Raw genomic sequence first — 81,800 nt, forward strand, 5'->3', positions numbered from 1 at the left:
TATCCTGCTCACCAGCGCCGCGAGAACCGTAGCGTGAATACCCGCCACAGCAGGGTCATTCACCACGAACCGCGAAGAGCCCCCATGATCCCAAACCACGAACCGTAAACTAACTAACGACACGCGCCACTAGGTCATCCGATCCCTGCTCGACACCGAAGGATTCAGACCCCTGCTACTGCTACACGCTCGAACGCGATGAGCCCCTTAACCATCTTAGATCAATGTCATTGACCTATGTGATTATTGGAGCACGTACAGGTCACGGTGCTGGACTCACTTTCAGCTGGAAAAATCGGCCATTTTTTCGCCATTCATGAACTTCCACCGAATAGCCGAAAGTGTGCGTTCCGCAGCCCTTCCGTCTCCATACGGATTGACGGCATTAGCCATCCCGGTGTAGGCCTGTGGGGAGTCCAAGAGGAGAGAAACCTCTGCGATCAGGCGGTCACGCTTCGTTCCTATTAGCTTGACCGTCCCCGCAACAACGGCCTCCGGTCGTTCGGTATTCTCACGCATTACCAGCACAGGCTTACCCAGACTGGGCGCCTCTTCCTGCACGCCCCCGGAGTCCGTGAGCACGATATCCGCAAGGCTGAGTGCCCGCGTGAACTGTGCATAGGCGAGCGGTTCGATCAGCAACACATTTTCCAAACCCTCGACGGCTGGTTCGATCGCCGTCCTGACCTTGGGATTCTTGTGGATCGGAAAGACGATAGTGAGTTCAGGGTAGTGTCGGGCGAGCTCCGCCACGGCACTCCCGATCTCCTCCATCGCGGACCCGAGGTTCTCACGCCGATGCGCGGTCACCAGAAGAATGCGGCCCGCTCCACCGCCCTGCTTCGCCTCTTGGAGCGCCTCGAGTCGCTCATCCTCGAAGTGCACGTCAAGGGCCTGCGTCGCGAACAAGAGCGTGTCGATGACGCTGTTTCCGGTGACGACGATGTCGTTCTCGCTGACGTCCTCGCGAGTGAGGTTCGCTTTGCTCGTCGATGTCGGGGCCAGATGCAACGCAGCGATCTGGCTGGTGAGCTTGCGGTTCGCCTCCTCTGGGAAGGGGGAGTTGATGTCACCCGACCGCAGCCCAGCTTCGAGATGGATCACCGGGACCTGTCGGTTGAATGAAGCGACGGCGGCCCCCATCACCGTGGACGTATCTCCCTGGACGATCACGGCGTCCGGCTTCTCGAGCTCGAGGATCTCGTCCACCCCGGAGATCACCTTCGACACGATGCCGTTCAGGCTCTGGCCGGCCGCCATGATGTTCAGGTCATGATCCGGCACGATTTCGAACATGGTGTTGACCTGGTCGAGCATCTCGCGATGCTGTCCGGTCACCACGATGATGTTCTCAAGCTCATCATCGAGTTCGATCGCTTTGATGATCGGTGCGACCTTGATGGCCTCCGGTCGTGTTCCATAGATGGTCATGATGCGTAGTGACATGGCCCCTCCTAGTCGGGTTGAAACGCGCAATTATCTGTCGGGATCAGTGGGGTGCACAGTGGATGGGAACGACCGCCTGGGCAGATCAGATGCGAAGACCTTCGTGAAAGGGTCCGGCTCGAACTCCGGATTCGCTCGCTGGCGCCTGCCAGCGGGGACCGGCGATTCAGGAGTTGTCAGGAGGTTGGCCTCGCGTCGGTGCGCCTCCCCTTCGAGGGCGGCGTCCCGCAACAATCCTGCCGCTTTTTCCTCCTCGCCCTGAGCCAGGTTATGGGCGAACCAGCGGTATTTCCTGGCCACTTCCACGGCGTCACCGTCCAGGACCACCTGGCCCCGCTCCATCCAGATCGCGCGGGAGCACATCTTCTCGATGGTCTGCGCGGCGTGATTCACCAGGAAGACGGTTCCGGCACGAGAGAGCATCTCGTCCATCGCGCGTTGCGAGCGCTCCATGAACGTGGCGTCTCCCGTCGCGAGTGCCTCGTCGATCATCAGGACCGAAGGATCTGCGGCCAGGGAGATCGCGAACTTGAGGCGCGCACCCATGCCTGAGGAGTAGGTGCGCATGGGCAGATCGATCGCTTCGCCGAGAGCCGACAGCTCCACGACCTCCTCGAACACGGTATCCGCCTGGGTGGGAGACAGCCCCATCGCGAGGGCGCCGAGTCGCACGTTCTGGGCCCCTGTGAGGTCCGGGATGAGCGCGGCCCCGACACCGAGGAGCACGGGCTTGGAGGACGTCAAAACTGTTCCGGAACTCGGTGCTTCCAGACCGGCCAACGTGCGAAGCAATGTCGACTTGCCAGAGCCGTTGCGCCCGATCACTCCGATGAACTCCCCGGACCTCGCGACGAAAGAGACCCCTCGCAGAGCGGCGACGCTCACCATCTGCTTGCGCGTCATCCGTCCCAGCAGACCCTTACGGCGCTTTCTGTCCGTGCGCTGCACGTTGTAGCGCATGCGCAAGTTGTCCGCCACGACGGTCACCGGCGACTCCGCCGGGGCAATCCAAGGGTTGTCCTCGACAGCTTCGAGCATTTCCGTCTCTTCCGGATCACTGCTGTTCATCGCCATAGCTCGCCTCCCCCCGCCAGAAGAACAGGAATCCGAAGAGCAGAAGCCCCGCTGCCCAGCCGCCCAGGATCATCCAGGATTCCGCAGCCGGCAGGGCCCCCTCCATCAGGACGGCGCGGTACATCTTCAGCATCTGGAAGACAGGATTCGCTTCGATGATGGCACTTGCCACGGGGTGCGTGAGTATTTGGTCGATCGGGAAGATGACTCCAGAGCCGTACATGAGCAAGCGCGAGACGAAGGACATCAGCTGCGCCGTATCGGGGAATCGGAAACCAACGCGGGCCAGGATGAACGTGATGCCGAGGTTCATCATCCATTGCAGTGCGAGTAGAGGGAGGATCAGCACCCAGGTTGCCGCAGGTGTGACAAACGGAGGGATGACGGCGATCATCACGAGCATCGCTCCTACCGCCCAGATCATCTGCAGCCCGTCACGGAGCACCGCAGAGATTGGGATCGCAGCCCTAGGGAACGAGAAGGCCCGAATCATCGCCTTTCCGGAGGCGAGCACGCTAGGACTGGAGGTCACGCTCGTCGCCGTGGCACGGAACATGAGCACGCCGATGATGATATAGGCGCCGAAGTTGTCGATGCCCTCGCGTTGGACTTTGAGGATCAGTCCGAAGACGACGAAGAAGAACGCCGCATCCATGATCGGCTTCAAGAGCAGCCAGGCGCTGCCCAGCCGGTTCCGGCTGTTCTGGGAGAGGACTCGGTGGCGTGCGTCCATCCAGATGAAGTACCGGCGTGCCCAGAGCTGGTTGATGTATTCACCGAGGTCCGGCCTGGCGCCCACGGAAGACAATCCGTCCGTACGGAAGCCCTTGGCCTGGAGCGCGTCAACGATCTGACGGGCGGTTCGAGTCTCACTCACCACTTGCCGTGCCCCCCTCGCCTGGTGTCGTCATGGATCTGTATATCTCGCCGTATCGTCTCACCTGGCGCGGCCACGCACGTTCCCGCGCCAGTTCGTGAGCGGCCTCTCGTACTGCGGTGAGCGCCACCGGGTCTGTCCATGCACGAACGATCGCCGCGGCGATGGCCCCCGGATCCTCCGGCGGCACCAGCAGGGCCCTCGGGGTTCCTGTGTCTGCACCCGTCACGGATTCTCGCAGCGCTCTCAGGTCCGAGGCGATCACCAGCCGCTTCAGAGCCATGGCTTCGACCGGCTTCTGGGGAGTGACGGCGCGAGCTACTGCGACATCCCTGCGTGGGATGACGACGACATCGAGTGCCTCGATCCACCGAGGTGCCTGATCGCGGTGAACGCGGCCGGGCATGTGCACGCGCTCCTCGATCCCGAGGGTATTCGCCAGGGTTGCGAGCCCTGGCCGTGAGACACCGTCGCCGACGAGGACGATTCCGATCTTTTCACGCAGTTCAGAGGGTGTCGACTCGTCGTCGAGCAACAGGGCGACGGCTCGTAGCAAGACGTCGTACCCCTCGTAGTCCACGAGTGCGCTCACCGCACCGACAAGGAACGCCTCCGGCCCGAAGCCGGGCAGTTCCGCCAAGGAGGTGCGGCGTCTCGCTTCCGCCGTGTCCAGATGATCCTCGAACAGCGAATCGTCGACGCCGTTCGGGACGAGAACGATATCGGATCGCTCCACCCCTCGGGAGACGAGCTCATCCGCCATCGTCCTGGACAGCGTGACCACAGCATCAGCGACCCGCGCCAATTCGCCCTCCTTGGCGGCGATGAGGCTCGTCTTCTCGGAGGCCTCAGCGACCTCCCGCGTGGCGTCACTGCGGCGGGAAGCGACCCAGGTCTGCTCCATGAGTCCGCGCACTTCGAAGACCCAGGGAATTCCGGTCTCCTCTGAAACGGCCTGTGCCACGAGCGCGTTCAGATAATTCGTCGTGACGTGCAGGATGTGCGGACGGAACTCCTCCACCAGTCGGAGCGCCATCTCGACCTCTGCGAGCAGTCGTTGCTCCTGAGTCCTCGGCAGGCCGTCTGGCAGGGTCCTCACATAGCGGATGCCATCAACCACATCCTCGCCCGCGGCGAAAGGGACCCCCACCATCACGGGATAGCCGGTCCGGGTCAGTGCTACGGAATGGATCCCCTGGTTCCGCAGTGTGGTGAGGATCCGGTGGCTGCGCAGCGAATATCCCGACTGCGTGTGGGGCAGGGAATTCGTGAGCAGGTGCAGCACGCGAAGATCACCGGTGTCGGCGCCGGTGGGAACCAGATCAGAGGGACGCAGCTTACTGCGAGGCACCGCGCCGAGGTTCACCCGGTAGCCGGGCTGCAGCAGGTCGAACTCGCTGCGAAGCCGACAAGCGAACCGTCCGGCGCCTTGCCCGGCGTCGTGAAGAATCTCGATGGCTCCGCTGAGATCTCCGCGGGCCCAGGCGGCTCGTGCCGCGGTCGCCGGCGGCGCATTCTCCGGAATCAGGTCCGCTCGATCCACCAAGATTGCTATCTCACCGGCTAACCTCACGCCCAGTGACAACGTGCGACCTCCACGCCGGGACAGGATCTCGGCGGCGGTGTCGTCTTGGCCGGACATCACGGCCCCCAACGCGCCCAGCTCCGGAGAGACGGGCGCCGCGCTCCTGAGCAGTTTCCCCAGGACCATGCGGGAGCGGAAAGGAAGTCTCCTGCTCACCTGGATCACCAGCAGCGCCGGATCACCGACAAGGTGTTGAGCGGAGGCCTGCGCGAGGAGCCGGACGTTCTGGACTACCTGACCAGCGACGCTCTGTGAGCGGCGTGTCGGGGAGGGAGGTCCTGAACGTGGAAGAAGCACGCGGCCGAGGATACCGTCACGGCTTTGCCGACGATGGACTATTCGGGCGCCAGCTCGCCCTCGCGAGCGCGGTATGGTGCAGCTGACCTCGAAAGATCAGAAGTGCTGGGCTCTGGGAGCCAAGGTGGTGTCGCACCAAAAGCGGTCAGATGAGACGTACCGAACACGCTCTATAGGTGAGGCCGCACCCGGGTGAACGGGAAGTCACCTGCCGTTTGCTCACTTATCATGGCAGATGCTTACGATGGCAGAAGCTGGCGTGGGCTCACGTCCCCACTGCGCGATCGCATGCCTGGCACCTCCTCCTCCGACCGAAAAGGCGTACAGACCGTGAACGACTCCGAGAGCGCTGTTCCCCTGAAGATCTCCGTGATCGGCTGCGGCTACCTGGGCGCTGTCCACGCCGCTTCGATGGCCGAGGTCGGACACGAGGTGTACGGACTCGATGTCGACTCGACACGGATCGCCACCCTAGGGCGCGGCCTTGCCCCCTTCCACGAACCTGGCTTCGACGAGGTGCTCTCGCGCAACGTCGACAACGGACGCCTGCACTTCACCACGTCCTACGATGATCTGGACGACGTGGACGTGCATTTTCTCGCCCTCGGGACGCCGCAGCGCGACGACGGCCTTGGCGCCGATCTCTCGTACATCGACAGCGCCCTCGACGCACTGGCCCCCCTGCTCAAGGCGCGGAACGGCCGCACCACCCTCGTGGTAGGAAAATCCACCGTCCCAGTCGGAACCGCCCGTACGATCGGTGAACGGCTCGCCGCGATCCCCGGCGTGAAGCTCGTATGGAACCCAGAGTTTCTGCGCGAGGGTTTCGCCGTGGAGGACACCCTCCGGCCCGACCGCCTTGTGTACGGTGTCGCCGACACCGCAGATGCTGCCGACGAGGTCGAGCTTCTCGACGCTGTCTACGCTCCTCTGCTCGCCCTGAAGATCCCCCGACGCGTCTACAACTACGAGTCCGCTGAGCTCGTGAAAGTCTCGGCAAACTCCTTCCTGGCCACCAAGATCTCGTTCATCAACGCCATCTCCGAGCTGTGCGACATCACGGGCGCCGACGTTGCCGACGTCGCCGAGGCAATCGGCATGGACGACCGAATCGGGCGGAAGTTCCTGCGCGCCGGCATCGGCTTCGGAGGCGGTTGCCTTCCCAAGGACCTGCGCGGCCTGATCTCCCGCGCCGGTGAACTCGGTGCCGTCGACAGCTTCGCGTTCCTTCGCGACATCGACGCGATCAATACAGGGCGTCGTGAGTACGTCGTCCGATTGGCGCGACGACTGCTGGACGGAGAGCTCGACGGGCGCCGGATCGCCATCCTCGGAGCCGCCTTCAAACCAGACACGGACGATGTGCGCGACTCCCCTGCGCTCGATATCGCGCTCAAGCTCTACTCGGAGGGCGCTCGCGTCAAGGTGACCGATCCCGTGGCGCTCGGTAACGTCCGCAAGCGCTACCCGGCTCTGCACGCCGAAGAGTCGGTCGAGGATGCGGTGCGCAATGCCGACCTCGTTCTGCTGCTCACAGAATGGCCCGAATACAAGCAGCTCGATCCAACGGTCCTCCGCGAGCTGGCCTCCGACGCCAAGATTGTCGACGGCCGCAACGTGCTGGACCTGCCAGCTTGGCGAGCCGCTGGATGGCACGTGGAAGCGCTCGGGCGGTCCTGAACGCCTGGGAGGGCGAGGAACACTCGACCGCGCCCGGCCTCATCAGAGCTCCGATCCTCCGCCCCTAAGGGTCTCGAATTGCCCAGGAACTGCAGGCAGCCCACAGCGAAGGGACGAGCACGCCCAGCCGCGGTGCCACTGCCAGGCGACCCACACCTCGCCGTTCACGTGCTTCTCCATGGGGAACGAGAAGGCGTACGCGGCGACGAGGACCGCGAAGGCTGTGGGCAGGATGATGGACGCGGGGACTGCCGCGGCAAGCAGCTCAAGCCCGAGCGAGCTCACGTGCACTCCGCAAGCATCCACCACCGGATCGAGCGTCCCGTCCGGGAGAGCGACCCCTCGTGCAGCGCTGTGCGGGAACCCCCAGTCCGGGTGGGTGCTCACCCCGTCGTCCCCGCACCGCGGCCTCTCGTAGCCTTCGGGCATGACGTTCGCCGGGATCCTCGCCTTCTTCGGGCTCGCCGTGGTGACGATGGACGTGCTGGGTGGCGTCATCGCGATCGGCGTGATGCTGCGCGGCGGCACGGTGCGGCATCTGCTCGCCTTCGCCGGCGGGTACACGGTGATCATCATCGCGGCGACGCTGATCCTGCGCCCGCTGTTGGAGCTGCTGAACCGGTGGCTGCAGCCTGTGCTGGATTCCAACAACGCGATCGGCGCCGTCGAGCTCGTGGTGGGGCTCGCCCTCGTCGGCGTCAGCGTCCACCAGTTCCGGGCCGCGTCCCGGGCGCCCGTGCCGCATAGCCGGCTCGAGCAGCGCTCCACCCCGAAGCGCCTGGCCACCGCTCCGCTCGTCCTCGCTGGCGTCGGCTTCTCGGCGACGGCGCTGGCCGATCCCGGGTTCGTCATCGCCGTGGGCATGGCCTCCCAGGAACAGCATCTCCTGCGCCATGTGGCGCTGCTGGTGCTGTGGAACCTCGTCTATCAGCTGCCGCTCGTCGCCGTGATCACCGCCGCCGCGTTCGGCCGGCACGAGCAGCTCGTCACGCGGGTCATGGAGGTCGTCGGCCCCAGGCGCCGCGCCCTGCGGACCCTGCTCGCCGCCCTGCTCGCCCTCGCGGGCATCGCCGTGCTGGGCGACGGCGTGATCGCCCTGCTCAGCGAACACGTGCCGTGGCTTCGCCAGCTGCTCCTCCTGCGGTGACACTCCGCCCTCCGTGGCGTCGCGGCGTCTCGGCATCGCGGGAGCCGCGGGCTGCGCCGACGGGGAGTTCGACGTCGGTGACGTGCTGGCCGCACCGCAGCGTCTCGTTCGCGCAACGGCGTATGCGCCTACGATCTGGACCATGAGTGCACGCCCCGTCCGTGAAGACGCCGGCTTCACCTGCCCGCATCCGGTTCGTCGACGTGACGGCTGGTCGCGGAATGCCTCCCGAGACGTCCTCCCTCCCAGCACCGCCCCGCCTGAGCACGGCCGATGGCGGCGCTGATCATCCTGGAGGGCTCGTGGCAGTGGGCACGGCTCTGGTGGTACGGCGACAACGGCTGGCTAACCATGATCGACAGGGCCCGGGAGCAGCGCATGACAGGCAGCACGGGCCCCGAGGGCCTCCCCAGTCCGTTGCGCCAGGCGCAGCTGATCCGCACCATCGGCGAGGCGGTCGGCACGTCGTTGCCCGCCGGCTGGTCGAGCGCACGCTTCGTGGCATCCATGACGGCGGGCGTGAGCGATGTCGCGATGTGGATGACCACCGGTGGCACAGAGTCCAGAGCGTTCGCGCCACGGCCCGCGTCGAAGGCGGCGAAGCAGCTGCGTGAGCTCATGTATGAGCCCGGCAAGGGCACCTGGTTCACGATGACGATGGTCCTGCAGCCGCAGAGACGTGCCGACACCACGTTCGACTATGACTCCGAGCCTGAGTTCACGCCTGCGCCGATCGACGATGCGGCGTTCGTCGACGATCTGCAGCGCTTCCCCCGCGAGGCCCAGCACATACCGAGCTGGCTGCAGGCCAAGCTCGACGCATGAGCGTGCGCTGACCGTTCGACAGGAACAGCTTTGTGAGCTCCGTACAGTCCGTCACCCCATCGCCCACGTCGCTGCCGAGGCAGGGGTCGCGCTGCTGGTGCTCGGGGACGGCACGATCGCCCTGGCCGGTATATACCACGACGGGTATCATTCTCTGCATGACGGTCACGGTGCACGATGCTCCCGGGATCCTCCGGGCCGCCCGCGAGGACGCCGGCATGACGCAGAGCGCCCTGGCAGAGGCCGTCGGAGCCCGACAGCCGCATATCGCCGGAATCGAGTCAGGCCGCAGGCCCGTATCCCCCGAGCTGCTTGCACGGCTTCTCGCGGCGGCGGACTACCGTCCCTCCCTCGCCCTTGCCGCACACCGCGACGAGCTGCTCACCCTCGGCGCCGACCTGGGAGTCCGCGACATCCAGGTCTTCGGCTCCGTCGCGCGAGGCGCCGATCATCACTCCTCGGACATCGACCTGTTCGTCGACGTGGATCCCGACGCGGGCCCCCTCGCCTACGCGACCTTCGTCGCCGACGCGACCGAACTGCTCGGCTTCGCGGTGGACGTCGTCGTCGATGACCACGATGCTCCCGCGCACATCCGTCGGACGGCGATCCCGTTGTGAGCGACCACCCCGTTGTGACCGACCACGGCGAGCACCCCGATCACGCTGCCCGCTGGGAGATGCGCCCTCGAACCCGTACGACGGACGAGGGCGCCCCCGTGGCTGCCGACGTCCTTCTCGATGAGCTGAGCCGGATCCAGCGACGCGTCGACGCCGTCATCGCGCAGGGACGCGACGCCTTCGTCGAAGGATCCGAGAGCTACGACCGGGCGACGGTCGCCGTACTCCGGCTGGCCGCCCTGTTCGAGGAGGAGAAACGCTTCTCCGAGTTCCTGTCCGTCGTCACGGCCGAGGAGCGTCGCGGAATCACGACCACCCGGGACATCGCCGCGCACCGCGGCTACGGCGCGATGAACGCCGCGGTGTCCTGGCGCACGGTGACCGAGCTTCTGCCCGATCTGCTGGCACGGATCCGCGCCGCGATCAGACCCTGAGCCGGCGCGCACCTGACAGGGTCGCGCACCGGACACTGACGAACCCCGACTTATCAGTCGATGATCTCGTCGTTCCCGGTACGGCGCAGCTCGGCGAGGCCCTCGCGCATGGCCCGGACGCTCTCGGGACTGTGCCCGGTCCACCCCTCGAGCTCGCGGATCACGCGGACCGGTTCCTGGCTGCGATAGGAGCGCGTCGGGTTGCCCGGGAACTTCTTGTCGGTGACGTTGGGGTCATCCTCGAACTCCCCTGTCGGCTCCACGACATAGATGCGGGGCCGGCCCTCTCCCCGGGCGAGCTGGGCGCCCCAGGCCGCGGCGGCCAGCGTCTGCGTGAAGTACACGTGGCGCATCGCCAGGCCCTGGCGATAGTTCGAGGGCTGCTGCGGTGTGAGCAGCTCACCGGGCTCCAGCGCGGCCTGGGTGCCGTGCAGGTACACGCCCTCCTCGAACACCTCGAAGGGTACTGGCTCCGTCATCGTGCTCCCCTTCCCCGTCAGCGGATGCTGTTCCGGGCAGTCTCCTCCGGGGCCGTCGCGCGCGCCACCGCCGGGTGGCGCAGCGACAGCAGGCCGCCCACGGCGAAGGTGACGATCACGCCCAGCAGCGGGTACCACTGCCAGGCGACCCACACCTCGCCCACCACATACTTCTCCATGAGGAAGAAGAAGGCGTTCACGGCGACGGCGACCACGAAGGCGATGTTGGCGTCGGCCGCGCGGGCGCGCCGGTTGACGATGCCGAACACGAACGCCCCCAGCAGTCCGCCATAGGTGATGCCGGCGACGCCCAGGGCGAGGACCACGATGCTGCCCTCGTCGGACCGGAAGATCGTGGCGGGGGCGATGAACGCCAGGCCCCAGCCGATCGTGGCCCAGCGGCCGACCCGCAGTCCCTGCTCGTCGCTGAGCGGCCGCCTGCGCAGCTTGGCCACCACATCGGTGACCGTGGAGGAGCTCAGCGCGGACAGCGAGGAGGACAGCGTGGACATCGCGGCGGCGAGGATGCCCGCCAGCAGCAGCCCGGACAGGCCCGGAGGCAGGGCCTCGACGATGAACAGCGGGAAGATCTCGTCGTCCCTCGTCAGCCCCAGCTCGGCCGGGGTGGCCTGCTGGTAGTAGCCCCACAGGGCGAGGCCCACCACCAGGAAGATCGCGAACTGGACCGTCACGACCACGCCGGAGACGATGATCGCCTTCTGCGCCTCGACCTTCGAGCGGCAGGACAGCAGGCGCTGCACCACGAGCTGGTCCGAGCCGTGGGAGGCCATCGCGAAGACCGCGCCGCCGATCAGCGAAGCGATGAGGGAGTTCTCCCCGCTGATCGGGTTGTCGGAGAGGACGAACAGCTGGGTCTTCCCGGCATCGACGGCCTGACCCCACCAGCCGCTGCCCATAGTGCTCAGCACCACGCCGATCGCCAGGATCCCGCCGGCGACGTACAGCAGCATCTGGACCACATCCACCCAGACCACGGCCGTGATGCCACCGATGAAGGTGTACAGGATCGTCACCACCGAGAGGATCACAGTGATCACGAAGTAGCTGAGGTCCACCCCCATGCCCTCGAGGATCACCTTCAGCGGGATCGCGGCGGCGAGCACGCGGATCCCGTCGGCCAGCAGCCGCGTGATCAGGAAGGTCACGCCCGCGGTGGTCTGCGTGCTGGCTCCGAACCGCTTGCCGAGATAGGCGTAGGCGGTGATCATCTCGCCGTCGTAGTAGCGCGGCAGCATGACGAAGGCGACCACGATGCGACCGAGGATGTAGCCCAGGCCCAGCTGCAGGTAGGAGATGTTTCCCAGGTAGCTCATCACCGGGATGCCGATGACGGTCAGGGCGCTGGTCTCGGTCGCGACCACGGACAGGCACACCGCCCACCACGGCAAGTCACGCCCGCCCAGGAAGTAGCCCTTCACGCTGGTCTGCCTGCCGCTGAGCGTCAGGCCCAGCCAGGCGGTGGCGATCAGATAGGCCGCGATCACCAGCAGGTCGATGGTCTGCATGTCCGCTCTTCCTCGAGGTCGGTGGCAGGCCGGGTGCGACGCTGCCTCCCGCAGCTCACCGTCGACGGTGGAGCACGGGCCGCCGACCATTGGCCCACAGAGAGGGAGAACGATCAACCCGGCGCGCGATTCAGCCAGGCGCCGGTCACCCTGCGAGGTGCTCCCCCAGCGCCGCGAACTGCTCGCGGGGGGCGAAGCCGGTGGCGTGGATCTTCGCGAGGTCCAGGGCGGAGTGCCGAGGTCGCGGGGCGATCCCGGCCTTGCCCGCGTAGTAGTCCTGCGTGCTCACGGGCGTGACGCGGCCCCGCTCGTGGCCGGTCAGGGCGAACACCTCGGCGGCGATGCGGGCCCAGCTGACCGGTTCACCCTCGTTCGTGACGTTGTAGGTGCCCGGCGCCGGGCGGGTGGTGAGCAGGTGGTCGATCACGGCGGCGAGATCGGCGGTGAAGGTGAGCCGGCCGATCTGGTCGTCGACCACGGACGGGTCGATGCCGCGCCCGGCGAGGCCCGCCATGGTGTCCACGAAGTTGCCGCCCTCGCCGATCACCCAGCTGGTGCGCAGGATGTAGTGCTCCGGCAGGCTCGCGACCAGCTGATCTCCGGCCGCTTTCGTCTGCCCGTAGACGCCCAGCGGGCTCGGGGCCTCGTCCTCGTCGTGCACCTCGGTGGTCCCGTCGAAGACGTAGTCGCTGGAGACGTGCACGAGAGTGGCCCGCTGCGCACGGGCGATCTCCACCAGGCGCCCGACCCCGGTGACGTTCACCGCCCAGGCCGCACGGCGGCCCTCGTCGGACTCCGCCGCATCGACCGCGGTGTACGCGGCGGCGTTGATGATCGTGCCGTAGGGCGAGAAGTCGAACTCCTCGACGCTCACGGGATCGGCGAGGTCCAGCTCGTCCCGGGTGACGGCGTCGACGTCCGTCCGATAGATCCAGCGCGCCACGAGCGCGCGCCCCAGCTGCCCTCCCCCACCGACCACGAGGGTGCGGCGCGGCGGCACCGGCGTGACCTCGGCCAGTCGCGGATGGGCGAGGTCCTTCGCGGAGAGCTCCGCCTGATCCAGCGGGATCGGCCACGGGATCGCGACCCACTCATCGGCCAGGTTCAGGAAGGTGTACTGCGACTGTGCGGCTTCGGACCAGTGCTCGCTGACCAGGTACGTGTACGCCGCCGGCGCCTCCAGGGTCTGGAACGCATTGCCCACCCCGCGCGGCACGAAGATCGCCACCTCCGGCGTGATCTCGTGCCAGTACGTCGCTCCGAAGCTGTCGCCGGCGCGCAGATCCACCCACGCCCCGAACACGCGCCCGGTCGCGACCGAGATGTACTTGTCCCACGGCTCGGCGTGGATGCCCCGGGTGACGCCCACGGCCTGGTTGAAGGAGATGTTGTTCTGCACCGGACCGAAGTCCGGCAGACCCGCCGCGACCATCTTCTGCCGCTGCCAGTTCTCCTTGAACCAGCCCCGGTCATCGCCATGCACCGGCAGGTCCACCACGAGCAGACCCGGGATCCGGGTCTCGTAAACGGCGAGCTGGGTCATGACGCTCCTTCTAAAGTAACCCGCATTCCACGGAAGATAGCTCTCGCCACTAACACGTCCACACAAAGTCAATCCGGAGTTGGGAGGTGCTCTTCAATTGTGCCGACGTAAACCTTCTCACCTTCGACCAAAAAGTGAATCCGACCTCCGTTCGGTCGGAACTTAGTATGCCACTCACACCGACGCCTCGTGTTGCCGAAGTCGAAATCCCTGTACTTCATATACTTTTCACTAGACTTCGTCTTCACGCTTTCTGGCGACGCATCAGCGCCACGAGAAGCCAGCTCACCAATCCTTCGACTCGGCTCGGAATGGGCGCGCCAAATATTCACCGCGAAATCATTTAAAACACCTAGATGATGCGTTACATCGCGAAGAATTTCCTGCGAGTCCCCGATTACCTTACTAACCCTAGACCAGGCCGAATCCGAAAAGACGATCTCGGGGAATAGGGTACGGGAACGCCGCTCGAGCTCGCCGATCCCATTATTCCTATCCCCAAGGAACTCATCACGCAAGGCAGGCCCGGGACCACCTAGCCCCTCGCCATAAATATACGTATGCCGAATGCCGCATGCCGAGCAGAAAAAATTTGGTTTGACAGACCAACAACGAGCATCTGTTGCCACAACCGTCCGTACACCCGCCCCCTGCGACGCCACGTCTTGGAGCAATCTTCGTGGATTGTCGGCGTCACCTAGTATCGGCGAATAGTCATAGATCCACTCGCAGGCGCACCACTTTTCAGCACTCAACTCGCCTTCGAGGACTCGCCCAACAAGACGGCCAACTATCCCCGAAATATCCCTCGGGCCAATAACCGCCGACGGGGGCGGATTTTCATATAGCTCGCAAAGAAACTCGAGGGATTCGACTCCGATCCGAACCTGACGCTCCTTGGACCAAGTGCTAAGTCGTAGCCAAAATTCTTGGTCCATCTTCGCGGACTCCGTCGGGACAATAATCTCCGGATCCAAAATGTACTGCACCATAACTATTCCTGACCAGCCATGCGGGCATGCCGAATGTTGGCCTTCAGAATCGCGGCAACATCATCATCCTCGCTCGACATGAACCCGTCAGGCCATTCAGATAGGTCGCCATACTTACTTAACGCTAGATCGCGAGTCTCCGAGCCGGATCCAAAATTCTCGACAAAAGTTATCCGAACTTGCTCGGGATGCAACTCCCTTTCCGCCACGCGCCGTCGAAGCCGGGTGATAAATGTTTCACTATGCGTCTCCACGACGACAGAAAGATCTGGGCGTGCACGCGTCATAAAGTCTGCCAAACGCGCCTGCACAGCCGGATGCAGGTGCAGTTCGGGTTGCTCAACCAAAAATGTTGCATCTCTCGGACACGCAAGAATGGCCACGATAATCGGAAGAGCCTGACTAACACCGACCCCCACACTGGTAAGGTCTCTCATCCCCCCGGCAACCCTGAGCTCAAAACCGACGCCGAGCTTCCCCCGGTCCTTCACCTCAACACTTTCACCAATTCTCAGATACGAAATCCACTCATCGACCGCGTCCTGAAGTGGTCCAAATTTCTCCTCGCCGTCCACCCCGCAATACTTGATGCGCTGATTAGCCATCCTCGCGAGCACGGCGGCCGCATATTCACCCCTGGCACCCACCGGAAGGCCGTGCGCTTGCTCATTCCACTGGTTCCAGACAACGCGAGGCTCGTCCCGCAATGGACCCAGATAGTTGACCGTTCCCAGGAACTCTTCAAGGGCAGCCGAATACTCTGCCAAGGCCAGGATGCTGCTCTTTAAATTATTCAGAAGCGCTTGCTCTAACGTGCCCGCATCCCACCAAGGCATCATTAGGGTTTTCCGCATACGACCCTGGCGGAGCCGCAGCATTTTATATGGGCGCCGACTTCGAATCTCAGAAAGCCGCCCAATAATCTTCGCTTGACTATCAGCGTCAACTGAGACGAGATGAGATAGGGCATTGAAGCTCACGCCAAAGCCATCGACCTCGAGAAGCTCTTGAGTTTCATTGAACCCCTCGCTACCCACTAGTTCCCTGAGTAGGCGCCTTACTTCGCGCTGCGCCGAATAGTTTGACATGTTGATACTTGCGTCTTCTTGTGCGCTAATATCGATTTTCTTAGCTCGAGCTTTAACGAGAGCTGTGAGTTCTCGACGATACTCACTCTCAATATCGTCCGATTTGCGTATCTGATACACCGAAACAGGTTGCAGGCCGGAGAAAAGAACATAGGTGCGAAGCGCACGCTGTGAGCTGCCGAGGGTAGATTTTACATGCAACGCGTCGACGCGCAATCGGTCTTCCTTCGCGAAGATAAGTTCCAGATCTGACTTCCGCCGGCTTTCCTTTGATAGAACTAGAGGGTAGTCCGGCTGACTCGAATCGTATATTCGCACACTATGGAACCCCATCTGCTCCGTCTGCTGATTCGCCTTCAGCTCCACCTCAACCTTAAGGTACCCATCTTCCTCAAAGTCATCACCCATAACTTCTTCCCATCCGACTGGGATCTCCCGAGGGATCTGAAGTCGAATGCGGGTAGAGCGTGCCCCTGATCGAACTAAGTCCACGGCTTCGCCTAGCCTAGTTAGCGGCCCATTGAGGATAAGGGGGCCTTCTGCTTGAGCGCTCTGCGCAGCAAGCAAAACTGACTGAATTAGCGATGACTTACCACTGCTGTTCGCACCAGTCAGTGCAGTGAGAGTCCCAGGAGCGAGTTCCAGCGTTCCCTGATGCAATCCCTTGAAATTGTCAACGCTCCAAAGCATCCGTCAACTACCCTGCTCTCATCAGTGCCATTTTAATAGTTCGAGGTAAGTTACCAGTAAATGTACCTCATCACCCTCGCCGGCACGGTCATTGCCCCACCTTCGCGTACTTCGCCTCGGTGGCCGCCTTCTGCGGGCGCCACCACGCCTCGTTCTCCCGGTACCAGGCAACCGTCGCCGCCAGACCCGCCTCGAAGTCGCGGAACGAGGGCTGCCAGCCCAGCTCGGTGCGCAGCCGCGTCGAATCGATCGCATAGCGCAGGTCGTGGCCGGGACGATCGGTGACGTGCTCGTAGTCCGTGCTCTCACGCCCCATCAGGTCCAGGATCAACTCCACGACCTCCTTGTTGCTCTTCTCCCCGTCGGCCCCGATCAGGTACGTCTCCCCGATCGTGCCGCGATCCAGGATCGTGAGCACCGCGCTGGAGTGGTCATCGGCGTGGATCCAGTCGCGCACGTTCTGCCCCGCCCCGTACAGCCGGGGCCGGATCCCGTCGATCAGGTTCGTGATCTGACGCGGGATGAACTTCTCCACGTGCTGGCGCGGCCCGTAGTTGTTCGAGCAGTTCGACAGCGTCGCCTGCACCCCGAAGGACCGCACCCACGCCCGCACCAGCAGATCGCTGCCGGCCTTCGTCGCCGAGTACGGGCTCGACGGGTTGTACGGCGTAGCCTCGGTGAACCGCTCCGGATCATCGAGCGCCAGGTCCCCGTAGACCTCGTCGGTCGAGATGTGATGGAAACGGGTTCCATGCCTGCGCGCCGCCTCGAGCAGCGTGAACGTGCCGATCAGATTCGTGGTCAGGAACGGGCTGGGGTCATCGAGCGAGTTGTCGTTATGGGACTCCGCCGCGTAATGCACCACCGCATCGGCCTCCGCGACCAGCGGCTCCACCGTCGCGGCGTCGGCGATGTCCCCGACCACCAGGCGCACCCGGTCGCTCGGCACCCCGGCCAGCGAGTCCCGGCTGCCGGCATAGGTGAGCTTGTCCAGCACCGTGACCGTGTCCTCGGTGTGCGCCATGACGTAATGGACGAAATCGGAGCCGATGAAGCCGGCCCCTCCGGTGACGAGCAGATGACGCGACATCGAGAGTTCCTCCGCGGTGGGTGGTTCGGCCGACGAGCCCGGCGGGGTGGCGTCGGCCGAAGGGTGGATGGGCCGGATGGTCAGACGGGCCGATCTGCCCGTTCACGGCTCAGGACGTCCAGCAGGTAGCGGCCGTAGCCGGACTTCACGAGCGGTTCGGCGCGCTCACGCAGCTCCTCGTCGTTGAGGTAGCCCATCCGCCAGGCGACCTCCTCGGGCGCGCCGATGGACAGGCCCTGGCGCTGCTGGACGGTGCGGATGAAGTCTCCGGCGGCGGCGAGGTCGTCGAAGGTGCCGGTGTCCAGCCAGGCGGTGCCGCGGGTGAGCACCTCGACCTGCAGCATGCTGTCGTCGAGGTAGGAGCGGTTCAGATCGGTGATCTCGAGCTCGCCGCGCGCCGAGGGCTGCAGCATCTTCGCCCGCTCCACGACGGTGGCGTCGTAGAAGTACAGGCCGGGCACCGCATAGTTCGAGCGGGGACGGATCGGCTTCTCCTCGAGGGAGATCGCGTTGCCGGCATCATCCATCTCGACCACTCCGTAGGCGCTGGGGTCGTTGACCCAGTAGCCGAACACGGCCGCGCCCTCGAGATCATGGAAGCGGCGCAGCTGCTCGCCCATGCCCTGGCCGTAGAAGAGGTTGTCGCCGAGCACGAGGGCGGCCGGTTCACCGGCCAGGAACTCCTCGCCCAGCACGAAGGCACGGGCCAGGCCGTCGGGCTCGGGCTGGACGACATAGCTCAGCGACACCCCGAAGCGGCTGCCATCGCCGAGGACCCGCTGGAACGCGGGCTGGTCGTCGGCGATGGTGATGATCAGGATGTCGCGGATGCCCGCGAGCATGAGGGTGCTCAGCGGGTAGTAGATCATCGGCTTGTCGTAGACAGGCATGAGCTGTTTGGAGACGCCGATGGTCAAGGGGTGCAGTCGCGAGCCTGTACCGCCCGCCAGGATGATGCCTCGCATACTATGGAGTATGTCATGCTTTGTCCGTTTTGCACCCTTTTCTTCACGCGGGGATCTCGAGGTGCTTCGAGGGAGGCGACGGGCAGCGCCCGATCCCGCGATCCGGGGATGCTGCTGCTCCCGCTGCTCCTGACATTCCCGCTGCTCCCGCTACTCCCGCGCGAACACCCCCACGGCGTCCCAAGCAGCCCAGCCGCCCTCGGCCAGCTCGAACTCGAGCACGTTCACCCCGGCCTGCAGCAGCGCGGCGGGCAGGGCCGGCTCGTGGAAGGAGCGCCGCAGCGTCGAGCCCGGCACGGTCGCGTCCCCCTCGCGGGAGCCACGGGTGCTGCCCACGGGCAGCTCGATATCGGTGACGTGCTCGTGGTTGGCGCTGACCCGCAGGATCCCGCCCAGGCGGGTGGTGTCCACGAGCCACACGGCGAGGTCGTACTCCGCCTGGGGCGCCTCCTCGAGCGTGAACGTCCAGCGGGCGCGGTAGGCCGTCTTCCCCGCCCAGGCGTCGCCCGGGCCCGGCAGCAGGTACGGCCAGGCGGTGCCGGGCTCGTCGGCCCCCTGCTCGTACTCGATGACCGCGTCGGGGAACTCCTCGGGGATCTGCGAGTACGAGGTCGGCGCCAGGTGATGCTCGAGCGTGCGGCCGTCGAAGGCGCCGATCGTCGCGATCTCCCGCCCGGTCGCGGTGACCGAGGGCTGGGAGCTCGCGGTCACCGGCGCGCTGGGACGGCCGCGCCGGCCCGCGTCGGAGACCGCGAGCACGGTGTAGGTCCAGGTCTCCCCGGCCGGGTCGAGGTTCGTGTGCGCGACGTTCGGGTAAACGGTCTTGGCGATCAGGTCGCTCTCCTGCGGCTCCTCCGGGGCGCTCTCGCCGCGGACCGCGTAGATCCGGAAGTGGTCGATCAGGGGGTCGAATCCCTGGGGCTCCCAGGACAGGATCGTCCTGGCCAGGGCGGGTTCGGCGTGCAGGTCGGTGACGGTGTCGGGGCGCGGGCTCATGGCTGCTCTTCTCTGGCCGGTGGGGCCGGGTCAGGCCTGGATCAGGCGGGGGTCGCCGGCGGGCGTGGTGAAGCGCGCCGAGAGCTGCTTCGGGGCGGTGTCGTCGGCCTCGATCCACTCCACGATGTAGAAGCTGGAGACCAGCTCCTGGGGCGTGAAGCGCAGGTGGATGTAGCCGCGTCGGCCGTCGTAGTGCTTGACGTACTCGTGCTGCGTCCAGTCGTCGGTGTAGTTGTCGGTCTTCGCGCCGTCGCCGTCGGAGCCCACCGAGGTGCAGATCAGCTCCACCCCGATGGTGCCGCTGCCCGGATCCGTGAAGTCGGCCAGCAGCTCCGCGGCGACGTGCTTGTGGATGTCACCGGTGAGCACCACGGGGTTGCTGCTGGCGACCATCGCGTCCAGCAGACGCTGCCGGGCCGCCGGATAGCCGTCCCACATATCGGTGCGGTCCTCGGTGATCGCGGCGACCACCACGCCGTTGGCCATCACGTTCCACAGCGCCGGGGACTGCTCGAGGCGCTCGGTCACCCAGGCCTCCTGCTCCGCGCCGAGCATGGTGCGGTCCGGATCCTGCTGGTCCTCGGCGTCCATCGGCGCCGGGTCCCGGAACTGGCGGGTGTCCAGCAGCGAGAACCGCGCCAGGGAGCCCACGTCGAATCCGGTGGTGATGTCGGAATCCGGACCCTCCGGCAGCGCCTCGATGTCCAGCGGCATGTTCTCGTAGAAGGCGCGGTACGCGACGGCGATGCGATAGGCGAACTGATCCTCCGGGATGCCGGTGCTGGAGCCGCCGCCCACATAGTCGTTCTGCACCTCGTGGTCGTCCCACACGGCGACCGCCGGGACCCGGGCGTGGACCGCCTGCAGGTGCGGATCCAGCTTGAACAGGGCGTAGCGCAGCCGGTACTGCTCGAGGGTCTCCGTCTCGACCTGATGCGCGGGGCCCACCTCGGCGCCCTGGCGCCAGAGGTTCGCCTCCGTGATGCCGTACTCGTAGATGTAGTCACCCACGAACACCACCAGGTCCAGCTCCTCCTCAGCGGCCAGATGCTTGTGCGCGGTGAAATGGCCGTGGTACCAGGCCTGGCAGGAGACCACGCCGACGCTGAAGGACTCCACCTCCGCGCCCTGCGCGGGCAGGGTCCGGAAGCGGCCGACGGGGCTGTTCGTGCGCCCCACCGAGAACCGGTAGTAGTAGTCGGTCGCGGGATCGAGACCCTCGACCTTGGGGTGGATGGCGTGCGCGAGCTCGGGCTGGGCGAGCGCCTGCCCGCGGGCCGCGATCTGCCGGAACTCAGGATCCTTCGCGACGTGCCAGCGCACGGTGACGTCCCGCAGCTCCATCCCGCCGTGGCCGTCCTCGGCGAGCGGTTCCGGGGCCAGCCGGGCCCACAGCACCGCGCCGTCGGGCCGGGGTGCACCGCTGGCCACGCCGAGGGAGAACAGTCCCTCGGGCTGCGGTCCCTCCTCGGCGCTCGCGTTCGGGGCCGTGATGCCCAGGGCGATCACGGCGGCGGAGGCACCGCTGGCCTGGAGCAGCCGACGGCGGCTGACGGGGGCGGGTGCGGTGGCAGTGGCGGGCGCGGCGGATGCCGGCATGGGGTCTCCTGGGCGTGGGGGTGTGGGAGAAGGGATTCGGGGAGGTGGCTCGAGCTCTCCGTGTCGAGCGTGTCCACGTCCGATCCGACCACAGGGGGGTTTCGCGCGCATGACGAACGAGGAAAGTCCCGTGAATGGTTTCGGGAAGCTCGGTGGCCCCGCGCCTCGACCGCCCGCGGTCCGACTCCCGGACTCGACGACACCGGCCCGAGCAGGCGATTCACGCCCAGTTCTGCGGCGTATCCTGCATGGATGCGCCTCTCCCCCGCTCTTGTGCGATCCCTGCCCAAGGTCGTGCTGCACGACCATCTCGACGGCGGACTGCGCCCGGCGACCGTGCTCGAGCTGTGCGCCGAGCTGGGCATCGCCCCGCCGCCGATCGCTCCTGCCCGCGAGGCGGACGGCAGCGTCGACGTGCCGGGCGGCGCCGAGGTCCCCACCGCGCAGGATGTGGCCGACTGGTTCCACGACGCCGCCGACTCCGGATCCCTGCCCGTCTACCTCTCCACCTTCGACCGCACCGTCGCGCTGATGCAGACGGCCCCTGCCCTGCGACGCATCGCCCGCGAGTTCGTGGAGGACATGGCCGCCGACGGCGTCGTCTACGCCGAGACCCGCTGGGCACCGCATCAGCACACCGCCGGCGGGCTCGCCCTCGACGAGGCCGTGCAGGCGGTGCAGGACGGGCTGGACGAGGGCGTCGCCGCAGCGGCGAGTGCCGGTTCACGGATCGTGGCCGGTCAGCTGCTGTGCTATCTGCGTCACCTCGAGCCCACCGATGACCTGGTCGAGATCGCCATGGATCGGCGGTCCAGCGGCGTGGTGGGCATCGACCTGGCCGGCCCCGAGGAGGGGTTCCCCGCCTCCCGGTTCCGTGCCCAGTTCGACCTCGCCCACGCTCACGGCATCCACGTGACGATCCACGCCGGAGAGGCCGATGGCCCCTCCTCCATCGCGGACGCCCTGGACTGCGGCGCGCAGCGGATCGGCCACGGTGTGCGCCTGATCGAGGACATCCGTGACCAGGAGCTCGGCCCCGTCGCGACGCGCGTGCACCGCGAGCAGATCTGCCTCGAGGTGTGCCCCAGCTCGAACCTGCAGACCAGCGACACCACGGACGTCGCCCGTCACGCCGTCGGGCCGCTGCACGACCTCGGCTTCGCCCTCGCGCTGAGCAGCGACAACCGCCTCATGAGCCGCACCTCCACCTCCCGGGAGGTGACGCTCGTGACCGATACCTTCGACTGGACCCTCGAGGACCTCGAGCAGGTCGCGCTCACCGGGCTCGAGGCCGGCTTCGCCCCCGAGCCGCACCGTCGGGCGCTGCGCGACGCGGTCGTGCTGCCCGCCTACCGCGCCGCCCGCGAGGCCTGACCCGCGCCGGCCCGGGCTCGCAGCGACGTGGGCACCACGTGCCGGGCACCCGGCACCCGGCACCCGGCACCGAGCACCGAGCACCGAGCACCGAGTTATGTGGCGCCACGACCGATGTTGCCCCGCGCATCGGTCGTCCGGGGCGCAAAACTGGGCGATCAGAGGGAGGCTTGCCAGGGACCCGTCCAGAAACCCGAGGTCAGAGGCTGGAGGCGCGGACCTCGAGGCGGGGCGTGAGCACCTGCTGGTGCGGCACGTCGGGCTTCCCCTCGACCAGGTCGAGCAGGGTGCGACCGGCGAGGCGGCCCAGCTCGGTGAGCCCCATGTCCACGGTGGTCAGCGGCGGGCGCGAGGCGAGCGCCATGACCTCCCAGTTGTCGAAGCCGGTGACCCGCACCTGCCCGGGGACGTCGACCCCCTTCTCCCGCAACCGATCCGTCGCCCCGCGCGCGATCTGATCGGAGCCGCAGACGAGTCCGTCGAGATCCGGGTGGGAGGCCAGCAGCATGTCGACGGCGGCGCGGCCCCACTCCTCGGACCAGTGCCCGAAGAGGGTGGGTGCGACCAGGGCGTCCCCCAGCGTCTCGTGCACGGCGAGCGCCCGGGCGTCGGCCGAATGGTGCCGCTGCGGTCCGGTGACGTGCGCGATGCGCCGCGAACCCATGGCCACAAGGTGCTCGGCGGCCATCGTCGCCCCGGCGCCCTCGTCGGCCACCACCGCGTAGTCGTCGGGGTCCTCCGAGGGGGAGAAGGCGTAGACGGTCGGGATCGGCAGGCCGATGGAGGGCCGCGGATCGGTGGTGCGTCCGGTGATGATCAGACCGTCCACGCGCCTCTCCTGCAGGGACTGGAGATAGTGCTGCTCGCGCAGCACGTCGTCGCGGGTGTCGCACAGGATGATCGCCATCTTCCCCGCGGCGAGCGCGTCCTCGACCCCCATCAGCAGCGGGATCGTGAAGCGGCCGAAGCTGTCCGTGGTCAGCAGACCGACGGTGTACGTGCGCGTGTCGGCGCCCCCGCGGCCGGAGGCCCCGACCACGAAGCCGAGCTGCGCCGCGGCGTCCTTGACCCGTGCCCGGGTGTCCTCGCGCAGCTGGCCGGTGTCGTTGAGCGCTTTGGACGCCGTGCTCATCGAGACCCCGGCGAGCTCGGCGACGTCGGCGATGCGCGGGGCGGGCATCGACGGTCGCATCGGCGTGGTCTTCACGGGGCCTCCTGGAGTCCTGCGTGGCGTGCGGTGGCGAGCATGGCGTGCGGTGACGTGCGTTCCGGGACGGGGGTTGTCCCGCTGGAGGGAGCATGCCATTATCGACACAGAAACTCGGTTTCCGCACTTTCCGCAACGAAGCTCACCTGCGAGGTCCTTGATGACGACGTCCCCGAACACGCTCGCCGCGCCGGCGGTCCCCACTGCTCAGGCCGCCGTCACGCTGCGTCCCCTGCAGCCCGGCGCCGCCCGGATCACCGGCGGCTTCTGGCATACCCGTCAGCAGCGCAACCGCACCGCCGGCCTGCGCTCCGGCTACGAGCAGCTCGAGGCCTCGGGCACGTTCCGCAATTTCCGCATCGTCGGCGGCACGGAGCAGGGTGAGGCCTCGGGGATGATCTTCCAGGACTCCGACGTCTACAAGTGGCTCGAGGCGGTCGCCTTCGAACTGGGCCGCGAGGACGATTCCGAGCTGCGCGGCATGGCCCGGGAGGTCACCTCGATGATCGCCGGCGCGCAGCAGGAGGACGGCTACCTCAACTCCGTCCACACCCTGCGCCACTCCCCCGACGAGCACTACTCGCACATGGCCTGGAACCACGAGCTGTACTGCTACGGCCACCTGATCCAGGCCGCCGTCGCCCTCTCCCGGAGCGCCGGTGAGCAGGAGCTGCTCGAGGTCGCGCTGCGGATCGTGGAGCACCTGCGCACCGTGTTCGGCCCCGAGCTGCGCCACTCCACGGGCGGCCACCCCGTGATCGAGATGGCGCTGGTGGAGCTGTTCCGCCTCACCGGCCGCGAGGAGATCAAGGACCTCGCCCGCTTCTTCCTGGACATGCGCGGCGGCGAGGAGCGCTTCGACGGCGTGAACCCCGGGCCGGGCTACTTCTCCGCCGCGGTCCCGGTGCGCGAGGCCCGCACCGTGGAGGGCCACGCCGTGCGCGCGCTCTACCTCTTCGCGGGCGCCACCGACCAGGCCGTCGAGGACGACGACGCCGCCCTGCTCGCCACCACGGAATCCGTCTTCGCCGACCTGCTGGCCTCCAAGACGTACGTCACCGGCGGGATGGGCGCCCGCTGGGACTGGGAGGCCTTCGGGGACCCCTTCGAGATGACCACCGACCGCGGCTATGCGGAGACCTGCGCGGCGATCGGTGCGATCCAGTGGGCCTGGCGCCTGCTCCTGGCCACCGGGAAGAGCCACTACGCCGACGTCATCGAGCGCCTGCTGTTCAACGCCTTCCTCCCCGGCGTCTCCCTCGCCGGCACCGAGTACTTCTACGTCAACTCCCTGCAGCTGCGCGAGGGCGCCACGGCCGACGAGGGCCGCTCGATCGCCCACGGCCGACGCGGCTGGTTCGACTGCGCCTGCTGCCCGCCCAACATCATGCGCACCTTCGCGAGCCTCGACCATCTCGCCGCCACCGCGACCGCCGACGGCCTGCAGCTCCACCAGTACGCCTCCGGCACCTGGAGCGCCGGAGAGGGGACGGACGCCCTGAGCATCCGCGTCACCACCGACTATCCCGTCGACGGCCGCGTCCACGTCGAGGTGCTCCAGGCCCCGGCCACGGAACGCACGGTGTCGCTGCGCATCCCGGCCTGGTCGCGCGGTACCGCAGAGGTCACCTTCCGCGGGATGGCGGCCGCGGCGCCCGAGCAGCCGATCACGGTGCCGGCCGATGGCTCCCCCGCCGCGGTCCGCGCGGTCCTCACCGCCGGCGACGTGATCGAGCTGGAGCTGGACCTCTCCCCGCGCTTCGTCGGCGCCCATCACCGCCTCGATGCCTCCCGCGGCGCCGTCGCCCTCGAGCGCGGCCCGCTGGTCTACGCGCTCGAGAACGAGGACCAGGACGGCGCGGCGAGCGTCGACGACGCCGCCGTGGATCCGCACCAGGCCCCGTCGGCCGGTGATCCGCTCCCCGCGCTGGACGGCGCCGTGCCGCTCGCCGTCCGCGGCAGCGCTGTCGCCGTCTCCGCCGCGGCCGCCGCCTGGCCCTACCCGGTCCACGGCAGCGCCGATGCGGAGGTCACCCGCACGCCCACCACCTGGACCGCGATCCCGTACTACGCCTGGGGCAACCGCAGCGTGGGCCCGATGCGCGTGTGGCTCCCCCGCGAGGCCGACTGATAATCTCGCGGCGCGCAGGCCTGCGCCGCCCCTGGTGAGGCGCAGGGAACAGAACTGCTGCGGTCCGGTCGGGTGCAAACGGCCCGGGCAGTGGCAGGATCAGCGTCGTGCCCGAGAACTCCTCGCGCTCGCCCCGCTCCGACGAGCCATCTGACCCTGATCACGAGCAATTCCCCCAGACCGACGACCACGAGTCACCGGTCCCTCCGTCGACCGACACCGACCCGGAGCACCCGCACCGCGCGCAGCGCGCGTCGGCCGCACGTCACGCCCCGGGACCGCACCCCGCGCACGCGCCCCATCCGCACCAGCACCCCCATCACCACCTCGACCAGCGCGGCATGCCCCGCACCCGGGAACCGCTGGCGATCCTGATGACCGGTGCGCTCGGCGTCGTGTTCGGAGACATCGGCACCAGCCCGCTGTATGCGCTGCAGACGGTCTTCAGCACCCACCACAACGCCGTCGCCCCCTCCGAGTCCGACGTGCTGGGCGTGATCTCCATGGTCACCTGGTGCCTGCTGATCATCGTCAGCGTCACCTACATCGGGCTGATCCTGCGCGCCGACAACCAGGGTGAGGGCGGCATCCTCGCCCTCACCGCGCTCGTGCTGCGCAAGCTCGGCACCGGCGGCTCGCTCATCGGCTCCCGGGAAGCGGCGGTCGCGCTCGTGCTCGGCGTGGTCGGGGCCGCCCTGTTCTTCGGGGACTCGCTGATCACCCCTGCGATCTCCGTGCTCTCCGCCTTCGAGGGCATCGAGGTGGCCAGCTCGGTCCCGAACACGGTGATCCTGCCCGGCGCGCTGATCGTGCTCACGGCGCTGTTCGCGGTGCAGCGCTGGGGCACCGCTCGCATCGGCCGCTCCTTCGGGATCGTGATGGTCATCTGGTTCCTGACGCTCGCGGCGATGGGTCTGCCGCATGTGCTCGCGAGCCCGTCGATCCTGCGGGCGCTGTCCCCGCACTACGCCATCGCGTTCATGATCGACCGGCCCGTGGTCGCGTTCATCGCGATGGGCGCCGTGGTGCTGACGATCACCGGCGCCGAGGCGCTGTACGCGGACATGGGGCACTTCGGCCGACGGCCCATCGCGCTGGCCTGGATCTGCCTCGTGCTGCCCGCCCTGCTGCTGAACTACTTCGGCCAGGGCGCGCTGATCCTCGCCGACCCCGCCGCCGTCGCGAACCCCTTCTTCTCCCTCGTGCCCGACGCCCTGCGCATCCCCCTGGTGGTGCTCGCCGCGATGGCCACCGTGATCGCCTCCCAGGCCGTGATCTCCGGGGCGTTCTCCGTGTCCCGCCAGGCCACGCGCCTGTCCCTGCTGCCGCGGCTGAAGGTCACGCAGACCTCGGCCGAGCACGGCGGGCAGATCTACGTCGCCTCGATCAACGCGCTGCTGTTCGTGGGCGTGGTGGTGCTGGTGGTCGTCTTCCGACGCTCCGAGGCGCTCGCCGCGGCCTACGGCCTCGCGGTGACCGGGACGATCATCCTGGTGCTCGCCCTGTTCCTGCTCTACGCCCGACGGATCCGGAAGTGGCCCCTGTGGCGCGTGATCACCATGGCCGTGGTCGTGGGCGGTCTGGAGCTCGTGCTGCTCGCCGCCAACGTCGTGAAGATCCCCGACGGCGGCTGGCTGCCGCTGGTGGTCGCCGCCGTGCTCACCACGATCATGCTGGTGTGGAAGCGGGGCTCACGGATCCTGTTCGGGAGGCGACGCGAGATGGAGGGACCGATCGAGGACTTCGTGGTCGGGCCTGCCCGGGCGGTGCCGCGGGTCCACGGGCTCGCCGTGTACCCCCACGGGGATCCGACGACGGTGCCGCTGGCCCTGCGCACCGGCGTGGAGATGAACCATGTGCTCCACGAGCACGTGGTGATCGTGACCATGAAGCACCTCTGGGTGCCGCGTGTGCACCACGACGACTGGGTGCTGGTCGACGTGCTCGGCGACAGCTCCGACGGGATCGTGCGGGTCACCTACCAGGTGGGCTTCCACGACTCGCAGGATGTCCCCGCCGCGCTGCGCGCCGCCATCGAGCTGCGCGGCCACCTCCACGACCACTGCGCCCCGGACTGCACGAAGCACGTCCCGGAGCTGCTGCTGGACCCGGAGAACGCCGTGTACTTCCTGTCCGTGTTCCGCATCGAACCGGGCCAGGACCACTCCATGCCACGCTGGCAGAAGGCGATCTTCCGTCAGCTCGAACGGGCCTCGGCCAACCGCACGCACGTGCTGCACCTGCCGCCCACGCGCACCGTGGTGATGGGCGCGGAGACGGTGCTGTAGCGAGCCGGCCGCCTGTCGGCGACCCGGCCCGGCCGCCCGTCGGCGTCGGCCCGGCTCAGCCGATCGTCGGCTCGAGCTCCTTCCACAGCGGCTCGGCCATCTGGCGGCTGAAGTGCGCCGTGAGGTGGTGGCCGTCGCGGTACACCAGGGTGTTCCCGATGATCGCGGGGCAGTTCTCCTCGTTGCAGAAGTACCGCCCGAGATCCAGGAACGTCGCACCGCTGTCCGTGGCGGCGGCCTCGCTGGCCGTCACCAGAGGGGCGTCGAACGCCTCGCCGACCGGGATCGCGCACTCCTGGGCGTCCTCCAGATGCGCCGAGAGGCACACCGCGGAGGTGCTGCCCTGGTTGGGGACGTCGACGGCTGGCCCGTCGATCTTCCCGATCGTGGATTCCAGCCCGGCCTGCCATTTCGCCGGGAAGTCGTCATTGCCACCCACCAGCTCGGGCGGGGCGCCGGGGTAGTTCGTCAGCAGCACCAGATCGGGCTGCTCGGCGTTGATCCGGTCGATGACTCCGGCGCGCCACTCATCGCACTCGGTGTACTCGACGCCACTCTCCAGCTGCCGGAGGTCCGCCGAGGTGCACGAGCTCTTGGTGTTCGTGTCCAGCCGGATCTTTCCCTGCTCGGCGAGCTCCGCGAGGGCCGGGTACCAGCTGGCCGCGTGGGAGTCCCCGAACAGGAACACCAGCGGAGCGTCCTCGTCGTCCCCCACCCGGCAGCCGCTGGGGTCGGTGTCGGGCTCCTGGCGGTGGCAGCCGTCGGCGTAGATCGTGGGATTGTCGTCCTCTGCCTCCTCGAGGGAGGGCGTGAGGTTCTCGGGCACGAAATCGGTGCCCTCGGGGTTCGGGCGCGGTGCCTCCGCGGCCGCCGCGACATCGGTCGCCGCCTCCTCCTCCTGGGTCAGGAGATAGCTGCTGCCACCCGTGGCGATCAGTGCGGCGGACGCCGCGAGCGCCACGGCGCCGGTCCACAGCTGCGAACGCTGCCGCAGCGGAGCCCAGGCGATCACGGGGCGCTCCACGACGCGGAACAGCAGCCAGGCCAGCGGGAACGCCGCCGCGCCCAGCAGCAGCTTGACCCACAGCGGGAGCGGAGACTCCTCCCCGGCGACGACCTGCGGGATCACCTGCAGCGGCCAGTGCACGAGGTACAGCGAGTAGGAGATCGCGCCGACGAACTGCATCGGGCGCACGCCCAGCAGACGGTTCGCGTTCGCGCCGCCAGGTGCCGCGCCGCCCACGATCAGCAGCGCCGTCGCGATCACGGGCAGCGCCGCGGTGTATCCGGGGAACGGGGTCGCGGCGGTGTACAGCAGTCCCACCGCCACCAGCAGCGCCAGGCCCAGCCAGGACAGCAGCCCGGTGCGCACCGAACGCAGCCACGGCGCTCCGGAGCGCAGCAGGAACGCGACCAGGGCGCCGGCGCCCAGCTCCCACGCCCTGGTGGGCAGGGCGAAGAAGGTCCACGGCTGGGAGATGGCCATGCCCACCACGCACAGCACGAACGAGATCGCCGTGAGGACCGAGACGACGATCAGCAGCCGCCGCTCGCTGCGCCGGCACAGCCAGAAGCCGAGCGCGAGGATCGCGGGCCAGAACAGATAGAACTGCTCCTCGACGCCCAGGGACCAGTAGTGCTGGAAGACCGACGGGCTGGTCTCGGCCAGGTAGTTGGTGCCCTGCACCGCGAACAGCATGTTCGGCACGTACAGCGCGACGGACACCGCGCCCTTGGCCACCTCGTTCATCAGCAGCGGAGGGATCCAGATCCACGCCGCGACCACCGTCAGCAGCGCCACCAGCAAGGACGCGGGCAGGATGCGTCGGGCGCGCTTGGCGTAGAAGCTCCCGAAACGGATCCGCCCGTGGGACTCCAGCGACTCCAGCAGGTGGGTGCTGATGAGGAACCCGGAGATCACGAAGAAGACGTCGACGCCGACGAAACCACCGGTGATCAGGGGAACCCCGGCGTGATAGAGCACCACGAACAGCACGGCGATCGCCCGCAGTCCCTGGACGTCGGGGCGGAACCCGGATTTCTTCGCGGCGGGCGCTCCGGCCGCTGCTCTGGCGTCAGCGCTCACTGGTGTCCTTCCCGTGGTTGTCCTCGGGCCGTGGAGTATATTCCGCGCTCCGCGATGGCGGGGACGCGCAACGCGCGGTCGCGTCATGAGTCCCGCGACGGTGCATGCTCAGGCAGGTCGGTCCACAGTCGTCGGATCAGAAGCGTCAGAAGCGTCGATAGGCGTCGATGGCGTCAGACGACTCCGGGGTCTCCAAGAGCTCCAGGAGTCAGACGACCCGACGGGATCACGCGGCCCAATGGAGTCAGGCGGCCAGACAGAGTCAGACGGCCAGACGGAGTCAGGCGGTCCGACGGATCACGCGGGCGAGGATGTCCAGGTACCTCCGCGCGAGGACGTCGTCGTCGGCATGATCGGAGACCCAGGCCCGGCCGCTGGCCCGCACGCCGGCCTGCGAACGGTCTGCGGCGAGCTCCCGCCACAGGTCCGCGAGCGCGTCGACGTCCTGCGGGGGCAGCACGTGGCCGGCGCCGGCCGCCCGCACCACGTCGGCCGCCTCGCCGTCCAGCATCGCCGTGATGTGCCGCCCGGTCGCGAGCATCTCGTACAGCTTCGAGGGCACGGTCCACTGGAACGGCGCCCAGTCCCGCAGCGACACCACGACCGTGTCCGCCCAGTGGTACTGCGCGCCGACCTCGCGGTGCGGGATGCGCGGCAGCACCTCCACCGGGGCGTCGAGCTCCTCGGCCAGGGCCGCCAGGGTCGACGCCTCGACCCCGTGGCCCACGAGGCGTACCTGCAGGTTCACCCCTTCGCGATGCAGCTGCGCCGCGGCGCGCACCACGGTGTCCAGACCCTGCGAGCGCCCCATGTTGCCCAGGTACAGGCAGCGCAGCTCCGGATGATCACCGGGCAGGTGATCGTGACGCGGGGTGACCGCCGCCAGATCGGTGCCGTTGCGCACCACGTCGATCTCGGTGACGCCGCGCTCCTCGAGCACCTCGGCGAAGCGATCCGTGGTGGTCACGACGGCCTGCGCACCGCTCTGCCAGCTGGTCACCTGCTGGTGCACCATGCCCTTGGCCAGCGCGATCGCCCACCGCAGGCTGGTTCGGGCGGCGTTGGGCTGCGGGGCATGGGCGGCTTCCGCGAGCAGCGCACCAGCGGGGCCGACGTGCGTGACCAGATCCGGCCAGGCATCGCGCATCTCCACCACGAGCGGAACGTCCCACAGAGAGCTGAGCGCGCGCCCCACCATGAGCGTCGGGATCGCGGGGGCGGTCGCGATGACCACATCGGGCCGGGTCCCGGGGCGGGAGAACCGCCGACGCAGGCGCCACAGCGAATCCGCGGCGGCCACCAGATGATCGGCGGTGCGGGTGCCGATGTCCGCGAGGTGCGGGAGATAGGCGGTGCGCAGCACGGTCTCGCCATGGCGGCCCACCTCGACCCCGCCCACGCGATGGGTGCGCCGCTGGGTGCTGTTGGGCCGGCCGCTGGGATAGTGCGGCACCGGCGCCGCCACGGTCACCCGATGGCCGGCGGCGATGAAGCGCTCGATCAGGGCGGACCATCGACGCTGCGGCGCCCCGAACTCGGGCGCGTAGTAGTGCGTCAGCAGCAGGATCCTCATGCGGTCGCGGACTCCTCGAGCCCGAGCACCTGGTGCGCCTCGCGCAGCAGCTCGGGGGTGAGATGGGCGGTCTGCGGCGGGCGGATACCGGTGCGCGCGGTCTCGGCGGAGATCTGCAGACGGATCGACTGCGAGCTCTCGTCGGGCTCCGCAGCAGGCAGCTCGGCGATCGCCGCCGACGGGATCACCACGTGGCGGGAGCTGAGCTGACGACGCACCACAGAGACCGCCGCGAGCTCACCGGTCGGATCGTGCAGGTAGATATCGCGCACGCGACCCACCGTATCGCCCTCGCTGCCGAGCACCGCGAGTCCCGCGAGGGCGAGCAGCCGCGCCCGTCGTCCCGCCGGGCCGGCACCCTGCTCGTCGGACGCGCGAGCCCCGTCGGCCCGGTCGGTTCCGTCGGCCGGGCCAGCTTCGTCGGCTCCGTCGGCCCCATCGGACGGGCGAGCCCCATCGGCCCCATCGGACGGGCGAGCCCCGTCGGCCCGGTCCGCCCCGGCGATCCCGTCGGACCCGACGGACCCGACGGCATCGTTCGTGGACGCCGTGCCTCCGGATACCTCAGCCACGCTCGCGCCCGCCTCAGTCGACGATGCAGAGACGCACGAAGTTGTGTACGTCGCGGATGGGGTCGGCCGTGCGGTCCTGCTGCAGCGCACGCACCGAATGCTCACGCACCGTGAGGCTCAGCAGCAGGGAGAACAGGCTGCGGGCCATGAACGCCGGCTCGACGCCCTCGACCAGCAGACCCCGCTCGGCGTGCCCGGTGAAGACCTGCTCGAGCACGTGCTCGTGCACCAGACGCAGCCGCGAGATGCGGTAGCGGCCCGGATGATCCGGGTTCACGGTCTCCGCGGCCAGCGTGGCCAGCAGCGCCATCGAGTGCTGCGTGGGGTTCCACGGGCCGGCCAGCGCCGCGAGCAGCGCCTTCGGGGATCCCTGGAGCGACTCCACGGAGTCCAGCAGGCCCTGGGCATGGGCCTCCAGCCGGTCCGCGACCGCGCCCAGCAGCACCTCCTTCGAGGCGAAGTGGTGCAGCATCCCCGGATGCGAGATGCCCACGCGGCGCGAGATGTCGCGCAGGCTCGCCCCGTGATAGCCGCGCTCGGCGAAGAGCGCGGCGGCACCGTCGAGGATCGCCTCCCGTCGGGCCTGACCCGGGGTGGTCGACAACGGCGCGTCGGCGACTCCGGGATCCTGGAGGACCATCGCGAGATCAGGGGCGGCATCCCCGGTCGTGGCCGGCGGCGCCACCGCCGAGACCTCGGTCGGGGCGCCGACGATGGTCCGCAGATCGGTCCCGACCTCGAGCTCCGCGGTCGAGATCGAGTCCAGCGTGCGCAGTGCCTGCGCCAGGGGGTCCACGCTCATGTTCACCGAGTTCCCGTCGAACGATTCATCGCCGGCACGATCGGAGAAGACAGCGGACAACGGCGATGGCCCGGTCCCCGCACCAGGGGGGCCGCTCGTCGCGGCAAGCGTCATCGAGGTTGTCCCTTCGCGATCAGTTCGGCGATCTGGATGGCATTGAGGGCAGCGCCCTTGCGCAGATTATCCGCTACGACGAACAGTACGAGACCCTTTCCGCCCGGAACAGACTGATCCTGACGGATCCGGCCCACGAACGTGCCGTCCTGACCGGCGGCCTCCAGGGGGTTGGGCAGGTCGACGACGGAGACGCCCTCGGCGGCCTCGAGCAGCTCACGGGCACGATCGGCCGTGATCTCGCGATCGAACTCGGCATGGATCGCGAGCGCGTGACCGCTCATCACCGGCACGCGCACGCAGGTCCCCGCGACGGGCAGCTCGGGCAGGCCCAGGATCTTGCGCGACTCGTGGCGGAGCTTCTGCTCCTCGTCGGTCTCCCCGGAGCCGTCCTCGACCAGGTTCCCGGCCAGCGCGAGCACGTTGTAGGCGATCGGCTTCGCGTAGACGCCCGGCTCGCCGAGGTCGACGGAGGATCCGTCCAGCGCGAGCTTCTCCACATCGTCCGCCCCGGCCCGGATCTGCCCGGCGAGCTCCGCTACCCCGGCCACGCCGGACCCGGAGACGGCCTGGTAGGTGGCGACCTTCAGCCGCGCCAGACCGGCCTCGTCGTGCAGAGCCTTCAGGGTGGGCATCGCGGCCATCGTGGTGCAGTTCGGGTTCGCGATGATCCCGCGCGGCAGATCGGCGATGGCCTCGGGGTTCACCTCGGAGACCACCAGCGGCACCTCGCCGTCGCGGCGCCACGCCGAGGAGTTGTCCACGACGGTCGCGCCCGCCTCGGCGAACCGGGGGGCCAGCGCCGTCGAGGTCGAGCCGCCGGCGGAGAAGATCGCGATGTCGACCGTCCTGCCCTCGGACGTGATGTCCGCGGAGGTGGCGTCCTCGACGATCAGGTCCTGGCCCGCGTACTGCACGGTCGAGCCGGCGCTGCGGGCCGACGCGAACGCGCGCACCGCGCTGTGGGGCACGGCGCGATCCGCGAGCAGGGCCAGCAGCACCCTGCCCACCTGGCCGGTCGCACCGACGACGCCGATGGCCGGCCCGTCGGCCGCGTACCCGGGGGTGACGGTGACGTCGAACGCCTGGCTGTCCTGGGGGTTCTGGGGGTTCTGGGTGGTCATCGTCCGGTCCCTCCGTACACGACGGCTTCGGTCTGCTCGGCGTCCAGGCCGAACGCCGTATGGATCACGCGCACCGCGTCGTCGAGCCGCGACTGCTCGGTGACCACGGAGATGCGGATCTCCGAGGTCGAGATCATGTTGATGTTGATGCCGGCCTCGCCGAGGCTGCGGAACAGGGTCGCCGAGACGCCCGGGTGCGAGCGCATGCCGGCGCCGACGATGCTTACCTTGCCGATCTGGTCGTCGTAGCGCACCTCGGAGTAGCCGATCGCCTCGCGCGACGCCTCGATGGCCTTCAGCGCCGCCGGGACGTCCTGCTCGGGGAGGGTCAGGGAGATCGCGACGGTGTCGTCCACCGTCGAGGAGTTCTGCACGATCATGTCGATGTTCGCGCCGGAGCCGGCGACGACGTCGAACAGCAGCGCCGCGCGGCCGGGGACGTCCGGCACCTCGACGACGGTGATCTTGCCTTCGCTGCGGTCATGCGCGACGCCCGAGATGATGGGGGCTTCGAGGCCGGGATCGGAATGGTCGTCCATGGGGAGCTCCTTGGTCGGGTCGGCGGCGTCGCGACGGGCGACGTCCGCGGCACGGAGGGTGACATCGGGGTCGATGGGGATGATGCGCTCGGGGTCGTCGGAGACGATCGTCCCCAACCGGCCCGAGTACGAGGAGCGCACGTGCAGCGGCACCCCGTAGCGGCGGGCGTACTCCACGCTGCGCACCATGAGGATCTTGGCGCCGTTGGCGGCGAGGTCGAGCATCTCCTCGCAGGAGATGAAGGGGACACGGCGGGCGGCAGGCACGACCCGGGGGTCCGCGCTGAACACGCCGTCGACATCCGAGTAGATCTCGCAGACATCCGCCTCGAGCGCCGCGGCGAGCGCGACAGCCGTGGTGTCCGAACCGCCGCGGCCCAGCGTGGTGATGTCCTTCGTGGTCTGCGAGACGCCCTGGAAACCGGCGACGATCGCGACCGATCCCTCGTCCAGGGCCTCCTGGATGCGGCCGGGCGTGACGCGCAGGATGTGGGCCTTGCCGTGCACCTCGTCGGTGATCAGGCCGGCCTGCGAGCCGGTGTAGGCACGCGCATCGACGCCCGCATCGTTCAGCGCCATCGACAGCACCGCCATGGAGATGCGCTCGCCTGCTGTGACCAGCATGTCGAGCTCGCGGGCGGGCGGCTGGTCGCTCACCTGCTCGGCGAGGTCGATGAGCTCATCGGTGGTATCGCCCATGGCGGAGACGACGACGACCACTTTGTGGCCCGCCTTGGAGTACAGGGAGATCCTCTGGGCGACACGCTTGATCGAGTCGGCGTCGGCGACGGAGGATCCTCCGAACTTCTGGACGACCAGGCTCATGGGACGATTTCCTTCACGGTTGCGGGCATCGGACGTAAAGCATCAGACGTTCCTGCTCCGGGACCGCCCTCGAGCGGACCCGGCGGCACGGCAGAGCCGGCGGCCCAGCACGGGAGGCGGCACGGCGCAGGAGGCGAAGAGCACTCCCGGCATCGAGCACGCGGACGGCATCGGGCACACGGAACCGCCGACCAGTCTACGAGGGCGCCCGCCCAGACGCTCATGACCCCATCTGTCGAGACGCAGTCCCAGGTCACAGCGTTTTCGAGACGTGGCCCACCCAACACTCCCCCGCGCGCGCCGCAGCGATCCCCTCCACGCGAGGGGGCGAGGCTGCCCCCCGCGCGCCACCTCGCCACCTCGCCACCTCGCCACCTCGCCACCTCGCCACCTCGCCACCTCGCCACCTCGCCACCTCGCCACCTCGCCACCTCGCCACCNCCTAGATCCAGCAAAACTCGATATCTCGTTGCGGAATCCCGGCTCCGGGCGGCACGGTGTCCCTCACCTTCCGGAGTGCGGATCGGGTCGTGTCGGGTCGGGTCGGGCGTCGCGAGAAGTGAGAACCCCTCCTCCACAACTCAGTGTCATCCCCATGGGAACGTGGGATCGAGCGCACCGCATGCCCGGGCACTACCGTCGGCCGACATGCGAGCCACACCTCTCCCGCCTGGGGCCCTCCTCTCTCGCGCCGAGTGGCGGAGTCTCGGCGTCTCCACGGACCGCCTCGCGGGGCCTGCATTCACCACGGTCTTCCACGGATTCTCGACCCCGACGTCGGCACCGGCGAGCGTCAACACCATGTGTGACGTCCTACAGACCAGCGTGATCCCCGGCGCCATCATCAGCCACACCACGGCCGCCGCTCTGTTCGGCATCTCGATCCCCTGGTGGACCGACAACGAGATGGGCCTGCTGTCCAGCGCGTCCTATATTCTCGACGGACGACGCACCGTGCCGGGAACAGTGCCGATCCCACCAGGTTCCGCAGCGGATCACGCTGACGAGCTCCCCGCCGCATGGGTGTCACGAGCGGAGTCCGGCCTCACGCTCAACACAGCGGGGGCCCAGCCGGGTCCGCCTGCCGCCGCTCGCCACCTGACGACACCGCCGCTGCTCCATGCCCGGCTCGAGCATGGTCGCCAGAGATCTGCAGGACAGCATGTGGTCCTGCATCGCACGTCCCCGCGACCCGGTTTCACCTACTTGGGGCTCAAGATGTCCCACCCCTACGTCGTACTGCTAGAGCTCGCAAGCATCCTCCCCCACGATGAAGTCGTCATCGCCATCGACTCCCTGGTCCGTCGGGATCCCCCGGTACGCGGCGTGACGCTGGAGGCGATCCGGATCGCGGCAGACACCTACGGCTCACGCTGGGGTTCCTCTGCACTGAGGAAGGCCCTGCGGGATGCGCAACCGAACACGGATTCCCCGGGCGAGACGCGGACACGGCTGCTGCTGGGCCGCGCAGGATTTCCCCAGCCCGCCATCAACCACCCAGTGGTGGATCCCGACACCGGGCAGATGCGGTACCTCGACCTCGCATACCCGGAGCACAGGATCGGCGTGGAGTACGACGGCGACTATCACCGCCTCACCAAGAAGCAATGGCGCTCTGATCAGGCACGGAAGGATTCGCTCGCTTCCGTGGGGTGGGAACTGAGAACCCTCACAGGTGAGGACATCAAACATCCCAAGCGGGCGTTGGCCGCCCTGCACCGCACGTTCCTGCGAGCCGGTGCCCGCGCCCCGTCACCTGACAACTGGGCCGGTCGCCGCGGAGCTCTGCTCGGACGATCCCTCCGCCCGCCGGCGTCAGACTGAACCGCGACCACCTCAACCACCTCAACCACCTCGGACAGTGGCGCAGTGGGGCAGAGGCCCAGCAGCACAGTCGGCCCAGTCGGCCGAATCTGCCCATTCGGCCCAGTCCACTTCTCCAGGATCCTGGTTTTGCCGCCTGGACGACCGATGCGTGCGCCAGCATCGGTCTCCACCCCACAAAATTGGGCTGGACAGGGCGGCAGGCGACCGAGGTGCGTCGACGCCAGCAAGGGTGATTGTCTCGCAGTGGTGGGGCAGCCCGAGCGAGCGGCGGGTCAGCCCTTCTCGACGAGCTCCGCGAGGAGGGCTCGGGCGCCGTCGGCCCGGAGCACCTCGAGGGCGTGGAGATAGGGCGCGGTGAAGGCCTCCTGATCGACGAGGTCGCCGAAGAGCTCCTCGTCGCGGAGGAAGGCCAGCGAGTCCTCGTCGTGCTTCGCGGCGGCGGCCATGACGCGGTCGTGGAGACGATCCACCACAGGCCACTCCTCACCGTTCTCGCCGGTGCCCTCGGCGTAGCGGGCCCAGGAGGCGACGATCGCGGCGGAGGCGGTGACGTCGCGTCCGGCCTCGAGGTTCTCCTGGATCACGGGGACCAGCCAGGTGGGGATGCGGTCGGAGGACTCCGCGGCGAGGCGGGCCAGTGTGTCCTTGACGCTCTGGTTCGCGAAACGCGCCATGAGCTCGTCCTTGTAGGCGGTCAGATCCATGCCCGGCACCTCGGGCACGGTGGGGGTGCCCTCGTGGTCCATGTAGAGGGTGCGCGTGAAGGGCGCGAGATGCTCGTCCACGGCGGCCTCGTCGGCGTAGGTCTGCCCCAGGAGCAGGCCGAAGTAGGCGATGGCCTGATGGGAGCAGTTCAGCAGGCGCAGCTTCATGAGCTCGTAGGGCTCGACGTCCTCGACCATCTGCACCCCGACCTCCTCATAGGCGGGACGGCCGGCGGGGAACTCGTCCTCCAGAACCCACTGCACGAAGTCCTCGCTGACCACGGGCCAGGCGTCCTCGATGCCGTAATCCTCCGAGATCATCTCGATGTCCTCGGGCGCGGTGACCGGGGTAATGCGGTCGACCATGCAGTTGGGGAAGGCGACGTGGCTCTCGATCCAGTCGCCGACCGTGGCCTCGCCGTGCAGGCCGTTCTCGTCGCGGCGGCGGGCGTAGGCGAGGATCATGCGCTTGGCGAGGTCGCCGTTGCCGCGCACGTTGTCGCAGGACATCACCGTGAACGGCTCCGTGCCGGCCTCGCGGCGGCGGCGCAGCGCCTCCACGACGTAACCGAACATCGTGCGCGGGGTGCCGGAGCCGTCGGCGAAGTCGGTGGAGAGGTCCGCGGCGACCGCCTCGGTCTCGTACTGGAACTCGCCGGTGGAGGGGTTGTAGTTGTAGCCGCCCTCGGTGACGGTCAGCGAGACGATGCGCACCGCCGGGTCGACCATCTGGGCGAGCACGGCCTCGGGGTCGTCGGGGGCGAAGAGGTACTTGGCGATCGAGCCGATGATGCGGGGGTCGCGGGTCTCGTCGGGCGCCTTGGTGACCAGCGTGTACATGCCGTCCTGGGCGGCGAGGGCATCGCGCATGCGGGAATCGCCCGGCAGCAGGCCGACGCCGCACAGCGCCCAGTCGCGGTCACGGCCGGCGTTGAACAGCCGGTCCAGGAACATGGCCTGGTGCGCGCGGTGGAAGCCGCCCACGCCGAAGTGGACGATGCCGACCTTCCGCTCCTGGAGCGGGTACGTCGGGACGGCGACCTCGCCCTTCGCAGCGATGTCGGAGAGGGAAGCGGAGGTCAACGCGGTCATGGCTCATCCTTCGTCGGCGAGTGCTCGGAGCACTGACGATACACACTCCCGCGTCAGATGAGCAGGGGTTGGCGCTCATCTGATCGAATCGACTGAGCGCCGACGATCGGGACACAGAGAGACGACGACGCCCAGGTGAAGGCGGCGAGCGGCGAGCGGCGGGCTGCCAGCGTCGAGCGGCGAGCGGCGAGCGGAGCCCCACCCCTCACCCGAGCAGCGCGGCGACCTGGTCGGCGAGCTCGGGGGCGAGCACGATGTCGTCGACGAGACCGGAGCGAGCTGCGGCGACGACCGCTTCGGGGCGGCCGACGGCGGGGGCCGCAGCGATCACCCGGGCGCGTCGCAGCTGGTCGGCCCGCACACCGATCACACGATCCTCCATCGCGGAGCGCCACACCGCCCCCGAGCCGTCCAGGAGGATCCCGCACACCTCGGCGACGACGCCGGCGTCGTGCGCACGGCGCTGCTCGTCGGCCCCGAGCCGCGCCCAGAGCGTCGAGGCGCCGGCGGCCCAGGCACCGATGGAGACCACGGCGACGTCGAGGTCGTCGGCCGCATCGAGTGCGGTGCGCACCTCCTCCATGGCTCGCAGTGACGAAGCGACCTGGGCGGAGTCGACGATGAGCGGGGTGGGCAGGGCCCAGACCCGACCGCCGGCCCGGGCGCCGAGGGTGTGCACGAGCGCCGAGGACAGGGCGGTGGAGAAGCCGGGCGCGCTGAGCGGGCCGACGAGCTGGACGACGTCCGCCGGGGGCAGCGCGCCGAGGTGGTCCGGCAGATGCATGAGGGTGCGCGACCACGCGACTCCGAGACGGCCGCCCTCACGCAGGGCGACCGGCAGCAGGCGTGCCACCTGGCGGGCGACCGCATCCCGCATCGGCTCGCCCGGGCGGGACGCGGCAATGGTCACCGAGGAGATCCCGAGGCGCTGCGCGAGCTGCGCGTGGGTGCGTCCGGTGGCCGTCGGGTCGACGATCTCGATGCGCACGATGCCCTCGTCGCGCGCTTCGTCGAGCAGTCGGGCCACCTGGAACCGGGACAACCCATGGCGGCGGGCGAGCTCGACCTTGGACTGGCCGTCCACAAAATATCCGGTGGCGAGCTGGACCTTGAGCAGGGCCGTCGGGGGCACCTCGATCTCTGTGCCGACCTGCGGCTCCCCGTCCGACATCGTGCCGTGGTGCGCCATGGGAACCCTCCTCCAAGATCTCACGTCGTGAACATCTGCTCGCGGACTGTTGCTCACCTGAGCGTATATGACTACGCTCACTCTCAGTTGAGCAATATTCAGCGATCATATGAGTGCACGGCACTGCTGCCGAGGCACACCATCCCAGCGGGCCGCTGTCGACCCCTCCTGAGACAGCCCCCGGACACCCGGGACAGCTCAGGACCAGCCCTGAGCAGTTCAGGGTCACGCAGGACCCGCCGGACCCACCGTTCTACAGCGGCCACGACGCGAGCCCCTCCCCATCTCAGGGCCCGTCCAGCCTCAGCCGTTCAGAGGAGAACAGCGCATGGGACACCTCCGACCACGACCGCCCCGCGCGGCACGACAGGCCCGACTCGGAAGCCCGCCTCGGCCCCCGGGCTCCGCCACGACCGCGCCCACACCCGTAACCGCACCCGTACCTGCATTTGCACCTGCACCTGCACCTGCACCTGCACCTGCAGCGATACGCCCCAGCCGTCGCACTGTCCTGGGCGCCGGCCTCACCGCCGGGCTCGGTGCCACAGCCCTGGCCGGCTGCGGCTCCGGTGGCGGCGGCAAGGAGTCGATCGTCGTCGCGATCGTCTCGAACCCGCAGATGCAGGACGCCATCAGCCTCATCGACGACTTCACACAGAAGCACCCCGACATCGACGTGCAGTTCGTGTCCCTGCCCGAGAACGAGGCGCGCGCGAAGATCACCGCGTCGGTCGCCTCCGGCGGCGGCGAGTTCGACGTCGTGATGATCTCCAACTACGAGACCCCGCTGTGGGCGCCCAACGGCTGGCTCACCGACCTCGAGCCCTACATCGCGAAAACCGATGGCTACGCGCCGGACGACTTCGTGCCCACCATCAAGGACGCTCTCACCGTGGACGGCTCCATGTACTCGGTGCCCTTCTACGGCGAGAGCGCGTTCCTCGTGTACCGCCAGGACCTGTTCGATGAGGCGGGTCTGACGATGCCGGAGCACCCCAGCTGGGACGACGTGCGCGACTTCGCCTCGACCCTGCACGACCCCGACGCCGGCATGAGCGGCATCGCGCTGCGCGGTCTGGCCGGCTGGGGCGAGAACCTCGCGCCGATGAGCACGGTCATCAACACCTTCGGCGGCTGCTGGTTCGACATGGACTGGGCCCCGCAGCTGAGCTCACCCGAGGTGCACGACGCTGTCTCGATGTACGTGGACACGTTGCGCTCCTACGGGCAGCCCGGCGCCGCCACCTCCGGCTTCGGCGAGTGCCTCACCCGGTTCAGCCAGGGCAACGCCGCCATGTGGTTCGACGCCTCCTCCATGGTCTCCGGCGTGGAGAACCCCGATTCCTCCACCGTGGTCGGCAAGACCGGCTACGCCCTGGGGCCGACGCTCGAGACGCCCTACGCCGGCTGGCTGTACTCGTGGGCTCTCGCGATCCCCGAGACCAGTCAGAAGAAGGACGCGGCCTGGGAGTTCATCGCCTGGATGACCCATCCCGACTACTTCCAGCTCGTGGGCAACGAGGTGGGCTGGGAGGCGCTCCCGCCCGGCTCCCGCCTGTCCACCTACGAGATCCCCGAGTACGCGGAGCTCTCGAAGAACTACGCGAAGCCCACGCTCGACTCGATGGAGAACTCGACGCAGGAGAACTCGATGACCGTGGAGGTCCCGTACGACGGGCTCCAGAACGTGGTCATCCCCGAGTTCCAGGACCTCGGCACGCGCGTGGGCCAGCAGTTCTCCGCCGCGATCGCCGGGCAGAAGAGCGTCGACGAGGCGCTGAAGCAGTCCCAAGGGTTCGCCGAATCGGTCGCCCGCACCTACGGCTGGGAGGGCTGAACGATGACGACCTCGCGACGACGAACCGAGAGCACCAAGAGCACCAAGAGCACCAGAACAGAGCGGGAGGAGAGGGACCGATGAGCACAGCCACTGACACCCCCGTCGGCCGCGGACCGGACGCACCGCGCACCTCGTCGGCCCAGAAGCCGCGCGACCGTGCCCCGCACGACGGCGAGTACTCGAAGGCCGAGGCCTGGCGGCGTCGGCTCCCGCTGATGCCCGCCTTCCTGTTCGTGGTCATCTGCACCCAGATCCCGTTCCTGCTGACGATCTGGTACTCGCTGCGCTCACGCAACCTGCTGCGCCCCGAGGGCGAGAAGTTCGTGGGACTGCGCAACTACCTCGACATCTTCGTCGACTCCACGTTCCGCACCGCGGCACTGAACTCGATCCTGTTCACGCTGGGCTGCGTGGTCGTCTCGCTCCTGCTGGGGCTGGGCCTGGCGCTGCTGCTGGATCGGAAGTTCTTCGGGCGCGGCTTCATCCGCACCCTGCTGATCACGCCGTTCCTCATCATGCCGGTGGCCGGGGCGATGCTGTGGTCGATCTCGATGTTCGATCCGACGTACGGGCTGGTCAACTGGCTGATCGGGACCGTCGGGATCTCTCCGGTGGACTGGACGAGTCAGTTCCCGATGGTCTCGATCATCATCGCGCTGGTGTGGCAGTGGACGCCGTTCATGATGCTGCTGCTCCTGGCGGGCCTGCAGTCCCAGACCGGCGACGTGCTCGAGGCCGCCTCGATGGACGGCGCCGGCCCGGGCAAGACCTTCGTGCACATCACCCTGCCCCACCTGCGGTTCTACCTCGAGCTGTCGGTGCTCCTGGGCGCGATCTACGTCGTGAACACCTTCGACCAGATCTACCTCATGACCGCGGGCGGCCCGGGCACCGCGAGCGCCAACCTGCCGTTCTACATCTACCAGCGCGCGTTCCTCGGCTTCGACATCGGGCAGTCCGCCGCGATGGGCGTGGTCACCGTGATCGCCACGATCGTGATCGCGACCTTCGCGCTGCGCCTGATCTTCACCAGCATCAACTCCAAGGAGCAGTCATGAGCATCCTTCGTCGACGACCCGTGAGGACAGACCGGAAGGGGACGGAGTCATGAGCACCGCCACCGCTGATGCCCCGCACCGGACGCGCTCCGCTGCACCGATCCGCCCGCGCCGAGCCCAGGGCAGGACCGGCGGAATCCTGCTGACCATCCTGGCCTGGGCGGCCGGCCTGATCTTCTTCGCCCCGGTGGCGTGGATGGTGCTGACCAGCTTCAAGCAGGAGAGCCAGGCGGCCTCGAACCCGCCCACCTTCTTCTTCACGCCCACGCTGGACCAGTACGCCTCGATCATCGGCTCCTCCGGGGCGGGTTCGTACCTGCTGAACTCGATGATCGCGACCGTCGGCTCGACGCTGCTCGTGCTGGTGCTCGCGGTGCCCGCCGCCTACGCGGTGAGCATCCGGCCGGTGAAGCGCACGCAGGACTTCCTGTTCTTCTTCATCTCCACGAAGATGCTGCCGGTGGTCGCGGTGATCATGCCGATCTACGTGATCGCGGGCCAGATCCGGATGCTCGACAACATCCTCACCCTCATCGTGCTGTACACGGCGATGAACCTCCCGATCGCGGTGTGGATGATGCGCTCGTTCTTCCTCGAGGTGCCCGGCGAGGTGCTCGAGGCGGCGTCGATCGACGGGGCCTCGCTGCTGCGCACCATGCGCACGGTGCTGCTGCCGATGGTCGCGCCGGGCGTCGCCGCCACCGCGCTGATCTGCGTGATCTTCGCCTGGAACGAGTTCTTCTTCGCTCTGAACCTCACCGCCGCGAACGCCGCGACGGTGCCGATCTTCCTCATGTCGACCATGACCTCGGAGGGCCTGTTCCTCGCACGGCTCGCCGCCGCCTCGGTGCTGGCCTCGCTGCCCGTGGTCCTGGCTGGCTGGATCGCCCAGAAGCAGCTCGTGCGCGGCCTGTCCATGGGCGCGGTGAAGTAGGCGGCGAGCGGGCGGCGCACCCTGTCGTCAGCGGCAGAACTCAGCGCCAGAACTCAGCGCCAGCGGGGCAAAGTTGGGGGAATGGCCAGTCGATTCCCCCAACTTTGCCCCGCTGACGTCGCTTAGGTCGCTGACGTCGATGGGGTTGCTGACGTCGATGGGTCGCTGACGTCGATGGGTCGCTGACGTCGATGGGTCGCTGACGTCGATGGGGTTGCTGACGTCGATGGGTCGCTGACGTCGATGGGGTTGCTGACGTCGATGGGTTGCTGACGTCGCTGGGCGCGTCAGTCTCCGGGCACCTCGTTCTCGAGCTCGGCCATCCAGGCCTTGCTCGTGGCGTCCGAGGGCATCCGCCAGTCCCCGCGCGGAGACAGCGAGCCGCCGGCCAGCACCTTCGGGGCGTTCGGCATGGCCGAGCGCTTGAACTGGTTGGAGAAGAAGCGACGGGTGAACACGGTCAGCCAGTGCTTGATCTCGCCGCGGGTGTAGGAGCGCTTGTCGCCCTCGGTGTATCCGGCGGGCCACTCGCCCGCGTCGAGATCACCCCAGGCCTGGTGGGCGAGGTAGGCGATCTTCGCGGGGCCGTAGCCGCGGCGCAGCTGGTGGTAGAGCGTGAAGTCGTGCAGCGCGTAGGGGCCGATCGAGTCCTCGGTGGACTGCGCCTTCTCCCCCGGCTTGGTGGGGATCAGCTCCGGGGAGATCTCGGTGTCGAGCACGGCCTGCAGCAGGTCTCCTGTCGCGTCGTCGAACAGGCCCTCGGCGACGACCCAGCGGATCAGGTGCTGGATCAGCGTCTTGGGCACGCCCGCGTTCACGCCGTAGTGGGACATCTGGTCGCCCACGCCGTAGGTGCACCAGCCCAGCGCCAGCTCGGAGAGGTCGCCGGTGCCCACCACGATGCCGCCGTGATGGTTCGCGAGGCGGAACAGGTAGTCGTAGCGCATGCCGGCCTGCACGTTCTCGAAGGTCACGTCGTAGACCTCCTCGCCGCTGCCGGCGGGGTGCCCCATGTCCTTCAGCATCTGGGTGGAGGCAGGACGGATGTCGATCGTCTCGAAGCTCGCCCCGATCGCCCGCGAGAGCAGCTCGGCGTTGGAGCGGGTGTGCTCCGTGGTCGCGAAGCCTGGCATCGTGTAGGCGAGGATCTCTGAGCGGTCGCGACCCAGCTGATCCATCGCCCGTGCGCACACCAGCAGCGCATGCGTGGAGTCCAGACCGCCGGAGACGCCGAGCACGGGGCGCGTGCCGCCGGGCTTGTCGCCGCCGATCGCGCTCAGCCGACGCACCAGCCCAGCGACCTGGATGGAGAACGCCTCGTAGCTGTCCTGTGCCAGGCGCGCGGGGTCGTCGGGCACGAAGGGGAAACGGTGCAGCGGCCGGCGCAGCGTCCCCGTCGTCGGATGCGGACGCGCGGCCACGTCGTCGGCGTCGTCGAAGTCCTCTTCATCGATGTCCTCGAAGTCCTCGGCGAACGGCCCGAACAGCCGGGCCTCGTGCCAGGTCGAGAACTTCTCGAGCGACTCGGCGTGGGTGCGACGGTTGTCGTCGACCGTGTTCTGGCGGCGGCGCTCCGCGACGATCCGATCCAGGTCCACGTCCACGATCGTGGCGCGCGGCCCCTGCGGGAAGCGCTCGGACTCCCCCAGCAGGTCGCCGCACTCGTACACGAAGGTCTGCCCGTCCCAGGCGAGGTCCGTGGTGGACTCCCCCTCGCCGGCGGCGGCGTAGATGTACGCCGCCTGGCAGCGGGCCGACGCGGAGCGCGCGAGCAGCTTGCGATCCTCCGCGCGGCCGACGGTGATCGGCGAGCCCGACAGGTTCGCGATCACGGTCGCGCCGGCGAGCGCGGCTTCGGCCGACGGCGGCACCGGCACCCACATGTCCTCGCAGATCTCGACGAACAGGCGCAGGCCCGGCACGTCGTCGACAGTGATGATCGAGTGCGGGGTGAGCTCGTGGTCCTCGCCGGCGATCCGCACGAACACCCCGTCGGCGTCATCTCCGGGGGCGAACCAGCGGCGCTCGTAGAACTCGCGATAGGTGGGGAGGTTCTGCTTCGGGGCGATGCCGAGGATCTCGCCGTGGTGGATGATCACGGCGCAGTTGAAGATGCGGGAGCGGTCGCGGGCGCGCAGCGGGGCGCCGACCACGATGATCGGCAGCAGCTCGCGGCTCGCCTCGACCAGCGTGGCGACGGCCTGCTCGGCGGCGTCCAGCAGCGGCTCCTGCATCACCAGGTCGTCCAGCGAGTACCCCGTCAGCGACAGCTCCGGGAACACGGCGAGGCCCACCTGCTGGTCGTGCAGGTCGCGCAGCTGTTCGAGGTGGCGCTCGGCGTTGGTGGCGGGGTCGGCGAGCGCGACCGGGAGGGTCACCGCGGCCACGCGCACGAAGCCGTGGTCGTAGATGCTGGCGTGGGGGTCGGTGACCGGCGCGTCGGCGCCTGCGGATTCCGTCGCTGAGCTCATGGGACGAGCGTAATCGAGCAGCGGGCCCCGGGACGGCGATCACCACCGGGCGGCGCGGACGGTCGCAGGCGGGGCGGGCGCCGCAGGCGGGGCTGGCGTCGCGGGTGGACGGCCCAGGGGGGCGGGAGTCGCGGGCGGACGGGCCGACGACACGGACGGGCCGATGGTGAGGTGAGTTGGCGATATAGCCACCTCGTGCTCCTCCCGGCCCGTGCGCGTCGGGCCGGGGTCCCCGTCATCCCCTGCCCCGCCCGCCGTCCTGTGCCCCACCTGCCGGCCGTGCCGCGCCCGCCGCCCGTCGTCCGTGCCGCGACCCCGCTCGTGCCGCACCCGCTGCCCTGTGCCCCACCTGCCGTCCGGCCCTCACCTGCTATACCGTGACCTGGTGAATCTTCGCCAGTCCGCACCTCGAGGGGAGAGCCGATGAACGCCCGTCGGCCCCTGCTGGGATGGCTGCTGATCGCGCCCAGCCTGATCGGCGTGACCGCCTTCCTGATCCTGCCGGTGCTGCTCGCCTTCGTGGTCTCGCTGTTCCGCTGGGACCTGCTGGGCACGCGCGACTTCATCGGCCTGGACAACTACGCCTCCCTGCTGGCGGACGGGGCGCTGCTGAACTCCCTGATCGTCACCGCCCTGTTCACGCTGATCTCGGTGCCGGTCTCCCTCGCTCTCGGCCTCGCACTCGCCTCGCAGCTGGTGCGGGCGCTGCCGGGCTCGGCGATCGTGCGGGTGATCGTGGTGATCCCGTGGGTGTGCGCGCCGCTCGCCCTCGGCGTGGTGTGGAAGTGGATCTTCCAGCCGTCTGTCGGGGCGCTGAACCAGATCCTCGGGGTGCGCATCGAATGGCTGACCGACCCGAGCCTGGCGCTGCCCGCGGTGGCGTTCGTGGCGATCTGGCAGAACGTCGGCTACATCTCGCTGTTCTTCCAGGCGGGTCTGTCCCGGATCCCCGGCTCGATCTACGAGGCGGCGCGGATCGACGGCGCGGGCCCCTGGCGGACCATGCGGTACATGACGATCCCGCTGCTGCGGCCGACGACGTTCTTCCTCGCCGTCACGCAGGTGGTGGCGAGCTTCCAGGTGTTCGACATGGTCTTCGCGCTCACCGGCGGCGGGCCCCAGCACCGCACCGAGGTCATCGCCTCGCTGGTCTACCACGAGGCGTTCACCTCCTCGAGCCTGGGCCGCGCGAGCGCCGTCGCGGTGATCCTGTTCGTGCTGCTGGTGGTCATCACGCTGATCCAGCAGCGCTACTTCGCCCGCCGCATCACCTACGACATGAGCTGAGAGGAGGACGACGATGACCACTCCCGACACCCCTACCGAATCCGCCACCCCCGCACGGCCCCATCGGCCCCGTCGGCCCCGCAGCACCGGCTCGATGCAGGCACGCACGCTCGCGGGCTACGCCGGCACCTACGTGGTGCTCGCCGTGGCCGCCGTGCTCACCCTGGGGCCGTTCCTGTTCTCCGTGATGACGGCGTTCACCTCGAGCACGCAGTTCGCCCAGGAAGGGCCGCTCGCGATCCCCGCGCCGCCGGTGATCGACAACATCATCGAGCTGTTCACCTCGGCGGACGGCTTCGTGACCCCGGTGGCGGTGACCGTGCAGATGGTCGCCGTGATCCTGGTGGGGCAGATGGTGTTCTCGGTGCTCGCCGCCTATGCCTTCGCCCAGCTCCGCTTCCCTGGCCGTGACCTGCTGTTCTGGGTGTACATCGCGACGCTGATGGTGCCGCAGGTGGTCGTGGTGGTGCCGCTGTACCTGATGATGAGCGAGATGGGCCTGCGCAACACCTTCTGGGCGCTGATCCTCCCGTTCGTGCTCGGTTCGCCGTACGCGATCTTCCTGCTGCGGGAGAACTTCCGCGGCGTGCCCAGCGAGCTGATGGACGCGATGCGCATCAACGGCGCCGGCACCCTGCGCCTGCTGTGGCACCTGGTGGTGCCGCTGAACCGGCCGATCATCGTGACCCTCGTGCTGATCACCGTGGTCACGCACTGGAACAACTTCATGTGGCCGATGGTGATCACGTCGGGCCCGGAATGGCGGGTGATCACCGTGGCGACCTCCGCGCTGCAATCGCAGTACAACAACAACTGGACCCTGGTGATGGCCGGCACCACCCTCGCGATGCTGCCGCTCGTGATCCTCATGATCGTGTTCCAGAAGCAGATCACCAGCTCCGTGGGCGACACGACGATGCGCTGATCTGCCGCCGCGGACCTGCCGCTGACCGTGCGGGGCGGGCCCGCCGGGGCCGCACTCGCACCGCGTCTCGATTCGACGACATCCCCACCGGTCCCCGTACCGGAGCGGCACAATGGAGCCATCACCTGCACCGCGTCCGCGGTCCTCGGAAGGACACCCCCATGCTGAAGCGTCGTACCCTGCTCTCCTCCTTCGCCGCCGCCGGCCTGCTCGGCACCGCCGCCGCCTGCTCCCCCTCGAGCGATGACGGTGGCGACGGCGGTTCCGGGGGCTCGGACGGCGGGGGCGGCAAGGGCTCTCTGACCTTCCGCCTCTGGGACGAGAACGCCGTGCCCGCGTACGAGGAGTCGTTCAAGGCCTTCACCGCGGACAGCGGCTGGAACGTGACGATCGACCTCGTGCCCTGGGCCGACTACTGGACCCGTCTGCCGCTGGACGTGGCCAGCGGCGATGCGGCCGACGTGTACTGGATGAACTCCGCGAACTACGTCCTGTACAAGGACTCCGAGGACCTCCTGGACATCAACGAGGTCGTGCCCGACGGCGCCGCGCAGTGGGAGAAGAGCGTGGTGGACCTCTACACCCGCGACGGCGGCCTCTGGGGCGTGCCGCAGATCTGGGACTCCATCGCCGTGTTCTACAACAAGGCCCTGGTCGAGGAGGCCGGCGTGGACCCGTCGGCCCTGGCTTTCGACCCGACCGCCGAGACGGACGAGCTGCGCGACGCCGGGAAGGCTCTCACGCTCGACAAGGCCGGCAAGCACCCCGGCGAGGACGGCTTCGACGCCGACGCCCGCGAGCAGTTCGGCTTCAACTCGCAGGCCGACCGGCAGGCGATCATCGGCCCGATGCTGGCCTCCAACGGCGCGCAGTGGCAGGACGAGAACACGTACACCTTCGCCTCCCCCGAGGGCATCGAGGCGTTCCAGTACATGGCCGACCTGGTCAACGTCGCGGAGATCGCCCCGAGCGCGGCGGACACCAACGAGAACGGCGACTTCACGAAGGACCTGTTCATCCAGGGCAAGCTCGGCCTGTTCCAGTCCGGTCCGTACAACCTCTCGGCGATCGCCGAGGGCGTGGCCGACTCCTTCGAGTGGGCGCTCGCGGCCCCGGTCGCCGGTCCCGAGGGCGCGAAGTCGCTCGTGCACGGCGTGGTCGCCGTGGGCAACGCGAAGGCCGACGACGAGCAGCAGGAGGGCATCACCGCCCTGCTGACCTGGCTGGGCAGCCTCGACGGTCAGCTGCCGCTGGCCGAGAAGGGCGTCTCCTTCCCCGCGCACGTCGACGCGCAGGATGCCTTCCTCTCCTTCTGGGAGGAGAAGGGCATCGACGTCAGCGTGTTCGTCGACGCGGCGAAGAATGCCGCGGAGGCGGACATCGGTGCCCGCGCCAACGCCGGGCTCACCGCCGCGATCCCGATCTTCCAGGAGGTCTTCATCGGCCGCCTCACCGCCGAGGAGGGCATCCCGCAGGCGCAGGACGAGGGCAACAAGGCGATGTCCGAGTGAGCAGTCCCAACTGACACCACGCCTCGGGGTGGGGCTCGCCGGCAGCGGTGGGCCCCACCCCGTTGCTCTGCCGGGTGCCGGGGCGCGCTGCCCGGCGCTCGGTTGCTCCGCCCGGCGGCTGGTCGCTCGGGCCGACGCCTCGTCACCGCCCCCTTCACGATGTCCCCACGATTCGTGTCCGGAACGTGCCCCTTGAAACGTTCTCCGTGCAGGTCACCCCGTGGCACGCTGTGGTCATGACGCAGAATGCGTCCCCGGCCGGGGGAACCGCCGGGTTCCATAGGGGGAAGCGCAGATGGACAGATACGACTACGACTCGACGCAGCCGTCGCCGTCCGGCTCGGGGGAGCCGAACAGCAGGCCGGGTCCCGACAGTGCCTTCACGGCCCCGGGTCCGGGCGCCCAGCACCACCCGGGCGCCCAGCACCAGCCAGGCGGCCAGAGCCACCCGGGCGGCCTGGTCCACCCCTCTCAGCAGGGCGCCGGCATCGTCTGCGAGCACGTCAGCCGCTCCTTCGGATCGGTGCACGCCGTACGGGACCTGTCCTTCGTGGCGCCCCGCGGCAAGGTGACTGCGCTCGTGGGCCCCAACGGCTCGGGCAAGTCCACCCTGATGCTGATGCTCGCCTCGCTGCTCGCCCCGGACCAGGGACGCGTGCTGCTGCACGGCATCGATCCGTCCCAGGACTCGCCGGCGGTGCGCGCGATGGTGGGCTGGATGCCCGATCAGTTCGGAGCCTGGGACTCGCTGCGCGTGGCCGAGGTGCTCGAGGTGATGGGACGGGCGTACTTCCTGCCCACCGCCCAGGTGCGCACCCGGGTGCAGGAGCTGCTGCAGCTCATGGACCTGGTTCCGCTGGCCCAGCAGCCTGCCCATGTGCTCTCCCGCGGCCAGAAGCAGCGCCTGGGCCTCGCCCGGGCCCTCGTGCACGGTCCGCAGATCCTGATCCTCGACGAACCGGCTTCCGGCCTCGACCCGGCCTCCCGCCGGCGACTGCTGAAGGTGGTGCGGGAGGTCGCCGAGAACGGCTCCACCGTGCTCGTCTCCAGCCACATCCTCACCGAGCTCGAGGAGATGGCTGATCACGTCGTCTTCCTCGACGGCGGTCATGTCGTCGACTCCAGCAGCGTGCGCGACCTCGCCGCGAGGCCCAGGCCCTGGCGGGTCGAGTCGCTCGATGCGAGCTCCCTGTCGCGGGCCCTGGGTGAGCTCAGGGTGCATCACCACGGGGTCGTGGATCCCGCGCACACCACCAGCGGCCACGCCGAGACGGTGGTCGATCTGCCCGATGAGGCCACCGCCGCCCGGCTCCTGGCCGACCTCACCGCGAAGGGCGCCGCCGTGGTCTCCTTCGGCCCGGCCACCGGCCGCCTCGAGGCGGCCTACCTGGCGACCGACGCCGCGAACCGTGAAGGAGCGCTCTGATGAGGAACGGGACCTTCTCCCTCCGGCCGCGCGGACTGTGGCTGGTCACCGCCCTCGAGCTGCGGCAGCGGATCCGTTCCGTGCGCTGGTACGTCGCGCTCGGCGTGTGGACCGTGGTGCTGCTGGGGCTGGGCCTGCTCGCCCTGGCCCCGGCCCTGTACACCTCCCAATGGGTCACGGTCGCACCGGTCGCGCGGGTGATGTTCAGCCTGCAGATGGTCCTCGTGCTGATCGCGATGCTGCTGGTCACGCCGGCGTTGTCCGCTGGCTCGATCAACGGGGACCGCACCGCCGGCACCCTCGCCACCTTGCAGGCGAGCCTGCTCAGCCCGATCGAGATCGTGCTGGGCAAGCTGCTGGCGGGGATCCTCACCGGACTGGCCTTCATGGTCCTGGCGATGCCGTCGGCTCTGCCTCTCGCCCTGCTCGGGCACGTCAGCGTGCTCTACCTGCTGCGGGTCGTGGTGATGATCTGCTTCCTGACGTTCTGTGTGACCGCGCTCGGCCTGGGCCTGTCCGCGATCACCCAGCGCCAGCTCGGCTCGGTGGTGCTCGCCTACGTGCTGGTGTTCGGCGTGACCATCGTGGGTCCGATCCTGTGGGGCATCTCCGCCACGTTCCTCACCACCGAGCGCGAGGTCACGACCTACCACACCGAGTTCGACTACGAGACCTCGACCGACACCGGGATCTGCGTCGCCGAGACCAGGACCCGGTCCGTGTGGCGGATGGACCTCGCCCAGCCCGTGATGTGGCCCAACCCGCTGATCATGCTGGCCGAGACGGCGCCCACGATCGACGTGGACCAGGACTGGGACCAGTTCGACGACGGCCGCACGCCGGACGCGCTGACCATCATCAAGTTCGGCATGCGGGAGGTCTCGAGCCCTCCGCACCCGTCGGACTACAACAACTGCGATCCGGAGGACGAGAACTATCCGGAGGACCTCGGGACGCCGACGAGCATCCCGATGTGGCCGATGGGCATGGCGGCCTGGGGAATCGTCGCGCTCATCTCCCTGGCGGTGTCGGTGCTGCGCCTGGCGGTGCCGATCAAGCGCCTGGGCGCCGGGACGCGGATCGCCTGATCTGCGGGGACGACGGGCGACGGGCTCAGCGCTCGCGCAGGCCGGTCATCGAGTCCGGGATCCCATGGCGACCGTCCTGCCCGTCGGCCCCGTGCGGCCCGTCGCCGGATCCGTCCCCGCGGGTGAAGGGCGAGCCCTCGCCGCCGAAGTCCGGCAGGGTCCCGGCGGCGAGGTCCGCCTGCCGCACGGCGGTGTCCTTCGCCCCCGGGGCGCTGTCGTCGACCCAGAGCCGCTCCCCGGAGGCGTCGAGGTCGAAGATCGCCAGGGCGTGGTCGCCGCCCTGCGCCTGCAGGCGACGGCGCTGCTCGGCCCGCACCGCCGGGTCCTCGGCCCGCTGGGCACGGGTACCGATGTCGGGGGCGACCAGCGAGTGCGGGGTCTCGCGACGCATGTAGTCCCCGGCCGGTCCGTAGAGCACATCGCGCAGGCCCCGGCGCATCGCGGCCGACGCCCCGGCGCCCAGCAGCGGGATCAGCGTCAGGCCGCCCACCACGATCCACACCCAGGCCAGCGCGGTGGCGGCCCCGAGCAGTGCGAGCACCACGGCGAACAGGACCAGTCCCAGCAGCGTCAGCGCGGCGCTGAACCAGCCGGTCAGCGCCACCACCAGCGCCTCCCAGGGATTCACCCGCTTTCGGTGCTCCCACGACGAATAGGTGCGCTGATCGATCACGGCGCTCCGCTGCCCCGCGGCGGCGAGCACGGCGAGACCGGGCGCGAACGCCACTGCGAGGGCCACGAGGGCGAGCACCGGAACGCCCACGGCGACCATCTGCCAGCGCAGCGCGGAGCGCACCTGGACCAGATCGCTCTGCAGGAGACCGTTGAAGGTGATGACCACGTCGGCGATCCCGAAGATGATCACGCCGAGGCCCGCGGCGGCAGGGGCCACCCAGGTCAGGGAGGCGCGGGTGATGAGGGCCAGCGAGGTCAGGGCGCCGCGCGGGGTCAGGGCGCGCCGGGCGGCGGCGGTGCCGGGGTTCGGGGGCAGGTGCCGACGGTCCTGTCCGAGCACCTGCGCGGCGGCGGCTCGCCGGGTCACGGGGTCACGGTCCAGGCGCCCGGTGGTCTCCAGGGCTGCGGCCGGTTCGATGCCCAGCACCGTCGGGGCGCTCACCGTGCGGCGCACCAGGATCCAGGCCAGCAGGAGTGCGCCGACGGCCAGGGTCCAGGCCATCAGCTGACCCGCGCCCAGTCCGCTCCAGGGCTGCGGGAGCCCGACGGCGACGCTGAGCGGCAGCGCCGCCACGGCGAGGACGCTCGGGCCCAGGAGGAAGGCGGTGATCCGCGTGGCGACGTCTGCTTGAAATCCGCGTTCGCTGAGGTGACGCCGGGGATCCATGCCCGCGATCGCGCTCGGCGCCAGTGCGGTGACGGCCAGGCTCACCACGGTGGCGAACAGCGGGAGCAGGAAGAACGCCGCCCAGAGGCCACCGCCGGTCAAGCCGAGCTGGGCGGTGGTGGCCCGCAGCATCGCCGGCTCCCCGAGGGAGACCAGGAGGGTGAGGAACCAGAACGTCGGCGACGCGCCGACGACATACAGGACCAGCAGCACGTACCAGAGGCCCAGGAGGAGCAGTCCCGGGGCCCAGGAGATCCGCAGCAGGCGGCGACGCAGCGCGGACTTCGAGTCGGCGATGATCTCTGCCGGGGGCACCAGGTGGGTCGCCTCGCGGGGCAGCTCGCGGGGAGCCGGCAGGTCGGTCAGCGGCGGCAGGGCCTGCGAGTACGGGGAAGTCATCGGGGCTCCAGCTCGACTCTCACACGGTGCGACGGCCCAGGAAGGCCCGGCCGAGGGTCATCTCGTCGGCGTAGTCGAGGTCGCCGCCGACGGGCAGGCCGGAGGCGAGACGGCTGACGGTGAGCTCGAGCGGTCCGAGCAGCCGAGAGAGGTAGGCGGCCGTGGCCTCGCCCTCGATGTTGGGGTCCAGGGCGAGGATGACCTCCTGGGTCTCCCCCGACCCCAGGCGGCTCATCAGCTGGGTGATGCGCAGATCGTTCGGGCCGACGCCACCGATCGGGTCGATCGCCCCGCCGAGCACGTGATAGCGGCCCTTGAACTCGCGGATCTTCTCGATCGCGACGATGTCCTTGGACTCCTCGACCACGCAGATGATCTCGCTGGTGCGACGGGGGTCCGCGCAGATCCTGCAGGTCTCGTCGGCCGAGACGTTCCCGCAGATCTCGCAGAAGCGCACGGTGTCCTTGACGGTCACCAGCACCTCGGCGAGCCGGCGCACAGAGGCGTCGTCGGCGTCCAGCAGATGGAATGCGATCCGCTGAGCCGACTTGGGGCCGATGCCCGGCAGCTTGCCGAGCTCGTCGATGAGGTCCTGGACGATGCCTTCGTACACGCCCTCAACTGTAGTTGCCCCGCCCGACCGAGGACGCCTCCCCCGACGTGCCTCCGAGCACGTCGCGTCGCGGTTCGCGCCTGTCGGCGTCCGAACTGCGCACAATATGTCCATCGCCATGACATATTCGGTTACCCTGAGCCGACCAGCCGATCGCGATGAGGAGCCCCATGGTCCAGCTGCCCCCCTCCCTGCTCGACGCCGTGCACGAGCGGATCCTCAGCGGCCTGGGCGAATCCGCCCAGCGCGAGGAGATCGCCCATCGGGTGGTGACCTACCTGCGCAACACCGCCGAGACCACGGTGAATGTCGAGGAGGACGGCACCACCTTCGTGATCACCGGCGACATCCCGGCGATGTGGCTGCGGGACTCCGCCGCCCAGCTCACCCCGCTGCTGCGCCTGGTCATCGCCGGGGTCGGCACCGGGGAGGACCGCACCCAGCTGGTCGCCCTGCTGACCGGCCTGCTGCGCCGCCACTGGCAGTACATCGTCATCGATCCGTACGCCAACGCCTTCAACCGCACCGCGGATGCCTCCCAGTGGGACAGCGACGACACGGAGTTCGACAGCCCCTGGGCATGGGAGCGGAAGTTCGAGCTGGACTCCCTCTCCTACGGCCCGGATCTCGCCTGGCGGGTCTGGAAGGCCACCGGGGACACCACCTGGGCGACCGCGGAGTTCGTCGACGCCGCCCGCACGATCCTCGCCACCGTGCGCACCGAGCAGCACCACGAGGAGCGCTCCGAGTACTTCTTCCGCCGCGCGAACTGCACACCCCAGGACACCCTGGCGCGCGAGGGCCGCGGCTCGCTCACCGCGCCGAACGGCCTGGTCTGGGCCGGGTTCCGACCCAGCGACGACGCCTGCGAGCTGGGCTACAACATCCCTGGCAACCACTTCCTGGCGCTCTCCCTGGAGCGGCTGGGGGATCTGCTCGAGGAGGTCGCCGGCGAGGCGGAGGACGCCGCGGAGGCGCGCCGGCTCTCCTCCGAGATCCGCGAGGCGCTCCAGCAGCACGGTCTGATCGAGGGGGCCGACGGGACGCAGATCTGGGCGTACGAGGTCGACGGCCTGGGCCATCACGTGTTCCTCGATGACGCGAATGTGCCCAGCCTGCTGGGCCTGCCCTACCTGGACTGCGTCGCGGCCGACGACCCGACCTACCTCGCCACCCGCGCCGCGGTGCTCTCGCGGCAGAACCCGTACTACTACGCGGGCCCGTACCTCGAGGGCGTGGGCTCGCCGCACACCCCCACGGACCATGTGTGGCCGATCGGGAAGAACATCGAGGGACTCACCTCGGCCGATGATGCCGAGCGGCTGCGGATCCTCGAGCAGCTCATCCGCACCGACGGCGGTACGGGGATGATGCACGAGGGCGTGCACGTCGATGATCCGTCGACCTTCACGCGGGAGTGGTTCTCCTGGTCCAACTCCATGTTCTGCGAGCTGGCGCTGGATCTGGCCGGGGTGCACCGGGAGGTCGGCGCCGCCGCCCGGTGACGGGCCGACCCTAGCCTGCCGTCGGGCCCCGCGGCGGACCCTGGATGGCGGGCGCAGCTGCGGGATCTGGGCGGCGGGCCCGCCAGCCGGACCTGCACGGCAGACGCACAGCGACCGTACTGGTCAGACCCGGGCTGGAGGGGTACGGTCGAGCCCGGGCCGTCGCATCATGCACGGCCCGTTCGCGACTCTGAACAGGACTTTGCACGATGTCGTCGTTGCCGCATCCCTATGACTCCGCCGAGCCGGCCACCGCATGCCGGGTGACTGATGCCCCGGAGATACCCACTGCGGTGGTGTCCCAGCGTGACTTCCCGATGTACCAGATGTCGTCCTTGATGGACGGCACCTTCACCCACCTCAGCGCGGCCCTGGAGGACGCAGGGATCCACCCGATCGGGCCGGCTTTCGCGCTGCACCACCGGGCGCCGGTCTCGACCGCGGATGTCGAGGTCGGGTTCCCGGTCGACGCTCCCCTCACCGAGCCGATCACTCTGGCCAGCGGCTACGAGGTCATCGCCTCAGCGCTGCCTGCCGGGCGCGTGGCATGGGTCAGCCACGTGGGCGGGTACGGAGCGCTGGCGGAGAGCTGGGGTGCGTTCACCGAGGAGATCGGCGAGTCCGAGGAGCAGATGACGTACCCGTTCTGGGAGTTCTACGTGACCCCGCCGACGCCCGGCACGAACCCCTCGTCCCTGCGCACGGATCTGTTCAGCCTGCTCGAGCCGCGCTCGGACTGATCCTTCGCGACCGACGGGCTGGTCCGTCGCTGCCCGCGTGCAGATCCGTCGCGATCCACGCGCTGATCCGTCGCGGCCCTCGCGCTGATCCTTTGCGACCCAGGTCAGGCGAGGGGTCAGTACCTGTCGGTCTCGTCGATGACCTCGAGCACCTTGCCGCCGAGGATGGTCTCGATGACCTCGCGGCCATTGCGCTTCGAGACCACGGCATCGTCGTCGTCGCGCGTCGCACCGCCGGTCGGATCGGCGTCGACCGGGGGCTCCTCGGGGCCTCCCTGGTTTCCCCGGGTGCGCAGCCCCGCTGTGCGAGAGGCCTGTGCTGCTTCGCGGACCAGCGCCGCACCGCTACGGGCAGGTGCGCCGGCCGGAGCGGCGCCGGTCGGGGCGGTGCCGGTCTGGACTGCGTCCGTCGGAATCGCCGACGGACCGCCCTGACCTGTGGAATTCTGGCCGGAGGAGTCCTGACCCGAGAAGTGCGGGCCAGAAGAGTCCTGCCCGGACGGTCCGGACTGCCCGGAGCCTGGAACGGCGACCGTCGCCGTGCCCCAGGAGGCGGCCGCGCGCGCAGTGGCCGATCCGGAGGCGGACTCGGAGGCCGAGTCAGCGGAGGCAGGCTGCTCGGAGGGTGCCTCGGGCGCCTGGCCACCCACCGCGCTCTCCGCGGAGTCGGCGAGTCCCTCCCCCTGTTCCTGGCCGGACGTGCCGCCCAGCCCTTGGTCGGGGCCGTTCGGGGGGTCGATCGGATCCGTGCTGCTCGCCGGTGCGTCCGGTGTCGCGTCGGGACGGGGGACTCGTGAATGGACGACCCGGCCTTCCGCGATGGCCTGCTTCAGGGCGTTCTGCCCGAAGGTCCGGGGCTCGTCGGCGGGCAGGGAGTCGCGGCCGTCGTCGTCGACGACGGGGATCTCGCCGGCATCAGCGGTGCCCGCGGACGGAGCAGGGGCTGATTCGGAGGCTGACCCTGCGGAGGTTGCCTGCGGAGCCGGGGCCGAGCTTCCGGTGCCGGGCTGAAGCGCATCGGACCAGCGCGGGGTGCGCTCCGGCGACGAGGCCGGAGACTGCGGGCCACCCCCGTGGCGAGCGACCGGTGCGCTCTGCGCTGAGTAGTCGTCGGGCGGGTAGGAATCCTCGGGATCCGGCGGGTACGGATCATCGGGTTCCGGGGCGAACTCCTCGACACGGTCTGCACCGCCGGGGGCGGCCGCGCGCCCGCGCGAGGCTCGTGCGGCGGCCTGCATCGCGCGATCTGCGGCGCGCTGGCCGGCCGAGGCGGGCGGTTCCTCCGACGGGGCCTGCCCACCGGGCGCCGGCGCACCACCAGGGGCTGTGGGGGCTGACGGCGCGGCAGCAGCCGAGGGTGCCGAAGCGGAGGACGGGGCGGAGCCGGGGCCCTCCGGCACCGCGGCAGGAGCCGCGGTGGGAGCCGCAGAGGCTGCCGTGGCGGCTCCCCCGGCCGGCGGTGCCATCTGGGCCACGGCGTCGCCCCACGGAACAGGCGCGCTGCTCGGAGCGGCACCACCCTGCCCTGCGGCGCCGCGACCGTCATCGCCGCCACCCGAGCCGTCCTGTCCGACGGCCTGCTCCCACGAGCCGGACTGTCCCGACCCGCTAGGAGCCTGCTGACCAGCACCGTCCTGGGGGCCGCCGGCTCCGCGGGGAGCACCGCCCGCCGTGCCCCCGGGGCCCGACGACCCCGGTCCCGACGACCCCAGTCCCGAGGAACCCGGTCCGGACGTCCCTGGTCCCGACGAGCCTGGTCCTGCCGATCCCGGTCCGGAGGAGCCCGGTCCTGAGGAACCCGGCCCTGAGCCACCGGGACCCGGATCCTCTCCGACGACAGCGTCGACCGAGATCTCGACGTGCATGATCCGGCGCACGGCATCGGCCAGGTTCTCTGCTGCCGTGCCCCGGTGGAACGCTGCGACCAGGCCTTCGGTGCGGAACCCGATGAGGAGCGTCGAGCCCTGGGAACCGTGCACGTGCCCGTTCTGCCCGACGAGCGCCCAGCTGGGACGACGGATCTGCGCGAGCTCGTCGAGGATCGCGGACCAGTGCTCGCGCACGGCATCCGCGTTCAGTCCCTGCGCTCCTCCGGCGTCCGGTGCAGCGGGGGCGGGAGCGCTCTGCGGGGCGGATGCCTGCGGGGCAGCGTGCTGCGGCGCGGCCTGCTGTGAGGCCGCCTGCTGCTCGGTCTGCTGGGGGGCCGGTGGCTGCTCCTGCGCGGCGCCGCTCTGCGGACCGCCCTGCGGAGCGCCGCCCTGCGGGGAAGCGCCCTGCGGGGCAGCTGCCTGCGGGGCGGATCCCGGCTCCAACGGGCCACCTCCCGGGCGCGACACCGGAGTGTCCCAACCCTGCGAGGACGTCGCGGCGTCAGCCCGGCCGTCGGGCGCCTGGGGCTGGCCCTGGCGTTCCGTCGACGGGGCCGGCGTGCGCCCGCCGCGAGACTGTCGTGCGGATTCGGCCTTCTCCTGCGCGATGCGTCGAGCCTCCTCGCGCCCGGAGGAGCCGCCGACGGCAGCACCCGCACCTGCACTGGGAGCCTGCGCGCCGCGACCCGGCGCTCCCTGCCGACCTCCCGCGAGCGGCTGCCCACCAGCCGGCTGGTTCCGCCCGGCCGGGGCGCTGCCGTCGCCCGCGGCAGCCAGCGCGGCACGCTCGTCGCGCAGCACCAGACGCGCCGCGAGCAGCTCGAGGTGCAGTCGCGGCGACGTCGCCCCACTCATCGTGGAGAGCGTCTCGTGGACCAGGTCGCCGCACTGCGAGAGATCCGCCGGTTCGAAGCGGCCGGCCTGGCCGACCATGCGCTCGAGCTCATCGGCAGGGACCTGCGGCAGCAGATCCTGGCCGCGGTCGGGGACGGCCGCCAGGATGATCAGATCACGCATGCGCTCGAGCAGGTCCTCGACGAACCGGCGCGGCTCGTGGCCGGTCGCCAGCACGTGCTCGACCGCGGCATACAGCGCGCCGGCGTCCCGCTCGGCGACCGCCGTGATGGCGCTGTCCAGCAGCGCGGTGTCCGTGAAGCCGAGCAGGGCGATCGCGGTCGGGAAGTCCAGACCGTCCTCGCCGGCGCCGGCCATGAGCTGGTCCAGCACCGACATGGAGTCACGGGCGGACCCGCCTCCTGCGCGCACCACCAGCGGCATCACGCCCTCGCCGACGTTCACGCCCTCGGCGACGCAGACCTCCTCGAGGTACGGGCCCAGCACCTGCGGCGGGATCAGCCGGAAGGGGTAGTGGTGGGTGCGCGAGCGGATGGTGCCGATGACCTTGTCCGGCTCGGTGGTCGCGAAGACGAACTTCACGTGGTCCGGCGGCTCCTCCACCAGCTTCAGCAGGGCGTTGAACCCGGCCGAGGTCACCATGTGGGCCTCGTCGATGATGAACACCTTGTAGCGGTCGCGCACGGGCGCGAAGGAGGCGCGCTCCCGCAGCTCGCGAGCATCGTCCACACCACCGTGGCTCGCGGCGTCGATCTCGACCACGTCGAGGCTGCCAGCGCCGCCGTTGGCGAGGTCGCGGCAGGAATCGCACTGACCGCACGGGATGTCCGTGGGACCTTCCGCGCAGTTCAGGCAGCGCGCGAGGATGCGCGCCGAGGTCGTCTTGCCGCAGCCTCGCGGCCCGGAGAACAGGTAGGCGTGACCGATCCGGCCCGCGCGCAGCGCACGCTGCAAGGGCGTGGTGACGTGGTCCTGGCCGATCACCTCGGCGAAGGACTCGGGACGATAACGACGGTACAGAGCTGTGGCCACCGGTACAGGCTAGTTGAGGCGCCCGACCTTCCTCACCGTTGGGGACGAGCAGGTTCTGTGGAGGACCGGTCCGAGGGCGTCGGATCTCCTCGATCAGCCCCGTTCTCCTGCGCGGTGTCCTGCGTGTTCTCCTGCATGCTCTCGCGTGTGCTCGTGGTCTCCTGCGTGCTCGCGCCCGCGGTGCACGGGGTCCTCCCGCCGTCCTCCGTCGCCCGGGCGCCTGCGGTCACCGTGCCGTCTGCCGTGTCCCCGACCTCCACGGGCCCGTCGTCGTCGGCGGTCTTCCCGGCGTGCGCCTGCGTGGCGGCCCGCGTCGCATCGAGCTTCTCGCGGCGATGGCGCAGGCTCCCGAAGGTCACCAGGAACGCGATCAGCACCACGATCACCGGGAGGGCGGCGTCCACGACCCACTCGGGCACGGAGAACGGCAGCGAGAAGTCCGGGATCCACCCGAACAGCAGATCCGTCAGCCAGTTCCAGGCCTCCCCGATGGGGCGGAGCACGGCGGCGATCGCCGACCTGATCGGCGCGAACAGCGCGTCGAAGAACTCCACGACCGGACGCACCAGCTCGCCGAACCAGGTGCGGACAGGCTCGGTGGCCTCGGAGATCGCGTCGACGACGGGCCGCACCCGGGCCTCCACCCACTCCTGCACCGGATCGAACAGGCCGCTGAACAGGCCGCCGACACCGAGCAGCGGGATCAGGAAGCCGGCGGCCTTCGCCAGCGCGGAGAGCATTGCGTAGCGGACGGGATGCGCGATGCGCTTCTCATCGCGCACGGCCGACGGGCTGTCCTCGGCGGGCACGAGCAACGTCTTGTCCAGACCGTGGCGCACATCGACCTCACCGGCGCCGCCGAGCCCGGCGGTGTGCACCGAGATCACCTCGGCATCCGTGAAGCCTGGAACCTCTCGGTCGTCCTCGTCACCGCGTCCGTCGTCGCCGTCGGCGCCGGTCTGGGCGCCGTCCCCGTCGGCGGCGTCGTCGCGTTCGTCGGCGGCGTCGTCGTCGTCGTCCATGACTCGGCGACGCACCGTGCAGCGCACCACGGTGAAACTCTCCTCGAGGCGGAACTGCAGGGCATCGGAGCCTGCGTCGGACCCGGAGTCAGCGTCGGTGTCGGCGTCGGCGCGCGCATCGGCCTCAGAGCGAGGGTCGACGTCGGTCCCTGTCTCCTCCTCGGCGTCCTGCTGCGCCGACCGCTCAGCTTCCTGCGCGGCCGCCTCCTTCTCATCCTCCTGCGCCGACTTCTGGTGCGCCTTCAGGGCCGCTTTCCGTGCTTTCTCCTCCGCGGCCGGATCGTGCTCGACGCCGTCGATGACCACCGTGAAGGATGAGTCGAGGAGCCGGTGGCGCACGCGCACCAGGTAGTCGTGGCCGTCGGCGCGGCCGCGGTACTCGACGTCCGACGCGAACCGGGTGGGCTCCTGCGCGCCGAAGGGCTTCTCCACGTCGCCCTCGGTGCCTTCGTCCTCGGCGTTCTCCTCGGAATCTTCTTCGGCATCTTCCTCGACGTCAGAGCGCGGGCCGACGACGGCGCGGGCCGTCTCGTCGTCGGCCGGCGCGGCGGAGTCGCGTGCAGTGGGGTCACGCACAGCGGGGTCATGCACTGAAGGTCGCTCGTCCATGTCCCCACGATGTCAGCAGCCCGCCCCCGCATGCATCGTCCGCAGGTCTGTGACCGGCCACGTCAGCATCAGCCGAACGGACGAGACCGTGAGGACGAGACTGCTGGCACGGCGCCGCGAGCACGACGCCTGAGCACGCCTCCGGAAGCACGACCCCATGAACACGACTTCTCGCGACCGACAGCGCGCAGCGGCAATTCCGTTGACCTGCGACCGGCGCTCCCGAAGACTCTTCTCATGAGCGTCCGCCACTCCCACACCAGCATCGACTGCCACGACGCCTTCGCCCTGTCCCAGTGGTGGCTCCGCATCCTCGAATACGCGATGGACCCGGAGGATCCGAACCTGCCCGGGCACGAGGAGTGCGCGATCCACGATCCCGAGACCGGGCACACGCTGCTGTTCCTCGAGATCCCCGACGACGAGCTGCCGTCCAAGCGGATCCACCTCGATGTGCGCCCTCGCGAGCGCACGCAGGAGCAGGAGATCCTCTGGCTCGAGCAGCAGGGAGCGGTCGCGGTCGCCGATCACCGCGACCAGTACGGCCCGGGGTCGGGATGGCTGACCATGGCGGATCCCGAGGGCAACCAGTTCTGCGTGCTGACGTCCGACGCCGAGCGGGCCGCGATGGCGTCACCGCGCGACGACGCAAGTGCCGCCGATGCACCTGCTGAGGCGAGGACCGACGGGAACGCCGATGACTTCCCCGAAACCCCCTAGTTCTCCTAATGTGATCGCATAGCGTTTTGATTGAACTCGTGACGAGGTCCGCGTAACGTCGCCTGCCGTGAGCACATCCACCACCTCCTCCCCCACGACACCGCGGCGCACGCGCAACCCGCTGCGCGCGATCGTCCGCATCCCCTTCGGCTGGCAGGTCCTGATCGGACTCGTCCTCGGCGTGGTCCTCGGCCTCGTCGCGGCCCAGATCGGCCCCGTCACCGCCACGGACGCCAACCCGGACGGCGCGAACTGGCTGACCACCGCGCTGAACACCATCGGCACGATCTTCGTGACGCTGCTGAAAGCGCTGGTCCCGCCGCTGATCTTCCTCGCGATCATCACCTCGATCGCCAACCTGCGCGGCGTCACCAACGCCGCCCGGCTCGCCGGGAAGACCCTGCTCTGGTTCGCCATCACGTCGCTGATCGCCGTGTCGATCGGTATCGCGCTCGGCGCCGTGACCTCCCCCGGCGCGAACTCCGGCGTCTCGGCGGACGCCGCCCAGGCCTCGGACACCCAGGGCGGCTGGATGGACTTCCTCACCGGCCTCGTCCCCACGAACTTCCTGGGCATCGAGGGCAGCGCCGGGGACGACGGCACCGTCTCGCTGAGCTTCAACGCCCTGCAGATCCTGGTCATCTCGATCGCCGTGGGCATCGCGGTGCTCTCCGTCGGCGAGAAGGCCGAGCCCTTCCTGAAGGTCACCGGCTCCGCGCTGGAGATCGTCCAGAAGCTGCTGTGGTGGGTCATCCGCCTCGCCCCGATCGGCACCGTCGGCCTGCTCGGCAACGCCGTGGCCAGCTACGGCTGGAACGCGATCGGTCAGCTCGGCGTCTTCGTCGCCGACGTGTACATCGGCCTCTTCCTCGTGCTGCTGGTCGTCTACCCGGTGCTCCTGAAGCTCAACGGCCTCTCGATCGGCTCCTTCTTCCGCGGTGTGTGGCCCGCGACCTCGCTCGGCTTCGTCTCCCGCTCCTCGCTGGGCACCATGCCGATGACGCAGTCCGTCACCGAGCGCATGGGCGTGCCGCGCCACTACGCGAGCTTCGCCGTGCCGCTGGGCGCGACCACCAAGATGGACGGCTGCGCCGCGATCTACCCGGCCCTGGCCGCGATCTTCGTCGCGAACTTCTACGGTGTGCCGCTCGGCGTCACCGACTACCTGCTGATCGTGCTGGTCTCCGTGCTGGGCTCGGCCGCGACCGCCGGCATGACCGGCGCGACCGTGATGCTCACGCTGACCCTGTCCACCCTGGGCCTCCCGCTCGAGGGTGTGGGCCTGCTGCTCGCGATCGACCCGATCCTCGACATGGGCCGCACCGCCCTGAACGTCACCGGCCAGTCCCTGGTCGCCGTGATCGTCGCCAAGCGCGAGAAGATCCTCGATCAGCCGGCATACGACGACGCCCGACGCACCTCCTTCCAGGCCATCCAGGCCGAGGAGGCGCAGGACGCGCAGGATGGGCAGGACGCGCACGACGGAGCCGACGCGGAGGCACCTGCTGGCGCGGGCTCAGACACGGACTCGGACCGCGAGAAGCAGCCCGCCACCGCCTGACCGGCGCCCACGGGCCGCTCCTGCAGGGCCCCGCCCAGCCTCGCTCGCTCCGCCTCGCCCCGTCTCGCCTCGCCCCGGAGCGCGACAGACCGCGACAGACCGCAACGCGCCGACCGAATCCCTCGATCTGTACCGCCACCGGTACATATCAGTGGTCTCGGTCGGCGCGTCCGCGACGGGGTCCCGCAATGGAGTGCGCCCGCGTCGAGGAGCGACCGGGAGCGTTCGCGACGGGGAGCGCCCGCATCGAGGAGCGACCGGGAACGCCCGCGTCGGGTAGGCCCGCGTCCAGGACCACCCGAGAACGGCACCGCCCAGGTCGGGTACGCCCGCGACCGGGAGCGCGTCGTCCCGGGTGAAACCGCGCACCGCACGCCCCGGAACCCTGGCCCAACCCCCGCGCCGCCCCTAGAGTGAGGCTGTCAGATCGGCCCGGCTCCACGGGCCCCCGCAGTGCATCTACCTCGGGTCCCTCGGCGGACCGTCCAAGGCGGCACCCACCGTCCGGAGCAGCGATGTCCACGCAGCAGACCACAGCCCCCGCCCCGCAGCAGTCCTCCCCGACCCTGCGCAGCGTCGCCGGGGCCACCTACTTCCCGATCGCCTTCGTGGCCCGCTTCCCGTTCGCGATGATGGTCGTGGGCACTCTGACCCTCGTCGTCTCCGCCCGCGACTCGATCGCGCTGGGCGGGTTGAACTCCGCGGTCGTGGGCCTGGGCTCAGCGCTCGTCGGCCCCCTGCTCGGCGCCGCGGCGGACCGGATCGGCCAGCGCCCCGTCGTCCTCGTCTCCGGGATCGTGAACTCCCTGGCCCTGCTCGCGATGGCCGCGGTGGCGTTCAGCGCTCTGCCCGACGCGGCGGTGCTCGCCGTCGGCTTCCTGATCGGCGCCTCGTCGCCGCAGATCGGCCCGCTCTCCCGCAGCCGCCTGGTGCAGCTCATCCTCACCCGCCTGCCCTCCCACCGTCGGGCGAAGAGCCTCAACGGCACGATGGGCTACGAATCCGCGGCCGACGAGACCGCCTTCGTGTTCGGCCCCGTCGTGGTGGGCCTGCTCGCGACCACGCTCAGCCCCGCCGCCCCCATGATCGGCGCCGCGGTGCTGACGCTGTTGTTCGTGACCGCTTTCGCCCTGCATCCCACGGCGAAGGTCGCGGCACCGACCACCGAGGAGCCCGTCGCGCAGGCCCCGGCCCGCGAGCTCTTCACCCTGCCCGTGGTGGTGGTCGTCGCCGGCGCGCTCGGCGTGGGGCTCTTCTTCGGCACCGTCCTCACCTCGTTGACGGCTTTCCTCTCCGACACCGGCCACGGCGACTCGGCGGGGCTCGTCTACGGCGTGATGGGGGTGGGGTCCACGATCCTGGCCCTGAGCATCACCCTGTTCCCCGAGCGGTTCCGGCTGTACGCGCGCTGGCTCACCTTCTCCTCGCTGATGCTGGCCGCGATGCTCGCCTTCGGCCTCGCGGGCGGCCTCACCGGGCTCATCGCCGCGATGGCGGTCGCCGGGATCGGGATCGGGCCGACGGTCGTAACGCTGTACAGCCTCGCTGCGGAGCGCAGCCCACAGGGACGTTCCGCGACCGTGATGACGATGCTGGGCTCGGCCACGATCGTCGGCCAGTCCGCAGCCTCCGCCGTGACCGGCGCGGTCGCCGAGAGCTCCGGGTCGCAGGCATCCATGTGGCTGCCCGTCGGCGCCGCCGCTCTCGTGGTGCTCGCCGCCCTCGTCAATGCGCTGGCCTGCCGCACGCCCGCGGGCACCGAGATCTCCGCGGCCGACGAGGACGTCCTCGAGGAGGCCCGGCGACTCACCGAGCTGCCCTCCGAGCACCTCTGATCCGGTACGGATCGTCCAGCACGCCAGATCGTCCCTGACAGCGGAACCCGCGGAGCCGTCACCGCCACAGCACGTGCTGCAGAGCCTGCTCGAGAGTGGTGTGCGCGGCGCGGAACCCGCTCGCCTGCAGGCGGGCGTCCGAGACGTTCTGATCGGCCTGGATGAGCTCGTCCGCCCCGTCGGCTCCCAGCAGGAGCTTCGGCCCGAACGCCGGGACCGGCACCACGGCCGGCCGGTGCAGCGCCGCGCCGAGAGCGCGCGCGAACTGCCCGGAGGTGACGGGCTGCGGGGCGACGGCGTTGAGCGGTCCGTGCACGTCCGCCGAGAGCGCAGCATGGGCGTAGACCCGCACGATGTCGTCCAGGGTGATCCACGAGGTCATGGCATCGGCACGGGTCAGGCGCCCGCCCACCCCCGCGAGGAACATCGGCAGCTGCGGCAGCAGCGGCCCGCCCCCGTCGGACAGCACGAGAGAGGTGCGCACGAAAGCGGTGCGGATCCCGGCCTCCGTCGCGGCATGGGCTGCGTGCTCCCACTCGCGCACCAGATCGGCGAGGAACCCTTCGCCGCCCGGATCGGCCTCCGTGAGCAGCTCGCCCGGACGGCGCGGACCGTAGAGGCCGATGGCGCTGGCCTGCACGAGGGCCGAGGGCCCGTTGTCCATGTTCGCGAGGGTGCGGGCGATGAGCGCCGAGCCGTGCACGCGGGAGGAGCGGATCTCGCCGCGGGCGCTGTGGGTCCAGCGGGTGGCGATGGAGCGACCGGCGAGGTGGATGACCACGTCGACGCCCTCGAGATCGGCGGGGTCCAGGCGTCCGCCCTGCGGGTCCCAGGAGATCTCGTCCGGGCCGACGTCCTCCTCGCGGATCATCCGTCGCACGGTGTGCCCGCCGGTCTCGAGCAGGGCGGCGAGCTGGGTGCCGATGAGCCCGGAGGATCCGGTCAGCGCGATCGTGCGTCGGGGCTGGTCGGCGTAGCGAGCGTGGAAGGCGAGGTCCTCGCGCAGCTGCCGGTCCCGGAACCGGAACACCCGCTGCATCTGGGGGCCCAGCAGCGGCTCGAGGCGCTGGAGGCGGGCGGGAAGCTCGACCTCGAGGGTGTCCCCCACCAGGGTTCCGCCCTCGGAACCGGGATCGGACAGGAGACGATGCTCGTGGCTCCAGGTGCGCCAGGGTCCCCGCACCTGCTGATCGACGAACCGGGCCTCGCCCTCGACATCTCTCTGGTGCTCGCGGTGGCGCAGGATCCAGTGCGGGCGCAGCAGCGACGGCAGGGCGGACGGTCCCAGCCGGGTGCCGACGACGCGGCCCACCTGCAGGCCGCCGGCCGTCGGATCATCCGGCGTGGCGAGGCCGGGCGGGGTGAGGCGCACCAGTGCGCCGGGCCGTTCGTGCCAGGCCAGGACCTCGGCCTGGGGGAAGGGGATCCGATGGGTGGTCTCGATCTTCATGACTGCTCCCTTCCTCGGCGGCGCCGCACGCTCAGGCGGTGCAGGTCCTCGCCGGTGGTGCGCTCCACGCTACGCACAGCTTGCGCCCTTGACCAGGGCCTGCCGTGCACACTGCCCGGAGACGTCAGCTCGGGCGCGGATCTGTGCGGTCCGGGGTCCCGGCAGGTGCGGTCGTCGACGTGATCCCCGCCGGCGTCAGCCCGTCAGCCACCCGCAGGATGACCCACGCGACGCCGAGCCACAGGGCCCACGAGCTCAGATCCATGACCCACAGCAGGGTCGGATCGACGGGGCCGAGGACGTTCTGCTCGAGCGCGACCCGCAGGCTGTTCAGCAGGCCGTGCCCGATGATCGCCGCCCAGGCCGTCCCGGAGAGTCGGCGGAGCACGGAGAGCAGCGGCGCGACGGCGACGATCGTGCCGAGGTAGCTGACCATCTCGCGACCGGACAGACCCAGCGCGAGCACCACCGGAAGATGCCACAGAGCCCACAACCCGCCGATGGCCAGCGACATCCGCCAGAAGCCGAGCGGTTCGAGCGTGCTCTGCAGCCACCCGCGCCACCCGGCCTCCTCCCCGATCGCGAAGACGGCCTGCGTGGCCAGGACCACCGGCACCGCGAGCAGCAGGCCGAGCAGGGGCGGTGCGTCCGCGAGCGGGGACGCTCCGCCGACGACTCCGATCAGCAGGCGGGTCACGGGCACCAGCGTGAAGACGGTGATCGCGGCGAGCACCGCGATCAGCAAGGCTCTGCCCGAGGGCACGTGCAGGGCGAGGGAGCGCCACCAGGGCTCATCGCGCCGGCGCACGAGGAGCGCCGCGAGCAGCGGGGACAGCTGGGCCAGGGGCACCACCAGGCCGAGCGCCGACTCGGGCAGCAGACCGGTGGCGAGGGGGATCGAGAGGGCGGTTGCGACCGCGGTCGCGATCAGGACGAACAGGCCGACGCGCGCCGGCGAGTCGATGACTGCCTGAGGCGCCGCGGGGGCCGGTGACCAGTGCCGGGAGGCGGGTGCGCCGGGATCGGAGGGGACGTCCGGGACGTCGGGATCGGTGGGGACGACGGGGCGGGAGGACATCGGGGGCTCCTGGGGCCGGGTGCGGCGCGCCTGGTGCGACCGCAGCGTCGATGTCCACGCTAGGAAGTGCCCGCGAGCTCCGGTACGGGGAGGTCCGCCGTGCCGAGCGGGGGCAATCCCCCTCGGGTCCACCCGGGGTCACGCCGACGGGGCAGGACGCGCCGCCGGGACGGAACACGTCGTCAGGGCATGAAGCGACCCCTCGTGCACCTGCCAGAGCTCACCTGCCCTTGCTGCCGTCAAGCCCTGGGGGAGTTCAGCAAGATGACACCGCACGAGGGGTCGTGTCCCAGTGTAGCGGCTCTATCGCATGCACTTCGAACCTCGCGAAGGCGATCCCGCGCACATCGTCCCGCTCGTCGGCTCCGCCCTTCACCGTGGGCAGATCGCCGGGCTCCGAGGCACCTTCTCCTGGGAATCCCCGAGTAGTTTCACGAGCAATCAGGTCACGACCGTGCAACACGCTCGGGATAGCGCGCTTTTCACGGCCCTGTTCAGGTAGGTTCCCTCCAGCACATTCTCGGTGACCCAGGTCACCACCCGCGGTGCCGATGCTGCCACCGCTTCCCCTGACCCTGGAGGTTTCATGCCCTTCGATACCCTGATCACCGGGGCGAACAACCTCGTGTGGTCCCTCCCCTTGGTCGGTCTACTGCTGATCACCGGCCTGTACTTCTCGCTCCGTACTCTGTTCCTGCAGATTCGCTGCATCCCCGACATGCTCGAGCAGCTCAGAAAGGGCGAGTCGTCACCGGACGGCACGTCATCGCTTCAGTCGCTCATGATGTCCCTCGCAGGCCGCGTCGGCATGGGCAACATCGGCGGCGTCGCCACGGCGATCGCCCTCGGCGGCCCCGGCGCCGTGTTCTGGATGTGGCTGATCGCCTTCCTCGGCGCGGCGACGTCCTTCATCGAGTGCACCCTCGGCCAGATCTACAAGGAGAAGGACCTCGACACCGGTGAGTACCGCGGCGGCCCGGCGTACTACATCGAGAAGGCCTTCAAGCACACCAAGGCCGCTCCGGCCTTCAAGGCCTACGCGATCGTATTCTCGATCGTCACCGTGATCGCCATGTGCTTCTTCCTCCCGGGCGTGCAGGGCAACGGCATGGCGTCCGCAGCGTACGAAGCGTGGAATCTTCCCCACTGGATCTCCGCCGTAGGCGTCGTCATCCTGCTGGCCTTCATCATCATCGGCGGCGTGAAGCGGATCGCTCGCTTCGCCGTGATCGTCGTACCCGTGATGGCGATTCTTTACATCATCGCCGCAATGGTGGTGTTCTTCGTGAACTTCGACCAGATCGGGCACGTTTTCGGCCTGATCTTCTCCAGCGCTTTCGGTGCGCACGCGATGTTCGGCGCGATCGTCGGCAAGGCCGTGGAGATGGGCGTCAAGCGCGGCCTCTACTCCAATGAAGCGGGACAGGGCACCGGCCCGCATGCGGCAGCCGCCGCTGAGGTCTCCCACCCGGCCAAACAGGGCTTCGCTCAGTCGTTCGCCGTCTACATCGACACCCTGTTCGTCTGCACCGCGACCGCGTTCCTCATCATCTCCACGGACATGTACCAGGTGTTCCAGGGGCCGGAGGAGACGCTTCTCTACGAGGGGTCGGTGCCGGCCGGTACCGACTACGGTCCAGAGTTCTCTCAGAACGGTTTCGAGACCGTGTTCCATGGCCTGGGGCCGACCTTCGTGGCGATCGCACTGTTCTTCTTCGCCTTCACCACGATCGTCGCCTACTACTACATGGCCGAGGTCAATCTGACGTACCTCAACCGCTGGATCCCGAACCGCCTGGTGCGCCGTGCCCTGGTGCGGGCTCTCCAGGCGCTCATCCTGGTTGCCGTGGTCTACGGCTCGGTGACCACCACTGGCAACGCGTGGGCGCTCGGCGACATCGGCGTGGGTGCGATGGCCTGGCTGAACGTCGTGGCGATCCTGATCCTGCAGGGCCCCGCTCTGAAGGCTCTCAAGGACTACCGGCAGCAGAAGAAGCAGGGGTTGGACCCGCAGTTCGACCCCCGCAAGCTCGGCATCAAGAACGCTGAGTTCTGGGAGCTGCGCGCAGACGGCCTGAACCGGCCGGGCAAGAGCGGTGAGCAGCTGAAGAAGGAGACGACCGACGTCTGACACCGCCTCCGCGGATCCCCCCCACCTGCAGAACGGCCGACCCCCGAGGGGAGCGGCCGTTCTGTCATGGCGCAGGCGCCGGCCTCAGCTCAAACGCTGCGCCGGAGAGACGGTCTTGGCGGGATCGGCCTCGGGGATGTCACCGAGCACCCCGTCGATGCGCGCCTTCACGTCGGCATCGAGCGTGACGCCGGCGGCCTTGACGTTCTCGGTGATCTGCTCGGGGCGGGAGGCGCCGATGATCGCGCCGGCCACGTTGTCGTTGCTGAGCACCCAGGCCACAGCGAGCTGCGCCATGGTCAGGTCGAGCTCCGCGGCGATCGGCTCGAGGCGCTGCACCGCCTCGAGGACCGGGTCGTCCAGGAAGCGCTTGATCATGTCCGCGCCGCCCTTCTCGTCGCGGGCGCGCGAGCCCTCGGGGGCCTCGGCGCCGGGCTTGTACTTGCCGGTGAGGATGCCCTGGGCGACGGGCGACCACACGATCTGCGAGATGCCGAGCTCGCGGGAGGTGGGCACCACGCGCTCCTCGATCACGCGCCACAGCATCGAGTACTGGGGCTGGTTGGAGATCAGCTGGATGCCGAGCTCGCGGGCCAGCTGGTGGCCGGCGCGCAGCTGATCCGCGTTCCACTCGGAGACGCCGATGTACAGGGCCTTGCCGGAGTGGATGACGTCGGCAAAGGCCTGCATCGTCTCCTCGAGCGGGGTGGCGTCGTCGTAGCGGTGCGCCTGGTAGAGGTCCACGTAATCGGTCTGGAGGCGGGAGAGGGAGCCGTCGATCGACTCGCGGATGTGCTTGCGCGAGAGGCCGGTGTCGTTGTGCCCCTTCCGGCCGGTCGGGAAGTACACCTTGGTGAAGATCTCGAGCGACTCGCGCCGCTCACCCTTCAGCGCCTCGCCGAGCACGACCTCGGCCGCGGTGTTCGCGTAGGTGTCCGCGGTGTCGAAGGTGCTGATGCCGGCGTCGAGCGCGGCGCGCACACAGGCCCGCGCGCGCTCGTCCTCCACCTGCGAGGCGTGGGTGAGCCAGTTGCCGTAGATGATCTCGCTGATCTTGAGGCCGCTGCGGCCGAGGTGACGGTGTTCCATACCGTTCAGCCTACGGTCGCCGCCCAGGGCTTACGATGGTGATCCACGTCATAGCGCGGCCGTCGGCTCCCCGCGGACCGACCGGACCGGCCGCGCCCCTGTCTCGACGACGAGCACCGAGGAGAACACATGACCGCCTACGCACACCCCGGAACCGACGGAGCGAAGGTCACCTTCGCGCAGCGGTACGAGAACTACATCGGGGGCCAGTGGGTCCCGCCGGTCAAGGGCGAGTACTTCGAGAACCCCACCCCCGTCACCGGCAAGATCTTCACCGAGGTGGCCCGCTCCACCGCGGAGGACATCGAGAAGGCGCTCGACGCCGCCCACGCCGCGGCACCGGCCTGGGGGACGACCTCGGTCGCCGAGCGCGCCGTGATCCTCAACAAGATCGCGGACCGCATCGAGGAGAACCTCGAGATGCTGGCCGTGACCGAGACCTGGGACAACGGCAAGCCGATCCGGGAGTGCCTGGGCGCGGACCTGCCGCTCGCAGTGGACCACTTCCGCTACTTCGCCGGCGCGATCCGAGCCCAGGAGGGCGCACTCTCGCAGATCGACGACGACACCGTCGCCTATCACTTCCACGAGCCGCTGGGCGTGGTCGGGCAGATCATCCCGTGGAACTTCCCCATCCTCATGGCGGTGTGGAAGCTGGCCCCGGCGCTCGCGGCCGGCAACTGCGTGGTGCTCAAGCCCGCCGAGCAGACCCCGGTCTCGATCCTGGTGCTGGCCGAGCTGATCGGTGACCTGCTGCCGGGCGGCGTGCTCAACATCGTCAACGGCTTCGGCGTCGAGGCCGGCAAACCGCTGGCCTCCAACAAGCGCATCGCGAAGATCGCCTTCACGGGTGAGACCACCACGGGCCGCCTGATCATGCAGTACGCCTCGCAGAACCTCATCCCGGTGACCCTCGAGCTGGGCGGCAAGAGCCCGAACCTGTTCTTCGAGGACGTGGCGTCGGCGAAGGACGACTACTACGACAAGGCCCTCGAGGGCTTCGCGATGTTCGCCCTGAACCAGGGCGAGGTGTGCACCTGCCCGTCGCGCGCGCTCGTGCAGGACTCGATCTACGACGACTTCGTGGCCGACGGGCTGAAGCGCGTCGAGGCGACGAAGCAGGGCGATCCGCTGGACACCGAGACGATGATCGGTGCCCAGGCCAGCAACGACCAGCTCGAGAAGATCCTCTCCTACATCGACATCGGCACGAAGGAGGGCGCGAAGCTGCTCACCGGCGGCGAGCGCGCCGATCTGGGCGGGGAGCTCTCCGGCGGCTACTACGTGACGCCCACGGTGTTCGAGGGCGACAACTCGATGCGCATCTTCCAGGAGGAGATCTTCGGGCCGGTGCTCGCGCTGACCCGCTTCTCCGACTACGACGAGGCCATCTCGATCGCCAACGACACCCTGTACGGGCTCGGCTCCGGTGTGTGGAGCAGGCAGCAGAACATCATTTACCGCGCGGGCCGGGCCATCCAGGCCGGTCGCGTCTGGGTGAACAACTACCACTCGTATCCGGCGCACTCCGCGTTCGGCGGGTACAAGTCCTCCGGCATCGGCCGGGAGAACCACCTGATGATGCTCGACCACTACCAGCAGACCAAGAACCTGCTGGTCAGCTATTCGGAGAAGAAGCTCGGCTTCTTCTGATCGGCGCGGCCGGCTCTGACCGACGGGACCGGCCTGATCAGCATCGACGATCGTGATCGGCACCGCCGGTACCGATCGGCACGACCGACGGGCCGGTCCGCGGGGCTCCCCGGACCGGCCCGTCGGCACCATCGCGGGAGGAGAGATCATGCATGAGGATTCCGACCAGCACGATATGAGCATCCCCGGGCCCTACGAGCCCCCGATGCCGCCCCCGGGGCAGCCGCCCACGGACCCGCCGGGACCTCCTCCCGGTCCGCCGTCGCAGCCCTTCCCGGGTGAGCCGCTCGAGCCGACGCCCGAGCAGCCTCGGCCCGAGCCCGAACCGGATCAGCCGCCGCCGGATCAGCCGCCCCCGGGCGCTCCCCCGTCGACCCCCTTCGGGCAGGGCGGAGGCCTCCGATGACGACCGGATCCACCGGTGCACAGCCGACGACACTCGGGGCCGACAGCGCGCGAGCGACGAGGAGCACCGAAGGGGCGAGACCGACGGAGCCCGGGCCCAGGGTTCCGCCGCCGACCTCGGCCGACGACGTGCTCGAGGCAGAGCCCACGATCGAGGGCGAGGACTTCTCGCGGGTGGCGTTCACCCAGGCAGCGGTCGCGCAGATGCAACGGCTCATCGACCGCAACGGTCCCCTGATGTTCCACCAGTCCGGGGGCTGCTGCGACGGCTCCTCCCCCATGTGCTTCCCCGAGGGGGACTTCCTCACCGGGGACCCCGATGTTCGGATGGGCCATGTCGAGGTCCCTCTGCCAGGCGGCGGCACCTCACCGTTGGACTTCTGGATGAGCCGGGAGCAGTTCGCCTACTGGCGCCACACGCATCTCACGATCGATCTGGTCGACGGGCGCGGCGGCGGCTTCAGCCTTGAATCTCCCGACGGGAAGAGGTTCCTGACCAGGTCGCGGATGCTGGAGGACTGACCACCCGAGAACTGACAGCTCCAAGACCGACGGCCTCTGACAGGCGGGATGTCACAGACCTCCACCGCCCGGTGTCCTCCTCACGAACGGCCCGTCGAGTGGGCCCGCTGAACGAAGGAAGCGCCATGTCTGCCATCACGCCCCTGCGCACCGTGTCCACGTCGAGCGGTGCGCCGCGGATACCCCTGGATCGCGACGGCCGCTTCGAGAAGGTCGCCGGCTGGGTGGTCCGTCGCGTCTACGGAAAAGTCCTGGACCCGCTCAAGGCCTCCTTCCACCATCGGCCCGTCCTGGTCTCGACGGTGGCCCTCGAAGCGACCGCCTCGCGCTGGAAGAAGCTGCCGCCCACCCTCCAGGCCCTGGCCACGATGGCCCCCGCCCACGAGATCGGCTGCTCCTGGTGCACCGACTTCGGCTACTGGGAGTACCACCACCGCGGGGTGGACCCGCGCAAGCTCCGCGACGTCGCCTCCTGGCGCACCAGTTCGGCCTACACCCCGCTGGAGCGGGCGGTGCTGGAGTACGCGGAGGCGGCGACGGCGACCCCGTCTGCCGTGACCGACGAGATGGTCGCCGTGCTCCGCGAGGACCTGAGCGACGGTCAGGTGGTCGAGCTCGCCTCGCTGGTCTCGCTGGAGAACTACCGTTCGCGCACGAATGCGGGTCTGGGCCTGAGCAGCCAGGGGTTCAAGGACGGGTGCGACGTCCCCTCGAGCCTGGCGCACTGACCACAGGAGCCCCATGAGCACAGCGCACGCCCGCGACTTCGAGACCCATCGCCGAGCGCTGCTCGGCGCGGCCTACCGTGTGCTCGGCACGGTCCAGGACAGCGAGGACGCCGTGCAGGACGCCTGGCTGCGTTGGCAGCACGTGGACCTCACAACGGTCCGCGAGCCCCGCGCCTTCCTGCTCACGGTCGTCACCCGCACGGCGCTGAACATCGTGCGCTCCCGCAGCCGACTGCGGGAGGAGTACATCGGCCCCTGGCTGCCCGAGCCCGTCTCCACGGGCGCCGACGCGGATCCTGGTCACGCCGCGGAGATCGCCGATGACGTCTCGCTGGCCCTGCTGGTCGTGCTCGAATCGCTCTCCCCGCTCGAACGTGCGGCCTTCGTGCTCCACGACGTGTTCGCCGCCCCGTACTCCGAGATCGCCGAGACTCTCGAGCGCTCCGAGACCTCCGTGCGGCAGCTGGTCAGCCGCGCGCGGGCGCATGTGCGGGAGCGTGCCCCGCGCCATCCGGTCGACGAGGACACGCACCGCGCCCTGACCGAGGCGTTCCTGGGCGCCGTGCGCGGCGCGACCGATCTGGAGGACATGGTCGCAGTGCTCTCCCCCGACGTCGTCCTGACGACCGACGGCGGCGGGATCGCCAAGGCCGCCCGGCGCCCGATCCTGGGCACGGACAACGTGCTGCGCTTCGTCGCCGGCGTCCTCGCGAAGCCCGAGGTCATGATCCTGTCCTGGCAGGTCGCCGAGATCAACGGGCGTCCGGCGCTCGTGGGTCACGACGGGCCGCGGGTCGACTGCGTGGTGTGGGTCGAGGGGACCGACGCGGAAGCAGGTCCCGCCGGAGCCGGCTACGAGGTGTCCCGCATCGACATGATCCGCAATCCCGAGAAGCTCGGCGCCGTGCGGGTCTGAGACACCGCAGCGATCACGCGGCGTCGATCCCGGCCCACCTGCTCACCACGGCCCTTCTGCTCACCGCGGCAACAGCCCGTCGACGAGGGCGTCGACGATGTCGTCGATCGAGTCCTCGGGCCTCAGCGGACCCGTGAGACGGTCCAGCAGCAGCCCGTCCACCGCATAGTGGAACAGGGCGATCTCGTGAGCTCCCCCTGGGAGCCCGGCGGCCGCGTTGAAGGCGACATCGCCCGCGAAGCCCTCGCGCCGCCACGTCACCAGCAGCTCGGCGATCTCCGGCCGACGGGTGCTCTCCAGGCGCAGCTCGAACAGGGCGATCGCGACCTGCCGCTCACCGAGCAGTCGGCGCGCGATATCGCGCAGGTACTGGGCGAACAGGTCCCTGCTCGGCGGCAGGCCCTCTCGCTCGCGCACGAACTCCGCGCTCGGGGCGAGCCGTTCGCCGATGCGTCCCACCAGGCCCTCGATCAGCGCGGTGCGGGAGCTGAAGTAGTTCGACGCCGTGCCCAGCGGGACCCCGGCGGCGCGGTCCACAGCGCGGTGGGTCAGGCCGCGGGCGCCCTCGTCGGCCAGCACCGTCAGGCCGGCGTCGGCCAGCGCCCGTCGGCGTTCCTCGTTGCGTGCCATGGAAATACCCTAGCGCGAACCACCACAGGTGTCGTACTCTCAACCACCACAGCTGTCGTGGTCCGCGACGGCGCCCCGCACCCCTGGAGTCGACATGCGTGAGCTCATCTACTACGTCGCCGTGAGCTTGGACGGCTATATCGCCGGCCCCGAGGGCCAGTTCGACGCCTTCCTCGTCGAGGGCGATCACCTCGCCGGCATCAACGCGGAGTTCGGCGACACCATCCCGACCGACATCGCCGCGCATCTCGGCATCGACCAGTCCGGCGGTCGATTCAGCACCGTCCTGATGGGCGCGGCCACCCACGCCGTGGGACTGCCGGACATGCCCAGCCCGTACCGGCACCTCGAGCAGGTGGTGTTCACCCATCGCGAGCTCGAGCCCGCGGAGAATCTGACCACGACGGACGCGAACCCCGTCGAGGTCGTGCGCGAGCTGAAGCAGCGCGGCGAGGGCTCGGGCGGCGGCAGGGATGGCGGCACCGGCGACATCTGGCTGTGCGGGGGCGCCGACCTCGCCTCCCAGCTGCACGGCGAGATCGATCGCCTGGTGCTCAAGCGGCAGCCGTTCCTGTTCGGCAGCGGCATCCCGCTGTTCGCACCCGGTGACTACGCGCCCGTCCGCTTCGACCACGTCCGCACGCGCGACTTCGACAGCGGGGTCGCGCTCACCGAGTACGTGCGGCGCCCCTGAGCGCGCGCACGCGGCCAGGGCCGCAGCACGCCGGCCGGGCGATCGGAGAACCGGGATCGCACGCGGCACGACGGAGCCGGACCCTTCCTGCTCCTGGCGCTCGCGGACGGCGTGTCCGTCCCGCGAACATCCGCGTCCGCTCTCTGCCTGGTGGGCTCGCACGGAGCTTCCTAGGCTCGAGGAGCACGCACAGTTGACCGCACACCACTCACACGAAGGGTCGATGATGACCACCCTCTCCACTGCTCCTGCAGATCTCGACGCTCTGGCAGATTCCTACGACGAGCAGGGCTATGTCCTGGTCAAGGGCCTCCTCACGAAGGAGGAGGCGGCCGAGTACCGCGCTCGCAGCCACGAGCTGATCTCCTCCCTGGACCGCGGCGACGACCCGACCTGGTCTTCCGCCTCCGACGTCGCCATGGGGCAGAAGACCAGCCTCCAGCACCTCCACGACGCCCAGTTCTACGATGCCGCGTTCACGCGTCTGCTCACGGATCCGCGCTTCACGTCCGTCGCGGCGGCCGTCATGCGCACCCCGAACGTGCAGCTGCACCACACCAAAATGTTCATCAAGCCGCCGGAGAACGGGTCCCCGTTCCCGCCTCACCAGGACTACCCGTTCTTCCCGCACCGGAACGACTCGGTGGGCGCGGCGATCTTCCACTTCGACGACGCCCCCGACCTCAAGGGCTGCGTGCGCGTCGCCCCGGGCAGCCACAAGGAAGGACCGCGCGAGCACGACCCGGCGGGCAGCTACCACCTCCCCGACTTCCCCACCGACCAGCTCGTCCCGATGGAGGCCGAGGCCGGCGACGTCCTGTTCTTCACCTACTTCACGGTGCACAGCTCCGGCGTCAACATGAGCGACGAGGCCCGCACCACGTGGCTCGTGCAGTACCGCGATCCGGCCGATCGGCCGTTGACCGACCAGCACAAGGAGTCCCTCGGCCAGGGCCTCATCCTCGCGGGAACCGATCCCACGGGTCGGGCCGAGCAGGCATGATGCTCGGGTGACCCTCGATACCGTCGCCCGCGCGACGACCTTCGTCGACCTCGCCGGTCTGCTCGTGACCGGCGAGGTCGACGGGNCTCGCCGGTCTGCTCGTGACCGGCGAGGTCGACGGGTTCGACGTCGACTACCTCAGCTGGGGCTTCTACGCGCCCGCGGTCTGGCGCAACTACGCGCACACGCATTCCTACTTCGAGGTGTGCCTGGCCTACTCGGGCTCCGGCACCTTCAGCGTCGAGGGCGAGGTGCAGGAGATCGAGGAGGGCGCCTTGTTCGTGGCGCGACCGGGCGACGTGCACGAGATCATCTCCGACCCCGTCGACGGGCTCGGGATCGCGTTCTGGGGATTCACCCTGCAGCCGACGGGTGCGACGTCTGCCTCGGCCCCCGGGTGGTGGAGCGGACTGCTGCGCGCCGACCGCCCGCTGGTCTCCTCCGAGCTCGGGTCCCTGCCCGTGCTGATCGCGGCGCTGGCCGCGGAGGCCGCCGCTCCACGCTCCGGGGTCAGCGAGCAGCTCAAGGCTCTCGGCACCGCTCTGGTGATCGAGACCGCACGGGCCTTCGCCGCGCCCGACGACCTCGCCGTCGCCCTCGACCCGGAAGCCCGCACCACCTCGAGCGTGGCCTCCATGGAGCGCTACCTCGCCGACAACCTCGCACGCCCGGTGCAGGTGCGGGACGTGGCCGCGGTCGTGCACCTCTCCGAACGGCATGCGGCGCGGCTCTTCGCGCGGGAGACCGGGGAGTCGCTCATGGCGATGCTGCGCCGGCTGCGCCTGGAGCGCGGCGCCCACCTGCTGCTGGAGACCGACGACCCGATCGCCCAGGTGGCCCGCACCTGCGGTTATCCCGAAGCGCGCCCGTTCATCACCGCGTTCCGCCGCTACTTCGGGCAGCCGCCCGGCACCTTCCGCAGCAATGGCGGCACCCTGCACCTGTGAGCCGGCACGATGCTCAGGCGGCGACGAACTGGCGGCTGAGCAGCCGGCTCACGCCGGGCAGGCCCATCGCGCGGCGCCCCACCTGCTGCACGCGAAGCTGGAACGTGGTGGCCGGGATGAAGGCCGACGCGCTGAGGCGACCGGAGCGCCGCACCTTCTCCGCCGTGGGCCGCCACCGCCGCTCGTACTCCGCCAGGCCCACCTCGATGTGCGGACCGGCGGCCCGCAGGCTCCTGGCCAGCGCCTCGGCGCCGGCGATCGCCAGCGACGTGCCCTGCCCGGCGAGCAGCGACGGCGCGTGGGCCGCATCTCCGGCCAGCACCACGCGTCCACGGCTCCAGCGCGGCGCATGGCTCTGCGCCACGAGATCGTCGTAGAAGGAGTCCGGGACGTGGGTGAGAGCCCGGTCGATCTGCGGGTGCAGTCCGCTGAACCGCCGACACAGGCGATCGGGGTCCGGGACGGGACGCTCCGTGCCTTGGCGGTCGACGCGTTCGGCGAACATGACGCCCACCTGATCGACGTCGGCCGCATACAGCCAGCCCACCCGCTGGATCGAGTCGGACATGAGCATCCGCTCCCCCAGCTCATGGGCCAGCTGCGGATCCTCGTAGAGATAGCTGGCGGCGCGGTACCCCATCGGCAGGATCGGGCCGTGGCCGGGGGCGACCTGCTCACGGACCGGCGAGCGCACGCCGTCGCAGGCGACCACCAGATCGGACGTCAGCACCTCACCCCCCGCGGTGACGACCGCCGCTCGCTCCGGGCCGACGTCCTCCACCTCGACCACGCGGGTGCCGTAGCGGAGGTCCACGGAGTCCGGGAGCTGAGCGAGCAGTCCGAGCTCGACCTCGGGGCGGAGGATCGAGAAGTAGCGCCCGCCGGCGGCCTCGACCAGGGGGCCGGCGTCGATCGTGCCGCTGTCGGAGCCGTCCGGCAGGCCGTAGCGGACCCCGTCGAACACGTGCCCGCGCAGGCGCAGCTCCTCGAGCACGCCCATCCGCTCCGCGGCGACGAACCCGGGGCCGAAGAAGTCGATCATGTAGCCGCCGCCGCGTGGCCCCGGGGAGGACTCCAGCACGGTGACGCGATGATCGGGGGCGAGCTCATGGGCCAGCGCGAGGCCGCAGACCCCGCCGCCGACGATCGTGATGTCCATGCTCCGACGCTACTCCCCGCGAGTGGTCCAGACCACACAGCACCGGTCGCTGAGCGCCCCGGTCCTCGTGCTCCCCGCCTCGTGTCCCACGCCCCACGCCCCACGCCCCAGCGAATCCGACGCAGCCACCATGCCCCGCGACCACGATCGCGGCCACAGCCACGGCCACGGCTGCCGACTACCGATAACCGATTGCCAATTGCCGATTGCCGATAACCGATTGCCAGCGGGGCAAAGTTGGGGGAATGGCGAGCTCGTTCCCCCAACTTTGCCGGCTCATCCGAATCCAGGGTGTAGTCGGGGTCTGAACCCGCCGGTCTCGAGCAGGGATCTGGCGATGTAGTTGGTCAGGTT

The 81,800-nt window shown here is 69.3% G+C and carries 62 protein-coding genes and 1 other RNA gene; 30 read left to right on the top strand and 33 right to left on the bottom strand.

Features of this window, described 5'->3' with window-relative positions; all coding sequences use genetic code 11:
- Window positions 1-282: 282 nt before the first annotated feature.
- The 4 genes from wecB to ABD093_RS00725 are packed head-to-tail and all read right to left on the bottom strand — an operon-like array spanning window position 283 to window position 5,279.
- Window positions 283-1,446 carry a non-hydrolyzing UDP-N-acetylglucosamine 2-epimerase gene (gene wecB / locus ABD093_RS00710; RefSeq protein WP_343921924.1) on the bottom strand — a complete coding sequence of 388 codons (1,164 nt, stop codon included), beginning with the start codon at window positions 1,444-1,446 and terminating at the stop codon, window positions 283-285.
- Between the two features lie 30 nt (window positions 1,447-1,476).
- On the bottom strand, window positions 1,477-2,520 hold the full coding sequence (locus ABD093_RS00715) for an ABC transporter ATP-binding protein (RefSeq protein WP_343921925.1): 1,044 nt from the start codon (window positions 2,518-2,520) through the stop codon (window positions 1,477-1,479).
- Window positions 2,501-3,397, bottom strand: coding sequence for an ABC transporter permease (locus ABD093_RS00720; RefSeq protein ID WP_343921926.1), 897 nt, complete (start codon window positions 3,395-3,397; stop codon window positions 2,501-2,503). The genes ABD093_RS00715 and ABD093_RS00720 overlap by 20 nt, the downstream gene beginning before the upstream one ends.
- The gene (locus ABD093_RS00725) at window positions 3,390-5,279 is read right to left on the bottom strand and encodes a glycosyltransferase (RefSeq protein WP_343921927.1); all 1,890 of its coding nucleotides are present in this window, start codon (window positions 5,277-5,279) and stop codon (window positions 3,390-3,392) included. Before ABD093_RS00725 ends, ABD093_RS00720 begins: the two co-directional genes overlap by 8 nt.
- A gap of 357 nt (window positions 5,280-5,636) precedes the next feature.
- Between ABD093_RS00725 and ABD093_RS00730 the strand changes: the two genes are divergently transcribed.
- The 5 genes from ABD093_RS00730 (at window position 5,637) to ABD093_RS00750 (ending at window position 9,985) form a co-directional block, all read left to right on the top strand.
- On the top strand, window positions 5,637-6,959 hold the full coding sequence (locus tag ABD093_RS00730; RefSeq protein ID WP_377802455.1) for a UDP-glucose dehydrogenase family protein: 1,323 nt from the start codon (window positions 5,637-5,639) through the stop codon (window positions 6,957-6,959).
- 427 nt (window positions 6,960-7,386) lie between these two features.
- Entirely contained in the window at window positions 7,387-8,106 is a 720-nt protein-coding gene (locus ABD093_RS00735; RefSeq protein WP_343921929.1) for a hypothetical protein, read from the top strand.
- 273 nt (window positions 8,107-8,379) lie between these two features.
- Window positions 8,380-8,931: a hypothetical protein gene (locus ABD093_RS00740; RefSeq protein WP_343921930.1), complete on the top strand. Its 552-nt coding sequence runs from the start codon at window positions 8,380-8,382 to the stop codon at window positions 8,929-8,931.
- Window positions 8,932-9,089: 158 nt separating this feature from the next.
- Window positions 9,090-9,551 (top strand): helix-turn-helix domain-containing protein, encoded by a 462-nt coding sequence (locus ABD093_RS00745; protein WP_343921931.1) that lies wholly within the window; start codon window positions 9,090-9,092, stop codon window positions 9,549-9,551.
- Complete coding sequence (locus tag ABD093_RS00750) at window positions 9,548-9,985, top strand: ribonuclease HepT family protein (protein WP_343921932.1); 438 nt, start codon at window positions 9,548-9,550, stop codon at window positions 9,983-9,985. The genes ABD093_RS00745 and ABD093_RS00750 overlap by 4 nt, the downstream gene beginning before the upstream one ends.
- A 53-nt stretch (window positions 9,986-10,038) precedes the next feature.
- Here the strand turns inward: ABD093_RS00750 and arr are convergent, their stop codons facing one another.
- From arr to ABD093_RS00795, 9 genes are all read right to left on the bottom strand, one after another.
- Window positions 10,039-10,464 (bottom strand): NAD(+)--rifampin ADP-ribosyltransferase, encoded by a 426-nt coding sequence (arr, locus tag ABD093_RS00755; protein WP_343921933.1) that lies wholly within the window; start codon window positions 10,462-10,464, stop codon window positions 10,039-10,041.
- 17 nt (window positions 10,465-10,481) lie between these two features.
- Window positions 10,482-11,990, bottom strand: coding sequence for a sodium:solute symporter (locus ABD093_RS00760; protein WP_343921934.1), 1,509 nt, complete (start codon window positions 11,988-11,990; stop codon window positions 10,482-10,484).
- A 145-nt stretch (window positions 11,991-12,135) separates the two neighbouring features.
- The gene (locus ABD093_RS00765) at window positions 12,136-13,533 is read right to left on the bottom strand and encodes a sugar nucleotide-binding protein (protein WP_343921935.1); all 1,398 of its coding nucleotides are present in this window, start codon (window positions 13,531-13,533) and stop codon (window positions 12,136-12,138) included.
- Window positions 13,534-13,601: 68 nt separating this feature from the next.
- Window positions 13,602-14,525 (bottom strand): hypothetical protein, encoded by a 924-nt coding sequence (locus ABD093_RS00770; protein ID WP_343921936.1) that lies wholly within the window; start codon window positions 14,523-14,525, stop codon window positions 13,602-13,604.
- Between the two features lie 2 nt (window positions 14,526-14,527).
- Entirely contained in the window at window positions 14,528-16,021 is a 1,494-nt protein-coding gene (locus tag ABD093_RS00775; protein WP_343921937.1) for an AAA family ATPase, read from the bottom strand.
- Between the two features lie 370 nt (window positions 16,022-16,391).
- Window positions 16,392-17,393, bottom strand: a complete 1,002-nt coding sequence (gene rfbB, locus ABD093_RS00780; RefSeq protein ID WP_193118842.1) for a dTDP-glucose 4,6-dehydratase — start codon at window positions 17,391-17,393, stop codon at window positions 16,392-16,394.
- An 80-nt stretch (window positions 17,394-17,473) separates the two neighbouring features.
- Entirely contained in the window at window positions 17,474-18,358 is an 885-nt protein-coding gene (gene rfbA / locus ABD093_RS00785; RefSeq protein WP_343921938.1) for a glucose-1-phosphate thymidylyltransferase RfbA, read from the bottom strand.
- A gap of 150 nt (window positions 18,359-18,508) precedes the next feature.
- A complete protein-coding gene (locus ABD093_RS00790; protein WP_343921939.1) occupies window positions 18,509-19,354 on the bottom strand; it encodes a hypothetical protein in 846 nt (281 codons plus the stop codon).
- Between the two features lie 30 nt (window positions 19,355-19,384).
- Entirely contained in the window at window positions 19,385-20,953 is a 1,569-nt protein-coding gene (locus ABD093_RS00795) for an alkaline phosphatase D family protein (RefSeq protein ID WP_343921940.1), read from the bottom strand.
- Between the two features lie 252 nt (window positions 20,954-21,205).
- Between ABD093_RS00795 and ABD093_RS00800 the strand changes: the two genes are divergently transcribed.
- The gene (locus ABD093_RS00800) at window positions 21,206-22,327 is read left to right on the top strand and encodes an adenosine deaminase (RefSeq protein WP_343921941.1); all 1,122 of its coding nucleotides are present in this window, start codon (window positions 21,206-21,208) and stop codon (window positions 22,325-22,327) included.
- A gap of 199 nt (window positions 22,328-22,526) precedes the next feature.
- Here ABD093_RS00800 and ABD093_RS00805 read toward each other — a convergent pair whose 3' ends face one another.
- Entirely contained in the window at window positions 22,527-23,534 is a 1,008-nt protein-coding gene (locus tag ABD093_RS00805; protein WP_343921942.1) for a LacI family DNA-binding transcriptional regulator, read from the bottom strand.
- Window positions 23,535-23,694: 160 nt separating this feature from the next.
- Between ABD093_RS00805 and ABD093_RS00810 the strand changes: the two genes are divergently transcribed.
- Both ABD093_RS00810 and ABD093_RS00815 read left to right on the top strand, forming a co-directional pair.
- Complete coding sequence (locus ABD093_RS00810; RefSeq protein WP_343921943.1) at window positions 23,695-25,665, top strand: glycoside hydrolase family 127 protein; 1,971 nt, start codon at window positions 23,695-23,697, stop codon at window positions 25,663-25,665.
- A gap of 107 nt (window positions 25,666-25,772) precedes the next feature.
- Complete coding sequence (locus tag ABD093_RS00815) at window positions 25,773-27,953, top strand: potassium transporter Kup (protein ID WP_343921944.1); 2,181 nt, start codon at window positions 25,773-25,775, stop codon at window positions 27,951-27,953.
- Window positions 27,954-28,008: 55 nt separating this feature from the next.
- Here the strand turns inward: ABD093_RS00815 and ABD093_RS00820 are convergent, their stop codons facing one another.
- The 6 genes from ABD093_RS00820 to ABD093_RS00845 form a co-directional block, all read right to left on the bottom strand.
- Window positions 28,009-30,039 (bottom strand): acyltransferase family protein, encoded by a 2,031-nt coding sequence (locus ABD093_RS00820; RefSeq protein ID WP_343921945.1) that lies wholly within the window; start codon window positions 30,037-30,039, stop codon window positions 28,009-28,011.
- A 280-nt stretch (window positions 30,040-30,319) separates the two neighbouring features.
- Entirely contained in the window at window positions 30,320-31,612 is a 1,293-nt protein-coding gene (locus tag ABD093_RS00825; protein ID WP_343921946.1) for a glycosyltransferase family 4 protein, read from the bottom strand.
- Complete coding sequence (locus ABD093_RS00830; protein ID WP_343921947.1) at window positions 31,609-32,184, bottom strand: PRC-barrel domain-containing protein; 576 nt, start codon at window positions 32,182-32,184, stop codon at window positions 31,609-31,611. The genes ABD093_RS00825 and ABD093_RS00830 overlap by 4 nt, the downstream gene beginning before the upstream one ends.
- Before the next feature lie 13 nt (window positions 32,185-32,197).
- A complete protein-coding gene (locus ABD093_RS00835; RefSeq protein WP_343921948.1) occupies window positions 32,198-33,100 on the bottom strand; it encodes a TetR/AcrR family transcriptional regulator in 903 nt (300 codons plus the stop codon).
- Window positions 33,097-34,224 (bottom strand): aspartate-semialdehyde dehydrogenase, encoded by a 1,128-nt coding sequence (locus ABD093_RS00840; protein ID WP_343921949.1) that lies wholly within the window; start codon window positions 34,222-34,224, stop codon window positions 33,097-33,099. The genes ABD093_RS00835 and ABD093_RS00840 overlap by 4 nt, the downstream gene beginning before the upstream one ends.
- Complete coding sequence (locus ABD093_RS00845) at window positions 34,221-35,588, bottom strand: aspartate kinase (RefSeq protein WP_343921950.1); 1,368 nt, start codon at window positions 35,586-35,588, stop codon at window positions 34,221-34,223. Before ABD093_RS00845 ends, ABD093_RS00840 begins: the two co-directional genes overlap by 4 nt.
- An 801-nt stretch (window positions 35,589-36,389) precedes the next feature.
- On the opposite strand from ABD093_RS00845, the gene ABD093_RS00850 reads away from it, so the two are divergent.
- A complete protein-coding gene (locus tag ABD093_RS00850) occupies window positions 36,390-37,412 on the top strand; it encodes a hypothetical protein (protein WP_343921951.1) in 1,023 nt (340 codons plus the stop codon).
- A gap of 275 nt (window positions 37,413-37,687) precedes the next feature.
- Here ABD093_RS00850 and ABD093_RS00855 read toward each other — a convergent pair whose 3' ends face one another.
- Together ABD093_RS00855 and ABD093_RS00860 are read right to left on the bottom strand one after the other, a co-directional pair.
- Window positions 37,688-39,211: a mannitol dehydrogenase family protein gene (locus ABD093_RS00855; RefSeq protein WP_343921952.1), complete on the bottom strand. Its 1,524-nt coding sequence runs from the start codon at window positions 39,209-39,211 to the stop codon at window positions 37,688-37,690.
- Between the two features lie 205 nt (window positions 39,212-39,416).
- The gene (locus ABD093_RS00860) at window positions 39,417-40,400 is read right to left on the bottom strand and encodes a sugar-binding transcriptional regulator (RefSeq protein WP_343921953.1); all 984 of its coding nucleotides are present in this window, start codon (window positions 40,398-40,400) and stop codon (window positions 39,417-39,419) included.
- Between the two features lie 619 nt (window positions 40,401-41,019).
- On the opposite strand from ABD093_RS00860, the gene ABD093_RS00865 reads away from it, so the two are divergent.
- From ABD093_RS00865 to ABD093_RS00875, 3 genes are all read left to right on the top strand, one after another.
- Window positions 41,020-42,237: an ABC transporter substrate-binding protein gene (locus ABD093_RS00865; RefSeq protein ID WP_226850918.1), complete on the top strand. Its 1,218-nt coding sequence runs from the start codon at window positions 41,020-41,022 to the stop codon at window positions 42,235-42,237.
- An 80-nt stretch (window positions 42,238-42,317) separates the two neighbouring features.
- Complete coding sequence (locus tag ABD093_RS00870) at window positions 42,318-43,298, top strand: carbohydrate ABC transporter permease (protein WP_193119172.1); 981 nt, start codon at window positions 42,318-42,320, stop codon at window positions 43,296-43,298.
- 49 nt (window positions 43,299-43,347) lie between these two features.
- On the top strand, window positions 43,348-44,232 hold the full coding sequence (locus ABD093_RS00875) for a carbohydrate ABC transporter permease (RefSeq protein ID WP_343921954.1): 885 nt from the start codon (window positions 43,348-43,350) through the stop codon (window positions 44,230-44,232).
- Window positions 44,233-44,519: 287 nt separating this feature from the next.
- Here the strand turns inward: ABD093_RS00875 and ABD093_RS00880 are convergent, their stop codons facing one another.
- Entirely contained in the window at window positions 44,520-46,703 is a 2,184-nt protein-coding gene (locus ABD093_RS00880; RefSeq protein WP_343921955.1) for an NAD(+) synthase, read from the bottom strand.
- A gap of 423 nt (window positions 46,704-47,126) precedes the next feature.
- On the opposite strand from ABD093_RS00880, the gene ABD093_RS00885 reads away from it, so the two are divergent.
- The 5 genes from ABD093_RS00885 (at window position 47,127) to ABD093_RS00905 (ending at window position 52,940) form a co-directional block, all read left to right on the top strand.
- Window positions 47,127-47,990 carry a carbohydrate ABC transporter permease gene (locus ABD093_RS00885; RefSeq protein ID WP_343921956.1) on the top strand — a complete coding sequence of 288 codons (864 nt, stop codon included), beginning with the start codon at window positions 47,127-47,129 and terminating at the stop codon, window positions 47,988-47,990.
- Window positions 47,991-48,003: 13 nt separating this feature from the next.
- On the top strand, window positions 48,004-48,915 hold the full coding sequence (locus ABD093_RS00890) for a carbohydrate ABC transporter permease (RefSeq protein ID WP_343921957.1): 912 nt from the start codon (window positions 48,004-48,006) through the stop codon (window positions 48,913-48,915).
- Between the two features lie 161 nt (window positions 48,916-49,076).
- A complete protein-coding gene (locus tag ABD093_RS00895) occupies window positions 49,077-50,426 on the top strand; it encodes an extracellular solute-binding protein (RefSeq protein ID WP_343921958.1) in 1,350 nt (449 codons plus the stop codon).
- A 295-nt stretch (window positions 50,427-50,721) separates the two neighbouring features.
- Entirely contained in the window at window positions 50,722-51,852 is a 1,131-nt protein-coding gene (locus ABD093_RS00900; RefSeq protein WP_343921959.1) for an ABC transporter ATP-binding protein, read from the top strand.
- On the top strand, window positions 51,852-52,940 hold the full coding sequence (locus tag ABD093_RS00905; protein WP_193119166.1) for an ABC transporter permease: 1,089 nt from the start codon (window positions 51,852-51,854) through the stop codon (window positions 52,938-52,940). Before ABD093_RS00900 ends, ABD093_RS00905 begins: the two co-directional genes overlap by 1 nt.
- 25 nt (window positions 52,941-52,965) lie before the next feature.
- Here ABD093_RS00905 and ABD093_RS00910 read toward each other — a convergent pair whose 3' ends face one another.
- Complete coding sequence (locus ABD093_RS00910) at window positions 52,966-54,681, bottom strand: hypothetical protein (protein ID WP_343921960.1); 1,716 nt, start codon at window positions 54,679-54,681, stop codon at window positions 52,966-52,968.
- 19 nt (window positions 54,682-54,700) lie between these two features.
- Window positions 54,701-55,294, bottom strand: a complete 594-nt coding sequence (recR, locus tag ABD093_RS00915; RefSeq protein ID WP_193119164.1) for a recombination mediator RecR — start codon at window positions 55,292-55,294, stop codon at window positions 54,701-54,703.
- Between the two features lie 170 nt (window positions 55,295-55,464).
- On the opposite strand from recR, the gene ABD093_RS00920 reads away from it, so the two are divergent.
- Window positions 55,465-56,799 carry a glycoside hydrolase family 125 protein gene (locus ABD093_RS00920; protein WP_343921961.1) on the top strand — a complete coding sequence of 445 codons (1,335 nt, stop codon included), beginning with the start codon at window positions 55,465-55,467 and terminating at the stop codon, window positions 56,797-56,799.
- 209 nt (window positions 56,800-57,008) lie between these two features.
- Window positions 57,009-57,539 carry a GyrI-like domain-containing protein gene (locus ABD093_RS00925; protein ID WP_193119162.1) on the top strand — a complete coding sequence of 177 codons (531 nt, stop codon included), beginning with the start codon at window positions 57,009-57,011 and terminating at the stop codon, window positions 57,537-57,539.
- 116 nt (window positions 57,540-57,655) lie between these two features.
- On the opposite strand, the gene ABD093_RS00930 is transcribed toward ABD093_RS00925, so the two are convergent.
- Both ABD093_RS00930 and ABD093_RS00935 read right to left on the bottom strand, forming a co-directional pair.
- Window positions 57,656-61,294, bottom strand: a complete 3,639-nt coding sequence (locus ABD093_RS00930) for a DNA polymerase III subunit gamma and tau (RefSeq protein WP_343921962.1) — start codon at window positions 61,292-61,294, stop codon at window positions 57,656-57,658.
- A gap of 32 nt (window positions 61,295-61,326) precedes the next feature.
- The gene (locus ABD093_RS00935) at window positions 61,327-62,925 is read right to left on the bottom strand and encodes a hypothetical protein (protein WP_343921963.1); all 1,599 of its coding nucleotides are present in this window, start codon (window positions 62,923-62,925) and stop codon (window positions 61,327-61,329) included.
- Window positions 62,926-63,162: 237 nt separating this feature from the next.
- Between ABD093_RS00935 and ABD093_RS00940 the strand changes: the two genes are divergently transcribed.
- The 3 genes from ABD093_RS00940 (at window position 63,163) to ABD093_RS00950 (ending at window position 67,041) form a co-directional block, all read left to right on the top strand.
- Window positions 63,163-63,645 (top strand): VOC family protein, encoded by a 483-nt coding sequence (locus tag ABD093_RS00940; protein ID WP_193119159.1) that lies wholly within the window; start codon window positions 63,163-63,165, stop codon window positions 63,643-63,645.
- Between the two features lie 67 nt (window positions 63,646-63,712).
- Window positions 63,713-65,206, top strand: a complete 1,494-nt coding sequence (locus tag ABD093_RS00945) for a dicarboxylate/amino acid:cation symporter (protein WP_343921964.1) — start codon at window positions 63,713-63,715, stop codon at window positions 65,204-65,206.
- A 515-nt stretch (window positions 65,207-65,721) separates the two neighbouring features.
- Window positions 65,722-67,041 (top strand): MFS transporter, encoded by a 1,320-nt coding sequence (locus ABD093_RS00950; RefSeq protein WP_343921965.1) that lies wholly within the window; start codon window positions 65,722-65,724, stop codon window positions 67,039-67,041.
- A gap of 58 nt (window positions 67,042-67,099) precedes the next feature.
- Here ABD093_RS00950 and ABD093_RS00955 read toward each other — a convergent pair whose 3' ends face one another.
- The 3 genes from ABD093_RS00955 to ffs form a co-directional block, all read right to left on the bottom strand.
- Window positions 67,100-68,491 carry a TIGR01777 family oxidoreductase gene (locus ABD093_RS00955; protein ID WP_343921966.1) on the bottom strand — a complete coding sequence of 464 codons (1,392 nt, stop codon included), beginning with the start codon at window positions 68,489-68,491 and terminating at the stop codon, window positions 67,100-67,102.
- Window positions 68,492-68,615: 124 nt separating this feature from the next.
- Window positions 68,616-69,569: a CPBP family intramembrane glutamic endopeptidase gene (locus ABD093_RS00960; protein ID WP_343921967.1), complete on the bottom strand. Its 954-nt coding sequence runs from the start codon at window positions 69,567-69,569 to the stop codon at window positions 68,616-68,618.
- A gap of 190 nt (window positions 69,570-69,759) precedes the next feature.
- Window positions 69,760-69,856, bottom strand: an RNA gene (gene ffs / locus ABD093_RS00965) — signal recognition particle sRNA small type.
- A gap of 299 nt (window positions 69,857-70,155) precedes the next feature.
- Between ffs and ABD093_RS00970 the strand changes: the two genes are divergently transcribed.
- Window positions 70,156-71,700: an alanine/glycine:cation symporter family protein gene (locus ABD093_RS00970; RefSeq protein ID WP_193119155.1), complete on the top strand. Its 1,545-nt coding sequence runs from the start codon at window positions 70,156-70,158 to the stop codon at window positions 71,698-71,700.
- Window positions 71,701-71,784: 84 nt separating this feature from the next.
- Here ABD093_RS00970 and ABD093_RS00975 read toward each other — a convergent pair whose 3' ends face one another.
- Window positions 71,785-72,789 carry an aldo/keto reductase family protein gene (locus tag ABD093_RS00975; protein WP_343921968.1) on the bottom strand — a complete coding sequence of 335 codons (1,005 nt, stop codon included), beginning with the start codon at window positions 72,787-72,789 and terminating at the stop codon, window positions 71,785-71,787.
- Between the two features lie 129 nt (window positions 72,790-72,918).
- Here ABD093_RS00975 and exaC point away from each other — a divergent pair, with 129 nt between their 5' ends.
- The 4 genes from exaC (at window position 72,919) to sigJ (ending at window position 77,013) form a co-directional block, all read left to right on the top strand.
- Complete coding sequence (gene exaC, locus ABD093_RS00980; protein WP_343921969.1) at window positions 72,919-74,442, top strand: acetaldehyde dehydrogenase ExaC; 1,524 nt, start codon at window positions 72,919-72,921, stop codon at window positions 74,440-74,442.
- A 402-nt stretch (window positions 74,443-74,844) separates the two neighbouring features.
- A complete protein-coding gene (locus tag ABD093_RS00985; protein ID WP_377802459.1) occupies window positions 74,845-75,369 on the top strand; it encodes a DUF779 domain-containing protein in 525 nt (174 codons plus the stop codon).
- 125 nt (window positions 75,370-75,494) lie between these two features.
- A complete protein-coding gene (locus ABD093_RS00990; RefSeq protein WP_193119045.1) occupies window positions 75,495-76,097 on the top strand; it encodes a carboxymuconolactone decarboxylase family protein in 603 nt (200 codons plus the stop codon).
- A gap of 13 nt (window positions 76,098-76,110) precedes the next feature.
- Window positions 76,111-77,013: an RNA polymerase sigma factor SigJ gene (gene sigJ / locus ABD093_RS00995; protein WP_193119046.1), complete on the top strand. Its 903-nt coding sequence runs from the start codon at window positions 76,111-76,113 to the stop codon at window positions 77,011-77,013.
- 60 nt (window positions 77,014-77,073) lie between these two features.
- On the opposite strand, the gene ABD093_RS01000 is transcribed toward sigJ, so the two are convergent.
- The gene (locus ABD093_RS01000) at window positions 77,074-77,643 is read right to left on the bottom strand and encodes a TetR/AcrR family transcriptional regulator (RefSeq protein WP_193119047.1); all 570 of its coding nucleotides are present in this window, start codon (window positions 77,641-77,643) and stop codon (window positions 77,074-77,076) included.
- Between the two features lie 94 nt (window positions 77,644-77,737).
- On the opposite strand from ABD093_RS01000, the gene ABD093_RS01005 reads away from it, so the two are divergent.
- The 3 genes from ABD093_RS01005 (at window position 77,738) to ABD093_RS01015 (ending at window position 80,287) form a co-directional block, all read left to right on the top strand.
- Window positions 77,738-78,337, top strand: coding sequence for a dihydrofolate reductase family protein (locus ABD093_RS01005; RefSeq protein WP_193119048.1), 600 nt, complete (start codon window positions 77,738-77,740; stop codon window positions 78,335-78,337).
- Between the two features lie 223 nt (window positions 78,338-78,560).
- Complete coding sequence (locus tag ABD093_RS01010) at window positions 78,561-79,340, top strand: phytanoyl-CoA dioxygenase family protein (RefSeq protein WP_226850871.1); 780 nt, start codon at window positions 78,561-78,563, stop codon at window positions 79,338-79,340.
- Between the two features lie 101 nt (window positions 79,341-79,441).
- On the top strand, window positions 79,442-80,287 hold the full coding sequence (locus ABD093_RS01015) for a helix-turn-helix domain-containing protein (RefSeq protein ID WP_343921970.1): 846 nt from the start codon (window positions 79,442-79,444) through the stop codon (window positions 80,285-80,287).
- 13 nt (window positions 80,288-80,300) lie between these two features.
- On the opposite strand, the gene ABD093_RS01020 is transcribed toward ABD093_RS01015, so the two are convergent.
- Window positions 80,301-81,446 (bottom strand): FAD-dependent monooxygenase, encoded by a 1,146-nt coding sequence (locus tag ABD093_RS01020; protein ID WP_193119050.1) that lies wholly within the window; start codon window positions 81,444-81,446, stop codon window positions 80,301-80,303.
- Between the last annotated feature and the right edge of the window lie 354 nt (window positions 81,447-81,800).

The organism is Brachybacterium tyrofermentans, from assembly GCF_039526165.1.
GTDB classification, from domain to species: Bacteria; Actinomycetota; Actinomycetes; order Actinomycetales; family Dermabacteraceae; genus Brachybacterium; species Brachybacterium tyrofermentans.

Coding starts and splice junctions, on each gene's coding strand:
- wecB (WP_343921924.1), bottom strand. CDS start 1,446: ATGTCACTACGCATCATGACCATCTATGGAACACGACCGGAGGCCATC.
- ABD093_RS00715 (WP_343921925.1), bottom strand. CDS start 2,520: ATGGCGATGAACAGCAGTGATCCGGAAGAGACGGAAATGCTCGAAGCT.
- ABD093_RS00735 (WP_343921929.1), top strand. CDS start 7,387: ATGACGTTCGCCGGGATCCTCGCCTTCTTCGGGCTCGCCGTGGTGACG.
- ABD093_RS00740 (WP_343921930.1), top strand. CDS start 8,380: ATGGCGGCGCTGATCATCCTGGAGGGCTCGTGGCAGTGGGCACGGCTC.
- ABD093_RS00745 (WP_343921931.1), top strand. CDS start 9,090: ATGACGGTCACGGTGCACGATGCTCCCGGGATCCTCCGGGCCGCCCGC.
- arr (WP_343921933.1), bottom strand. CDS start 10,464: ATGACGGAGCCAGTACCCTTCGAGGTGTTCGAGGAGGGCGTGTACCTG.
- ABD093_RS00760 (WP_343921934.1), bottom strand. CDS start 11,990: ATGCAGACCATCGACCTGCTGGTGATCGCGGCCTATCTGATCGCCACC.
- ABD093_RS00765 (WP_343921935.1), bottom strand. CDS start 13,533: ATGACCCAGCTCGCCGTTTACGAGACCCGGATCCCGGGTCTGCTCGTG.
- ABD093_RS00770 (WP_343921936.1), bottom strand. CDS start 14,525: ATGGTGCAGTACATTTTGGATCCGGAGATTATTGTCCCGACGGAGTCC.
- ABD093_RS00775 (WP_343921937.1), bottom strand. CDS start 16,021: ATGGGTGATGACTTTGAGGAAGATGGGTACCTTAAGGTTGAGGTGGAG.
- rfbB (WP_193118842.1), bottom strand. CDS start 17,393: ATGTCGCGTCATCTGCTCGTCACCGGAGGGGCCGGCTTCATCGGCTCC.
- rfbA (WP_343921938.1), bottom strand. CDS start 18,358: ATGCGAGGCATCATCCTGGCGGGCGGTACAGGCTCGCGACTGCACCCC.
- ABD093_RS00790 (WP_343921939.1), bottom strand. CDS start 19,354: ATGAGCCCGCGCCCCGACACCGTCACCGACCTGCACGCCGAACCCGCC.
- ABD093_RS00795 (WP_343921940.1), bottom strand. CDS start 20,953: ATGCCGGCATCCGCCGCGCCCGCCACTGCCACCGCACCCGCCCCCGTC.
- ABD093_RS00800 (WP_343921941.1), top strand. CDS start 21,206: ATGCGCCTCTCCCCCGCTCTTGTGCGATCCCTGCCCAAGGTCGTGCTG.
- ABD093_RS00810 (WP_343921943.1), top strand. CDS start 23,695: ATGACGACGTCCCCGAACACGCTCGCCGCGCCGGCGGTCCCCACTGCT.
- ABD093_RS00825 (WP_343921946.1), bottom strand. CDS start 31,612: ATGAGGATCCTGCTGCTGACGCACTACTACGCGCCCGAGTTCGGGGCG.
- ABD093_RS00835 (WP_343921948.1), bottom strand. CDS start 33,100: ATGACGCTTGCCGCGACGAGCGGCCCCCCTGGTGCGGGGACCGGGCCA.
- ABD093_RS00840 (WP_343921949.1), bottom strand. CDS start 34,224: ATGACCACCCAGAACCCCCAGAACCCCCAGGACAGCCAGGCGTTCGAC.
- ABD093_RS00845 (WP_343921950.1), bottom strand. CDS start 35,588: ATGAGCCTGGTCGTCCAGAAGTTCGGAGGATCCTCCGTCGCCGACGCC.
- ABD093_RS00850 (WP_343921951.1), top strand. CDS start 36,390: ATGTGTGACGTCCTACAGACCAGCGTGATCCCCGGCGCCATCATCAGC.
- ABD093_RS00855 (WP_343921952.1), bottom strand. CDS start 39,211: ATGACCGCGTTGACCTCCGCTTCCCTCTCCGACATCGCTGCGAAGGGC.
- ABD093_RS00860 (WP_343921953.1), bottom strand. CDS start 40,400: ATGGCGCACCACGGCACGATGTCGGACGGGGAGCCGCAGGTCGGCACA.
- ABD093_RS00865 (WP_226850918.1), top strand. CDS start 41,020: ATGCAGGACGCCATCAGCCTCATCGACGACTTCACACAGAAGCACCCC.
- ABD093_RS00870 (WP_193119172.1), top strand. CDS start 42,318: ATGAGCACAGCCACTGACACCCCCGTCGGCCGCGGACCGGACGCACCG.
- ABD093_RS00875 (WP_343921954.1), top strand. CDS start 43,348: ATGAGCACCGCCACCGCTGATGCCCCGCACCGGACGCGCTCCGCTGCA.
- ABD093_RS00880 (WP_343921955.1), bottom strand. CDS start 46,703: ATGAGCTCAGCGACGGAATCCGCAGGCGCCGACGCGCCGGTCACCGAC.
- ABD093_RS00885 (WP_343921956.1), top strand. CDS start 47,127: ATGAACGCCCGTCGGCCCCTGCTGGGATGGCTGCTGATCGCGCCCAGC.
- ABD093_RS00890 (WP_343921957.1), top strand. CDS start 48,004: ATGACCACTCCCGACACCCCTACCGAATCCGCCACCCCCGCACGGCCC.
- ABD093_RS00895 (WP_343921958.1), top strand. CDS start 49,077: ATGCTGAAGCGTCGTACCCTGCTCTCCTCCTTCGCCGCCGCCGGCCTG.
- ABD093_RS00900 (WP_343921959.1), top strand. CDS start 50,722: ATGGACAGATACGACTACGACTCGACGCAGCCGTCGCCGTCCGGCTCG.
- ABD093_RS00905 (WP_193119166.1), top strand. CDS start 51,852: ATGAGGAACGGGACCTTCTCCCTCCGGCCGCGCGGACTGTGGCTGGTC.
- ABD093_RS00910 (WP_343921960.1), bottom strand. CDS start 54,681: ATGACTTCCCCGTACTCGCAGGCCCTGCCGCCGCTGACCGACCTGCCG.
- ABD093_RS00920 (WP_343921961.1), top strand. CDS start 55,465: ATGGTCCAGCTGCCCCCCTCCCTGCTCGACGCCGTGCACGAGCGGATC.
- ABD093_RS00925 (WP_193119162.1), top strand. CDS start 57,009: ATGTCGTCGTTGCCGCATCCCTATGACTCCGCCGAGCCGGCCACCGCA.
- ABD093_RS00935 (WP_343921963.1), bottom strand. CDS start 62,925: ATGGACGAGCGACCTTCAGTGCATGACCCCGCTGTGCGTGACCCCACT.
- ABD093_RS00940 (WP_193119159.1), top strand. CDS start 63,163: ATGAGCGTCCGCCACTCCCACACCAGCATCGACTGCCACGACGCCTTC.
- ABD093_RS00950 (WP_343921965.1), top strand. CDS start 65,722: ATGTCCACGCAGCAGACCACAGCCCCCGCCCCGCAGCAGTCCTCCCCG.
- ABD093_RS00955 (WP_343921966.1), bottom strand. CDS start 68,491: ATGAAGATCGAGACCACCCATCGGATCCCCTTCCCCCAGGCCGAGGTC.
- ABD093_RS00960 (WP_343921967.1), bottom strand. CDS start 69,569: ATGTCCTCCCGCCCCGTCGTCCCCACCGATCCCGACGTCCCGGACGTC.
- ABD093_RS00970 (WP_193119155.1), top strand. CDS start 70,156: ATGCCCTTCGATACCCTGATCACCGGGGCGAACAACCTCGTGTGGTCC.
- ABD093_RS00975 (WP_343921968.1), bottom strand. CDS start 72,789: ATGGAACACCGTCACCTCGGCCGCAGCGGCCTCAAGATCAGCGAGATC.
- exaC (WP_343921969.1), top strand. CDS start 72,919: ATGACCGCCTACGCACACCCCGGAACCGACGGAGCGAAGGTCACCTTC.
- ABD093_RS00985 (WP_377802459.1), top strand. CDS start 74,845: ATGACGACCGGATCCACCGGTGCACAGCCGACGACACTCGGGGCCGAC.
- ABD093_RS00990 (WP_193119045.1), top strand. CDS start 75,495: ATGTCTGCCATCACGCCCCTGCGCACCGTGTCCACGTCGAGCGGTGCG.
- sigJ (WP_193119046.1), top strand. CDS start 76,111: ATGAGCACAGCGCACGCCCGCGACTTCGAGACCCATCGCCGAGCGCTG.
- ABD093_RS01000 (WP_193119047.1), bottom strand. CDS start 77,643: ATGGCACGCAACGAGGAACGCCGACGGGCGCTGGCCGACGCCGGCCTG.
- ABD093_RS01005 (WP_193119048.1), top strand. CDS start 77,738: ATGCGTGAGCTCATCTACTACGTCGCCGTGAGCTTGGACGGCTATATC.
- ABD093_RS01010 (WP_226850871.1), top strand. CDS start 78,561: ATGATGACCACCCTCTCCACTGCTCCTGCAGATCTCGACGCTCTGGCA.
- ABD093_RS01020 (WP_193119050.1), bottom strand. CDS start 81,446: ATGGACATCACGATCGTCGGCGGCGGGGTCTGCGGCCTCGCGCTGGCC.